104 protein-coding genes and 1 riboswitch (2 of these 105 cut by a window edge) are annotated in these 115,343 nt (G+C 39.1%); of the genes, 57 read left to right on the top strand and 47 right to left on the bottom strand.

Annotation, left to right across the window (positions count from 1 at the left end; translation table 11 throughout):
• The 3 genes from J7E57_RS15445 to J7E57_RS15435 all read right to left on the bottom strand — a co-directional run.
• Nucleotides 1-25, bottom strand: partial view of a glycoside hydrolase family 88 protein gene (locus J7E57_RS15445; protein ID WP_215165664.1) — the 5' end (the start) only. Its footprint begins 1,907 nt before the window's first position; only the first 25 of its 1,932 coding nucleotides appear in the window; its start codon is at nucleotides 23-25; the stop codon falls past the left edge of the window.
• A gap of 5 nt (nucleotides 26-30) precedes the next feature.
• Nucleotides 31-1,704, bottom strand: coding sequence for a glycoside hydrolase family 28 protein (locus tag J7E57_RS15440; RefSeq protein ID WP_215165663.1), 1,674 nt, complete (start codon nucleotides 1,702-1,704; stop codon nucleotides 31-33).
• Between the two features lie 159 nt (nucleotides 1,705-1,863).
• A complete protein-coding gene (locus J7E57_RS15435; RefSeq protein WP_215165654.1) occupies nucleotides 1,864-2,820 on the bottom strand; it encodes a pectinesterase family protein in 957 nt (318 codons plus the stop codon).
• Nucleotides 2,821-3,179: 359 nt separating this feature from the next.
• Between J7E57_RS15435 and J7E57_RS15430 the strand changes: the two genes are divergently transcribed.
• Nucleotides 3,180-4,820, top strand: a complete 1,641-nt coding sequence (locus J7E57_RS15430) for a glycoside hydrolase 43 family protein (RefSeq protein WP_215165652.1) — start codon at nucleotides 3,180-3,182, stop codon at nucleotides 4,818-4,820.
• Between the two features lie 5 nt (nucleotides 4,821-4,825).
• On the top strand, nucleotides 4,826-5,617 hold the full coding sequence (locus tag J7E57_RS15425; RefSeq protein ID WP_251029933.1) for a rhamnogalacturonan acetylesterase: 792 nt from the start codon (nucleotides 4,826-4,828) through the stop codon (nucleotides 5,615-5,617).
• A 27-nt stretch (nucleotides 5,618-5,644) separates the two neighbouring features.
• Here J7E57_RS15425 and J7E57_RS15420 read toward each other — a convergent pair whose 3' ends face one another.
• Together J7E57_RS15420 and J7E57_RS15415 are read right to left on the bottom strand one after the other, a co-directional pair.
• Nucleotides 5,645-5,896, bottom strand: a complete 252-nt coding sequence (locus J7E57_RS15420; RefSeq protein WP_215165650.1) for a DUF6814 family protein — start codon at nucleotides 5,894-5,896, stop codon at nucleotides 5,645-5,647.
• A gap of 14 nt (nucleotides 5,897-5,910) precedes the next feature.
• Nucleotides 5,911-7,434, bottom strand: coding sequence for an MFS transporter (locus tag J7E57_RS15415; RefSeq protein WP_215165649.1), 1,524 nt, complete (start codon nucleotides 7,432-7,434; stop codon nucleotides 5,911-5,913).
• A 151-nt stretch (nucleotides 7,435-7,585) separates the two neighbouring features.
• Between J7E57_RS15415 and J7E57_RS15410 the strand changes: the two genes are divergently transcribed.
• Complete coding sequence (locus J7E57_RS15410) at nucleotides 7,586-8,476, top strand: bestrophin family protein (protein ID WP_215165648.1); 891 nt, start codon at nucleotides 7,586-7,588, stop codon at nucleotides 8,474-8,476.
• Nucleotides 8,477-8,511: 35 nt separating this feature from the next.
• Here J7E57_RS15410 and J7E57_RS15405 read toward each other — a convergent pair whose 3' ends face one another.
• The 4 genes from J7E57_RS15405 to J7E57_RS15390 all read right to left on the bottom strand — a co-directional run bounded on the left by J7E57_RS15405 (nucleotide 8,512) and on the right by J7E57_RS15390 (nucleotide 11,575).
• The gene (locus tag J7E57_RS15405) at nucleotides 8,512-9,057 is read right to left on the bottom strand and encodes a TlpA family protein disulfide reductase (RefSeq protein WP_215165646.1); all 546 of its coding nucleotides are present in this window, start codon (nucleotides 9,055-9,057) and stop codon (nucleotides 8,512-8,514) included.
• A 68-nt stretch (nucleotides 9,058-9,125) separates the two neighbouring features.
• On the bottom strand, nucleotides 9,126-10,415 hold the full coding sequence (locus J7E57_RS15400; RefSeq protein ID WP_251029932.1) for a hypothetical protein: 1,290 nt from the start codon (nucleotides 10,413-10,415) through the stop codon (nucleotides 9,126-9,128).
• 130 nt (nucleotides 10,416-10,545) lie between these two features.
• A complete protein-coding gene (locus J7E57_RS15395) occupies nucleotides 10,546-11,073 on the bottom strand; it encodes a hypothetical protein (RefSeq protein WP_251029931.1) in 528 nt (175 codons plus the stop codon).
• Nucleotides 11,066-11,575 carry an RNA polymerase sigma factor gene (locus J7E57_RS15390; RefSeq protein WP_051691810.1) on the bottom strand — a complete coding sequence of 170 codons (510 nt, stop codon included), beginning with the start codon at nucleotides 11,573-11,575 and terminating at the stop codon, nucleotides 11,066-11,068. Before J7E57_RS15390 ends, J7E57_RS15395 begins: the two co-directional genes overlap by 8 nt.
• Nucleotides 11,576-12,413: 838 nt before the next feature.
• On the opposite strand from J7E57_RS15390, the gene J7E57_RS15385 reads away from it, so the two are divergent.
• From J7E57_RS15385 to aspS, 5 genes are all read left to right on the top strand, one after another.
• Complete coding sequence (locus J7E57_RS15385) at nucleotides 12,414-12,818, top strand: hypothetical protein (RefSeq protein ID WP_215165644.1); 405 nt, start codon at nucleotides 12,414-12,416, stop codon at nucleotides 12,816-12,818.
• A gap of 432 nt (nucleotides 12,819-13,250) precedes the next feature.
• Nucleotides 13,251-13,475, top strand: coding sequence for a DUF2798 domain-containing protein (locus J7E57_RS15380; RefSeq protein WP_057930794.1), 225 nt, complete (start codon nucleotides 13,251-13,253; stop codon nucleotides 13,473-13,475).
• 31 nt (nucleotides 13,476-13,506) lie between these two features.
• Complete coding sequence (locus tag J7E57_RS15375) at nucleotides 13,507-14,076, top strand: Crp/Fnr family transcriptional regulator (protein WP_215165642.1); 570 nt, start codon at nucleotides 13,507-13,509, stop codon at nucleotides 14,074-14,076.
• A 46-nt stretch (nucleotides 14,077-14,122) separates the two neighbouring features.
• The gene (locus J7E57_RS15370) at nucleotides 14,123-14,758 is read left to right on the top strand and encodes a DUF4272 domain-containing protein (RefSeq protein ID WP_215165640.1); all 636 of its coding nucleotides are present in this window, start codon (nucleotides 14,123-14,125) and stop codon (nucleotides 14,756-14,758) included.
• 153 nt (nucleotides 14,759-14,911) lie between these two features.
• Nucleotides 14,912-16,657, top strand: coding sequence for an aspartate--tRNA ligase (aspS, locus tag J7E57_RS15365; protein WP_215165638.1), 1,746 nt, complete (start codon nucleotides 14,912-14,914; stop codon nucleotides 16,655-16,657).
• A 169-nt stretch (nucleotides 16,658-16,826) separates the two neighbouring features.
• Here aspS and J7E57_RS15360 read toward each other — a convergent pair whose 3' ends face one another.
• The 7 genes from J7E57_RS15360 to J7E57_RS15330 all read right to left on the bottom strand — a co-directional run bounded on the left by J7E57_RS15360 (nucleotide 16,827) and on the right by J7E57_RS15330 (nucleotide 21,911).
• Nucleotides 16,827-17,264 (bottom strand): hypothetical protein, encoded by a 438-nt coding sequence (locus tag J7E57_RS15360; protein WP_215165636.1) that lies wholly within the window; start codon nucleotides 17,262-17,264, stop codon nucleotides 16,827-16,829.
• Nucleotides 17,251-17,628: a phage holin family protein gene (locus J7E57_RS15355; RefSeq protein WP_215165634.1), complete on the bottom strand. Its 378-nt coding sequence runs from the start codon at nucleotides 17,626-17,628 to the stop codon at nucleotides 17,251-17,253. The genes J7E57_RS15360 and J7E57_RS15355 overlap by 14 nt, the downstream gene beginning before the upstream one ends.
• 54 nt (nucleotides 17,629-17,682) lie before the next feature.
• On the bottom strand, nucleotides 17,683-17,949 hold the full coding sequence (locus J7E57_RS15350; protein WP_025142262.1) for a YtxH domain-containing protein: 267 nt from the start codon (nucleotides 17,947-17,949) through the stop codon (nucleotides 17,683-17,685).
• A 73-nt stretch (nucleotides 17,950-18,022) separates the two neighbouring features.
• Nucleotides 18,023-19,072, bottom strand: a complete 1,050-nt coding sequence (locus J7E57_RS15345; protein ID WP_215165632.1) for an AI-2E family transporter — start codon at nucleotides 19,070-19,072, stop codon at nucleotides 18,023-18,025.
• 65 nt (nucleotides 19,073-19,137) lie between these two features.
• Nucleotides 19,138-20,553, bottom strand: a complete 1,416-nt coding sequence (locus tag J7E57_RS15340) for a sigma-54-dependent transcriptional regulator (protein ID WP_215165627.1) — start codon at nucleotides 20,551-20,553, stop codon at nucleotides 19,138-19,140.
• 152 nt (nucleotides 20,554-20,705) lie between these two features.
• Complete coding sequence (locus J7E57_RS15335) at nucleotides 20,706-21,485, bottom strand: enoyl-CoA hydratase/isomerase family protein (protein ID WP_215165613.1); 780 nt, start codon at nucleotides 21,483-21,485, stop codon at nucleotides 20,706-20,708.
• A 3-nt stretch (nucleotides 21,486-21,488) separates the two neighbouring features.
• Complete coding sequence (locus J7E57_RS15330; RefSeq protein ID WP_244215883.1) at nucleotides 21,489-21,911, bottom strand: cobalamin B12-binding domain-containing protein; 423 nt, start codon at nucleotides 21,909-21,911, stop codon at nucleotides 21,489-21,491.
• A 312-nt stretch (nucleotides 21,912-22,223) separates the two neighbouring features.
• On the opposite strand from J7E57_RS15330, the gene J7E57_RS15325 reads away from it, so the two are divergent.
• On the top strand, nucleotides 22,224-23,879 hold the full coding sequence (locus tag J7E57_RS15325) for a glutamine--tRNA ligase/YqeY domain fusion protein (RefSeq protein WP_215165611.1): 1,656 nt from the start codon (nucleotides 22,224-22,226) through the stop codon (nucleotides 23,877-23,879).
• Between the two features lie 196 nt (nucleotides 23,880-24,075).
• Here J7E57_RS15325 and J7E57_RS15320 read toward each other — a convergent pair whose 3' ends face one another.
• A complete protein-coding gene (locus J7E57_RS15320; RefSeq protein ID WP_215165609.1) occupies nucleotides 24,076-24,912 on the bottom strand; it encodes an N-acetylmuramoyl-L-alanine amidase in 837 nt (278 codons plus the stop codon).
• Nucleotides 24,913-25,025: 113 nt separating this feature from the next.
• Here J7E57_RS15320 and J7E57_RS15315 point away from each other — a divergent pair, with 113 nt between their 5' ends.
• A complete protein-coding gene (locus J7E57_RS15315) occupies nucleotides 25,026-26,705 on the top strand; it encodes a dipeptidyl-peptidase 3 family protein (RefSeq protein WP_215165600.1) in 1,680 nt (559 codons plus the stop codon).
• 381 nt (nucleotides 26,706-27,086) lie between these two features.
• Here the strand turns inward: J7E57_RS15315 and J7E57_RS15310 are convergent, their stop codons facing one another.
• Together J7E57_RS15310 and J7E57_RS15305 are read right to left on the bottom strand one after the other, a co-directional pair.
• A complete protein-coding gene (locus tag J7E57_RS15310; RefSeq protein ID WP_215165598.1) occupies nucleotides 27,087-27,833 on the bottom strand; it encodes a LytR/AlgR family response regulator transcription factor in 747 nt (248 codons plus the stop codon).
• Between the two features lie 7 nt (nucleotides 27,834-27,840).
• A complete protein-coding gene (locus tag J7E57_RS15305; RefSeq protein ID WP_215165596.1) occupies nucleotides 27,841-29,442 on the bottom strand; it encodes a sensor histidine kinase in 1,602 nt (533 codons plus the stop codon).
• Between the two features lie 321 nt (nucleotides 29,443-29,763).
• Here J7E57_RS15305 and J7E57_RS15300 point away from each other — a divergent pair, with 321 nt between their 5' ends.
• On the top strand, nucleotides 29,764-32,205 hold the full coding sequence (locus J7E57_RS15300; protein WP_215165594.1) for a TonB-dependent receptor: 2,442 nt from the start codon (nucleotides 29,764-29,766) through the stop codon (nucleotides 32,203-32,205).
• Between the two features lie 90 nt (nucleotides 32,206-32,295).
• Entirely contained in the window at nucleotides 32,296-33,048 is a 753-nt protein-coding gene (locus J7E57_RS15295; RefSeq protein WP_215165587.1) for a DNA alkylation repair protein, read from the top strand.
• Here the strand turns inward: J7E57_RS15295 and J7E57_RS15290 are convergent.
• The 6 genes from J7E57_RS15290 to J7E57_RS15265 form a co-directional block, all read right to left on the bottom strand.
• Entirely contained in the window at nucleotides 33,045-33,539 is a 495-nt protein-coding gene (locus J7E57_RS15290; RefSeq protein WP_215165585.1) for a GNAT family N-acetyltransferase, read from the bottom strand. The two genes, J7E57_RS15295 and J7E57_RS15290, sit on opposite strands and share 4 nt — an antisense overlap.
• Nucleotides 33,536-34,096 (bottom strand): thiamine pyrophosphokinase, encoded by a 561-nt coding sequence (locus J7E57_RS15285; RefSeq protein ID WP_215165583.1) that lies wholly within the window; start codon nucleotides 34,094-34,096, stop codon nucleotides 33,536-33,538. Before J7E57_RS15285 ends, J7E57_RS15290 begins: the two co-directional genes overlap by 4 nt.
• Nucleotides 34,097-34,159: 63 nt before the next feature.
• Nucleotides 34,160-35,446, bottom strand: coding sequence for a hypothetical protein (locus J7E57_RS15280; RefSeq protein ID WP_215165581.1), 1,287 nt, complete (start codon nucleotides 35,444-35,446; stop codon nucleotides 34,160-34,162).
• 59 nt (nucleotides 35,447-35,505) lie between these two features.
• Nucleotides 35,506-36,150 (bottom strand): thiamine phosphate synthase, encoded by a 645-nt coding sequence (locus J7E57_RS15275; RefSeq protein ID WP_215165579.1) that lies wholly within the window; start codon nucleotides 36,148-36,150, stop codon nucleotides 35,506-35,508.
• A gap of 120 nt (nucleotides 36,151-36,270) precedes the next feature.
• Nucleotides 36,271-38,715, bottom strand: coding sequence for a TonB-dependent receptor (locus J7E57_RS15270; RefSeq protein ID WP_317196556.1), 2,445 nt, complete (start codon nucleotides 38,713-38,715; stop codon nucleotides 36,271-36,273).
• 1,157 nt (nucleotides 38,716-39,872) lie between these two features.
• Complete coding sequence (locus J7E57_RS15265; protein WP_215165577.1) at nucleotides 39,873-40,403, bottom strand: AAA family ATPase; 531 nt, start codon at nucleotides 40,401-40,403, stop codon at nucleotides 39,873-39,875.
• Nucleotides 40,404-40,838: 435 nt separating this feature from the next.
• On the opposite strand from J7E57_RS15265, the gene J7E57_RS15260 reads away from it, so the two are divergent.
• The gene (locus J7E57_RS15260) at nucleotides 40,839-41,156 is read left to right on the top strand and encodes a carboxypeptidase-like regulatory domain-containing protein (RefSeq protein WP_215165575.1); all 318 of its coding nucleotides are present in this window, start codon (nucleotides 40,839-40,841) and stop codon (nucleotides 41,154-41,156) included.
• Nucleotides 41,157-41,367: 211 nt separating this feature from the next.
• Nucleotides 41,368-44,205: a carbamoyl-phosphate synthase large subunit gene (gene carB, locus J7E57_RS15255; RefSeq protein WP_215165573.1), complete on the top strand. Its 2,838-nt coding sequence runs from the start codon at nucleotides 41,368-41,370 to the stop codon at nucleotides 44,203-44,205.
• Nucleotides 44,206-44,411: 206 nt separating this feature from the next.
• Here the strand turns inward: carB and J7E57_RS15250 are convergent, their stop codons facing one another.
• The 3 genes from J7E57_RS15250 to J7E57_RS15240 form a co-directional block, all read right to left on the bottom strand.
• On the bottom strand, nucleotides 44,412-45,719 hold the full coding sequence (locus J7E57_RS15250; protein WP_215165560.1) for a M20/M25/M40 family metallo-hydrolase: 1,308 nt from the start codon (nucleotides 45,717-45,719) through the stop codon (nucleotides 44,412-44,414).
• Nucleotides 45,720-45,738: 19 nt separating this feature from the next.
• A complete protein-coding gene (locus tag J7E57_RS15245; protein ID WP_215165558.1) occupies nucleotides 45,739-47,571 on the bottom strand; it encodes a M61 family metallopeptidase in 1,833 nt (610 codons plus the stop codon).
• Nucleotides 47,572-47,769: 198 nt separating this feature from the next.
• Nucleotides 47,770-48,897 (bottom strand): DUF4407 domain-containing protein, encoded by a 1,128-nt coding sequence (locus tag J7E57_RS15240; RefSeq protein WP_215165556.1) that lies wholly within the window; start codon nucleotides 48,895-48,897, stop codon nucleotides 47,770-47,772.
• A gap of 128 nt (nucleotides 48,898-49,025) precedes the next feature.
• Here J7E57_RS15240 and J7E57_RS15235 point away from each other — a divergent pair, with 128 nt between their 5' ends.
• Complete coding sequence (locus J7E57_RS15235) at nucleotides 49,026-49,343, top strand: rhodanese-like domain-containing protein (protein WP_215165554.1); 318 nt, start codon at nucleotides 49,026-49,028, stop codon at nucleotides 49,341-49,343.
• Between the two features lie 110 nt (nucleotides 49,344-49,453).
• Nucleotides 49,454-49,651 carry a DUF6358 family protein gene (locus J7E57_RS15230; protein WP_029277955.1) on the top strand — a complete coding sequence of 66 codons (198 nt, stop codon included), beginning with the start codon at nucleotides 49,454-49,456 and terminating at the stop codon, nucleotides 49,649-49,651.
• Here the strand turns inward: J7E57_RS15230 and J7E57_RS15225 are convergent.
• A complete protein-coding gene (locus J7E57_RS15225; protein WP_215165552.1) occupies nucleotides 49,629-50,660 on the bottom strand; it encodes a dipeptide epimerase in 1,032 nt (343 codons plus the stop codon). The genes J7E57_RS15230 and J7E57_RS15225 overlap by 23 nt on opposite strands.
• Nucleotides 50,661-50,739: 79 nt before the next feature.
• Here J7E57_RS15225 and J7E57_RS15220 point away from each other — a divergent pair, with 79 nt between their 5' ends.
• From J7E57_RS15220 to J7E57_RS15210, 3 genes are all read left to right on the top strand, one after another.
• On the top strand, nucleotides 50,740-51,876 hold the full coding sequence (locus tag J7E57_RS15220; protein ID WP_215165550.1) for a hypothetical protein: 1,137 nt from the start codon (nucleotides 50,740-50,742) through the stop codon (nucleotides 51,874-51,876).
• A gap of 114 nt (nucleotides 51,877-51,990) precedes the next feature.
• Nucleotides 51,991-52,128: a hypothetical protein gene (locus J7E57_RS15215; RefSeq protein WP_215165548.1), complete on the top strand. Its 138-nt coding sequence runs from the start codon at nucleotides 51,991-51,993 to the stop codon at nucleotides 52,126-52,128.
• 377 nt (nucleotides 52,129-52,505) lie between these two features.
• Entirely contained in the window at nucleotides 52,506-53,489 is a 984-nt protein-coding gene (locus tag J7E57_RS15210) for a hypothetical protein (RefSeq protein WP_215165542.1), read from the top strand.
• A gap of 114 nt (nucleotides 53,490-53,603) precedes the next feature.
• Here J7E57_RS15210 and J7E57_RS15205 read toward each other — a convergent pair whose 3' ends face one another.
• The 3 genes from J7E57_RS15205 to J7E57_RS15195 are packed head-to-tail and all read right to left on the bottom strand — an operon-like array spanning nucleotide 53,604 to nucleotide 56,728.
• Complete coding sequence (locus J7E57_RS15205) at nucleotides 53,604-54,218, bottom strand: rhomboid family intramembrane serine protease (protein ID WP_029277963.1); 615 nt, start codon at nucleotides 54,216-54,218, stop codon at nucleotides 53,604-53,606.
• 8 nt (nucleotides 54,219-54,226) lie between these two features.
• Nucleotides 54,227-55,966 carry a M14 family metallopeptidase gene (locus J7E57_RS15200; RefSeq protein ID WP_215165540.1) on the bottom strand — a complete coding sequence of 580 codons (1,740 nt, stop codon included), beginning with the start codon at nucleotides 55,964-55,966 and terminating at the stop codon, nucleotides 54,227-54,229.
• 30 nt (nucleotides 55,967-55,996) lie between these two features.
• Nucleotides 55,997-56,728 (bottom strand): hypothetical protein, encoded by a 732-nt coding sequence (locus J7E57_RS15195; protein WP_215165539.1) that lies wholly within the window; start codon nucleotides 56,726-56,728, stop codon nucleotides 55,997-55,999.
• 59 nt (nucleotides 56,729-56,787) lie between these two features.
• Here J7E57_RS15195 and pepT point away from each other — a divergent pair, with 59 nt between their 5' ends.
• Nucleotides 56,788-58,041, top strand: a complete 1,254-nt coding sequence (pepT, locus tag J7E57_RS15190) for a peptidase T (RefSeq protein WP_215165537.1) — start codon at nucleotides 56,788-56,790, stop codon at nucleotides 58,039-58,041.
• Nucleotides 58,042-58,110: 69 nt separating this feature from the next.
• Here the strand turns inward: pepT and J7E57_RS15185 are convergent, their stop codons facing one another.
• The gene (locus J7E57_RS15185; protein WP_029277971.1) at nucleotides 58,111-58,440 is read right to left on the bottom strand and encodes a hypothetical protein; all 330 of its coding nucleotides are present in this window, start codon (nucleotides 58,438-58,440) and stop codon (nucleotides 58,111-58,113) included.
• Between the two features lie 152 nt (nucleotides 58,441-58,592).
• On the opposite strand from J7E57_RS15185, the gene J7E57_RS15180 reads away from it, so the two are divergent.
• Both J7E57_RS15180 and J7E57_RS15175 read left to right on the top strand, forming a co-directional pair.
• Nucleotides 58,593-59,459: an aldose 1-epimerase family protein gene (locus tag J7E57_RS15180; RefSeq protein ID WP_215165535.1), complete on the top strand. Its 867-nt coding sequence runs from the start codon at nucleotides 58,593-58,595 to the stop codon at nucleotides 59,457-59,459.
• 763 nt (nucleotides 59,460-60,222) lie between these two features.
• Entirely contained in the window at nucleotides 60,223-60,648 is a 426-nt protein-coding gene (locus J7E57_RS15175; protein WP_215165533.1) for a VOC family protein, read from the top strand.
• A gap of 109 nt (nucleotides 60,649-60,757) precedes the next feature.
• Here the strand turns inward: J7E57_RS15175 and J7E57_RS15170 are convergent, their stop codons facing one another.
• Together J7E57_RS15170 and abc-f are read right to left on the bottom strand one after the other, a co-directional pair.
• Nucleotides 60,758-62,059: a leucine-rich repeat-containing protein kinase family protein gene (locus J7E57_RS15170; RefSeq protein ID WP_215165531.1), complete on the bottom strand. Its 1,302-nt coding sequence runs from the start codon at nucleotides 62,057-62,059 to the stop codon at nucleotides 60,758-60,760.
• Between the two features lie 51 nt (nucleotides 62,060-62,110).
• Nucleotides 62,111-63,697 carry a ribosomal protection-like ABC-F family protein gene (abc-f, locus tag J7E57_RS15165; RefSeq protein WP_215165528.1) on the bottom strand — a complete coding sequence of 529 codons (1,587 nt, stop codon included), beginning with the start codon at nucleotides 63,695-63,697 and terminating at the stop codon, nucleotides 62,111-62,113.
• 529 nt (nucleotides 63,698-64,226) lie between these two features.
• Nucleotides 64,227-64,315, top strand: a riboswitch (TPP riboswitch).
• Nucleotides 64,316-64,379: 64 nt separating this feature from the next.
• Here abc-f and thiS point away from each other — a divergent pair.
• The 7 genes from thiS to moeB all read left to right on the top strand — a co-directional run bounded on the left by thiS (nucleotide 64,380) and on the right by moeB (nucleotide 70,780).
• Nucleotides 64,380-64,583 carry a sulfur carrier protein ThiS gene (gene thiS, locus J7E57_RS15160; RefSeq protein ID WP_029277981.1) on the top strand — a complete coding sequence of 68 codons (204 nt, stop codon included), beginning with the start codon at nucleotides 64,380-64,382 and terminating at the stop codon, nucleotides 64,581-64,583.
• Nucleotides 64,584-64,714: 131 nt separating this feature from the next.
• Nucleotides 64,715-66,598 carry a phosphomethylpyrimidine synthase ThiC gene (thiC, locus tag J7E57_RS15155; protein WP_215165526.1) on the top strand — a complete coding sequence of 628 codons (1,884 nt, stop codon included), beginning with the start codon at nucleotides 64,715-64,717 and terminating at the stop codon, nucleotides 66,596-66,598.
• 6 nt (nucleotides 66,599-66,604) lie between these two features.
• Nucleotides 66,605-67,210, top strand: coding sequence for a thiamine phosphate synthase (locus tag J7E57_RS15150; protein ID WP_215165519.1), 606 nt, complete (start codon nucleotides 66,605-66,607; stop codon nucleotides 67,208-67,210).
• A gap of 10 nt (nucleotides 67,211-67,220) precedes the next feature.
• Nucleotides 67,221-67,856: a thiamine phosphate synthase gene (locus J7E57_RS15145; RefSeq protein WP_215165517.1), complete on the top strand. Its 636-nt coding sequence runs from the start codon at nucleotides 67,221-67,223 to the stop codon at nucleotides 67,854-67,856.
• Between the two features lie 11 nt (nucleotides 67,857-67,867).
• Complete coding sequence (locus tag J7E57_RS15140; protein WP_215165513.1) at nucleotides 67,868-68,638, top strand: thiazole synthase; 771 nt, start codon at nucleotides 67,868-67,870, stop codon at nucleotides 68,636-68,638.
• Complete coding sequence (gene thiH, locus J7E57_RS15135; protein WP_215165511.1) at nucleotides 68,625-69,749, top strand: 2-iminoacetate synthase ThiH; 1,125 nt, start codon at nucleotides 68,625-68,627, stop codon at nucleotides 69,747-69,749. Before J7E57_RS15140 ends, thiH begins: the two co-directional genes overlap by 14 nt.
• Entirely contained in the window at nucleotides 69,743-70,780 is a 1,038-nt protein-coding gene (moeB, locus tag J7E57_RS15130; RefSeq protein WP_215165509.1) for a HesA/MoeB/ThiF family protein, read from the top strand. The genes thiH and moeB overlap by 7 nt, the downstream gene beginning before the upstream one ends.
• Nucleotides 70,781-71,016: 236 nt before the next feature.
• Here the strand turns inward: moeB and J7E57_RS15125 are convergent, their stop codons facing one another.
• Entirely contained in the window at nucleotides 71,017-72,039 is a 1,023-nt protein-coding gene (locus tag J7E57_RS15125) for a hypothetical protein (RefSeq protein WP_215165507.1), read from the bottom strand.
• Complete coding sequence (locus tag J7E57_RS15120) at nucleotides 72,036-72,392, bottom strand: hypothetical protein (protein WP_215165505.1); 357 nt, start codon at nucleotides 72,390-72,392, stop codon at nucleotides 72,036-72,038. The genes J7E57_RS15125 and J7E57_RS15120 overlap by 4 nt, the downstream gene beginning before the upstream one ends.
• A gap of 605 nt (nucleotides 72,393-72,997) precedes the next feature.
• Here J7E57_RS15120 and J7E57_RS15115 point away from each other — a divergent pair.
• The gene (locus tag J7E57_RS15115; protein WP_215165503.1) at nucleotides 72,998-73,549 is read left to right on the top strand and encodes a hypothetical protein; all 552 of its coding nucleotides are present in this window, start codon (nucleotides 72,998-73,000) and stop codon (nucleotides 73,547-73,549) included.
• Between the two features lie 88 nt (nucleotides 73,550-73,637).
• Here the strand turns inward: J7E57_RS15115 and J7E57_RS15110 are convergent, their stop codons facing one another.
• Nucleotides 73,638-74,906, bottom strand: a complete 1,269-nt coding sequence (locus tag J7E57_RS15110; RefSeq protein WP_215165501.1) for a hypothetical protein — start codon at nucleotides 74,904-74,906, stop codon at nucleotides 73,638-73,640.
• 362 nt (nucleotides 74,907-75,268) lie between these two features.
• On the opposite strand from J7E57_RS15110, the gene J7E57_RS15105 reads away from it, so the two are divergent.
• The 13 genes from J7E57_RS15105 (at nucleotide 75,269) to J7E57_RS15045 (ending at nucleotide 84,856) form a co-directional block, all read left to right on the top strand.
• Nucleotides 75,269-75,463: a hypothetical protein gene (locus tag J7E57_RS15105; protein WP_215165499.1), complete on the top strand. Its 195-nt coding sequence runs from the start codon at nucleotides 75,269-75,271 to the stop codon at nucleotides 75,461-75,463.
• 202 nt (nucleotides 75,464-75,665) lie between these two features.
• Nucleotides 75,666-77,330, top strand: a complete 1,665-nt coding sequence (locus J7E57_RS15100; RefSeq protein WP_251029929.1) for a tetratricopeptide repeat-containing sensor histidine kinase — start codon at nucleotides 75,666-75,668, stop codon at nucleotides 77,328-77,330.
• A gap of 10 nt (nucleotides 77,331-77,340) precedes the next feature.
• A complete protein-coding gene (locus tag J7E57_RS15095; RefSeq protein WP_251029928.1) occupies nucleotides 77,341-78,000 on the top strand; it encodes a response regulator in 660 nt (219 codons plus the stop codon).
• A 292-nt stretch (nucleotides 78,001-78,292) separates the two neighbouring features.
• Nucleotides 78,293-78,625, top strand: a complete 333-nt coding sequence (locus J7E57_RS15090; RefSeq protein WP_215165497.1) for a YegP family protein — start codon at nucleotides 78,293-78,295, stop codon at nucleotides 78,623-78,625.
• Between the two features lie 11 nt (nucleotides 78,626-78,636).
• A complete protein-coding gene (locus J7E57_RS15085) occupies nucleotides 78,637-79,701 on the top strand; it encodes a type I restriction endonuclease (protein WP_215165494.1) in 1,065 nt (354 codons plus the stop codon).
• Nucleotides 79,702-80,091: 390 nt separating this feature from the next.
• Complete coding sequence (locus J7E57_RS15080) at nucleotides 80,092-80,427, top strand: hypothetical protein (protein ID WP_215165492.1); 336 nt, start codon at nucleotides 80,092-80,094, stop codon at nucleotides 80,425-80,427.
• A gap of 185 nt (nucleotides 80,428-80,612) precedes the next feature.
• On the top strand, nucleotides 80,613-80,819 hold the full coding sequence (locus J7E57_RS15075) for a hypothetical protein (RefSeq protein WP_215165490.1): 207 nt from the start codon (nucleotides 80,613-80,615) through the stop codon (nucleotides 80,817-80,819).
• A gap of 230 nt (nucleotides 80,820-81,049) precedes the next feature.
• The gene (locus J7E57_RS15070; protein ID WP_215165485.1) at nucleotides 81,050-81,430 is read left to right on the top strand and encodes a DUF6232 family protein; all 381 of its coding nucleotides are present in this window, start codon (nucleotides 81,050-81,052) and stop codon (nucleotides 81,428-81,430) included.
• A gap of 21 nt (nucleotides 81,431-81,451) precedes the next feature.
• On the top strand, nucleotides 81,452-81,832 hold the full coding sequence (locus tag J7E57_RS15065; protein WP_215165483.1) for a DUF6804 family protein: 381 nt from the start codon (nucleotides 81,452-81,454) through the stop codon (nucleotides 81,830-81,832).
• Nucleotides 81,833-82,032: 200 nt separating this feature from the next.
• Nucleotides 82,033-83,196 carry a hypothetical protein gene (locus tag J7E57_RS15060; RefSeq protein ID WP_215165476.1) on the top strand — a complete coding sequence of 388 codons (1,164 nt, stop codon included), beginning with the start codon at nucleotides 82,033-82,035 and terminating at the stop codon, nucleotides 83,194-83,196.
• A gap of 10 nt (nucleotides 83,197-83,206) precedes the next feature.
• Nucleotides 83,207-84,061 (top strand): hypothetical protein, encoded by an 855-nt coding sequence (locus J7E57_RS15055; RefSeq protein ID WP_215165474.1) that lies wholly within the window; start codon nucleotides 83,207-83,209, stop codon nucleotides 84,059-84,061.
• A gap of 76 nt (nucleotides 84,062-84,137) precedes the next feature.
• Nucleotides 84,138-84,347 carry a hypothetical protein gene (locus tag J7E57_RS15050; RefSeq protein WP_215165466.1) on the top strand — a complete coding sequence of 70 codons (210 nt, stop codon included), beginning with the start codon at nucleotides 84,138-84,140 and terminating at the stop codon, nucleotides 84,345-84,347.
• Nucleotides 84,329-84,856, top strand: a complete 528-nt coding sequence (locus J7E57_RS15045; protein WP_215165464.1) for a thermonuclease family protein — start codon at nucleotides 84,329-84,331, stop codon at nucleotides 84,854-84,856. The genes J7E57_RS15050 and J7E57_RS15045 overlap by 19 nt, the downstream gene beginning before the upstream one ends.
• A gap of 272 nt (nucleotides 84,857-85,128) precedes the next feature.
• On the opposite strand, the gene J7E57_RS15040 is transcribed toward J7E57_RS15045, so the two are convergent.
• The 4 genes from J7E57_RS15040 to J7E57_RS15025 form a co-directional block, all read right to left on the bottom strand.
• A complete protein-coding gene (locus J7E57_RS15040) occupies nucleotides 85,129-85,902 on the bottom strand; it encodes a helix-turn-helix transcriptional regulator (protein ID WP_317196553.1) in 774 nt (257 codons plus the stop codon).
• A 16-nt stretch (nucleotides 85,903-85,918) separates the two neighbouring features.
• On the bottom strand, nucleotides 85,919-86,911 hold the full coding sequence (locus tag J7E57_RS15035) for a haloalkane dehalogenase (protein WP_215165460.1): 993 nt from the start codon (nucleotides 86,909-86,911) through the stop codon (nucleotides 85,919-85,921).
• A 389-nt stretch (nucleotides 86,912-87,300) separates the two neighbouring features.
• Nucleotides 87,301-88,887 (bottom strand): serine hydrolase, encoded by a 1,587-nt coding sequence (locus J7E57_RS15030; RefSeq protein WP_215165458.1) that lies wholly within the window; start codon nucleotides 88,885-88,887, stop codon nucleotides 87,301-87,303.
• Between the two features lie 228 nt (nucleotides 88,888-89,115).
• The gene (locus J7E57_RS15025; protein WP_215165456.1) at nucleotides 89,116-89,727 is read right to left on the bottom strand and encodes a GIN domain-containing protein; all 612 of its coding nucleotides are present in this window, start codon (nucleotides 89,725-89,727) and stop codon (nucleotides 89,116-89,118) included.
• A gap of 422 nt (nucleotides 89,728-90,149) precedes the next feature.
• Here J7E57_RS15025 and J7E57_RS15020 point away from each other — a divergent pair, with 422 nt between their 5' ends.
• The gene (locus J7E57_RS15020) at nucleotides 90,150-90,752 is read left to right on the top strand and encodes a hypothetical protein (protein WP_215165454.1); all 603 of its coding nucleotides are present in this window, start codon (nucleotides 90,150-90,152) and stop codon (nucleotides 90,750-90,752) included.
• Between the two features lie 187 nt (nucleotides 90,753-90,939).
• Here J7E57_RS15020 and J7E57_RS15015 read toward each other — a convergent pair whose 3' ends face one another.
• The 3 genes from J7E57_RS15015 to J7E57_RS15005 form a co-directional block, all read right to left on the bottom strand.
• A complete protein-coding gene (locus J7E57_RS15015) occupies nucleotides 90,940-92,064 on the bottom strand; it encodes a sensor histidine kinase (protein WP_215165447.1) in 1,125 nt (374 codons plus the stop codon).
• A 205-nt stretch (nucleotides 92,065-92,269) separates the two neighbouring features.
• Nucleotides 92,270-93,004 (bottom strand): LytR/AlgR family response regulator transcription factor, encoded by a 735-nt coding sequence (locus J7E57_RS15010; RefSeq protein ID WP_215165445.1) that lies wholly within the window; start codon nucleotides 93,002-93,004, stop codon nucleotides 92,270-92,272.
• 116 nt (nucleotides 93,005-93,120) lie between these two features.
• Nucleotides 93,121-93,672, bottom strand: coding sequence for a class I SAM-dependent methyltransferase (locus J7E57_RS15005; protein WP_215165443.1), 552 nt, complete (start codon nucleotides 93,670-93,672; stop codon nucleotides 93,121-93,123).
• Between the two features lie 301 nt (nucleotides 93,673-93,973).
• On the opposite strand from J7E57_RS15005, the gene J7E57_RS15000 reads away from it, so the two are divergent.
• The 10 genes from J7E57_RS15000 to J7E57_RS14955 all read left to right on the top strand — a co-directional run bounded on the left by J7E57_RS15000 (nucleotide 93,974) and on the right by J7E57_RS14955 (nucleotide 109,565).
• Nucleotides 93,974-96,328, top strand: coding sequence for an outer membrane beta-barrel family protein (locus tag J7E57_RS15000; protein ID WP_215165441.1), 2,355 nt, complete (start codon nucleotides 93,974-93,976; stop codon nucleotides 96,326-96,328).
• Nucleotides 96,329-96,434: 106 nt separating this feature from the next.
• Nucleotides 96,435-96,635 carry a class I lanthipeptide gene (locus J7E57_RS14995; RefSeq protein ID WP_215165439.1) on the top strand — a complete coding sequence of 67 codons (201 nt, stop codon included), beginning with the start codon at nucleotides 96,435-96,437 and terminating at the stop codon, nucleotides 96,633-96,635.
• 120 nt (nucleotides 96,636-96,755) lie between these two features.
• Entirely contained in the window at nucleotides 96,756-99,989 is a 3,234-nt protein-coding gene (locus J7E57_RS14990) for a lantibiotic dehydratase (protein WP_215165437.1), read from the top strand.
• A gap of 12 nt (nucleotides 99,990-100,001) precedes the next feature.
• Nucleotides 100,002-101,180 (top strand): lanthionine synthetase LanC family protein, encoded by a 1,179-nt coding sequence (locus J7E57_RS14985; RefSeq protein ID WP_215165435.1) that lies wholly within the window; start codon nucleotides 100,002-100,004, stop codon nucleotides 101,178-101,180.
• Between the two features lie 14 nt (nucleotides 101,181-101,194).
• Nucleotides 101,195-102,283: a hypothetical protein gene (locus J7E57_RS14980; RefSeq protein ID WP_215165433.1), complete on the top strand. Its 1,089-nt coding sequence runs from the start codon at nucleotides 101,195-101,197 to the stop codon at nucleotides 102,281-102,283.
• 51 nt (nucleotides 102,284-102,334) lie between these two features.
• Nucleotides 102,335-103,666, top strand: a complete 1,332-nt coding sequence (locus J7E57_RS14975) for a hypothetical protein (protein ID WP_215165431.1) — start codon at nucleotides 102,335-102,337, stop codon at nucleotides 103,664-103,666.
• 1 nt (nucleotide 103,667) lies between these two features.
• Entirely contained in the window at nucleotides 103,668-105,890 is a 2,223-nt protein-coding gene (locus J7E57_RS14970) for a peptidase domain-containing ABC transporter (RefSeq protein ID WP_215165428.1), read from the top strand.
• A 29-nt stretch (nucleotides 105,891-105,919) separates the two neighbouring features.
• Nucleotides 105,920-106,879, top strand: a complete 960-nt coding sequence (locus tag J7E57_RS14965) for an HlyD family efflux transporter periplasmic adaptor subunit (RefSeq protein ID WP_215165426.1) — start codon at nucleotides 105,920-105,922, stop codon at nucleotides 106,877-106,879.
• 15 nt (nucleotides 106,880-106,894) lie between these two features.
• The gene (locus J7E57_RS14960; RefSeq protein WP_215165424.1) at nucleotides 106,895-108,691 is read left to right on the top strand and encodes a biosynthetic peptidoglycan transglycosylase; all 1,797 of its coding nucleotides are present in this window, start codon (nucleotides 106,895-106,897) and stop codon (nucleotides 108,689-108,691) included.
• 10 nt (nucleotides 108,692-108,701) lie between these two features.
• On the top strand, nucleotides 108,702-109,565 hold the full coding sequence (locus J7E57_RS14955) for a polysaccharide deacetylase family protein (protein ID WP_215165422.1): 864 nt from the start codon (nucleotides 108,702-108,704) through the stop codon (nucleotides 109,563-109,565).
• A gap of 125 nt (nucleotides 109,566-109,690) precedes the next feature.
• Here J7E57_RS14955 and J7E57_RS14950 read toward each other — a convergent pair whose 3' ends face one another.
• Nucleotides 109,691-110,302, bottom strand: coding sequence for a GIN domain-containing protein (locus J7E57_RS14950; protein WP_215165420.1), 612 nt, complete (start codon nucleotides 110,300-110,302; stop codon nucleotides 109,691-109,693).
• A gap of 249 nt (nucleotides 110,303-110,551) precedes the next feature.
• Here J7E57_RS14950 and J7E57_RS14945 point away from each other — a divergent pair, with 249 nt between their 5' ends.
• Together J7E57_RS14945 and J7E57_RS14940 are read left to right on the top strand one after the other, a co-directional pair.
• Nucleotides 110,552-110,890: a DUF4976 domain-containing protein gene (locus J7E57_RS14945; RefSeq protein ID WP_215165418.1), complete on the top strand. Its 339-nt coding sequence runs from the start codon at nucleotides 110,552-110,554 to the stop codon at nucleotides 110,888-110,890.
• Between the two features lies 1 nt (nucleotide 110,891).
• Nucleotides 110,892-112,253 carry a sulfatase-like hydrolase/transferase gene (locus tag J7E57_RS14940; RefSeq protein WP_215165416.1) on the top strand — a complete coding sequence of 454 codons (1,362 nt, stop codon included), beginning with the start codon at nucleotides 110,892-110,894 and terminating at the stop codon, nucleotides 112,251-112,253.
• A 191-nt stretch (nucleotides 112,254-112,444) separates the two neighbouring features.
• Here J7E57_RS14940 and metG read toward each other — a convergent pair whose 3' ends face one another.
• Nucleotides 112,445-114,553, bottom strand: coding sequence for a methionine--tRNA ligase (metG, locus tag J7E57_RS14935; protein ID WP_215165414.1), 2,109 nt, complete (start codon nucleotides 114,551-114,553; stop codon nucleotides 112,445-112,447).
• Nucleotides 114,554-114,593: 40 nt separating this feature from the next.
• Between metG and J7E57_RS14930 the strand changes: the two genes are divergently transcribed.
• Nucleotides 114,594-115,343: the 5' portion of an LD-carboxypeptidase gene (locus J7E57_RS14930; RefSeq protein WP_215165406.1), read on the top strand. Its footprint extends 150 nt past the window's final position; 750 of the gene's 900 nt are visible here — the first part of the coding sequence; its start codon is at nucleotides 114,594-114,596; the stop codon falls past the right edge of the window.

The raw sequence follows: 115,343 nt of genomic DNA, 5'->3' as shown, positions 1-115,343 counted from the left end.
CTGTATATAGAATTGATCTCTTCATGTTTGTTATTTTGAAATTTCCAGTGCTTTTTTATCTACCTCTATACCTAAAAGTGAAGCCATTTTTGCTTTAGAAACATCTGTTCCGCTAATTTTTACACCTTTTGTTTTTTCTCCCGATACATCAAACAAAACCTTGCTGTTATCAGGGTATTTTAAGTTACTGATATTGATGTTGGAACTGTTCTGGATCATTACAACCGGACTGGTATCTTCGGTAATTACGTTTATGTTTTTAAGGAAAATTCCAGCGGCTTCAATAATTTCAATGCCTTTCTTCGCTTTTATGGTTACGTTTTCCAGGTGGATATCTTTGATGTTCATTTCTGGCAAACCCCTGAAAAACATGGCTTTCTCAGCGCCATTGGCTACCACATCTTTAATGTAAAAGTTTCTGAACTGAGGGGTAGCTTCGGTTACCGGAACCGTTACCGTTTTAATGGCTTCACGTTTTTCGCCTGCCAAAGGAACCGGATCAACCGCAGCATAATACATATCAAACAGAATCGCTTCGCCCGGAATATCAATCATGTTGATGTTGTTGATATAAATATTTTCTACCACACCACCACGTCCGCGGGTAGTTTTAAAACGCAGGCCAATATCGGTGCCGATAAAAGAACAGTCGTACACCCAGATATTTTTCGCACCACCACTCATTTCGCTTCCGATTACAAAACCGCCATGGGCATGGTAAACCACATTATTCCGAACAATTACATTTTCTGTAGGTACGCCACGTTTACGGCCCGCTTCATCTCTTCCCGATTTAATACAGATCCCATCATCACCCACATCGAAAGTGCTGCCTTCAATCAATACGTTTTTGCACGATTCTACATCAACACCATCACCATTCTGTGCAAACCAAGGGTTTTTTACCTGTAGGTTTCTTAAGGTCAAATCCTCGCAAAGTAAAGGGTGTAAATTCCACGCGGGTGAATTTTGAAAGGTAACGCCCTCTAAAAGAATCCTTTTGCAACCTGTTAACACCAACAGATTCGGACGAAGGAAATCTTTTATATCTTCATAATCAGCTGCTGTTTTACCAGCCTCAATTACGCCGGCATTTTTGGTATTCGAACCTTTAACGGTTTTCTCAGATGGGTACCACATTTTTCCGTCAGCCCTCACTACGCCACCAGATGCCACCAAGGTTTTCCACTGTGTTTCGGTCAATTTATCTTTTTTAACCATGCGCCAGGCACCACCGTTCCCGTCGATAATCCCGGTTCCGGTAATGGCTATATTTTCGAGATTAACACCCGAAATCGGACTCTGGTTTCTCCACGCTGGTTGGCCTTCCCAATTTCCCTGTACCAATTTGTATTGGTTAAAGTCGTCGGTAAACTGAAGGATTGCATCGCGTTTTAGGTGTAGATTTACATTACTTTTTAACTCAATAGGACCGGTTAACCACAAGCCAGATGGAATTAAAACCACACCACCACCTTTCTGACTCACACTGGCTATGGTTTTATTGATGCTTTGCGTATTTAAGGTAATCCCATCGCCCTTTGCTCCAAAACTGATAATACTTGTGGTATCTTTTTTAAATTTAACCTGCTGGATAATGGGTAGGCTTTGCTGTTGTTGCGCTATGGCAGAACTTGCAGAAGATAAAATTAAGCATGCCAGCGCTACTTTAATACGGCATAAACTACCAGAAATATGTTTCATTATTTGTGCTGTTAAATTATACTTGGTTATTGTAATAACAAGTGTACGTTGTTTGCACTTAAAATAGAAGAGAAATCTATGCAATCGTTACCGGAAAACGAAGCAAAAAATCGCCACCAAACAGCCCACTAACATCTGTATATCAATTATTTAACCAACTTATTTCGCCTCCGGATTCCACCCACGGAAAACGTTTTCCAAAATGTAGGCCTTATACTGCTCTTCGGTTAACTGATGCGACCAATTTGCCCTGCTTTTTGGATCGGCGCCTTTTCCAGTGCTTTTATATTCAGCGTAATAGGCTGTTTTCTCGTTACTCTCTTTACCCCAGTTGTTCCAACCCTCAGGGCGGATAAAATCAGACAGTTCGCAGTTGAGGTAGACAACTTTTGCGTAAGGCCTCCACGGTCTACCCAGGTAAAAGCTATTGGCTGGTGCATCTCCTTTGATTTTGCATTTGTTTAATACATAACCAAATTCTGTAGTATCAGCAGTTGATGCCGCCGTGATATAACCCGCCTTTTTGCAGAAAATAGTGCAGCTTTCGAACCAGGCTGTAGAAGCTCCGAAAATAAAATCGACTGTTCCTTCGATATAACAGTTTTTATAATATTGGCGGTTATTCCCACCATAAGTATAAAGTGTATCCTGAAAACCTAAAAACCTGCAATTGGTAAAAATTAGTTTATCACCGCCTGCCCAAACTGCAACGGCTTGCCCCACCGGGCCTGATGAATTTTCGAAGGTGATGTTTTCTGCGGAAAAGCCTTCACCATAAATATAAAAGCTGGAAGAACCTGAAGTACCTTTTTCTTCGCCAAAAGCATTCTTCTTCTGTGCATAATCATCATAAGTTAAAATGGTTTCGTTAAGGTTCTCCCCAATAAATTTCACATTCTTTTTAGAGGCTGCCAATATCAGCTTTTCTTTATAAATGCCTTTTTTGATAAAGATTACAGTCGTTTTATTCCTGAAATCGGGCACTGCGTGGATAGCTTCCTGTACGGTTTTAAAATTTCCGCTTCCATCGGCAGCCACAATAAAATCAGGTTTAACATCAAAGGCATTTGCAACGAATGAAATCGCTGTGAGAAAAAATAAGATGATTGCTTTCATATCAATTTGGTTAGGCTTAAATTAAAATCGGCCACGTAAAAGTATAAACTTTGTAACGTAGCCGTGTTTTTAAAATATATGATGAACAATTTTAAACATTAATATTCATCAGAAAGAAGTTTTTTCAAGATTAAACACTGCAAACGATGTCGGGAACGATTGCACAATAACAACTTGCCTAAAAATAAAAAAAGACTTAACCTTGTTAGTAGGCTAATTTGATAAAATAGACTCGTCGTCATTCCCAACTTGATTGGGAATCTTAATGCAATCATAAGCCGCATTAAGATTCCCGCCTGCGCGGGAATGACGTAACGCTAAATAAATAACTGACCAAATATTAAAAACATCATTGTATAATGAAACATCTATTTAATTTAATCCTCGTTTTAAGTTTTAGCATAAATACCTTTGCCCAACCTGCTCCAAAAAGTGGGTACATATCTAAAGTTTGGGTTTCTGACCTAGGTAACGGGACGTATAAAAATCCGGTTATCAATGCCGATTATTCTGATCCTGACGCTATCCGGGTGGGAGATGATTTTTATATGATCGCCTCCAGTTTTGATGCCATCCCGGGCTTGCCGATCCTGCATTCGAGAGATTTGGTCAATTGGACAATAATCGGTCATGCCTTAAAACGCCAGCCTCCATTTGAGCATTTCGAAAAAACCCAGCATGGCAATGGTGTTTGGGCACCTTCCATCCGCTACCGCAATGGCGAATTTTATATTTATTACCCTGATCCTGACTTTGGTATTTATTTAACTAAAGCTAAAACCATAACAGGAGCATGGTCTGCACCAAAATTAGTCGCCGCAGGTAAAGGATTGATTGATCCCTGTCCGTTCTGGGATGAAGACGGCAAGGCCTACCTTGCTTACGCCTACGCAGGAAGCCGTGCTGGCATAAAAAGTGTTTTGGCCATTATGCCATTAAGCAGCGACGGATCAGCAGCTACAGAAACCGGCAGAATTGTATACGATGGCCACGAACTCGACCCAACCATTGAGGGACCAAAAGTTTATAAACGCAACGGCTATTACTATTTGTTCGCACCAGCTGGCGGCGTTTCTACAGGCTGGCAATTGATTCTGAGAAGCAAAAATATCTACGGCCCATATGAAAGGAAAGTAGCCATGGATCAAGGGAAATCTTCGGTAAATGGCCCTCATCAGGGCGCCTGGGTAAATACTCAAACGGGCGAAGATTGGTTCCTTCATTTTCAGGATAAAGATGCTTATGGTCGCGTGGTTCACCTGCAGCCCATGAAATGGGTGAACAATTGGCCTGTTATCGGGCTGGACACCGATGGTGATGGAAAAGGCGAACCCGTTATCACCTATAAAAAGCCGAATGTTGGTAAGGTTTATCCGATCGAAACGCCTGTGGAAAGTGATGAGTTTGGTACTTCGAAATTAGGTTTGCAGTGGCAATGGCAGGCCAACCCGCAGCCTACCTGGTTATTTACCGATGCAGATAAAGGTTTGTTAAAATTATACACTACAAAAATCCCTGATGACGCTAAAAACCTTTGGGATGTTCCAAACCTGTTAATGCAGAAATTTCCTGCCGATGAATTTATGGTAACAACCAAGCTCTTGTTTAAACCTAATCCAAAATTGGAAAATGAAAAAACAGGTTTGGTGGTAATGGGAAGAAGTTATGCGCAGATTAGTATTAAAAGCAAAAAAGACGGGTTATATCTGGTATATGGCGTTTGCCAAAGTGCCGACAAGGGAAAAACGGAAAATGAAAAGGAAATTACCAAATTAAAATCTGGCTCGGTATATTTCAGGGTTAAAGTTACTGCTGGTGCAAAATGCCAGTTTAGTTATAGTGAAGATGGAACTCGTTTTACGGATGTAGGAGATGAGTTTCAGGCCACCGCAGGCCAATGGATCGGTGCAAAAATGGGAATATTTGCCACCAGAGATACCCAAACCAATGATTCAGGAATTGCCGAATACGATTGGTTCCGTGTACAAACGTTAAAATAATAAAGATGAAAAACCACAAATACCTTATCGCAGCCCTTGGTACCGTTTTACTGATGTCTTTCATTACAAAACCAAAACCTGTTAAGGTGTATTTAATCGGCGATTCTACTGTAGCAGATTATACCCTGGATGAAGGCTATCTGCAAAAGAAGTACCCCATTACAGGCTGGGGACAGGTTTTTCAGCAATTCTTAAAAAAAGACAGCTTAAAAAAATTAAACAGGCTGATTAAAAGCGACAGTGCTTTGGTTATCGATAAGGCAAAAGGAGGAAGAAGCACCAGAACTTTTTTTGAAGAGGGAAGGTGGAAAGAAGTTTTATCAGCCTTGGAAAAGAATGACCTGGTATTGATCCAGTTTGGCCATAATGATGCGGCAAAAGATAAACCTGAACGTTATGTTGATATCCCGGGCTATAAAGATTTTTTAAGGATGTATGTGAAAGAAACAAGGGCAAGGGGTGCTTTACCGATCCTGATCACCCCGGTTACCCGCAATTACCCCTGGAAAGATGGTAAACTGGGTAGTGCACATGGCGAATACCCACAAGCGGTGAAAGATGTGGCCAAAGAATTAAATGCGCCCGTTATAGATCTAACCTCACTTTCAGCGAGTTTTTTCACAACAAAAGGCAGTGAATTTGTAAGCAAACATTACTTTATGAATTTAGACTCAGCCAAATACGAGGCTTATCCAAAAGGGCAAAAAGATAATACCCACTTCCAACCAGAAGGAGCCAAAGCGGTTGCGCAGTTGGTTTACAATGAGCTAAAAAACATCAACCGCAAGATGAATTAAGGAAGATATTACCTAACAGCCTATAAATTACAACTCCTCCGAACTTTCCGGCAAGCGATCATACTCTCCTTTCCAGGCATAAAAGCCAAATATCATCAATCCCAAACTTATGGGGAGGAAAATAAACAGGATAATTGCCCATTGCAATATGGTATTGGTACGTTCGATATCTGAATGGGTCAAGCCCACTTTATCTATTGCCTGGATAAACAAAAATGTCATTGTTAATGGCCCTAAAACCATCCAAACCAAGCCTAAAAATTTCTTTAACGTATTCATCTTCTTCTTCGTATCTAATCGTTAATATTTTCGTCTCTTTTATTCGATAAATAAATTGTGCCAATAACCAGGCTCAATGCTGCTATACCTATCGGATACCATAGACCTGATAATGGTGTAGAGCCTGAAAAGCTTGCAATGAGTGTTGCAATAAATGGTACAAGCCCTCCAAAAACACCGTTGCCGATATGATAAGGCAAAGACATAGAGGTGTACCTGATTTTAGTAGGGAATAGTTCGACAAGGAATGCCGCAATTGGCCCGTAAACCATCGTTACCAGCAAAATCTGGAAGAAGATTAAACCGACAAATTTCCAGAATATTGGCGTAGGCAAAACTTTATCTTTTATTACTTCTTTACCTAAGAGAATCCCTTTGGTTGCAGAAACCGTATCGGTTTGCACCTTATTAAAGGATGCACCGTTTTTAAGCATTATTTTAGTAGAAACCGTTCGCAAGCTATCAGTTGAATTCGCAATTAAAACAGATGTTACAGGAGCTGGGCTGGCAGATAAAATATCAGTCTGTTCAATTTTTGTATAATCGGTATCATCTAAAAACATTTGATAGATTGGGCGATAGAAAAGAATACCCAAAAGCATCCCGCTTAGCATAATCCATTTCCGGCCAACCTTATCACTCCAGGCACCAAAAACTACAAAAAATGGCGTGGCAAAAGCGATTCCCCAAAGTAAAATATACCTGGAGTCGTTAAAATCTAATTTACAGGTATTCTCTAAAAATGATTGTGCATAAAATTGACCTGTATACCAGATTACCCCTTGCCCCATGGTAGCACCAAATAAAGCCAGCAGTACCATTTTAAAATTCGCTTTGTTGTTAAAACTTTCTTTTAAAGGGTTTTTTGAGATATTTCCTTCAGCTTTCAACTTAGAAAACATTGGCGATTCGTGCATTTTCATGCGAATATAAATCGACACTACAACGAGCACAATGGATAACAGGAAAGGAATTCTCCAGCCCCAATCGCCAAAAGTTTCAGCGCCTAAGATGTTTTTTGTGATTACGATAATCCCTAATGAAAGGAACAGTCCTAAGGTTGCCGTAGTTTGAATCCAGCTGGTAAAAAAGCCCCGTTTATCTTTAGGCGCGTGCTCTGCTACGTAAGTTGCAGCTCCACCATACTCTCCGCCAAGGGCTAATCCTTGAACCAACCTTAGTATTAAAACCAAAATTGGTGCGGCATAACCAATGCTTTTGTAGGATGGGATTAAGCCGATAAAAAATGTCGATCCACCCATTAGCACCAAAGTGAGCAAAAAAGTATATTTTCTGCCGATTAAATCGCCAAGTCTGCCAAAAACCAATGCGCCAAATGGACGAACAATAAAGCCTGCTGCGAAAATTGCCAAAGTGTTGATCAGGGCGGATGCTCCTGCATCTTCTGGAAACAATTGATGGCCAATGATAACTGCAAGGCTACCAAAAATGTAAAAATCATACCATTCAATCAGCGTACCTAACGATGATGCACCGATTACTTTAAAAATATTGTTCTTGGGTAAAGTGTCGCTCATAAGAAATAAGAATATTTGGTTTCCCAAGATAAACATTTGCATGACAATCGGCAACCTGTACTGTCTGTCATTTAATTTGTTACATTACCAAACATTTTGGCTTTAGTTTTGTATTTTCATCCGTAACGAATTTATTTCCCATTCAGATTATATGCTTTTAATACAAAACATCAGGTTAAGTAGAATTTTAAGAAATACGTGGCACGTTGATCTGATCATGATTGCCTCCTGCACTGCGGCTTACTTTGTACGCGAGTATTTAATTGCGCATCATTTTTCCATTCCATCCATTATTCCAACGGTTTTAGGTACAGCTATCGCCTTTTTTATCGGTTTTAACAATAACCAGGCTTACGATAGGTGGTGGGAAGCCCGAAAAATATGGGGTGCTTTGGTAAACGATTCCCGCTCTTTTGCAAGGGCATTGATTAATTATGTTGATGAGGATGAGGAAAGCGTAAAACGGATGATTTGCAGGCACATTGCGTTTTTATATGCTTTAAAGGCAAGTTTGAGGGGAACGGTAGACGAAATTTACACCAAATATTTATCAGAAGCAGATTTAAAAGAAATTGGAAAACACAGTAACACGCATAATGCGATTTTAAATATACAATCGAGAGATTTACAGAAATTATCAAAAGCCAATGCCATTGATGGTTTTCGCTTTATCGAAATTAACGAGATGTTAACCCGGTTCTCTGATTCAATGGGCATGAGCGAACGCATTAAAAACACCATATTCCCTACCACTTATACCTATTTAACTAAAGTGTTTATCTGGTTATTTGTAGTAACATTTACCTTGGTAATCAGTCAGGATGCAGGGCCTGCTGCCATATTTTTGGGCTGGTTAATAGGTTTCGTATTTGTATCTACACAGATTAATGGAATGAGCCTGGTTAATCCTTTCGAGAACAATTCGGCAGGTGTTCCGCTTAACCAGATTACGAGAACGATAGAAATTAATCTTTTGCAGATGCTCGAAGAAGACGAGATCCCGGAGCCTGTTAAACCGATTAATGACGAATATGTTCTCTAAGTTTTTATCGTTTCGTCCCTGTCTTCGAAAAATTACTAATTACCTGTTAATGCAAATTTTAACTTCTCCTCAAAAAGTACCGATTTAGCTTTAAACTGTGGGTCAGAAAAGGAAATATTAGCAGTAGCGTAAATAATTTTTCCATCTTTTCCTACCAAAACATTTGACGGAAAGCCGTGATTAATATTCAGTTTTCGGATCTCATCTTTGCTTAATGATACAATTTCGTATTTGTAACCGTTCCGTTTCTGAAATCGCCTGGCACTGGCGGGGCCATCATGGGTAACCCCGATAAATCTCACAGCTTTTTTGCCATATTTAGCCACCAAGTTATTTAATTCAGGCATTTCGGCTATACAAGGCGGGCATTTTTCGAACCAAAAGTTAATCACCACTACCTGGTTTTTTAAATCGGTATTGGAGAGTTGTTTTTTATTGATGGTTAAACCATTAAAATGAGGTAAATCTTTACCTATTAAATCTTCGAAGAAAGTTTCCTGGGTGGCCCATTTAACGGGAGCATTTTGAGCCAATGTTGCGAAAGAAAAAACAGAGAATAGGAGAATAAGGCAAATTTTCATCAGCGCAAAATATAAAAAAAGTCCTACCAATATGGCAGGACTTCAAGATTTGTTTGGTTTAGAAAATCTTATTTAAAGGTAACGGAACCATATTCTGTTTTAATGGATACGTTTGCAGCACCACCGCTACCAATCTTGCCTGTATATTTTTTAGTCTCATCATCTTTACTTACCAAACTTGATGTTACGTTTGAACCATATTTGAAGCCTGCATATGAAGTAGAAACATTAAAATTAGCATTATAACGGTCGGCAAAGCCCAATCCAACGCTTACATATTCGCCACCAAAGGTGAAGTTTTTACAAGCTGGAGTAATTTCGTTTACGCTAAGGCGGTTGTAATCCATGTTGATGTTTGCATCACCATTTAACGCACCCAAGGTAACGTTAGAATATTCTGCATTTACTGCAATTTTACCAGCTGATGCAATATTTAAATCGCCATAAGCTTGTTTAACAACCGTATTACCTTTAACCGTGTTGATGTTTACTTTGGCATATTCTGCATTTAAAAGCAGGTTGCCGCCAATAGTGCCGATGGTTAAACCTTTACCATATTCTACCTTAATATCGGCTGATCTCCTGATGGTATTGATGTTTACAGCAACATACTCGGCATCAAGCTGTAAAGTGCCCACAGCGCCAATGGTTACAGGACCATTGTATTCATGTTTTACCACTGCAGCATTTAGATCCTGGATATCGCATTTACCATATTGAACATTGATGTAGTTATTTACGTTGCTTAAATTGCCAGCAACCAGATTGCCATATTCTACCTTTAAAGAAGTTGGACCAGAAAAATTACCCAATTCTACGTTGCCATATTCTTGTGAAACCGTTAATGGGTTTACTGCTGGCATATACACCACGTAATTTACTTTCACTTCCCTCCGCCAGGTGGTTACTCCATTTTTCATCCCACGGCCATAACGTCCGTTTCTATCGCCCATATTCGTTCTGAAAGTAACTACATCACCGTTTTTATTCGCATCAATACTTATTCCATCAATCAGTTTTTGCGCATCATTGTCCGAACTGCTGTAAGCCTTAATATCTACATCAACGCGTACTTCTTTTTTATCCCAGGTTTTAATGGTGATCGCTCCGTATTGGTTGTTTAAATTAATTTTGTCGTTATTATCTACATTGAAACTCTTGCTAAAAGATTTTGAACGTTCGGCATCACTTCCTGTTTGATTGTGTTTTACCTGATTTACTACCATCGCCAATGTTGAAGATTTCGCTGCACTTTCGACAATTACCTTCTCTGATGGACTATTTACCGCAACTTCTTGCGCATTGGTTTTTACGGCGATTAAAGCCATAAAGGCTAAAAATATTTTTATTGTTTTCATGTTGTTAGTTGTTAAACATTTAATAGCTCAAAACCTGCCGGCCGGCAATAAGCAATTCAATGTGGTGAGCGTTCCCTTCTCGAATCCTCTCCTAAATGAGTGGGTTTTGATCGCGTTAATTTCTCTTAAATTAAATCTGGTTAACCCTTTTGTAATCGTCAACCTGGTTAATAATTAATAATTGTTGTTTTAATAACTGCAGTTGTATTTCGCGGTTTTTAACCATGGCCTTTACCACAAAAGTTTGGTTGGGCGAGGTTGGCAGTTCTGCTTTTAATCTTTCGTAATCTTCATCAAGCTTTTTCAGATCGGCGGTAAATTTTTTATACAACTCTGGATTCGCAGAAGCGAAAATGGCCAAACTATCTCTTTTTTCGGTAATTAAACCTGCGAAGTGGACTTCTTTTTTTGCATATGAAGCACTAACGTCGGCTATTTCTAAATCTTTGTTTTGTAATTTTCCTACGTATAACCAGGCTAAACCGAAAACCACCACGATAGCTGCTGCTGCACTCATCCATAAATACAGCTTTACTGGCTTTTTTTTCTTTTTTTTGTCTAATTCCTGTTCAATCTTTGCCCAAAGTCCTGCCGATGGCTCCATTACATCGAAAGCTTTACGGTTCTCCTTTACAAAGGTCTCTAATCTATTATTCATCTCTCATCCCTTTCTGTTCTAAAATACTTTTTAACTTCTTTTTCGCCCTCATGTACTGTGTGCGGCTTGTATTTTCACTTATTTTTAAAATGTGTGCAATTTCCTCATGGTCGTAACCCTCTAAAAGGTATAAACTCAATACTACTCTATAGCCATCTGGCAATTCGGTAATGGCTGTCCTAATTTCATCAGCTTGCAACCGTACTTCACTGTCATCAAAACTATCCTCATCAGGCACTTCCGATAGCTCATCGGTACTTACAAACTCCATCTTACGTTTACGTAAATAATTGATGGATTTGTTGATCACGATCTGCTTTAACCAAAGTCCGAAAGTGGTTTCCTGCCTAAAATCGACAATTCTGGTAAAAGCATCTAAAAATGCTTCCTGTAAAACATCTTCTGCCTCTTCTTCGTAATTTAAAATGCGCAGCGCCACATTATACATGGCCTTTGCATACAGCTTGTACAATTCAAACTGTGCTGCGCGGCTGCCCTGCATGCATTTTTTTACTAGCTCTAGGTTCTTATCGATGTATACGGCTTCCAAAATTTCGAATATTCTGATTATAAGACATAAGGGATTTTAAAACGTTGCATCAAGGTAGAAAAAAAGTTTAGAAATAAGTTAATACAGTATTAAGATAGAATTAAATGCACTGTTATGCTCAGGAGCGAAGCACAAAATGACTTCTTCATTCCCGTAAAAAGTGTTTTTATATTGAATAGGAAATGAGCCGTTCTGAGTCTTTGGCTTTTTCAGTCCTGCTTTTTGGTACGAGTTCCGATGAAGGATCGGAAGCTCTTCCCGACAATCGGGTTTATTTTACTTAGGCCGGTGCTTGGAAAACAAACCGCTGTTAACTAAACCCGACGGCAGCGAGCATCCCGATTCCTTCAATCGGGATAAAGCGAATGGCGGGGCTACAGCAACTATGAAATGCTGCCCTTTCGTTTCCTAAAAAGAAAAACATTTTATTATTAATGGGAAATGAGCGGTTCTGAGCTTTTGGCAATTTCATTCCCGCTTTCTGGTACGAGTTCCGATGAAGGATCGGAAGCTCTTCCCGACAATCGGGTTTATTTTACTTAGGTCAGTGCTTGGAAAACAAACCGCTGTTAACTAAACCCGACAGCAGCGAGCATCCCGATTCCTTCAATCGGGATAAAGCGAATGGCGGGGCTACAGTACCTAGAAACACTAAGCTTTCATTTCCAAAACCTAAAAATAATTATACTCAATAGCAAACAAGCAGTTTCATGTTTTGATATTTATGGAAAATCAGCTACCTGACCATCATAAATTTGAAATCCCTGAAACAAACAATTAACTTCATGCCATGGAAACCGATTTAATCATTTCAGCAATAAACGAATTACACAAAAAAGCAGAGCAGGCTTTAGAAAGTAAGGATGTAATGGCCTATACTGCCATCTTTGATGACAGCTTAACTTATACTCCTGCAGAAGGTATAGCGCTTAATAAACGCGATTGTACAATCGATTTAAAAAAATATTTTGGCCATATTAAAGAAATACATACCAGTTATTACCGCATTAAATCTTCTTTTGAAAACGAAGTTTTTACCGAAAAAATTGCCCGAAAATCAGTCATTTTAAAGCCGAATCTGCTTATTTTTTCTAAAAAACAAACTATCCAGACAGAAGAAATTTACCATTGGAAAAATATTAAAGGTGAGTGGAAAGTAATCGCTATTGAAATTGTGCTGGAAGAGAAATATTAAAATGGATAGGCAGCACCATAAATATAGAATTGTTATCCCAAAAGATGATCCATTTCACAAAAATCAATAGGAAAGCCTGAAAGTTTTTAATGAGATAATTCATATAGGAAGATCGTCATTTCGACCGCAGTGGAGAACCCGAAGGCTCTGCGAAGCAAAATCTTTAAATTTCAATTCTTATAAAAGTCCAAAGATCTCTCTATTCCGTTGCACTCCAATCGAGATGACGATTTTTCTATTGGACTGTCAATGCCAGCCTCTCGAAGGATCAGATTAAACAATTTGTAACGTTTCGATGGCTCAATTGGTAGGGTTCGGATCAAATATTACTTCTAAAGGTTATTTACGTTTTCTTCCTTTTTTGACCTACATCAAAGTTTAAGTTTTTTAATGGATGCACCTTTACAACATTATAAATTAAACAGACCAAAAATGAAAAAAGAACATTTCAAATACATCAACACGCTTTTCGTGGTTATCCCTATGACATTAATTATGGCGTTTGTAGGTTTAATGCGCAACTACGGTTTTGGCGAAGATTGGTTTATCAAATTCTTAAAAGCATGGAGTATTATGTTACCTGTAGCCTATTTTGCAGCCTTTATCATTATTCCCAATGCACGGAAACTGGCCGAAAAGATTACTTCTAAAGCCTAAACATTGTTACATTTGGTTAAGACTAAATTAAATGCACGAACAGCTTTCCAGTTACATCAGAGAAAAGATTACGATCACTGATGAAGATTTGACGGTCGTAATCTCTTTTTTCAAGTTCATGCAGGTAAAGAAAAATGAAATTATGATCAGCCCCGGCGAAACGAGTCAACGGATTTACTTTGTTGGTAAAGGCTGCTTGCGAATTTTTTTCCTAACTGAAGGTGGTACCGAAGCCACCAGGCATTTTGCTTTCGAAAACCAGTTTGCTACAGCTTTAGTCAGTTTTATTACAAACCAAACATCAAAAGAATTTATTCAGGCGATAGAAGATACCGAACTGTATTACATCTGGCAAAATGATTTTTACCACCTGCTTACCATCATCCCGCAGTGGGAAAAACTTTACCGCCATTACCTGGAGTATGCCTATGTAACCAATACCAATCGTTTGATGTCGTTTATTACGCTCGATGCCACCGAGCGTTACCGCCAGCTGCTTGCCCAAAATCCAGGGGTGGTAATGCGCATGCCGAACAAAATGGTTGCCTCTTATTTAAATATCTCACAAGAAACTTTAAGCAGATTAAAATCAAAAGCATAATTTAGGATATAATTCAATAGGTTTCTAAATTATCATATCATTAAGAATGACAGCTCAACAACGTAAAGACCAAACTGAAATAATTTTAAAAGAAAATAACATCCCGATAAATCAATATTTGCCGCTAATAGAGGAAGAAAATGAAGCTGTAATTAGAACTGCAGCAGATATTGCTAAACGTATATTGATTCTTGCATATTTAAATACTACAATTGATAATGGTGATGACAAACAGGATATTATTGCCCATCTTAAAACAGAAAAATTATGGGGCCATGTTTCTAGAAGAGAGCAAGAATTTTTTAATAAAGATATATTAAGTGAAAAAGAGACCATTAGCATTTCTTGGAGGATTGAATGTATTTATGTTATGCTCTGGGCGATAAATAAGATCGATGATTTAGGTTTACCTACTGAAGAAGCTTCTGGAACGATCAATTTAATTCCCGGATACATGGAATCAGGCAAAAAATTTATAAACGGAGCTGTAATTAGAAAAACTCCAGAAATCCTTGAGGCTTCAGACTTAATTTACAGAATTCATTGGGCAATAAAACAAGCCAGAATAGATAATACAGAAATTCCAAATATTAATCCTGATGTTGTTCAGGAATGGCATCAGGCAATTAATTGGATTACGTTTTACGAAGATAGATGGGACGACATCACAACAGACACCTAAGAAGGTCTAAGGGTGTCCATCATTTCTCTTTGTGTGCTTAGCGTATTTGTGGTCTAAAACAACAAATTAGGAGGCACAAAATTTCCTTAAATCTTCTACTCTAAACTTTAAAACAAAATCGGTATTTTTGCCGCTCAATTTAGATTACAATATATGTTAAGAACAGTAACTTGTGGTGCATTAAACCTAAATAACTTAGGCGAAAGTGTTACGCTATGTGGTTGGGTACAAAAATCAAGAGATTTAGGTGGTATGACTTTTATAGACATCCGCGATCGTTATGGCATTACTCAGTTGGTTTTTAACATGGACGATAATCGTGAACTTTGCGAAGCAGCACGTTCATTAGGTCGCGAATTTGTAATTAAAGCAATTGGTACTGTTGTAGAAAGAAGCAATAAAAATCCAAAAATGGCAACTGGCGATGTGGAGATTAAAATTTCTGCTTTAGAAATTTTAAATGCTGCAAAATTACCCCCTTTCATGATCGATGATGAAACTGATGGTGGTGATGAGTTGCGCATGAAATACCGCTATTTAGATTTACGCCGTAATCCGGTTCGCAATAACCTGGTTTTGCGCCATAAAATGGCACAATCGGTTCGCCGTTATCTGGATGCTTTGGATTTTATCGAAGTAGAAACACCTGTTTTAATTAAATCTACACCAGAAGGTGCAAGAGATTTCGTTGTGCCTAGCCGCATGAATGAAGGCGAGTTTTATGCTTTGCCTCAATCGCCGCAAACCTTCAAACAATTGCTAATGGTGTCGGGTTTCGACCGTTATTTCCAGATTGTAAAATGTTTTAGAGATGAAGATTTAAGAGCCGACCGTCAGCCTGAATTTACTCAGATTGATTGTGAAATGTCTTTCATCGAACAAGAAGATATATTAAACACTTTCGAAGGCCTGATCCGTACTTTATTTAAAGAAGTACGCAATTACGACTTACCGGAAGTACCGCGTATGCAATATGCAGATGCGATGCGTTTATATGGTTCTGATAAACCTGATACCCGTTTTGCAATGCAGTTTGTAGAGCTTAACGATTTGGTAAAAGGTAAGGGCTTCCCGGTTTTCGATAATGCAGAATTGGTAGTTGGTATCAATGCAAAAGGTGCTGCAAGCTATACACGTAAGCAATTAGATGAATTAACCGATTTTATCAAACGCCCGCAGATTGGTGCTACAGGTTTGATTTATGCCCGCCACAATGATGATGGGACTATTAAATCTTCAGTAGATAAATTCTTCAACGAAGAAGACCTTAAACAATGGAGTGAGGTTTTTGAATCAGAAGAAGGCGATTTATTATTGATTTTAGCTGGTTCAACAGATAAAGTACGTAAACAGTTAAATGAGCTTCGTTTAGAAATGGGCAACCGCTTAGGTTTACGCGATAAAAACACCTTCTCTGCCCTATGGGTATTGGACTTTCCGCTTTTAGAGTGGGATGAGGAAACAGCGCGTTACCATGCCATGCACCACCCCTTCACTTCGCCTAAACCAGAAGATATTGCCTTATTGGATACCGATCCTAAAAACGTACGTGCCAATGCTTACGATATGGTAATCAACGGAACTGAAGTTGGTGGCGGTTCGATCCGTATTCACGATAGAGCATTACAGGCTTTAATGTTTAAACATTTAGGTTTTAGTGCAGAAGAAGCACAAAAACAATTTGGTTTCTTAATGGATGCTTTCGAGTTTGGCGCACCCCCACATGGCGGTATTGCCTTTGGTTTCGATCGTTTAACCTCAATTTTCGCAGGTCTGGATTCAATCCGTGATGTGATTGCTTTCCCTAAAAATAACTCGGGCAGAGATGTAATGATCGATAGTCCAAGTACTATTGACGAGAAGCAATTGAAAGAATTAAAGATTAAAACAGATTTGTAAATAGATCCGTCATGCTGAACTTGTTTCAGCATCTTTTCAAGAAGACCCTGAAATAAATTCAGGGTGACGAAATTCATTAAAAAGCCTCAGGATTTAAATTCTGAGGCTTTTTAATGATATCATTTTGCGCTTCGCTAACGAATGAACCAATGGCTAATGAGCCATTGAACTAATACGTTTCACTATCAGGCGGGATGCCGTAGTCTACAAATTTCTTTTCTTTTTTCTCTTTCTTTTTTCCCAACCAGCTCTTCACAGAATTAAAGATTGCCGACAAATGTTCCGCATCAAGCGATTTACCAATTTTTCCTGAAACCAGACCTACAGCCGCTTTGGTTAAAAAACCAGCACCTCTAAATAGGGTTTTATTCATAAACATCGGCAAAAGCAACGACATGGCGGTTCCACTAATATTTAATTTTTCGTCAGCTTTAAACAGGTTACTTGGCGTAGCGTACCGCTTTATCAGTGCGCCTAAGGTAAATTGTTTAAAATAAGCTTTCGTATCCGATTTAAGCATATTCTGCTTAAGGGTGTACTCAACCTTAAGTTCTAATTTTCTAGCCTGCAGGTCTTCTAGGTTACGGATGTCTTTATACCTTTTCATCTTCCTCCTTATCTGCAAGCTTATCAAAGTATCTTCTAATGGCTACATTAATAATTGCCTTTTCGATATACTTATCTTTAGTTAAATAAACACCCAGTGCCAATAGAATATAGAACAAGGAAACGCAACCAAAGCCTCCGGCATAGCTACCCAAAAGATCAGACAGATAAAGCGCCAAAGTTACCGAGCCAAATAAAAAGGCCAATATAAAACAAACAATAACTACCGTACTGGTTACTAAATCGGCAAAAACTTTAGAGACTTTTTCTACCAGATAAAGTCTTGTATACTCAACCCTGGCCTCTAAAAAACCCTTGGCATCGTCTACAAGATCTTCAATGCTTTTATCTTTATTTTCCTGCATAATTCAGATTGATATTTAACCGGGCAGTTGCCCGGCTATGCAATATTTTATTTATTACGCGTGTTCTACGTCGTCACTGTATTCTTCTTCTACGCTTCTTAATTTCGTTTTGATTGAGCTTACCACTTTATCCTTTAAGCTGGCAAGGTTGTTAATTTCATCAGCAGCTTTATCTTTGATAGAATCGCCCAGGTCTTTTAGAGATTGGCTTAATTTATCGCGGGTTTCATCACCTTTATCTGGCGCGAACAAAATTCCTAGAGCCGCACCAGCAGCTAATCCTGCTAAAAGCGCAACTACAACTTTTGAGTTATCATTCATAATTTATGTATTTTAAGGGTTTAACAATTATGTACAATATAAAACTACTACATTATTTATTGTTAAGTTATATTTATAACTCCGTATGCTCATTATTTGTTTTAATTCTTTCCAATCTTTCTGATGCAAGCGTACTGGTTTCGTAAATCTTAACGAGCAATATAAAATAAGATAACAGTAGCGGGCCAAAAACAAGGCCCAATATTCCAAATAAAGGGATACCAATAATTACGCCAATTACTGTAATTATGGGATGAATATTGCCAACTTTTTTTGCAATAATAAACCTGAGCACATTATCGATATTGATAATGACTACAAAACCAAAAATAAGCATGGCCCAGCCGGCAAAATTATTCCCGTTCGCAATCTGCAAAATCGCAGCTGGAACAAAAACAACCGGTGGCCCTAAAACGGGCACAAAAGAAATAAATGTTGTAATTACCCCCCAAAATACAGGGTCTTTATAACCCAAAACATAAAAAGAAAGACTCAAAAGCGAACCTTGAACGAGGCAGATCAGTCCTTGTCCTAATACATTTGCATAAGTTGTATTTCGCATTTCATCTCCAAAACGAAGTGCATTCTGTTCTCTGAAAGGTGCGTATTTAATCAATGAAAATTCGAACTTTCTTCGCTCTATTAACATAAAGTAGAGTAAAAAGTACATCACCAATAAACTTAATATAATATTTACTGCACTCGAGATTAAGGATGGGAAAAGCTGAGTGGCCCAATTCCCCAAGCGGTTTAATCCTTCCTGAATAAGATCCTGATTAATTTTAACCGGAATAAGATGCTGTAATTTAACCAGCAGATTCCTGAAAAACACTTCATTGTTTTTCAATTCCGAAATTTTACTGATAACCATACTACTTAATGCATAAAAAGGCATTACAATGAGTATGATACTGATAGTGATAAGGAAAATAGCCGTTACTCTTTTATTCCAGCCCTTATTTTCTGCCAAATGGATAAACGCCGGCCGCATTATCGTGTAAAGCACCAAAGTACTTAAAATAGCACTAAAAATACTTTGCAAAGAATACGCAATTAACACCCCAAGCGCAATAATAATGACCAGGTTAATGTTATTGCGTTGTTTATAAGAGAATACTGACATATTTAGATAATAAGGGTATTCTTTAAATGCTAAAATGGCTGATTTTGTTTTTCTAGATTTAAAATTTATATCTCATCATCAACCTCAATAAATTTGATTTTATTGTAAAGTGTTTTTCTGTCGATATTTAATATTTTTGCTGCCTTGGTTTTGTTGAAATTAACCGCTTTTAGCACTTCTAAAATAGCAGTATATTCAGCTTCTTTAGCAGTATTTCGCAAATTGAGTGACTTATCATCATTTAATTTTAGGGACAAAGGAAGCGCTTTTTTTCCGTGCTGTGTCTTAGGATAATCAGTCATTCGAAGCTCCAATGGTAAAACATGAGTTTCTATCCAATCATCATCGGTTAATAAAGCAATCCGCCTGACAACATTCTTCAGCTCACGTACATTACCTGGCCAATTGTATGCTAATAAACATCTCATCGCTTCATCAGAAAAGCCTTTAATCTTTTTGTTCAATTCTTTGTTTACTGCGGCCAGAAAACGTTCAGCAAAGATAAGGATATCATTACCCCGGTGTTTCAATGATGGAACATGTATAGAAAATTCATTAAAACGGTGATATAAATCTTCCCTGAATATACCCTTTTGAATCCCTTCTACTAAATTTTCATTTGTAGCTACAATAAGCCGCACATCCAGATCAATCTCCTTCGTACTTCCAATCCGCTTTATTTTCCGTTCTTGAACTGCCCTGAGTAAAGTTGCCTGAATCTCATAGGATAAATTACCGATCTCATCAAGAAATAATGTACCTCCATTAGCCTGCTCAAAGTGACCGATTTTAGTGAAGGCTGCTCCGGTAAACGCCCCTTTCTCATGTCCAAAAAACTCACTGGCGGCTAATTCTTTTGTTAAAGAACCACAATCCATGGCGATGAAAGGTTCTTTGCCACGCGAACTATTTTGGTGAATGGTTTTAGCAACACATTCTTTCCCTGTTCCACTTTGCCCCGTTAAAATGACCGTGTACCCTGTTCGTGCTATGAGTTGGACTTGTTTCAGTAAAAGTGCCGATGCATCACTCTCCCCATTTATATACACCGGGCCATTTAGAAAATCGGAAATAACATTACGACCAGCGTGTTCAAAATTTTTGGGTGATTTTAAGGGCTCTTGCGTTTCAAGGGCTTTATTTATGGTATTTAAAATTTCATCCGGGTAAAGCGGTTTCACTATATAATCGTAAGCCCCTAGTTTTATCAATTCTACGGCAAGCTTAATATCCGAATAACCTGTAATAATAATCACACCGGTTGCTGGATAGTTTTCCTTAATGTGGATTAAAATCTCTTTCCCATCTGTATCATCCAAACGATAATCGCATAATACTAAATCGAATCTCTCCTTTTCAAGAATTTGTAAAACCGCTCTACCTGTTGTTACATTCGAAACTTCAAATCCATTTTTAGTTAAAAACTTGCAGAGTAATAAGCCGATGCTAATTTCATCGTCAACAATGAGTATCTTTTTCATGAGTAGCGTTGTTATTATAAAAACCCATACGTAGTGGTAAGCACATTAGGGTTAATAATTAATTAACATAATTACTCAAAAAAAATTGCATTGAAAAATTTTTGCAACACTTTCGTTACACCATACATCAAATTAATACTACACGAGCATTGCTACTTTCCAGAAAAATTTGCTTTTCTCTTTTCAACAAATGCAGTTACGCCTTCTTTAAAATCGGCAGTTTCGAAACATTTGCCAAATTCTTCAATTTCGGTAGCGTAGCCATTGCTGTTATTTACAGCTGCAATTACAGATTTTATTGCAGCCGAAACAGCCAGCGGTGCACGTTGCTTAATAACATTTAGCAGCTCTTCAGCCTTGCTAATTAGATCAGACTGTGGAACAACATAATTTACAAGACCTATTTTTTCTGCATCCAAAGCGGTAATCATATTTGCGGTCGTAATCATTTCTATTGCTTTACCTTTTCCAACCAATTGTGTAAGGCGCTGGGTACCGCCATAACCGGGAATTAATCCTAAAGTAACTTCAGGCAAACCTAATTTTGCATGATCTGATGCGATGCGTATGTGGCAGGCCATGGCGAGTTCCAGCCCACCTCCCAAAGCAAATCCATTAATTGCTGCAATAAATGGCTTTGAAGAATTTTCAATGGCATTAAAAACCAGATCATGACCACGTTTTGCTAAATCTTCTCCCTGTTTACCACTATAATCAGAAAACTCTTTAATGTCAGCTCCCGCAACAAAAGCCTTTTCACCTGCTCCGGTTAAAATAACACCCCTTACTTCATCTGTTTTGCCTGCGAAAGCAATTACATCCGCCAGTTCAGTCAAAGTATCTTTATTTAAAGCATTCAGCGCTTTTTCACGGTTGATGGTAACGTATAAAATGTTTTCTTTTATCTCTGAGATTAAATTCTGGTATGCCATAGCTTAAAAATTTCTGTTTTCTGTAACCCAATTCTGAATATATTCTACAATACTTGCCATTGTTGTACCCGGAGGAAATAGCTCCCCAACACCCATATCTGCCAGTTTTAACCGATCAGCTTCCGGAATAATCCCTCCACCGGTTAATAACACATCATCTAACTGTTTTTCTTTCATAAAATGAATAATCTTTGGAAAAACCGTCATGTGTGCGCCCGATAGGATGGAAATCCCAATGGCATCAACATCCTCCTGAAGCGCGGTGTTCACCACCATTTCTGGTGTTTGGCGTAAGCCGGTATAAATTACTTCCATGCCTGCATCCCGTAAGGAAGTTGCGATTACTTTGGCCCCTCTGTCGTGGCCATCTAATCCAACTTTAGCTACTAAAACGCGGATAGGCCGATTTAATACTTTGCTCATCATTCATATTAAGTTGACGTAAATGTATAGAATTTATTAAGTAATGTAGGTAATAGTTGATGGAACATGTAATGAGCCTACCTTTGCTAATTAGTGTAAAGTATTGATATTAGCCGTAGTTATTTTTACTGAATGAGCCAATTCTTCCATTCAATAATTCAGTCATTCTACTATTCAATCATTGTTTATCTGTATTTTAATCGTAATTAATGCACGCTTAAGCTATCGGCTATCAACTATGGGCTAATAAACCTATAATCATTGTATAAATCCGCTCAATCTTTTTACATTTGCATTCCTAATTTACAGGTTTTTATGAGTGAAGAGAAGTCATTGAACTTTATTGAAGAAATTGTTGAGAACGACTTAAATAGTGGTAAGTATGAAACTTTGGTTACGCGTTTCCCGCCTGAACCTAATGGTTATTTACACATCGGCCACGCGAAAGCAATATGCTTAAATTTCGGACTAACACAAAAATACGGCGGCTATACCAATCTGCGTTTTGATGATACCAATCCGGTAACTGAAAAAACAGAATATGTAAACAGTCAGCAAGAAGATATCAGATGGCTGGGTTTTAACTGGAAAAATGAATTATATGCCTCAGATTATTTTGATGAGCTGTATGGTTTCGCCGTTAAACTGATTGAAAAAGGTTTGGCTTATGTTGACGAGAGCTCTGCAGATGAAATTGCAGCCTTAAAAGGCACGCCAACAGAACCAGGACAGGATAGCCCATACCGTAACCGCAGCATTGAAGAAAATTTAGACATTTTCACGAAAATGAAAAATGGCGAATTTGCCGATGGTGCTTATATTTTGAGGGCAAAAATCGACATGGCCAGTCCGAATATGTTAATGCGCGATCCGATTATCTATCGCATCAAACATGCCGAACATCACCGTACAGGTAACAAATGGTGCATTTACCCGATGTACGATTTTGCTCACGGACAAAGCGATAGTATAGAAAACATCACGCACTCTATCTGTACATTGGAATATGTTTCACACCGTGAACTGTACGATTGGTTTATCGAAAAACTAGAGATTTTTCCTTCGAAACAATATGAATTTGCCCGTTTAAACCTTACCAGCACGGTAATGAGTAAACGTAAGTTACTTCAACTGGTTAACGAAAACTTAGTAAATGGATGGGACGATCCGCGCATGCCTACCATTAGTGGTTTACGTAGGAGAGGTTTTACACCAAAAAGCGTACGCGAATTTTGTGAACGTATTGGTATTGCCAAACGCGAAAATTTAATTGAGCTAAGTTTATTGGAATTTTGTATCCGCGAAGATTTAAATAAAACGGCTAACCGTGTAATGGCGGTTTTAGATCCGATTAAACTGGTGATTACAAATTACGAAAAAGGAACAGAAGATTTAATCGGCGAAAACAATCCAGAGGCTGAAGATGGTGGCGGCACACGTGTGATCCCTTTCAGCAATGAACTTTGGATAGAACGTGAAGATTTCATGGAAGTACCCGCAAAAAAATGGTTCCGCCTGGCACCCGGTACAATGGTACGCTTAAAATTTGCCTACATTGTTAAATGTGAAGATTTTGTAAAAGATGAAAACGGAAACGTTACCGAAATTCATTGTACTTACATCCCAGAATCGAAAAGTGGAAATGATACCAGCGGCATAAATGTTAAAGGAACCATCCATTGGGTAAGTGCTCCGCATGCCAAAACTGCCGAAATCCGTTTGTACGACCGTTTGTTTACTTCTGAAACACCAGATGCTGAGGAAGGAGATTTTAAAGATTACCTAAACCCTGAAAGCTTAACAGTTTTACCTAACGTTTATATCGAGCCGGCCCTGGCAGATGCAGATCTGGAAAGCCGTTATCAGTTTATCCGTAAAGGTTATTTTTGTTTAGATAGAGATTCTACTGCAGATAAATTGGTTTTTAACCGTACAGTTACATTAAAGGATACGTTTAAGAAGCCGAATTAACTAAGGTTTTTAAACTACAGATAAACACGGATGAACGCAGATTTATCCGTGTTTTTTTTGCTACAATTTGTATTCCAATGCCTGGAGAAGAGAATGTGGGCTAGCAAATATTAGCATTTGTTTTTGCGACATACTTCGGCCCTCTGACTTTCGGACTCTTTAACTTATCCCATCATCCCTCTTACACTTTACATCTTTAATACTTCGTATACACATTATAAAGTACCAAAACATCCACAGGCGTTAAAGTAGGTGTAATATCACTCTGTATAAAATGGATTTTAAAAGCGGTAATTGCTGCAGGGAGATTACTGGTATCGTAACCAATATATTTTAAGGCCATTTCGGTATTAAAATCTATCGGAGGGTTTTTCAGCACATCATCATACCAATAGCCAAAGCCTTTATCTGCCAGTTTTTTCCAGGGGAAATTTTTAGGATCATTTTTCCGTTTAGGTGCTATATCGGCATGACCGATAAAATTCGCTGTCGGGATTCCATAGGTTTTCTTTAAAGTGGCCAACAACTTTAGCAGGCTATTGATCTGTGCATCAGGCCATGGGTCGGTTAAGCCATTATTATCCAATTCAATGCCTATCGATGAAGAGTTTAAGTCGGTATCTTTCCCCCATTTACTTAAACCAGCATGGTTTGCGCGTAAGTAATCATTCACCATATGCACTACTTTACCGTCACGGCTAATGACGTAGTGCGCGCTGGTGCCCGCTTTAGTGGAGAAAAATGTCTTTATGGTCAGTGCCAAACTATCTTGCGCAGTATGATGGATCACCACAAAATTTGGTTTACGTATCCCAAAATTTACAGAACCAATCCATTCCTGGTTTGTTGCTCCTAATGAATCGTAAAGCTGACCGACTGGTGGCGTGGTATTGATTATTTTCGAAAAATCCTTTGCCTTTTCCTTATAGATTTTTTCTGTTGCAGCATATTTGCTACTTCCGCAGGCAGATAAAATAAGTACAAGAGAAAAAGCGGAAATAGATAATGATTTTGATGACCTTGAAAATAACATGGTATGAATTGTTAGCAAGTTGAAGTTACAAAGTTATCTTAAACTTCACCCAATGCATCAAACTTTATACAAAGCTTTCAAAATTTACTAATTTAGCAGCCATATACTTTAATATGAAGAATTTATACAAATCAACCCTGTTTTTATCGGCAGTAGCTATTTCTGTAGGCGCCTTATCGTCTTGTACCGGCAATAATAAATCTAAAGATGAAAAGGCTGTAGTAGTACAAAAAGATAGTTTGACCAATTATGTTGCACAACGCCTGCCTATTTACGAAAGGGTAAAATTAACCACCAATATAAACGAGCTAAGTGTTAACGACCGTAAAATTTTGCCTTTGTTGATTCAGGCAGCAGAAATTATGGATCAATTATACTGGAAACAAGCCTACCCACAAAGAGATAGCTTGCTGGCAACTATTAAAGATGAAAAAACACGCGATTTTGTTAATATCAATTATGGCCCCTGGGATAGATTAAATAATGATAAACCTTTTGTTGAAGGTGTTGGTGCCAAACCAGAGGGCGCATCTTTTTATCCATACGGAATTACAAAAGAGGCCATAGAAAAATCGGACCTTGCTGATAAGTTTGGTGCATATTCGGTTATTCAAAAAGACAGTACCGGCAAATTATCAACTGTACCCTATCATGTATTATTTGCTTCAGAATTACAAAAAGCAAGCTCGTTATTAAAACAGGCAGCTTTAATTGCTGAAGATGCCGGTTTAAAAAAATATTTAAACTTAAGGGCCGATGCTTTGGTAACGGATAATTTTACCGCAAGTGATTATGCCTGGTTAGATATGAAAACCAATGGTTTGGATATTATTATCGGCCCCATTGAAAATTACGAGGATAAACTGTTTAATGCCCGTACCAGTTACGAAGCTTATGTTTTAATCAAAGATGCAGCGTGGAGCAAGCGTTTGGCGAAGTACGTAAAAATGCTTCCTGAATTACAGAAAAACTTACCTGTTGCAGCGAAATACAAAACCGAAACACCTGGAACCGACTCTGAGCTAAATGCATATGATGTGGTTTATTATGCAGGAGACTGTAATGCCGGATCGAAAACCATTGCCGTTAATCTTCCAAACGATGAAAAAATTCAACAGGAAAAAGGTACACGCCGTTCACAGCTGAAAAATGCTATGCAGGCGAAATTTGATAAGATATTGGTGCCGATTTCAAAAGAATTAATTGAAGCCGATCAGCAACAATACATTAAGTTTGATGCTTTTTTTGCAAACGTAATGTTTCACGAAGTAGCTCATGGTTTAGGCATTAAAAAAACAATTACCGGAAAAGGTTTTGTACGTGCGGCATTAAAAGAACAGTATAGCTGGTTAGAAGAAGGCAAAGCCGATATTTTAGGTTTGTATATGGTAACAGGCTTACTTAAAAAGGGTGAGCTGAAAGGTGATATAAAAGATTATTACACCACATTTATGGCTGGTATTTTACGCTCTGTTCGCTTCGGCGTTTCTGAGGCGCATGGAAAAGCCAATATGCAATGCTTTAATTATTTCCAGGAAAAAGGTGCTTTTGAGCGTACAGCTAAAGGTACTTATAAAGTAAACTTCGAAAAATTTGCAACTGCCATGAACGATTTAAGCGCATTCATTCTTACCCTTCAGGGTAACGGCGACAAAGTTGCGGTAGAAAAAGCACAAAAAGAAAAAGCGGTTATTCATACAGAACTTCAAACAGATCTGGACCGGTTGACCAAAAAGAATATTCCGGTTGATGTTGTTTTCGAACAAGGTGTTGATGTACTTGGCGTAAAATAAAAGATTTTTTACTTTGGAAAATTAAAGGCCATAGATATGCATGCGTAAGCTTGTTTATCTGTGGCTTTTTTATGTTTTTGCTTAAATGGTTAATTGACTGCAAACGCCCAACCCGAAACTTCTTACCAAATCATACAGCTTAAAGATCCTTCGACTCCGCTACCATTGACAGACTCCAATGGGATGATCGTCATCTCGACCGAAGCCCTGCGTAGTGGAGATGACGATACTTCTAATCAAACATCCCTTTTAAATTCTTCTGTCATTGAATATTTATACAATAAAATAACCCTCAGGATGACGATCGCCTTAGATCACATTTTAGCAGTATGCTTCTCGATTAATATTATATGAAAAGCTAAATAAAGACTTATATATTACTTAGAGCTTTTGCAAGGCTTGTTTTACACTGTCTTTGTTGGGCTTAGAAACGGGTATCTTTTCCCCAGAGCTTAATAGTAAAATACCACCGTCTTCTTTTAACCAGCTTTTTACATATTTTGGATTTACTAAATGGCTTTGGTGAGTCCTTAAAAATCCGCTGGGGCGCAGTAGATCTGCATACTCTTTAAGTGATTTGGAAACCAATATTTTTTCATTACTTGAAAGAAAAAAGCGGGTATATGTATTGTCTGCTTCGCAACGTATAATTTCTGATAAAGCAACATACCTTATTTCGCTTTGCATCTGTAGGGCAATCTTGCTAACATTCGTTTCAGGCTTTTTTAATTGCTGCAGTAAAAAATCGAGCTGTATATTTTGTATTTGTGCTGCCATTTTATGTTCAGCTTTATTTACTGCGTTTATCAATTCTTCAATATCAATGGGTTTTAAAAGATAATCTAAGGCGGCAAATTTTACTGCTTGTATCCCATATTGATCGTAAGCGGTAACAAAAATAACTTCGAAATTACGTGTTGGAAGCAGTTTTAGTACATCAAAACCTGTTTGTTCGCCCATTTGAATATCCAGAAATACTAAATCAGGCGAATATTTTTCAATAGCATCAACCGCATCGTTGATATTCTGCGCTGCTGCTATTATGGTTACCTGCGAACAGTGCTTTTGTAGCAAAGTCCGTAGGTTTTCTAAGTTGGAAATTTCGTCATCTATTAAAATTGCCTTCATTATAATATTATAGCCAATCGGTTAATGTTAAGCTTATTTTAGTGCCGTTGGGGGTTGGTTGTATGGCTAAAGTAAAGCGATTTTCCTTATAAATACTATTTAAGAGTGCGATTCTACTTTCACTTAATAGCAGACCTAAACCATTATGCTTTTTTTCTGTGTCAAATCCATTTCCATTATCGACAACAGTTAACTCTAAATCGTTTGCTTGTTTAGTAAATGTGATTATAATTTTTCCGTTAGTAGCTTTTTTCGATATGCCGTGCTTCACCGCATTTTCTACAAAAGGCTGTAGCAGCATGCTGGGTATTTCTACGTTATCCAAATCTAAGTTTTCCGAACAGTTAATTTCGTACTTAAAGCCAAACCGCAATTGCTCCATTTGCAGGTAATCGTCTAATAAAGTTTTTTCTTGTGATAAACTGATCAGTTCTTTATCATCAAGTACGTTACGGGTTAACCGGGCAAACTTAGACAGGTATTTATTGGCATTGTCTATTTCATTTTTATTCATCAAGTTTTGAATGCCAGAGAGTGCATTAAACAGAAAATGAGGGTTTAACTGGGAACGAATGGAGTTAAGCTGAAGCTTTGCAGTGTTTTTTTGCTGTTCTTCAACTGTCAACCTTTTTTTGTTTCTTCTTTTGATCGCGTTAAGTATCAGTAAAAAATTTAAACCAATAACAAATGCTGCCATTAAAGCATAGCTATAAAGTTCTTTTTTGGTATAATTTTCTTCAGCTAAAGTGACTGAAAGTGTATATCTGGTAATATATTTTTCTATTTCTTTTGGCGAAACAGTCCATTTAATTCGTGGCTGAATGATAATTTCATAATCTCCTGACTTTTTAAAAATATTCTTGTCGATATTTATATTAGGTAAAGGCTCATGTTCTTTACTTATGATGCCGCCATATCGCCAAATAGTGGATTCAAAAATTATTTTATTGTTTTTTTTGTCTTTTATCGTGGTGTAGTAGAGATAATCAATATCTGATATGTCCTTAACAATGGTTAGCTCATCTTCCTTTTCAGTTAAAGCAATTCTTGTTCTGTCTTTTGGATTGATGATCCATTTGTAATCAACGCCTTGGTCAGTTTTAAAATGCTTTGAAAAAGATAAGACCTTTGCTCTCGGAATTGGTTTTCCGTAAAAAATATTTTTGTAAACATCCTGTGGCTTTTTGATGTCATAAGTTATTATTGTAATGATTTTATCTTTTATGGTGAAGATACCAAAAGTTGTAGAACGGAATATTTCTTCATCCCCTCCTGCGTGGGTATCTTTCAGTTGCGACATGTCGATCGACTTATTTAGCAAAATTGGTTTATTATCCACTAAAATGGTGTACCGATAGTGTTGTATACTAATATTCTTTCTAAAATTAATCGAGATACTTACATTGTTTACTTCGGGTAAATAATTAAAGGATGTATAGGGTTGGTTTGGAAATCCCAGTGAGTATACAACATTTTTAGCTGAGCTGTCAACACACATAAGCATTTTCCCGCCAGCAGCGTAAATAAGATTAAAGTTGATGCCTTTTTGCGCATTTACAGTAGATACCACAACAATGAAGCTGAGAAATATGAAGATGATTTTTTTCATAAGGTTAAGTTTAATTTTCATCAAACTTGTAGCAATAATAGCAAAACTAAAACCATAAAACAGGAAAGGTAGTGTTTGAAATAGTAGATGTATTGTTTTGTGCAGTATTTGAATGTTCACAGTGGAGAATAACCCGACTCGGGACTTTTTCACTTTCCCTGTAACCTTTTTAAAAAACCGTCGTCTTACTTACAACTAAACAAGCGGAAACCTTTCGTTTCCGGGCTAAACTTTAAAATAAGCAAGCAATTAAATTGAAAGCGCATGTACATGCGGTATAGAAATCTTTTTGCCTATTTTTTTAAGAATAAACACCTAAAAATGAAAACATTATACAGAATATCACTTATCGTTACTTTCCTTTTTACCGTTACAGCGGGGTTTGCGCAAACAAATCCTAAACCAAACATTAGCGGGGTAATTTTAGATGAAACCAAAAAACCTGCAGATTACGTTACCGTTGTGCTCTTTAAAGCATCCGATTCGAGCGTGGTTAAAACGGCATTTACCGATCCAAACGGAACATTTAATTTTAATGTTTCGGGTAAGGGGAGTTATTTTTATAAAGCCAGTAACATGGGTTACAAAACACTTAAAAGTAAAACCATCGTTTTAACAGAAGATAATCAAAAGGTAGATTTCGGAACGGCTCAGCTCGCCGCGAGCACTCAAAACTTAAAAGATGTGAATGTGGCTGTAACTAAACCACTAATCGAGAGAAAAATGGATAAGATTGTGATGAACGTTTCAAATAGTTCGATTATGACGGGTTCTACTGCACTTGAGGTTTTGCAAAAAGCACCAGGCGTAACGGTAGATCAGAATGATAAGATCTCGATGATGGGTAAACAAGGTGTGCTAATTCAACTGGATGGAAAACAGACCTATATGAGCAGTGCCGATGTGGCAAACCTGCTCCGCAATATGCAAAGCTCGGAGATTGAGAGCATTGAACTGATTACCAATCCGTCTTCAAAATACGATGCCTCTGGCAACTCGGGAATTATTAACATCAAAACCAAAAAAAGTAAAAACGGCGGAACAAACGGCAGTATAAACGGATCTTTAGGATATGGTAAAAACCTAAGGGCAAATGCGGGTTTAAACCTGAACCACCGTACACAGAAACTTAATCTTTTTGGGAACTACAACTATGGTAAGTTTGAGCGTGATAACCTGATCGCTATCGACCGGATTTCGAATGGCACACCCGATATTTACTTTATGCAGGTAGGTGAAAGCAAAAGAAAACAATATAACAATAACCTTAAAGCAGGTTTAGATTACTTTATCGATAAGAAAAACACCATTGGTATATTGGTAAACGGCTATTTTAACCATGGAAATGAAACTGCGGTAAACAATACTTTAATTGGCCCATCTTTTAACCAGGTAGATTCTACCCTGATAACCAAATCATTGCAAGCAAACAAATACAATAATGTTTCTTATAACTTAAATTATAAATCTGTTCTGGATACCGCGGGTTCAGAAATCTCGGCAGATGTAGACTATTCCAAATACAAAGGAAACGATGGTTCTAATTATGAAAACGATTATCAGTTTCCCAATGGAGATAGAATCCGCCCGATCAGGTATACCCGCAACAACACCCCATCGATTATTGATATCAAAGCATTTAAAGTCGACTATAATGTATCACTTAACAAAACGGTTAAACTCGAAGCCGGGGTTAAAAGCAGCTGGGTTAAAACTGACAACGATCTGCAGGCGGAAGAGTTGGTAAGCAATGCCTGGCAAAACGATGTAAAACGAAGCAATCAATTTGTATACGATGAAAATGTAAATGCGGCTTATACCAATATAAACAAGCAGTTTAAAAATACCAGCGTACAGATTGGCTTAAGGGTTGAGCAAACCAATTCGAAAGGAAATTTGATTACCAAAAATACTGTTGTAGAACGAAATTACTGGGATTTCTTTCCAACGTTGTTTGTTCAGCAAACGCTTTCAAAAAACAATCAGTTGGGTTTTTCTTATAGCAGGAGGATAGACCGACCAAGTTATGATGCTTTAAATCCCTTTATTTATTATTTAGACGAATTTACCTATAGCAAAGGAAACCCTTTTTTAAACCCACAGTATACACACAATTTTGAGCTTAGTTATACACTATTGCAAAAATATATGCTCTCAATTGGCTATAGCAGGGTTAACGATGTAATTGCAGAGGTAATTTTGCCAGATGCAGCGAATCAATCGTTATATCAAACGAATGCAAATATTGCCACCAACATTAGCTACAATGCCAATTTAAACGTACCTGTTCAGATTACGAAATGGTGGCAGACCAACAATAACTTAAATGTTTTTTACCTCAGTTTCAAATCACCAGATTTGGCCGGGAGCGCTTTAAAAACCGGAAAAACCTCTTTCCAATTTAAATCGCAACAAACCTTTACCATTATGGATGGTTTTACGGCAGAGATAAACGGTAGCTACGAATCACCGCTTGATTATGGAACGCTAAGTTTAAAAGCCCGTTATTATGTGGATGCTGGTTTGAGTAAATCGCTGTTTAACAAAAAGGCAAGTTTGAAATTGGCCTTATCAGATGTATTTAACATGTCTGAAAACAATTTATCAAGCGCCTATCCGGGTTTAACTTACTCAGTACATCAAAAAAATGAAACTCAAATTGGTAGAATCAGTTTTACCTATCGTTTTGGTAAAAATGAAATTAAACCTGCTCGCCGCCGTGCAACGGGAACCGAAGCAGAACAAGGCCGTATGAAAAATTAACGCTCAGCCCTTCAATTGTGAAAACCCGATCAACATTATGCCGGTCGGGTTTTCTGTTTTGTGTATATTTAAACAGGAAACCTGAACAAAATGTCTGTCGAGAAAATCTCCCAACAAACCACAAATTTAACAGCTGCTGCTTTTATTGAAAAATTAAGCACCTACCAATCTAACGCAGAATTGGAAAAAATTACCCGTTATTTTAAAACTGAGGAAGGTGATTACGGGGCGGGAGACCGGTTTATTGGCGTTCGGATGGGGCAGGTTTTCGAAGTTGCCAAGGCTTTTGTGACCATGCCTGTTCAGGAAATAGAAAAGCTTTTAGAAAGTCCGGTTCATGAACATCGGGCAGGCGCGGTAAGCATAATGGACTTTAGGGCAAGGGATAAAAAAACAAGTGAAGATGTAAAGAAAGCCCTTTTTGAACTTTACCTTGACCGGCACGACCAGATTAACAATTGGGACCTGGTAGACCGTGCCGCATGTTTTGTAGTGGGCAGTTATTTATTTGATAAACCAAGAGATATTTTATACCAATTAGCCGTTTCAGAAAATATGTGGCAGCGCAGGACAGCAATGGTGAGCACATCTTATTTTATCCGTAAAGGCGATTTGACAGATACTTTTGGCATTGCACAAATCCTTTTAAATGATCGCGAAGACCTGATCCACAAAGCAGTTGGCGGTTGGATCAGGCAGGCAGGCACAAAAAATAAAGCCCAGCTAATGGCTTTCTTAGAAAAATATGCTGCAGCAATGCCCCGTACCATGCTGCGCTACGCCATAGAACATTTTGACAAAAGCGACCGGGAATATTATATGAACCTGAAAAGTATAGATTAGAATTTATATTCCATTACATAATCGTCCATAAAATAACCTTCACCTATATCAAGTTTTACCGACTCTTTAATGGTAAAACCTCCTTTTAGGTAAAAATCTTTGGCTTTATTATGCTTGTTCACATTCAATTGTAAAGCACTTCCTCCGGCATCTTTTACCTGGTTAAAAACCTCGTTAATTAAGATTTTCCCAACACCTTTGCCGTGTGCGGATGGCAGTACATAAAGCTTGTGCAGTTTGTAAATATGCTCTTCGTGCCCAATAATAGAATATCCTGCAAAACCGAACTGATTTTCGCCTTCTTCTGCAATCAGGAAAATATGCCCTTCCATAAATTGCTTTAGCAGTTCTCCTTTGTTGTACATTTTATCCAACATATAATCAATCTGTTCCTGCCCGATAATATCGAGGTAGGTTGATGGCCAGGTTGCCACGGCAATATCCCTGATGATTTCTATATCTTCTTCTTTTGCTTTTCTGAGGGTAATCATATTGGTTCGCTAATAAAAATTGGTTGTCCTGAAAAGGTAAATTCTACAAAGCCATCTTTAACTACAGTAAAAATTTCTTCTTCATTCTGCATCAGGTTACTTACTTCGATATACCGGTTGCCATGGATCAGGAATTCACTTCCTGCAGGTTTCCAAACGGAGAATCCCGGTTTTATAGGGTAGTGCTTCGCTTTTTCAGTAAACACCACCAGATTAATTTTGTCTTCAAATCCGGCAAACTTCTCCAGATCAAATTTCTTCGAAATTACATTTACCGCGGGGTATTTCTCTTCGTACAGATAATTAATAGCCACCATTAATGCATCAACAGGGCCTTGAATAACTTTTGTATCCTCTTGCGTTTCCTGTCCGTTCCCGTTTACCAGCACATCTACCTTTAAGCCTAAAGAAAAAATCTTATCGTAATTTTCTCCGTTAACCAACAGCGTAGGGCTCCATTCGAGCAGTTGGCCCAAAAGCTCTTCGTTAAAATTCCCAAGTTCATCGATGTATAAAGCTGGCTCTTGTTTCTCTTTTACAATATGGTGTGAAGACATACTGCGAATATAGAAATTTCGCTTTAAGTACGGTATAGGAAGAATCAGCTAAGGGTAAAATGATTAACGATTATATGGATATTCACTCACCCAATGGAAGCCCCTGTTGATGAGCTTAAAATCTTTAAGATCTTTTCGCTTAAAACTTACCGATATGGAATCTTTCTCTTTTAGGCCTGAAAGAATTAGCCTATCTTTTCCAATAACATTATAGTTGAAAATATATTTAGTGGAGTCTTTATCGGTTGATTTTAGCAACAATTCTTTTTTCTTCTGATCAAAAACAGTAGTAAAATTAGCGGAACTATCGTTCATCTTCTTTATCCTTACATACCCTGAATAATTAATAATCATCTGTTTCCATCGCGTACTATCAGTAGTTAAGGGGGCCAATGTTTCACCTTTTAGTTTCATGCTTTCTACATTATAAATACCATATAAAAATGGTTTAGGTGCACCATCGCCGTAAGTTTTATATCGCGTCATTAATGACGGGAATAAGAAAAGTATTGAAGCAGCTAGATACAGATATTTACATATATATACCAAAATAAAGTGCCATCGTTTTTTATACTTTGGACGATACATTCTTTCGAGCTGCTGGCTTTCGTATTTAACAAAAAATTTATATAACTTAAAAAAATGGGGGGCTAAAATAAACAGGCACATCACCACTAGTGCTGTAGACAGTAGCTTTACTGGAACATCGAAAAAGTAGTTCATTGACATTACGTGTGCAGTTGCAGCCAGCGCCAGAAATGCGCCAACAATTACCGTTCTGCGGAATAACAATAAAATTGCAGAAATTTCGATAATGCCCATAAAAATATTGTAACCTTTAGAAAATCCGAGGAATCTCCAGGCGAGTCCCATAGGCGAGGCATCACCAAAAGGGGTAAGCAACCTGTCTAAAGATGAATCGTAAAACTGGAACTTGATCACTTTTATAGCGCCATACATTACTAGGGTAAACGCCAGATAGAAACGTACGAGTACGACTAGCCAATAATAGGCAGCATTGTAGCTCTTGCGTTTACGGTCGAAAACCGACCAAAGAATGCAGCCCACTACCGATACCAAAAACATAAAGAGCAACAACGCCCATTTATAGGAAGTATCGCCACTTCCGCTCGTATGAATTTTTAGATCGCTTTGAAAAACATGCTCAGATAACCATGGGATTAAACTTTCTAGCACCATGGCTGGGTACTGCATTACATAGTAGAAAAATGGAAAAGCGCCATTGTTATACAGTATGATGAAAAGAGACAGGAGGAGAAAAAAGAACCTGAAAGAGATTTTTTTATAAATGTTCCAGGGAGCATTGGTTTGAAGAGCGTTTTCAGACATATTTAGCAGCGTTTTATCCAAAACTAAAAATTATCCTACGGGCTTCAAATTATAAAATGTTAATTAACAGCGCTTTCTTTAACTAATGTGTAAAAATCTTGATAGGCTTCAATAAAATCATCTGCAAAATTAATAGCTCCGGAGACGGCTATGCCATAAATACCGGTTTGCATCAAAGCTTCTACATCGTAGGTTTTTATCCCGCCCACAGCCAATACCGGAATATTGACGAGCTGAGCCTTCAATTCTTTTATTACCTGATGATAGCCTTCTATGCCCAAGAGGTTATAATTATTGGGCTTGGTTTCAGTCTCTGCAAATGGACCGTAGCCAGCATAATCGGCCCCTTCCTGGGCAAGTCTGATTAAATTTTCTACTGTATTTGCCGATCCTCCAAGGGTGATATCATTTCCAACCAGTTTGCGCAGGGCCATAAAATCGGCATCCATATCTTCTATATGAAACCCCTGTATATCGGCCTTTCCATTTAAATGAACATGATCGGTAACGATTAAGGTGGTACCCCAATCATCACACATTTCGGCTATCGCATTAATATCCTTTATGAGTTCTTCATCGTTCTTGCTCAGGCAACGGTATTGGATCCATTTTGCACCGGCTTCACAGGCCTGTTGTGCCTGTTCGATATGGCTTAAATGTGGGATATCGTGCGTAATGTAATGAAGCCTCTCTATATATTTCATACTGGGTGAACAGGATTTTTAAGGTGATTTGATTTAAGATCAGGAGGGCAATATAAACAAAATCGCCATTGGAAGATAAACTCCCAATGACGATTTTACTATTTTTAGCTTTAAGCTTTTCTAAAACTTAACGTTCAGGCTTAGCAAAAAGTTAGTGCCCCCTTGTGGGTAAAAAAAGTTTTCGGTTACCCTGCTTCCACCTGCCTGGTAGCCATAGGTATAACCATTGCTTTCGTATTTCTTATCGAAAATATTGTTTACCAATAAACCAAGGTTTACGTTTTTAACCCCTGCAAATTTAAAGTCGTAACCCAAACGTGCATTGCTTACCCAGTAACCGTTAATGGTTCTATCGTTGTTCTGCGTGTTATCCAAGTATTGTTTGCTTACATATTTGCTCTGTAAGGCTACAGCAAAACCACTAACAGGTTTGTAAACCAGCTCACCAAAAAGAACAGCATCCGGAGAATAGGAGATGTCGGTTAATTTGTAATTGTTTACTACCTGTCCGCCATTATCATAATCATCATAATATTCGGTAAAGTTCTTGATTTTATTTCTGCTCAATGCGGCATTGGCGTTTAATACAAATTGAGAAGAGATGGTATAAGAACCATCTACCTCAATCCCTAAACGATAACTTCTATCCACATTCTGACGGAAATTTCCGCCCACATCATTTATTTTCCCGGTAACTACCAATTGGTTTTTATAAAACATGCCATAAGCATTTGCACCGACATTAAATTTATCGTTTTTAAAACGGTAACCTAACTCTACATCATTCAAACGCTCAGGTTTTGGGGAAACACCAACCGCAGCATCTGTATAGTCATCGCGATTAGGCTCTTTGTTGGCCACACTAAATGAGGCATAAACGTTGCTTTGTGGATTGATAAAATAGGTTGCGCCAAATTTCGGGTTAAAGAAATTTAAGGTTTCATTAACGGCTAGGGTATTCAGTTTGTTTTCCGTTCCGGCAACATCGAAATATACCCGGCGGTACTGTAGATCGGCAAATAAGCTTAACGATTCTACCGGGCTATAATTTACTTTACCATAAACGTTAAAATCGGTTTTGAAGCCATCGTTATCATAATAATGCCTGTCTATATTTCCATTTGAAGCATATTGGGCCCAGATCACCTGCCCGAAGTGGGCGCCTTTATATTCATTATAAGCACCGCCCAATGTAAAATTTAAATTCTTTTGAGGCACGTAGTTAAAGGCATAGGTAACACCATAAAAATCGTTATCTAACCACCGTCTACGGATTAAATCCGTTTCGGTAACTGGTGCTCCTCCCGGAATAACAACCGGGTTTAAGCCATAATTTTTCAGTTTATCCTGAGCCCTGTATTCTTCATAATAGCCTTCACCTTTAGTATAATGTAAAGCGCCGTTAAAAGAAAACTGATCAGAAAACTGCCTGGCATAAATTAACTGGTAATGATTCTGCGTATAGTTATCCGTTTGGTTATTGTATAAGAAACTGTTGTAAGTTCTTCCAGCGTTTAAAAGATTAGCGGCGTCATCTGCACCCAATCCGTTTCTGTCAATATAGGCATTCATTCCAACCACGTCATTTTCTAAGCGTGATTGTGGAATACCGTTCCACGATTGATAGGTTTTCTCATTTCCTGAAAAAACATTTACGCGCAACAGGTCTTTGTTGCCATGGTAGGCACCAGAGAGAAAATATGATTTAAGCAATGATGAACCACGGTCTACATAACCGTCAGAGCTGATTCTTGACAAACGGCCATCAAAACTAAAGCGGTTGTTAATCAAACCTGTTCCAACCTTAACGGTGTTTTTCCAGGTGTTGAAACTACCATAAGTGCTGTTTACTTCGGCATAAGACTCCGTTTCGCTGGCAGTTGTCTGGATATTTAAACTCGCACCGAATGCACCTGCACCATTGGTTGAAGTACCTACACCGCGTTGAATCTGTATGTTATCCACAGATGAAGCAAAATCGGGCATATTTACATAAAACGTACCTTGGCTTTCGCTATCGTTTATTGGAATACCGTTAACCGTTACGTTGATCCTGCTATTATCGCTACCGCGGATACGGATGCCGGTGTAACCTACACCAGCACCTGCATCAGAATTAACCACAACTCCTGGTGTGTTCTGAAGAATGAAAGGCAGATCTTGTCCGAAGTTATTCTGTTGGATTTCTTCCTTACTGATGTTCTTATAGGTAGTTGCTGATTTTTCTGTCGCCCGTGTTGCACGAACAATCACCTCATCCGCCAGGAAATTTTGAGCCATGAGGCTAAAATCCAGTGTAGTATGCTGTTTAAGTTCTACAGCTTTTTCGATTGTTTTATAGCCTACATAACTTACCAAAATAGTATATTTTCCGTTAACGAGATTAGTGATGCTGTAATTTCCAGAAGCATCGCTCACTACTGCCGTTTTTTGGTTTCTTAATTTAACCGTAGCGCCGGGAAGTGGCTGCTGGTTTTGATCTGTTACTTTACCGGTAACAGTAATCTGTGCCGATGCAAAGAAAGGCAACATTGCAACAAGCGCTGCAAAAAGTAAATTTTTCAATTTTATTGTTTTTAGTTAAACCCATCGGAAAAGGGGCATTGCCGATTTTCAGTTAAACTTCCATAACTCCAATCCCTACGCCGGCATTACCCGGATCAGGTGCATTTATAAGGTTAGGGGTTTAGGGTTTATGGCATAGGGTTTTTACCCTCCGCCTTTAGCCTTATACCTTTCACCTATAAAATGGGTATGATCTCAGCCTGTTTTTGTGTTTATTTAAACAAGGCACCCCTAATGATGGTGCAAATGTAGAAAATATTTAACAATAAGCGTGTTTTTTGATGTATTCTGGGTTAATTGGGCAAAAAAATAACAACTCTATAGTATTATTTAACGAATTTGCTTGAGTTTTAGGTTTAGAAAATGAAAGGTTCTGTGTGCTTGGCATCTTCAGTTCCGCACCCGCTTCTGCTGCAGACGAAACCTGTGAAACAACACCATAAAAAGCAAAAAAAAGTGCTTAAATCGGCAGCATCCCGCTTTGATCGGGTTTAAATGGCCAGGCAGGTATAAATATTAATGGATGATCACCAAACGTTCCTACGGAACGAAAACGCCAATTAAACAATTGGCTACCCGGCAATCGTCCCGATGGGACGGCCTGTGGTTATTTTACCTTTTCCGTCCCATCGGGACGACTCCTAGGTAGAAAAAAGATGTTTTATTTTTTTCGTTCCGCAGGAACGTTTCGTGTTTTAGGCATCACGGCAGCAAACCCCTGTACCTAAACCCGACAGCAGCGGTTCCGATCCTTCATCGGAATTAGCGAATGGCGGGGCTACAGCATCCATGAAACACTGCCCCCCTCCATTTCCTAAAAAGAAAAAACACTTTATTATTGGAAATGAGCGCCCTGAGCTTTTGGCAATTTCAGCCCCGCTTTTGGTACGAGTTCCGATGAAGGATCGGAAGCTCTTCCCCACAATCGGGTTTATTTAACTAAGGTTGGTGCCCTGAAGCAAACCCCTGTACCTAAACCCGACAGCAGCGGTTCCGATCCTTCATCGGAATTAGCGAATGGCGGGACTACAGCATCTATGAAACATTGCCCCTTCATTTCCTAAAAAGAAAAACATTTTATTATTGGAAATGAGCGCCCTGAGCTTTTGGCAAATTTCAAACAAAGTCATGAATTTAGTCAAGAAACATCTATTTTCTTATACACCAAGAAAATCGTTTACTGCCTTAATTGCATTTTCGAACCTTTCATCATCCAATCCACCGATTACCTTATAATTCGCATTTAGTGCTTTCAGTTCCTTATGCCAAACCTGCATAAAATATTCGCGCTTATCGGGGAAATCGCGCAGCGGATCATCTTGCCAGGGCAAATCGATGTCCATTAACAGATACAGGTCGTACGGTCTCTTAGGCAGTGCATCCAGCACTACCTGTGGTGTTTCGCCTAACACTTCATCGCTCCAGATCTTTACCGTAATGAAAGTCGTATCACAAATAATAAAATCGCTTTCGGTAGTTACTAAAATAGCGTCCTCCAAAGCTACTTGCCCGTAATACATGTTCACTTCATCTTGCAGGGTATAATCGGCAACAAGGTTTTCGCAGTAATAGCGGGCATATTCTGGCACCCACGAAACTTTATAATATTTTGCCAGCAATTGAGATATAGTAGATTTTCCCGTACTTTCCGGGCCAACAATAGCGATCTTTTTAATGTTTTTATTCACGATATGTTTTCTGAATACGGTCAAATGTAATGGAAAAAGCCTTAAAAGAAAAAATCCGGTTGAGGAGGGCTCCTCAAACCGGATAATAAACCAAACAAACTATTTATGAAGAAATCCTCATGGCGGGTAACTAATCCGCGGAGGAAGCTTTAGATCATTGTCTAAAGTATATACAAAACGCATATATGTTCTGCTTATTACAACATTATTGCCAATATTTCTAATATCACAACTTCGTGACTTAATTCTGACTCCCAGGGCCACTTTTACGAAATTCTTTTAACACTAATTAACATTTACAATAAAATTGTACATTTGTATTTTACATCCGTGTATAATTTATAGTACAATCAAAAAAATAGTGTTCATTATTTAAAACTATTTGTACTAAATGCCGTTATTTATTTAAGACATCAACAACTAAATCGTTATATCATGAAAAAGTTATGTGTTGTATTATCTCTTCTAATTGTATTTGCTTTAGGCGCAATTGCCTTTACCAATATTAAATTAGGTGGAATAATCGGAAAAATCAGTCCGGCAGATGCCGCTTCTGCTGTTTCACTTGTAGCTGCAACAGACACGTTGAAAGCGCAGATCAGTCAGGGTGTTTTCACTTTTACCAACCTTAAAGAAGGCGTTTATACCGTAGTGGTAAAAGCCAATGCGCCATATAAAGATGCTGTAATAGAAAAGGTTGCCGTAAAAGATAGCGCCACAACAGATTTAGGCGAAATTAAATTACAACAGTAGTTCATTTCTCAAAAGAAAAATCTAAAAAGAGTGCTTAAATAGTGCTCTTTTTTATTTTAAAAAAATCAGCTTAAAATCCCTCTAAAGATGTATCTTTGCATCCCGACAGAACAGTTGGGATTTTTCTTCTTACAAGCACAAAATCTCGTTGCTTTCAAGGTTCCAAAAAGAACCAACACTTTAGAATTTTAATTATTGTTTAAGCTTTATCATGCCTAAAGACACTTCCATACGCTCAGTACTGATTATCGGATCTGGACCAATTATTATTGGCCAAGCCTGTGAATTTGATTACTCGGGTTCGCAAGCGGCTCTTTCTTTAAAAGAAGAAGGGATTACCGTTTCCATTATCAACTCTAATCCGGCTACTATTATGACGGATAAGGTTATCGGCGACCATGTTTACCTGCGCCCCTTAACTGTTGATTCAATAGAGGTTATTTTACAAGAGCATATCGACTCTGCAGATTTACCTAGAATTGATGCGGTACTTCCTACAATGGGAGGCCAAACAGCACTAAACCTATGTAAAGAAGCTGAAGAACGTGGTGTTTGGGAAAAATACGGTGTAAAAGTAGTTGGTGTAGACGTAGCGGCAATCGAAAAAACCGAAAACCGTGAAGCTTTCCGCCAGTTAATGGTTGATATCGGTGTTGGTGTTGCAGAATCGAAAATTGCCAACTCATTTTTAGAGGGTAAAGAAGCTGCACAAGAAATCGGTTATCCATTGGTAATCCGCCCTTCATATACTTTAGGTGGTTCTGGTGGTGGTTTCGTACACAAAAAAGAAGAGTTCGATGCCGCTTTAAAACGTGGTTTAGAGGCTTCGCCAACACATGAAGTATTAGTAGAGAAAGCTGTTTTAGGCTGGAAAGAATATGAGTTAGAGTTGTTAAGAGACAGCAACGATAACGTAATCATTATCTGTTCGATCGAAAATTTCGATCCGATGGGTATCCACACAGGAGATTCGATCACTGTTGCTCCGGCAATGACCTTATCAGATCGTTGTTACCAGGATATGCGTAACCAGGCGATCAAAATGATGCGTGCAATCGGCAACTTCGCCGGCGGCTGTAACGTTCAGTTTTCGGTTAACCCGGCGAACGATGAAATTATCGCCATCGAAATTAACCCACGTGTATCACGTTCATCAGCTTTGGCAAGTAAAGCAACTGGTTATCCAATTGCAAAAATTGCAGCAAAACTGGCAATCGGTTACAACCTGGATGAAATTGAAAACCAGATTACCAAAACCACTTCAGCATATTTCGAACCTACTTTAGATTACGTAATCGTTAAGATACCTCGCTGGAACTTCGATAAATTTAAAGGCGCTAACAAAGAGCTTGGTTTACAGATGAAATCTGTTGGTGAGGTAATGGCAATTGGCCGTACTTTTATCGAAGCACTACAAAAAGCTTGTCAGAGTTTAGAGATCAACCGCGCTGGTTTAGGTGCAGATGGCAGACAGGTGCGCAATATTGAAGAGATTATGGACGGTTTGGAGCATGCTTCATGGAACCGTTTGTTCTTAATAAAAGATGCCATGACGATGGGTGTGCCTTTGGAATCGATCCGTAAGGTTACCAAAATTGACAAATGGTTCTTAAATCAAATTCAGGATTTAGTTCTCTTAGAAACTGAATTAAAAAGATACTCTTTAAATAATATTCCTCAGGATTTCTTCATGACCCTTAAACAAAAAGGCTTCTCTGATATTCAGATTGCCTGGTTGCTAGGAAACGTTACCGAAGATGAGGTTTACGATCGCCGTAAAGCTTTAGGAATTAACAGAGTGTATAAAATGGTTGATACCTGTGCTGCGGAATTCCCGGCCAAAACACCATACTACTACTCGACTTTCGAAGAAGAAAATGAATCAATTCCTTCTGATAAGAAAAAAGTGATCGTGTTGGGTTCAGGTCCTAACCGTATCGGTCAGGGTATCGAGTTCGATTACTCTTGTGTGCACGGCTTATTAGCGGCAAAAGAATCGGGTATCGAAGCCATCATGATTAACTGTAACCCTGAAACGGTTTCTACAGATTTTAACATGGCTGATAAACTTTACTTCGAGCCAGTATTCTGGGAGCATGTTCGCGAAATTATAGAACTTGAAAAGCCAATGGGTGTTATTGTTCAGTTAGGTGGTCAAACCGCTTTAAAAATGGCTGAAAAATTAACAGAAAGAGGCATCAAAATTATCGGAACATCTTTCGAGAATATGGATATCGCTGAAGACCGTGGTCGTTTCTCTGACTTATTGAAAGAATTGGATATTCCTTATCCTCGTTACGGTGTTGCAGAGAATGCTGAAGAAGCAATCGTTGTAGCAAACGAAGTGGGTTATCCGGTATTGGTTCGTCCGAGTTATGTATTGGGCGGGCAGGGTATGAGCATCGTAATCAATGATGAAGACCTTGAAAAAGCAGTAGTAAAATTATTGGGCGATTTACCGGGCAACCGCGTATTGATCGATCATTTTTTAGATAGGGCAGAAGAAGCTGAATCTGATTCGATTTCTGACGGTGAGGATGTACACATTGTGGGTATGATGGAGCACATCGAGCCTGCAGGTATCCACTCAGGAGATTCGTTCGCTGTATTGCCAACCTTTAGCTTACCAGAAAAGGTAACTAAAGCAATGGAAGAATACTCCATCAAGATTGCAAAAGCCTTAAATGTAATCGGATTATTAAACATCCAGTTTGCCATTAAGGATGAGAAAGTATATGTAATCGAAGCAAACCCTAGGGCATCACGTACGGTTCCTTTCATCGCAAAAGCTTATGATGTTCCATATATCAACATTGCGGCTAAAATTATGTTAGGCGTAGCAAAACTGAAGGATTTTACGATCGTTCGTAAACTTAAAGGTTATGCCATTAAAGAACCGGTTTTCTCTTATGAGAAATTCCCAGAGGTTGCGAAAGAATTAGGTCCTGAAATGAAATCTACCGGTGAGGCGATCCGTTTCATCAAAGATTTAGAAGATCCTTACTTCCGCAAGCTTTACAAAGACAAATCAATGTATTTGAGTAAGTAATCTGCTTACGAAGTTTCGAAAGGCTCAGCTTAGGAGAACTTCGTAAGTTTTACAACAAAAAATGGCCAGTGAAAAAATCACTGGCCATTTTTTGTTATAGTTGTATTGGGCGGCTCGTCATTCCCAACTTGATTGGGAATCTTAAAGCCTACTGCATTACGATTCCCGCCTGCGCGGGAATGACGACCGTTTTATAACTATCCCTTCTATTGCTTCAACTTCGGAATCCTCGTTGGTGTATCTGTTCCGTTTACAATGGTAATTGCGCTCTTTGCGATCGCTTTGATGGTAGAAAGGATATTTTCTACATCTAAAGAACTATATTCGTCTTTCACACTGTGGTAAAGTTTATCGATATCAATTTTATCGGTACTAATGGTGTGTGCCGGAACGCCTAAAGCAGCTAAAGTTGCGTTATCACTTCTATAGAATAAGTTTTGATCTGGATAGGGATCTGGATGGAAAGTAAATTCAGTTCCGGCTAAATTTTTCTGTAAAATCTTCCCAAAATCTGATCTTTCATAACCGGTAATAAATGCGGTATTCTTGCCAAATTTCGAATCTTTGCCGATCATCTCAATATTGAACATGGCCACAACATCTTCAGGATTTAGTTTTTCAGAGAAATATTTTGCGCCGAAACCACCGATTTCTTCAGCGGTAAAGGCAACAAAGATTAAAGTACGCTCATTGTTTTTCTGTGCTTTGTAATACTTGGCAAGGGCAATCATAGCCGTCGTACCTGAAGCATCATCATCTGCGCCATTGGCAATACTATCACCATCAACACTTTTTAAAAAGCCTAAATGATCATAATGACCTGAGAAAACCACAATTTCTTTTGCTTTTGATTTACCTGGAATTACCCCTGCAACATTAAATAAAGGCATTTTATCTACCTTACTTTTAAATGTTGCCGAAAAATCTGTTGCGGCATCTTTCCCTAAAACAAAAACCTGCACAGCGCTTGTAGTTGCTTTAACATCTTTCTCATCAACAGTTGCCGGTTTACCGAAGTAACTTCTATAACGGTTAAACAGATCGGTAAATTTACTGTCAACCAAAACAATCTGGTTTTTTCCGGCCCCCATCATTGCCCTTAGCTGAGGTACAAATGCTTTTTCGGGATCTAATTTAACAACAGTGGTGTTCGATTTATCTAGTGTAACACGCTCAGAAGTTACGCCTGAAACAATTAAATTTTCTGCGGCAACTTCCTGTCCATCTATTTTAACACTTGTACCTTGGTTGGTAACCTGGTATTTGTTAAAGGTTTGGCGGAAAGTTTTCTCCCCAGCTAATGGCTGTAAGCCGATCTTTTTAAATTCAGATTCGATAAAAGTAGCTGCTTTATCAATGCCTGGCGTAAAGGTTGCACGCCCCTGCATATCATCAGCACTTAAGGTTTTAATCAGGTGATCGGTGTATTCGCGGGTAATGATTTTATCTATGTTCTGCGCCTTAAGCTGCAAACTTGCCATCCCGACAAGCGTAAAAAAGCATATTTTCTTCATATAATAAGTATTAGTTTTGCTATTTAGATTTTACCTGCGATGTTAACCATTTATCTCTAAAAGTTTGCATGGCCGGTGTTAAATCTCCTCCTGTTTTTTCAATCGGAACAAGCTCTAAAGCCGGATCTTCTATTAAGGTTAATTGTGCCGTTTTTTGCGCTCCACGGTAAAGATAAGTAACCTTCAGCACATCGCCGGGTTTATGGGTATCACTAATGGCCGTAACCGCAGCTACATCTTTTACTGTCACGTCAGCGATGGCTAACAATACATTATCAACATCTAAACCTGCCTCATATGCAGGCGTACCCATCAGCGTCTGTCCTAATATCAATTTCCCATCCAGGTTATTAATCTTGCCAAAGCCAGCAAAAGCTTTACCAGGATTTGCTTTGCGCAAAACAAGACCTGCATTTAAAAGCAGCTTGGCATAATCGTTCTTTTCGGTGCCGTAAATATAATTTTTAAAGAAACCGGCAGCGAAAGCAGGATCTTTAGTCAGCGCTGCTAGGGTTTTCTCTAAATCAGGTACGGTGTACGCAATTTCTGGCTTGCCGTAGGCTTTCCAAAGCGCACGCATATAATCATCAAGGCTGAGTTTAAATTCGGTTCTTAAGCGAAGATCTAAAGCCAGGGCAGTTGCAGCACCATAGGTGTAATACGAAGTGAATATGTTGCCTTTATTGGTCTGATCGATAGCCACACCAGCATCGGCAAACACCGCATACCTACTGGCCTCAATTGGCGAAAAGTTTTTTGCTCCGGGAGACAGTAAAACAGCACTTACCAGGCCGTTAAAAGTTTGTATGGCAATGTCGGTAGTTTTTAAACCCGCCCTGGTTAACAGCAGATTGCCATAATATTGGGTAAAGCCTTCAGCCAGCCAAAGTTCATCACTCATATTGGCATGCTCAAAATTGAAGGGCTCTAAAGTTTTTGGCCTTAAACGCTCTACATTCCAGCTGTGAAAATATTCGTGCGAAAAAGTACCCAGGAGGTTCGATTCATAACCCGCAATTTTTGGTGTGCGCTGCACAATCGAAGTGGAGTTTCTATGCTCCATTCCATCGCCTGCATTCTCCGGATATACATCATCCAGAAAGTAATAATTACCGTAATCGTATGTGGGAAATTCGCCCCAAACGGCAAAATGTTCATCGACCATTTTTTTAAGCATCTCAGCATAATTATCAACGGTTTTCTGGTCGTCGTTAGAATGCGTAATTAAATGGATGGTCTGAACTTTACCATCGGTATTTTTAACCTGCCAGCTTGCCGTTTTATAATTGGCAATTTCGGTAGGACTATCCATAAAATATTGAAGATTTGGCGCGAAATAAGTCCCATTGGCCATTGGCTTAAGCTGTGTAGCTACTTTCCAGTCCTGTTTTTCGGCATAATTGAATTTTACCAGTCGCGGCCTGTTATCCATGCCTAACGGAAAAGCAAAAGTTGCCGGTATATTCATGTGTGCATGGGTTTCGTCGAAACCTGCATAGGTTCCGTCAATCCAGTTTCCAAAAAGTGTATAGTTTACTTTTACGCTGGAACCATGATTGGGAATTTCATAAACATCGCCTGCTGTTTGTTTAATGATCAGCTGTTTCCCTGATGCATCGAAAGCTTTCAGGTGATATACATTTTTTCCAAACTCATGTGTAGCGTAACGGCCCGGAGATGACCTGCTCATTCTGACCTTTAGCGTACCCGCAGGAACATTTGGGACAACCATGCTGATTTCAGCTTCATGATGGATAACATTTGGAAAGGAAACCGTATAACTGATCTCATTTTGGGCAAAAGCCTGAAACGATAGTAGACCAAATACCGCAGCACCTAAAAATTTCTTCATAAGAATCGGGATTACAAGGGCAATTTAATAAAAATGGAAGATGTTTGAGGTAAAATGTACGATGGATAATAGTTGATGGTCTGATAGTCAATAACTGATAGCCTAATGTTCACAGTTGATTTTTTTTGGTTTAATATTTTCGGAGTTAAGCCACGGCCTACGAACCATCCGCTCTCAATTACCTTCTTACATTTCCCCTTAGCTCTCGCTATCCCAATCGTGTTTTTCGAGATCGCGGTAAGCTTTTCCTTTTATAATTTCCTTCTTTTTAGATGATTCGGAATCGACCCTCGTTTCATGAATATTATCGGCTACTTCAAAATGGAAATCCTTGTCTCTTTTCGAATGATAAATCGACACCTCATCTCCATCCGCTATAGCATAATCATAAGGCCCCCTTGCACTCATCAGTTTTACAAATACAGGCAAACATTCAAAGAAAATAAATAACAGCCCGATAAAAGTAACCGCAATTGCCGTATTGTTATCCCGTGTGCCATCAACATTAAATTTAAGTTGCCCTAATGCCCAGTTGCGGTCGGCAAAACCAGCAATATCCGATAAACTGTCTAACTGTTTTTTAGTGTACAGCTTTTCGGTAAACAGCCCATCAAATTCTTTGCGTTTATCTACAAAACCTTCCGATTTATTGATAGCAGCTTTTAGTGAATCTAATTCAGCCGTGCGTTGTGCTATTTCAGTTTCCTTCCGTTTGGCATACGGTCCGTAGCCCATTACCCCTGATGTCTCGGTGGTTTTGTTTCCAAAAATCTCGAAATTAAGTTTTTGTCTATCCGTTTTAATTCCTTTTTCAAGTGAATCTCTGGTAGCTTTCTGTTGATTTAACCTGTCAAATTCTACCTGATATTTTTTCTCAAAGGCTTTGTTCAGGGTATCAATTTTAGAACGCTGGCCGTTTAAGTAACTTACTTTTAGGCGTTCTTTAATTTCCTTATCAAAAATTTTAAGCTCTATTGGTCTCGAAATTACCATACCAATCATAATGGCCAACAGAATACGCGGTGTAGCCTGTAACAACTGTTTATTGGTACTTGCACTTTTATTAATGCTCGACACGATATAGCGGTCCATATTAAAGATGGCCGCCCCCCATAAAAAGCCGAAAACAATGGCAAAAATTATCGCCAGATCATCCCCCTTAAACACAAAATACATGGCATAGCCCCCAGAAAGGGCAGCAAATAAACCTGTAAAAAAGATGGTGGCGCCAATGCCAGTATATTTATTTTGTTCTGAAGGATACTTTTCCAGTGTCGGGATATGAGCGCCAGAGCAAAACCAAAAGAAACGGTTCAGTTTGTCCATTTGTAACTATTTATAATTAAACGCCTAAGGGTTAAAGTTGTTACAGCTTCACACAAAATTTTATGGCATTTTTTTGATGGGGAGTGTAAAGTTGATTTTCCTATATTTGCATAAATACATTTAATAAAATGAAAGAAATATCGGTACAAGAACTAAAAGAGAAAATCGATAACAAAGAAGATTTTCAATTGATTGATGTTCGTGAAACATTCGAATATGAGGTTTCCAATCTTGAAGGCGAGAATATCCCTTTGGGTGGAATTTTAATTGAGGCTGATAAGGTTGCGAAAGATAAGCCGGTAATTATTCAGTGCCGCAGTGGAAAAAGAAGCGCAGCAGCAGTAATGCAGTTGGAGCAACAATACGGATTTGATAATCTTTATAACTTAAAAGGCGGTATTTTAGCTTGGCAAGAAGCTTTTGATCCCAACATGCCAGTATATTAATGATAGAATGAATGAGTTTTGAATGAGTGATTGTTAATAGCATAACGCTTATTCAAAATTCATTCGCTCATTCAATCATTCTCTAATTTCGTCATTCAATCATTTCAACTGTGGGTAAAAAATTTGCTTTAAATATCTTCTATAACCTGGCCATTATCCTTTCTATTTTCGGATTGGTTTGGTGTTATAACAATGCTAAATATCTTCCAGCTGGCTTTTTGGTAGGCACAACGGCTTGTTTGTTCTACTTTAAGTACCAACTCACCAAAGACATCAGAAAAAGCTTTAAAGAAAAAGATCAGAAGTAATGCCTGTCAAGCCTAAACCTGGCAGCTCTTTTAAAATATACTTACCGTTTTCGAAAGCTGGATCAGTAAAGGGATTATTCTTAGTGAGCCATGGCCCATCCAAATCGGCCCAGTTACATAAAGGAGCCAAAGCAGCTGCGGCCAAAGTGGCACAACTGGTTTCGCTCATACAGCCAATCAGCACTTTCATCCCAAAAGAACGGGCTTTCAAAATCATCTGATGCCCTTCGTACATGCCACAGCTTTTCATCAGTTTTACGTTAATGCCATGATAGGCGCCTTTCAGTTTGTCCATGTCGGCTAAACGCTGTACGGCTTCATCAGCTAACAGCGGAATCGGACTGCGCTCGGTTAGCCAGGCATTTCCATCGAGGTTGTTTTTATCCATAGGCTGCTCGATTAACACCACGCCCTGGTTATGCAGCCAATAAATTAAATCAATCGCTTTAATTTTATCTGCCCAACCCTGGTTAGCATCCACATATAAGGGCACATTGGTCATACTCCTGATCGTTTCGATAATTTCCTGATCGTTATCCCTCCCCAGTTTAACTTTGATCACTTTAAAAGCCTCAGCATCTTTCAGTTTTTCGCGGATCACTTCAGGTGTATCAATCCCAATGGTATAAGAAGTTACCGGCATTTTAGCAGGATCTGCGTCGTAAATTTCATAACAGGGTTTATTTAACAGCTTTCCATTGATATCGTTAAGCGCAATATCAATAGCCGCTTTAATGGCTGGCTGGCCTGGAGCAAGGCTATCCAAATAACTAATTATTTCTTTGAAATCGAATGGACACTGGATTTTATCCCAATCTACAAGGCTAAGAAAAGCCGCTGCGCTTTCGTAGCTCTCGCCCATATAAGGTACCATAGAAGCCTCACCATAACCTGTTACACCTTCATGTTCGATCTTCAACAGCATTAAAGGAGTGTTGGTACGGGTAAATTTCGAGATCGAAAAAGGATGTTTTAATTCTAATTCAAATTGTCTGCAACTAATCTTCATTATCAATCGTCTTCTAAATAAATAAGGTAATTATCGCTTTGCAAATTATCTTTGTTTTTATTAACGCAACTACCAAGCCATGAAAAACAATTCAAGATTACGGTATTTTATTTATTTATCCTTAATAATTATTGGAGGATGTACCACAGGAAAAAAAGCCTTACAAAAAGGTGATTACGATGCTTCGGTTGCCAAAGCAGTAAGCAGGCTGCAAAACTCGCCAAAAAATAGTGAGGCTATGGAAGTGCTAAAAACAGCATACGATTTAGCGCTGCAGGACCATCTGCGAAAAATTGCAGAAGCTAAAATGTCTAACGATTTATTCAGGTGGGAATCGGTGATGTACGATTATCAAAAAATCAATCAATTGGCCGATGATATTAACAGTTGCCCAGCTTGCTTAACCATTGTTCCAAGACCTTCAAAATACATCAATGAACTTGCTGATAGTAAATACAATGCAGCTGCCGCAAGATATAACTCAGGATTAGGTTATTTGAGAGAAAACAACCGTCAGTCGGCAAAAAAGGCGTACTACGAATTTGAGAAAACACAAAATCTTCAGCCAAATTATAAAGATGCCAAAGCCAAAATGGACGATGCTTATTGGGCAGCGGTAACCAGGGTTGTTGTTCAGCCGATTATTGTAAACAGCGGCATGTACAAATTAAGTGCTGATTATTTTCAGCAGCAGATCGATCAGTTTATTGGAAATTACTCGAGAAATAAGTTTGTGATATTTTATAGCGAAACACAGGCAACAGATCAAAAAATTATTCCCGATCAGGTATTGAGTTTAAACTTTGATGATTTTGTGGTAGGTCAAACCTATGTAAAAGAAAGGGTAGAAAAGTTGAAACGCGACAGTGTGGTAATCGGCGAAACCCGTGGGAAAAAACCAATTTACGGTACAGTAAAAGCCATCTTAAGTATTTTCGAAAAGAACATCTCTTCGTCGGGATTATTGGATATGAGCATTACCGATTGGAGCACAAAAAAACTGGTACGCCAGCAGAAATTCCCTGGAACTTATGTATGGAGAGATAATTGGGCAACCTATAAAGGTGATGACAGGGCGCTGAGTAAACAGCAATTGGCCATTACCAGAAGGAGGGAGCAACTGCCTCCACCACCAAGTGCTTTGTTTTTAGAATTTACCAAACCCATTTACAGCCAGCTGGTTGATGATATCAGTTATTATTATAATAATTACTAAAAACCTCAGCCAGTTAGCGAAGGGTGGTTCAACTTACTGTAGTAACACGAGGCTATACAAAAATATAAAAACTTTCATCCTGAGATCTAATTTATTCTATAAAAATCAATATGAATGACGCATACATTAATTTTCTTGTTCCAGGGGAAAGCCTTGCCTCGGCTCGCCGCCGCCGAAGGGCTCTTTCTTTTTGATGTCAAAAAGAAACAAAACCGAGGCATTGCCGAGCTCATTAATACAAATGAAAACTAATAGAAAACCATTAATAAAACACCGGCTGAAAATTTTTCTTTCAAAGCCAGTGAAATGGCTTTGTCAGTGGAGCCCGAAAAATTTGTTAGGCCGGATTTAAGTAGAACGGGGATACGGTGCTATGGCCTAGCTACGCGGAAATACATAGATATCGCAAGCCACTCATTAATAAGCAATTGCATAATAACATCAATGGTAGCCTTTCGAATGATCTGTTTAAAAGCTTCTCAAAGCGTATCGACAAGCTCAACGTGACAAATTCTGCAGGAATCATAACTTATAATACAACCTGAATTAAAGATATTGCTTCTGCTAACAGGGTGAGGTTGTAATCCCTGCGTTAAAATAAAATATCGGTGCAAAGCCCTAAAAATATAATGGTTAATATTGCAGTGATGAATACCGGCTTATACAATCCTTTCCAAAACTTCGATTTTTTATACAAAATCTGCTTCTTAAGTGGCAAAACCTTTCATTCGCCTGTTGTTCAGGTGCCGTTAATTCCAAAATGGTTGTTAGAACAGGCAGGTTTAAGCGGCGAAGAACAGATCCAGTTTTTGGATGAAAGTATCCGTTCGTACAACACCTTGGTTATCCCAGTAAATAGTGAGGTAAACGAGCAGTTTTTAACCCCGCTTGAACACAAGATTGAAGCCGCGTTTGCAGCCGGTTATGATGCCGTTTCTGCATTGCCAGAACTGGATCTTTTTAACTGGATCGGCAAATTTTTATATGGCTTTGTATACATCGAAATGCATTCGGCCTTACGCAAGGAAATGACTGCTGATGGTTTAAATATGTCGCAATCGTTAATGATGAAATTTGCCAATCTGAATTTCATGATGCAGAACCTGTATACCAGTCTGGAATTTGAAGATTTTTCACCATGGTCTATCACGGTAGTGAAATTAGAAAACGGAGAAACACCGTTCAGTTTCCGTGATGAGATAAACACTTTAACCTTCTCGTTAAAAATGAAAGATTTTGGTATCATCGCCTGTTTACAGGATAATGGCACCAATAAACGCTATCATCAGGATATCATCAACGAAATAAAAGGAAAATCTTTAACAGCCGAGCAGTTTGAAGAGCTGAGTGCCCGTTTTTATTATTCGGCCTATCTCTTTAACCGTTTACCTGAATATACTTTTATGCCTGTTGAAGGCACCACTTATATCGAGGCTATGCCTTTACGCGGCAACATGACCAAACCGCTTTTTGATGTTTGGCAACATAAAGTATATGCACAGGTATTGGAAAACTTCTGGAAACCATGGGGTTATGTGGTATTCGAGATTATTAAAAATCCTGATGAACCGATGAGTTTCTTCGAGAAGCCTTTTTTACCTACTGCGGGCTAGCTTTTGGTGCTTCGTCATACCCAGTTTGACTGGGTATGACGAAGCGAAAAAACATACAGCATTTTGCATTAGGATTCCCGTTTTCACGGGAATGACGATTCTTCTCAATGGATATTATCTCCCCCCTGTTAACATGGTAATAAAGTTCTGCAAAATACCCGGAACAAAAATGATGGTAAAAATCAATCCGGTTAAGGCACCAAAAAAGTGTGCATCATGATTGATGTGGTCTCTCGAATTGCGGGAAGCATAAGCACAATAAATTAAATACAAAATTCCAAAAACTACAGCAGGAATCCCGATCGGGATAAACATAATGTAAATTTTAGACATCGGGTTAAATAAAATATAGCTAAAAAGTACCGCACTAATTGCTCCTGAGGCACCGAGGCTATTGTAGTTAAAATGATCTTTATGTTTAATAACGGTGGGTAGATCACTCAGCACCAACCCTAAAAAATACAGTAATCCAAACTGCCAGCTCCCCATCAATCTTTCCAGTGTAAAGGCAAAAGCATAAAAGGTAAACATATTAAAAAACAGGTGCATCCAATCTGCATGCACAAGCCCGCTGGTAATCAAGGTATATACATTCTGTCCTTTCGAAACGCTATAGGGATGTAACATAAACTTTCCGTAAAGGGAGTGATCGTAGAAAGCGTATAGGCTGGTAATAATAGTAAAAACGAAAATTACGGAGGCAACTGGTGCGATATTGAAGTATTCCATGGAGGGGATTATTTTAAATCAAGTTTTACGTCTGTAACCAAACGGGCTACCGGATATCTATTGTGTGTTTTTTCGTAATAATCAGAATTTTTATATACAAAATCAAGTTGTGCAGCCGCATTCTTCGCAAATTCGGCATCTGAAGCTTTTTTCGCCTCCAGTTTATGCTGTAGTTCTGGATTATTTTTTAGTAATACTGTTGCGGTATCTTCAAAAACATATGCCGAATAATGTTCTTTCATATCCAGAATTGAATCGAAAAAGTTCCAGTTGAAATAAGAATCAGTAGCCTGTGGCTCCAGTGTTTCTACAATATACCGGTTAACAGGCTGGTTAACATAAACCACAAAATCGCCTGCGTAATATTGGAGGTTCTGTTTTAGCGTATTCAATTTTACGGCTGAGTGCAGATAGTGCCCTTCATAGGGCCTTGTTCCGGTTTTAAAATCGTCGATATAATAACTTTCTACTTCAATTTTCTGATCGTTTTTTAGCTCCCTGATTTTAACATTATTCAGTTTAAGCAGGGCAATTACGCGGTCCCAGGCTTTCGGAATAATGTAGGCAACCGGTTTTTGAATAGACACCGCAGGTTCGAACTTATTCCATTCTTTAATGGTTTTGGTGTAAGGTTTACTACGGTCGTAATATAAACGATCGGCACCGCTTACCATACTGGGTTTTTGGCCAGCCTCAAAGCCTTTAAAGGTCAGATCGTTTACCTCAGTTTTGTTCAGTTTCCATTCTAAAGGAAATTCCTTTTGTGCAGCAACAAGTTCATCGGCCTTCCGCTTATTCTCTCCAATAACCTTGGCATCGCGTTCTACCAGCTGAATATAGGTTTGCAAAAGCTTGTAAGTGGCATACACACGCAAATCGTATGCCTTTAGCATATGCGTTTCGGGCATAAAACCTATGGTGTTGTGCAACGTGGTATATCCGGTAGAATAACGTGGGGGATCTATAAATCCGGTTATTCCGCTTTCAGGCGTTTCACCTATCGAGTTTACATAGGGAATCATCGGGTAACCCATCTTCTCCATTCCCTTATATAGATCAGGCACCAATGTTTTAGTTAAATAACCCGAAAGAATCGGGTTCAGCTTATCCTTTTGTGTGGGGATAAGTGTCATTACATATTGGTAGTCTGCTCCATTGCTGGTATGCGTATCTACAAATATTTCGGGCTGCCAAGTATTAAAAATGAGTTGAAACGCTGCTGAATTTTTCGAATCGGTTTTAATGAAATCACGGTTCAGATCGAGGTTCTTGCTATTGCCCCTAAAACCATAAGCCACCGGCCCGTTCTGGTTGGCCCTTGATGTTCCGCTACGGTTAAAACTGCCATCTATATTGTACAGGGGAATAATGCAGATTACCACATCTTTTGGCAGTTTACCTGCCTTAAGCAGATCGCGGGCAAGCATCATCGATGCATCCACCCCCTCTGGTTCGCCCGGATGAATGCCGTTGTTGATCAATAAAATCCTTTTATTCTGTTTTCTAATCTCTGAAGGATCAAAAACCCGATCGCGCGACAAAACCAATACATGTAAAGGCTTACCAAAATCTGTACGTCCATAGGTGAACAATTTGGCCTCTGGATAGGTCTTAGTTAGGTTTTCGTAATAGGTTATAGCGGCATTGTAAGTGGAGGTTTCAATTTTTCCGCTCAGCTCGAAAGGTGTTTTTTGTGCGGCAGCTTTTAATCTCATCGAAAGCAAACAAAACACAAAGAATTTTTTCATGCCTTAAATCTAAGAAATGAAATGATGTTATTAAAGGGTTTTACGATAAGATTTAATCGTTCCAAACATATATCTAAAACCTATGGTATAAACGTTGTAAACATCCGCCGAATAGTTCTCAAACCTGGCGCTCGAATCGTTATAACCATCCAAACCTTCGCCAAAAGTATAGTTCGATTGTGCATTAATGTTGATAACGTACCTCATATAGCCATAACCATCGTTAATGTAATAGTTAAAACCGAAGTTTAAAGGTACCGCCATATTAAGGCTTTTATCTTTTCCAGGGAAAGGGCCATAGCCAGGATTGTATGCTGCCCAGCTTGGTTTATACCGCACAATATCGGTAATCTTGTTGTTAACTACCCCAATACCCAAACCCACATACAAACCCCTTAGATTGTATAAAAACTCACTTTTATCGTAGTTCGCCACCTCACCAAGCATTAGCTTTACATTGGCTGTAATGGCGGCATATTGGTTTATAAACTGACGGTTGTGCGGATCGGTTTCGATATCTCCACCTTGAATCCTACCATACTGCCCTTCTAAACCCAGCGTTACAAACGGCGTGATATGATAATCGATTACGCCATAGGCCGTGTAACCATAACTTCCTTTGTACACATCGGTATAAGATTTGTTTATTCCTCCACCAAAACCATACGACATTTTAAAGTAATTAGATTGGGCAAAAGAAAAACTTCCTATAAAAACAAGCAGAAGGGTTATGTATGTAGCTCTCAGCAAATTAAAAATCATATCGTTTTTTTACAAAAATAATATGTTTATCGAATATCCATAACTTTTACCTTTGAATTATGAGCACATATACCAACTTTAACAAATCTCTGGAGCAGCGGTTTATAAAATATGCGAAGATTGACACCCAATCTGATCCAAATTCTCCAACTTGCCCATCAACCCTAAAACAAAAAAACTTAGGTAAAGAACTGGCTCAGGAACTGTTAGAAATCGGCGTTACTGATGCCGAAATGGATGATAATGGCTATGTGTATGGCACAATCCCGTCAAATACAAACAAGCAGTTGCCCATAATTTTCTTCTGTTCGCACATGGATACCTCGCCAGATTGTAGCGGTGAAAATGTTAAACCGATTATTCATGACAATTATCAAGGACAGGACTTAATTCTGCCAGATGACAACAATATTATCATAAAATTGTCTGAGCACAAAGACTTAAAGTACCAGATTGGCAACAATATTATCACGGCAAGTGGAACAACTTTATTGGGTGCCGATAATAAAGCAGGGTTAGCAGAAATTATGGAAGCGGCTGCCTTTTTAATGCGCAATCCTGATGTAAAACACGGAACCATAAAGCTACTTTTTACCCCAGATGAAGAAATAGGCCGCGGCGTAGATAGAGTAGATTTAAAGAAACTAGGTGCCGATTTTGGCTATACCATAGATGGGGAAACGCTGGGTTCAATCGAAGATGAAACTTTTTCTGCCGATGGCGCCACCCTTAAAATTTATGGCGTAAGCACTCATCCGGGCTTTGCCAAAGGAAAAATGGAAAGCGCCATTAAGATCCTTGCTGAAATTTTAGATTCGTTGCCAAAAGATACACTCACACCAGAAGCTACACATCAAAAAGAAGGATTTATTCACCCCGTAAGTATGAACGGACAGGTAGAAGAAGCAGAAGCACAGTTTATCATCAGAGATTTTACCGATGAAAAACTAGCCACACATGGGCAGTTTTTAGAAGAAACCGTAAAAAAGGTGATGGTTAAATACCCAAAGTCTACCTATAAAATTAATATTAAAGCACAGTACCGCAACATGAAACAGGTGTTGGATCAGCATCCTAAAATTGTACAATACGGAATTGAAGCCATTGAACGAGCAGGTGTGGTGGCAAAACAACAAAGTATCCGTGGCGGAACCGATGGCTCGCGACTTTCTTACATGGGCTTACCTTGCCCCAATATTTTTGCCGGAGAACACGCTTTTCATAGCAAACAAGAATGGGTAAGTGTGCAGGACATGGAAAAAGCGGTACAAACCATTATTAACATTGCCTGTATTTGGGAAGAGCGTGGATAGTTGTAACAGTTCGGAGTTGGCAGTTTTGAGTTCGGAGCCGTATCCAACTCCAAACGCCCAACTCCAAACTCAATAGGAGGCTTGTCCAATATCCAACCTCGCTATTTTTCCTTCTTTGTTTACCTTAAATTTAAAGCAGGTTTTAAAATCGCCCCATTGGTCGGAGTGGAAATGGCCATAAACCTCCAATCCGTTGTTTTCAACTTTATCTATACTGGTAAAACGCTCATGTCCCAGCGCTTTCTTAAAGAAGTTATTAAATTTCATCTGGTTTCCGTCGTCGTAAAAGGCAACATCGATCGCAAATAAAGGAAACCACGTTTTTTCATCGCCTTTTTGCAATGCGGTAATAGCGGCCTTCACTTTTGCGTTTGATAATTTTGTTAAATCTATCGCCATGGGTTTCTGATTTTATTTTAAGCGAAAGTAAATGCGCGGGTAATAAAATAAATAGTGCTTTAAGCTTTTCATTTGCTTAAGCTTTAAGTAGTAATCAAAATTAATAAAAAAGATATTTTTAAAGTACATCTTTTTGTTAATTTAGATTGCAAATGATAACTCTCGAGAACGATTATATAAAAGTTAGCCTGGCGGCTAAAGGCGCAGAACTTCAAGGCTTATTTAGTAAAGAAACCAAGCTGGAATATTTATGGAATGCCAATCCTAAATATTGGGCAAAACACAGTCCGGTTTTATTTCCTATTGTTGGCTCATTAAAAAACAACAGTTTTACTTACCAAGGTAAAAGCTATGAGCTACCACGCCATGGTTTCGCCCGCGATCATGTTTTTAATTTCGAAAAAATAAGTGAAACTGAAGCTGTTTTTACTTTAGCCCAAAATGAAGATACCTTAAAAGTATATCCTTTTTATTTCGAGCTGAAACTGAGGTATCAATTAATAGATAGAAAGCTGAGCTTAACTTACGAGGCAAAAAACACCGGTACTACCGAGCTTTTATTTTCAATTGGTGCGCACCCGGCATTTGCGGTACCCAATACCCCCAATACCGTTTACGAAGATTACTATCTTGCTTTTAATAGCGATGAGAAATTAACTTTCTGGAAACTGGAAGATGGCTTAGTAGCCGACGAAACGGAGCTCATTGAACTGGGTGGCCACAGGTTAAACCTTAAACATGATTTGTTTTATAACGATGCGCTGGTTTTTAAAACCCTTCAAAGCAACTGCATCAGCTTGCTCAACAACAAAAACGATTATGGATTACATTTCCATTTCGATGATTTCCCTTTCTTTGGCATTTGGGCTGCTACCGATGCCCCTTTTATTTGTTTAGAGCCATGGTGCGGAGTGGCCGATGGCGTTAACCACGATCAGGAATTAACACGCAAAGAGGGTATAGTAAAACTTGGTGTAGGCGAAAACTGGTCGCGGTTTTGGGAAGTAGAGTGTTTCTAATGGGTTATTGCTTATCGTAGGATACCAAATTAAGTTGGCGGCTATCGGCAGTTTTTTACTAACGCTTGCTTTTGCCCTCTGTATGTTCGCCTTTGCAAATTACAGGCCCCCTTTTAATTATTCTGTTTTCGTAGTAAGTGCCTCCAGCTTGTTGTTGGCAACGTTATCCGCTTATAATGGAGTATTGAAGCAGGCAAATAATTTTCCACATTAAAATATCTATATCGCGGTGTAGTGGAAACCACTACCCATAAAGGGGTATTTTTACCTTTTAATTTGATGTTAACATGTTGATAACTATATTTATAATGTTAAAATTAAATCAACGGGACGATTTAGATTAAAACGCGAAACCTTTCAGCAATGAAAGGTTTTTTTTTGCAAAAAAAACACGCCCTCAAAAAAGAAGACGTGTTTACTCAAATCTAAAATTATTTTGGGACGATCGAGAATTATTTCATTAAATGTTTAATACCCTGCTACAAATATGAAAAAGATAAGGGATTTATTTCCGTTCAGTTTTATTCATCTGTAAAAGAATAACTTATCCAAAAGTTATTGCAAAATGAATAAAACATTTTAGCCTATTTAAAAACAATATTTTCTCAATTTCGACAGCCGAATTAAGGCCATCGCAACAAGATGGAACCACACAAGTTTATTAATTTGACGATGTCAAAAACGCCCTTACATTTGTCTCAAGTACACCCATTTTATCATTAAAAGGTGCAGTAACTTAGTTGTAAACAAAATAAATAAGATTATGGCAACCATGCACCCTTACTTAAACTTCGACGGCAAGGCCGAAGAAGCTTTTAATTTTTATAAGTCGGTTTTTGGCGGAGAATTTACCTTCTTTGCAAAAATGGGCGATGCACCCGAATCGGATAAATTAACCGACGAAGAAAAAAACCGTGTAATGCACGTAGCCTTACCCATTAATGAGCATACGGTTTTAATGGCGTCTGACTGTGTACCTTCGGCAGGGCATGTACTTAAAGAAGGCAACAACATGTACATTAACCTCAATGTCGAGAGCCGCGAAGATGCCGATCGCTTCTTTAACGGCCTTTCAGCAGGTGGCACCATCGAAATGCCAATGGACGATATGTTCTGGGGCGATTACTTCGGTAGCTTTAAAGACAGGTTCGGTATCCAATGGATGGTTAATTTTAGTAATGCTAAATAGTTTGATAGGCTGTGAGGAATCGTCATCTCCACTCCGGTCGAGATGACGCCGATTTTTAGAATATGGCATTGATAGCCCCCAATGAAAATTGGAGGCTACTTTTTTGCAGTTAAATATTAGCCAGTGCTTTAACCAAATCCTGAAAACCAGGCCTGTTTAATGGTGATGCAACTAAGCAGGCGTCTCTTAAGGTACCCAAAGCATTCGAACACGTTTCGCTTACCGTTTCGTTTTTTAACGAAAGTAAATCATCGAGCAGGTAACCATAAGCGCTCACTTCTATCCGCTCTAGCGCAGTGGCAAGTGTAACCTCAGCCTGATCATAAAAACTTGCAGCACCAAAATCGCCGAACAATGTACTGCCCTCATCATCAATCAGAATATTGTGCGCATATAAATCGCCATGCATAATTCCGGCCTCGTGCAATTGCGCGGCTAAGGAGGCAATGGTTTTGGCAATACTCAGCAACTGTTTTTCCGACAGCTGCATCCCTTCAGGAAAAACATCCCTGGTGCAGCTCTCTAAACTCGGCGGATTACCCAGATTATAAAAATGATGAGGAATGAGGTCCATCACCAGTCCTTTTTTATCTTCTGGATGCAGGGCAATCTGTCCGATTAAATTAACCAAACCAGGGTGGTAACCCGCAGCAATGTAGGCCGTCATTTCATCTTCCGGCAAGCCATCGCTGGTTACATTGCCCTTAAATAATTTAACGGCTACCTCCTGGGTTTCATCACCAATAGTCCGGTTTGCTTTTGAGATGATGCCCGAAGCGCCTTCACCCAATAAATGGTTAATCTCTAAATCGTGCCAATTAATTAACGAAAGTGTTTCTACAGCAGGAGTTTTACTAAAGTTGTTCCCCGAAAATGCAATCCACGAAAGTTTAGGCATCATGGCAATCCATTGTGGCAGCTCATGCAGTTTATTAGCAGCAATCCGCAGTAACGATAAATTTTGGCAATTACTTAATTCATCGGGCAATTGCACCAAACGATTACCTGATAACATCAGCTTTTGCATCCGCGTACACTGCCCAATCTCTTTTGGCAATTCGGCAATGTTATTGTTTGTTAAAATCAGCCAGCGAAGATTAGGATTCAGCGATTTTGCAGGCACCGTTTTAATCTGGTTAGATTTAAAACCGGCAATATCCAGCAAAGGGCAGTCGGCCAATTGCTCAGGCATAACCGTGAAAAGGTTTTCTGAACAGAAGAAAATCTTCAATTTCTTTAAACGGCCAAAATCTGCCGGCAATGCACTTAATTTATTAAAAGACAAATCCAGCACCTCCAAAGTATCGGCCAACTCGAATATTTCGTTCGGAAACTCGGTTAGGTTTTCAGAAAGTTTTAACGATACTGCTCCTTTAAGTTCGCCACTTTGTAGTGCTAACAGGTTTTGCATAGGTGTACTGATTTTAATAATTTGGAACGAAGATAAGGCTATATATTTATTTTAAAGATCAATGCTATGTTCTGCATAAATTTGGTCAAGAAAATATTCATCGTGCGATATGACTAAAAGCGTTCCCGGGTATTCGTTAATGGCTGCTGTTAAAATTTCTACATTCTGAATATCGAGGTTATTGGTAGGCTCATCCAATATAATCAGGTCGGGCGATTGGTTGCTGATGGTTAACGAACAAAGGATCAACCGCATTTTCTCACCGCCACTTAAAGCCGAACAAGGTTTGTCCCAATCGGTTTTGCCAAACAAAAACCGGTTTAAGCGGATTTTTACTTCATGCTCCTGCAATGCTCCAGAGTTGTATTGCTGGGCCTGTTCGTAAACTGTAAGTTGATTATCGATCAACGAATAATCCTGGTCAATATACATGGAGCTAATGTCTGCTTTGTTTAAACTTCCTACCGAGGGTTGGAGCTGCCCCAAAATAAGCTTGATCAAGGTGGTTTTGCCCGATCCGTTCCGGCCCTTTATCACGTAACGCTCAGCACTAAAAATCTGAAAACTAAGCGGCTCCTTCCAAAGTAACTCATCTTGAAAAGCAAAATTGACCTCCTTAGCTTCAACAATACTTTTTCCTTTGTGCAGCCTGGCTTGGTTGAAACCGATCTTCATTTTGTCTGCATCAGGCAGCACAGACCTGAGTTGGCTTAATTCAGCAGAAATATGATCGAGCTTTTCGGTATGCACGGCCTTTAATTTTGCTGTACTTCTTTCTGCATTATTTTTTAACGTATTCATCGAAATGGTCGGCAATCCAGCTTTTTCCTGTTTTTTCTTCCCTTTGGCATCAAGCTTCTGCTGCCGCTCGATCGATTCCCGCTCCACTTCTTTAGCCTTGCGCAGTGCTTTTTCCTTTGCTTTTAAATCATTGTTCAAAGCAGTATTTTCAATTTTCTTTTGCGCAACATAGAAATCGTAATTACCGCCATAAATGGTTATTCCCCGCTTACTTAACTCGCAAACTTTCTCAATCTGGTTCAATAAAGTACGGTCGTGGCTCACCACCACCAAAGTATTCCTGGTCAATCGGATATAATCGTATAACCTGTTTCTGCCTTCCTGATCCAAATGATTGGTCGGTTCATCCATCAAAACAATATCCGGACGGTGTATCACGATGCCAGCCAAAAATACGCAGGTTTTTTGTCCCCCGCTTAAACTTTCCATTTTTTGGTTCAAGTCTAGACCTGCCAATTGCCAATAACTCAAAGCTTCCGCGCAACGTTCCTCAATGGTCCAGTCATCGTTGAGCATGGCCAAATTTTCGTCGGTTACTTCTCCGTTCAGAATTTCGTTCAGCGCTTTTAGTTTATCTTCAATCCTGAGTGCCTGTGCAACGGTAAAATCATTAAATTGACCGAAAAGCTGTGGCACATAATAAGGCACCGATTCCGTTTTAACATATCCGGCAGTTGGCCTGAGTTTACCCGACAAAATTTTTAAAAGTGTCGATTTCCCTGTCCCATTATGACCAATGAGTGCAATTTTTTCGTATTTGTTGATGGTAAGATTTAAGTCTGAAAACAGTAAATCTCCATTAGGATGGATATAGTTAGCCCCTTGTAGAATAAGCATAAATTTCTTTTTTTATTGTAAATAATTGCAGGAACGGAACCGCTCTGCTGGTTATCTATTTTCTGAAAAGAAATGAATCTTACATATATGGGGTGATTTGATGATGTTGCAAAGATAAGGAATTTTTGCGTTTTGCGAAAGGCGGTTGGCTCGTTCACGGTCTTTAGTCCGAGGTTTGGGAGAAAAGTGTCGTCATTGCAAGAAGGCTTTTTCAGCCGACGAAGCAATCTTACAACGATCGCTAGTGGCGTACGCATTAGATTATTCATTTATGCATATTTTTTTTAAAGGCATTCATGAGCTCACTTTCGTTCGGTTATCTTCGTCCCTCGCAATGACGACCTTTCTTAAGAGATCTGTCAATGGTAGTGCAACGAAGGATCTTTATCCAACAGATTTTGGTTCTGTGTTGCATCGATTAAAGGTTCTTCACTGCGTTCAAAATGACATCAATACCACTAGCGATAAAGTATAGATTTTATCTATATCTTTTTTTATTTGCATTAGAAATTTAATCGCATATATTTACAAAAAACTTTAGGGGTGCCTACGTGCTGAGAAATACCCTTTGAACCTGATGCAGTTAGTACTGCCGAAGGGAAAAGTGAAAGCAATTTTACATTGCTGTCTTTTCGATCTCCATTTTGGGGCAATCTCTATAGTTTTTCCAATTTTTTAAAATATGGAAGTAACTATAAACAATCAAAACTATCTACTCAACGAAGCCTGTTCCATTGAACAGATGCTTGCTGTTGTCATTTCAACCGAAACAAACGGTCTTGCCATTGCCGTAAATCAGACCATTATTCCCAAATCAGACTGGGCAACCCATGTATTAAATCCAGCCGATCAGGTTATACTCATAAAAGCCACGCAGGGAGGATAATAGAATGAATAAATTTTGAATGATTGAATGTAAAGTATAGCCAATTTATTCCTTTCTGTCATTTAATCATTCTCTCACTCAATAACTCAATCAATCCCTCATTCAATCACTCAATAATTGATTCTACTCATATGAAACAAGAAAAAACACCGAACCAAGAGGTGATCAGCCGCAGTCCTTTTCCGGCCTCACGCAAAATCTTCGTACCTGGAAAAATCCACGATATCCAGGTGGCCATGCGCGAAATCAGTTTATCGGAAACCAAAATCCATAGTGGATTTGGATTAACCGAGCCTAATCCGCCTGTTACGGTTTACGATACCAGCGGCCCCTATACTGATCCTAATGCTGTTATTGATGTAAAAAAAGGCTTACCACGCCTAAGGGAACAATGGATTAAAGACAGGCTTGATGTGGTAGAACTTGCTGAACTATCTTCTGCTTATGGACAACAGCGCCTGGCCGACGAGAAGCTTGATGCCTTACGCTTTAATTTCATCAACAAACCTTACAGGGCGCAAGTCGGCGCCAATGTATCTCAAATGCATTATGCAAAAAAAGGCATCATTACGGCCGAAATGGAATATATCGCCATTAGGGAAAACCAACAGATCGAACTGTTAAATGCGCAATTGGGCGATCAGCACGATGTAATGAATCATCAGCACCAGGGCAATAGCTTTGGCGCAAATACACCAAAAGGCTACATCACACCCGAATTTGTAAGGGCAGAGGTAGCAGCTGGCAGGGCGGTAATTCCTTGCAATATCAATCACCCCGAACTCGAGCCCATGATTATTGGCCGAAACTTTCTGGTAAAAATTAACGCCAATATCGGTAACTCGGCCGTAACCTCTACCATCGAAGAAGAAGTAGAAAAAGCCGTTTGGGCCTGCCGTTGGGGAGCCGATACCATTATGGATTTATCAACGGGGAAAAATATCCACGAAACCCGCGAATGGATTATCCGCAATTCGCCTGTACCCATTGGTACCGTTCCTATTTATCAGGCTTTAGAAAAAGTAAATGGAAAAGCAGAAGACCTCACCTGGGAAATCTTCCGCGATACGTTGATTGAGCAGGCCGAACAGGGCGTAGATTATTTTACCATCCATGCCGGTGTACTGCTCCGTTATGTGCCTTTAACCGCTAAAAGGATTACAGGTATTGTTTCGCGTGGCGGATCCATTATGGCCAAATGGTGCCTGGCCCATCACAAAGAAAACTTTCTGTATACCCATTTTGAGGAGATCTGCGAAATTATGAAGGCGTATGATGTGGCCTTTTCGTTAGGCGATGGTTTGAGGCCTGGCTGTATTGCCGATGCAAATGATGCCGCACAGTTTTCGGAGCTCGAAACGCTTGGCGAACTCACTAAAATAGCCTGGAAACACGATGTACAAACCATTATAGAGGGGCCCGGGCACGTACCCATGCACCTGATTAAAACCAATATGGAAAAACAACTCGAGCATTGCGGCGAAGCGCCATTTTACACTTTAGGCCCTTTAACAATCGATATTGCGCCAGGTTACGACCACATTACCTCGGCCATTGGTGCAGCCATGATCGGCTGGTTTGGCACAGCGATGCTCTGTTATGTAACCCCGAAAGAACACTTGGGCCTGCCTAATAAAAAAGATGTTAAAGACGGTGTAATTACCTATAAAATTGCCGCCCATGCAGCCGATTTAGCCAAAGGCCATCCAGGTGCGCAATACCGTGACAATGCTTTAAGCAAGGCCAGGTTCGAATTTAGATGGGAAGATCAGTTTAACCTCTCGCTCGATCCCGATACCGCAAAAGAATTTCATGATGAAACCTTACCTGCAGAGGGCGCCAAGATTGCACACTTCTGTTCGATGTGCGGACCAAATTTCTGCTCGATGAAAATTACGCAGGATGTGAGGGAGTATGCTGCAAAACAGGGCGTAGAAGCAGAAGAGGCTTTAGCACAGGGCATGCAGGAAAAATCGAAAGAGTTTACCCAAAAAGGAAGCGAAATTTATTCTTAAACCGCTATGGAATTGATTGTAATTGCCAAGCCAATCCTTTTTAAGGAAGAATGCCATCTTGTAAATCAGCTTTTCGAAGCCGGTTTACAGATTTTCCATTTGCGCAAGGAAAATGCCGATGAAGCCGGGTATCGTAAAATTGTGGAAGGCATTTTACCAGAATACCATCCACGCATTGCCTTACACCATTTCCATGCACTGGCCAATAATTATAATATTCATAGAATCCACCATACTGAAAGCTTTAGAAAAAATATTATGCCCAATACCTTGCCGCCGCAAAAGCATATATGGAGCACATCTATTCATCAGTTATCAGATATAGATCGGATTAGGCCATACCATTACAGTTTTTATGGCCCGGTATTCAACAGCCTTTCCAAGCCAGGTTACATGGGGGTTATTCCTCCAGGTTTTCATTTAAACAAACCTAACAGCAATACAAAATTAATCGCTTTGGGTGGCATTGGCCTCAACCAGATCGATCAGGTAAAAGAAATGAATTTCGATGGCATTGCGCTATTGGGCTGCATCTGGAACGATCCCGCTCAAGCCTTAATCAATTTTAAAAAAGCACAACAACATTGCCTGGCGCACCATCAACCGTTTTAAAAACATCAATATGATTCACCCATTACAATATATTTCGCAAGCACCCCGAACAGGTACCCATATCGATGCCATTGAGCAGGTGCTCCAAGCTGGCGGAAAATGGATCCAGCTCCGCATTAAAAACCAGGCCGAAGCCGAAATCCTGCCTTTTGCAAAAGCCGCGCAGGCTTTATGCGAAAAGTATGGTGCCAAGCTTATCATAAATGATTTTCCGCACCTGGCAAAAGCCGTAAATAGTTATGGCGTACACCTGGGCCTGCAGGATATGCCCATTTCCGAAGCCAGGAAAATTATCAGCAAACACCAGATCATCGGCGGTACAGCCAATACCTTCGAACACATTTTGCAAAGGGTAGCAGAGGGTGCCGATTATATTGGCCTTGGCCCCTTTAGGTTTACCCGGACCAAAGAAAACCTGAGCCCGGTTGTGGGCTTAGCGGGCTACCACAAACTAATGGAAACAGTGCGAAAAGCTGGAATTAACACCCCCATTATCGCCATAGGTGGCATTGAAGCCGCTGATATTCCGGCTATACTCGAAACCGGAATTTACGGAATCGCCATCTCGGCAGCGCTCACCAACCAAACACAAACGGCTGCGGTTATTGAAGAAATCAACGGCAAGTTCAGTATTCATTCGATTTAAAAATTACAGATATGTTAACCATAGCAGATCAAACCTTTAGCTCTCGCCTCTTTACCGGCACCGGAAAATTCAGTTCTGCCAAAGAGATGGAAAGTGCCTTAATTGCCTCGGCCTCCGAACTGGTTACCGTAGCGCTCAAACGTGTAGATTTAAAAGGCAAGGACGACGATATCCTTCATCACCTTAAATATCCGCACATCAATTTATTGCCCAACACCTCTGGTGTGCGCAATGCAAAAGAAGCCGTTTTTGCCGCTCAGCTGGCACGCGAAGCCTTAGAAACCAACTGGATCAAACTGGAAATCCACCCAGATCCGAAATACCTCATGCCAGATCCGATCGAAACCTTAAAAGCCACTGAAGAACTGGTTAAACTCGGTTTTGTGGTTTTGCCATATATCCATGCCGACCCGGTTTTATGTAAACGTTTGGAAGATGTGGGCACGGCAGCAGTAATGCCGCTGGGCTCCCCAATTGGCAGTAACAAGGGATTAAGAACGATCGATTTTTTAGAGATTATCATCAGCCAGAGCAGGGTCCCGGTTATTATTGATGCCGGGATAGGTGCGCCATCTGATGCTGCCAAAGCCATGGAAATTGGTGCTGATGCCGTTTTGGTGAACACCGCCATTGCCATAGCCAAAGACCCAACCAATATGGCTATTGCCTTTAAAATGGCTGTAGAAGCCGGAAGAATGGCTTTCGAGTCTAAACTAGGCGCCCAAACACACTATGCTGCAGCAAGCAGTCCACTAACCGCATTTTTAGATGAAGAGTTTTAACGAGGTATTCGAATCCCACAATTGGGACGATACCAGGGCCAGTATTTACGATAAAACAGCTGCAGATGTAGAACGGGCATTGCGCAATACACAGCGCGATCTGGAAGATTTTAAGGCGCTTATTTCTCCCGCAGCGCTGCCTTATCTCGAAGATATGGCGCAGATTAGCCAGCGATTAACTTTAGACCGTTTCGGTCGGGTAATACAAATGTACATCCCGCTTTACCTCTCCAACGAATGCAATAATATCTGTACCTATTGTGGTTTCAGTTATGACAATAAAGTAAGACGGAGAACGCTCAACCCAATGGAAATTATGCAGGAAGTTGCGGTAATTAAAGGAATGGGTTACGACCATGTTTTGCTCGTTACCGGCGAAGCCAACCAAAGTGTGCACACCGATTACTTTAAAAAAGTATTAGACCTCATCAGCCCACATTTTGCCCATATATCTATGGAGGTGCAGCCTTTGGATGTAGCCGACTACGAAACCCTTATTCCGCACGGGCTAAATACGGTATTGGTTTACCAGGAAACCTACCATCAGGATGACTACCGAAAGCACCATCCAAAAGGCAAAAAATCGAACTTTCTGTACCGCTTAGAAACGCCTGACCGTTTGGGGCAGGCAGGAATCCATAAAATGGGGCTTGGCGTATTAATTGGCTTGGAAGACTGGCGTACAGATTCATTTTTTACGGCCCTGCATCTCTCTTATCTCGAAAAACAATATTGGCAAAGTAAATTCAGTATTTCTTTCCCCAGGCTGCGGCCTTTTAGCGGCGGCTTAGAACCTAAAGTAGTGATGAACGATAAGGAATTAGTGCAACTGATCTGTGCTTACCGCTTATTCAACAGTGAAGTAGAGCTGTCTATTTCTACCCGCGAAACGGTAGCTTTCAGAAACCAGGTGATTAAGTTGGGTATTACTGCTATTAGTGCCGGTTCTAAAACCAATCCGGGTGGTTACCAGGTAGAACCGCAATCCTTAGAGCAGTTCGAAATATCTGACGAACGTTCGGCACAGGAAATTGCGGCCATGATCAGAAAACAGGGTTATGAGCCTATTTGGAAAGATTGGGATATGAGTTTGATCCAAAAATCATGTTAATAAAAGAAGAACTGAACCGTTACAACAGGCAGATGATCCTGCCCGAACTGGGCCTCTCCGGACAGGAAAAGCTAAAAGCCGCCAAAGTATTGGTTATCGGCGCAGGTGGTTTAGGTTGCCCGGTATTGCAGTATTTGGCCGCAGCGGGCATAGGAACAATCGGAATTGTAGATGATGATGTGGTAGAATTGAGCAACCTGCACCGGCAAATTTTGTATAACCATACTGATATTGGGCAACCTAAAGCAAAAATTGCCGCTGCAAAACTCCAATTGCTTAATCCGCATGTGGGCTTCAGTGCCTGTCACGAACGTTTTAGGGCTGATAATGCGCTGAGTATTTGCGAGAATTATGATCTGGTAGTCGATTGCTCGGATAATTTTACCACCCGCTACCTGGTAAACGATACCTGTGTGGCTTTAGGCAAAACACTTATTTTCGGTTCTATTTTACAGTTCGAAGGTCAGGTTGCGGTATTTAACCACCAGGGTAGCGCAAACTATAGAGACCTCTATGCAGCGCCACCAACTGAAAATATTGACTGTGTAGAAGGAGGGGTAATTGGCATTTTACCAGGCCTAATAGGTTTGTATATGGCCAATGAAGCTTTAAAATTAATCTGTGGCATTGGCGAAACACTTTCGGGCAAACTAATGACTGTTAATGCATTGAACAATGCCGTGCTGGTATTTAAAATTGCCTCAAAAAAACCAACCGATACCGCAAAACCAGCACCTGCCAAAACCGATAAAGCGCTACCAGAAATCGATAGCACAACATTAGATCGCTGGCTGGAAACCAACGCTGATGAAGTTTTTTTAATTGATGTACGCGAAAGCTACGAACACGAAGACGGCAATATTGGAGGCATCAACCTTTCACTGTACGAACTCAGGGAGTCGCTTGCAGCTATCCCAAAAAACAAAAAAGTAGTGTGTTATTGCCAAACCGGGCAAAGAAGCAAAATGGCAGTGCAGTTATTGGTGGGGGTTTATGAAGGAGAAGTATATAGTTTGAAGGAGGGGATGTAGTTCAGTTGTTCATCAGTCATTGGTTAAAGTTGCATTATGCCTAAAGCTAAGCGCTTATCAATTTTAATCGCAATTTCGTAAACAACAGTTCCCGTTCCATCATACTGAACTTGTTTCAGTATCTATCATACTACCTACAAAGATTTTGAAAAGCATCACCCGTCATTTAATCACAAAGGCGCAAAGCAGACGGAACTGGCGCATCATTTGGCGCGTCGTTCTTTTAAGGCATTTCACTAAAAATCGATAGAAAAACCTCCGCCAAGAACAAAACCTTTATCGAAATTTGGTGGAAGCTCACCTGCAGTATACTTGATCGCAATCTTGGTTTTGGTGCCCGGACCTAAATTAATTTTAAGCAGCTTTTCTATCCTGATCATGTAAAAGTAATTCCAGTCTTTACCTGCGTTTTTCAACAATAAATTACGGTCGAGGTCGTAATACGAATCGAATAAAAAAGCGATCCGCTCATTTCCGGAAAGTATACCCGTTTCCCATTCAGCTTTAAGATTTAACCTGTTCATAAATTTTGAGTCTTCAAGCAAAGGGGCAAGGCTGGTTTTATTGGCGCCGGTTACGTAATCATAACCGACAGATAAATCCAACTGCCTGGGATTGTTGTTTTTTGCTGCCCTTAACAAACCAAAAGGAAAATCGAGAATCGAACTCAGGTAAGAAGTGGAAACAGAAAGTTGCGGGCCAAATGCAAAATCGTAATTCCTGAAATCCTGTGTGGTTTCATGTTTCGCATGCAGGTTAAATGATAGCCACAAAGGCGAAGCTACCTGTGCGGTCTGATCACGTATTTGTTGAACAAGAGGGTCTTTTCCGGGAGGTAGCTCTGGGTCATCATCTGCCAGCGGATCTATATTGCTACGCGGCCCAAGGTCTTTGCCTTTTACGTGAAACAGGGGCTGCCCCTCCAATTTAATTTCCGAAATCAGGCTGCTGTTTTTGTTTTTATCCTCAGCAACGGTTACAAAACCCCTGCTGCCTAATGATAGGTTAAGTTTATTAATTTTAGCCGGGTCCTTGCCCAATAGTTTTTTATCCAGTTGAAACTGATAATCAATCCCGAATGATCCTTTTTCCGGATCGATAAATTTAAGGTCAAGTTTTAGCCCATATTTATCGAATACTTTAAACGAACCCGACGCTTCTACCATACTTTTTTTTACCAGGGTATCGGCACCAGTTGTTTGTGCAGCTGCCAGGCTTCCAAAACCCAGGCAAGAGATCAATAATAGCGCCCTTTTCATTTTCCTATCGCTCTAGTGGTAAGCTTATCACTTGGAAAAACGGCCTTATCAGCCCAGGTGTTTATCATCGCTTCGTTGGTCTGCGTATCCTTATCCAGGTCGACCAGGATATCTTCAAGCGCCAGCAAAACATTATAATGCACTAAAATCTGGTTAAAATTATAGGCAAACCTGATTTTTGATCTTTTAATGGCATCAGGATCTATCCCCCAATTCATATCCTTTACCTTGGCCGCTAAAAATTCATCCCAGGCATCAAATGGATTTACATCATCAAGCGGATTGTCTGATACACCGAAATAAGTGCGCTTAATGAAACGTCGTTTCTTTTCCGTTAACTCTGATTCTTTCATAATGGGTCTTTTGGTTTTAACTCAATAACAAGAATATTGGTGTAGGCTCAAGCAGGCTATAAAATAAAACTAAATCTACATATTAAGCAGTTCATTATCAATACCTCATGTTGGGTTACATTATTGTTGGTTCATTCGGCAATGGTTTATTCGGTTAATTGTAAACCAAACCGAGTATCCCATTCCATATCATTTGACCATATAGGCTTCAGCATTGTTTAATCAGCGCTAATCGCTCCCCGCCAAACGCCCGACTGTTTCCACAATTCATCTTACATTTTCCATACTTTTTAACCGCAAAGCGCACAGAGAGAAGGCGTAAAGGCCGCAGCGTTGGGTTGTAATGTTTTTTAACATATAAGCCTCTTATATTACGCTACAATTGCCAGGCTCTAGTAGATAGATCGTCATCGACCGAAGCAAAAGCAATCGTCAATCCCACGCAAGTGGAAACCGCTCAATGCATCTCAATCATCTTGGGAATGACGACGCACAGAGAATAGCGCTTTAATTGAACTCCATCTCCCGGCTCTCAACTAAAAACTCGGCCTAATCTTTGCTTCTACCGAAGCTTAAATTTCATAAGGAAAACCCCATTTTAGCTCATGAATAAACTACCAGCACTATCGCCAAAACCATTCGTATCCCTTTTAATCCTGCTTAGCCTTTTCTGCTCGGCCTGTTCCGAAACACCAGAACATTTTTTCGACATTACGATCTTAAACACCAACATAATCAACGATTTTGCCAGCGCCGACCTGGCCCGCCACCTAAACGACGAAACCAAAGAATATCCCGATATCCCATCCAGTAAAAAGAAAGGCAACGAAGCCGCTACCAACCTCAACAACAAAATATTATACCTCGAGCAGTCGCTGGAAAAGGTAAAAAAGCTCTCCACCTCTGGCGATGAAGAAAAAGAAATTAAAGCCCTTTCCCAGCAATTGTACGAATTGGTCATCCCCGTTTATAAAAACGAATACCTCGCTTACGCCAAACTGTGCGACAGTAAAGGCAGCCAAAGTGCCAAAGATGAAATTATTGACAGCATCGACCAAAAATATGGTGCCCGCTTTGAGCAAAACTTTAATGCACTAATGGAAAAAGGCAAAGCCTACGCCCAAAAAAATAACATCCCGGTAAACTGGGGCAAATAAATACAGCAATGCTTTATTCAGGTGTGATCCATCTGGGTTAAAGCATTAATCACCGCTAACACATCTCATAGCCCAATAATAGGTTAAACTATTGTTGGGCTAATTGGGCTTCAGAATAATCGGCAATATGCTCATCAGTCTTCTGCTCTTGATTATCAACAGTAACTTTTCTCTTCATCTTACTCGCCGAATAACCACAAAGGCTTATAAAAAAAGTGGCACATAAAAGCCATATTAAATGGGTAAGTAGATATCGATAATAAGAAATATGGTTTTTTAATATACCAGTAGAAAGTTTCTTTAATACTCTTGACGTGTCTGATGGATATAAGCCAGCAGTCGTAAAATATTCATGGTTAGCCCCATAGCCTCTATACCAAACTTTACCTAGCGAATATGAGGTTAAGGTATCGGGCAAATTGATTTTTCTTTGCTGTTTTAAGGTTTGAATATTTAATGGAATTACTGTGGCACCCGCCCTTTGCTCCCCATCTTTAATTGGCTCATAATGGTCGCCATCCCAATACATAGATTTCTCATCTGCTTTAGGTAGCCTAATTGTAGTTGCGCTGTTTTCCCAGACAACAAAAGAGGCGCTACCGATTAAAAGTAAAGTAATGCAAGTAATAATGATTTGGCGTGTTGGGAAGCGGGGTTCATAAACTGGTTCTCCAGGGGGATCTACATTTATAGTTTCGTCTGCACCTTTATCTCCATCATTAATTTTAACAGGGATAATTATTACAGGAGGAGTTGTTGGTTTAACTACAGGCTCTTTTTCTCCTCTATTTTCTGTTTCACCAAATGGTTCAATAGTATTTGGCCCCTCCATTGGTTCTTTTTTTCCCTTTTCTACCTCGTCCTTATTGCCTGATTCTTCAATTATATTGTTTCCTTCATTTTCAAGCTTCTGCTCCCCTCCATCATTATCACCAGTTGTTTCGTTTTGTGTTTTATCTATTTTGACATCAGGTTTTTCAATAATATCTTGTTTATCAAAGCTATTGTAATAAGATATGCTTGTCCTTGGCTGAAAATCTATTAACCAAGCCAAGAGTTCAATAAACTTTATTCCAGGATTTGGTACATCACGCCTTATAATTTTGGGCATCTGCTTAAATTTTGAAGCAAAAGAGCTATTTATAAGACCAAAATATCCTTTGCCTTGTTCTGCGGCACCAAAGAATTGTCTAAGTATTTCCTCGTCTTTGGAAGTAAGTTGTCTTTCACGATAAACAATCAGACATTCTTCACGCAAACTTCCTGGAGTAGGATTCAACAAATTAGAGGATAAACTTTCATCTTCCTTTTTTTTCTGATAAGCAGTCAGGACTGCTTTTCCATATTCTTCGGGCATTTTTAAAAAATTTAGTCGTAAAAATAAGACGGAATTTCCGGAATTTTTACGGTTAACCGGAATTCTAACGGAATGAAAGGAACGAACGGAATCTTTTGATAACTAGCGATTTGAAGCCCCCATATTTGTATCGTTGATCAGCACAGGTGGCGATTCATTATCAAAGCTAAATTAAAAAACTGATTAATAAAAGAGGAGAAATCGCGGTAGTGAATAACCGGTTTGGGAAGCAGTTACTAGCTCCCGCGACAGACACTCATACTTCCCAAAAATTGCAGAAGGCCTTCTGATTTACAAATCGTAGCAAGCCCCGCGTAAGGCGGGGACTCTACCAAGTATTTCATTTCTAAAATTTTTGAATCATGTTTTTACCATTATTTATCGCTATCCTATTAGGATTGGCAACGCCTGCAAATACAAACCATTCTGCATCTTGTGGCGGAACAACAACTGTAAATACTGCTGATACTGACCCAACTGATCCTGGAGATACAGACCCGACCGATCCAGGAGACGATGGTACAGGAGGAGATACAGGACAAAATCCTCCAAGATAATATTTCCAAAGGAAGATGGCTAAAAGTCATCTTCCTTTTTTTATTGTAATCCTTTCAAAAATCGAAATAGCCTTTTCAATTTCGCTTCAGGTTTTATCTAAGCAGAAAATTAATAGACACATGTTATAATATATTTAATAACAAAATACGGAGGTAATAAAAAGCGCCTTATTTTTTTGTATTTTCGAATAAAAATAGCTTCTTGAAACTGCTCTTCTCATTTATTCTTCTCCTATTTCTATTTTCTTGTTCAAAAAAAGAAAGTATAGAAAAGAAATTTCAAAATCCATATTACGATATAGCCAAAAAGTATCGGGACAACGGAAAAGCAGATAGTGCCTTTATTGTATTTAATCAGGCAAAAGAATTTGGTTTAGAAAATAGTGATAGTTTAAGCGTAGCCAGTAGTTTAATTAATATGGCCATATTGCTAACAAATGCAGGTGATTACTTTGGTGGTCAAGAAACCTCGCTTCAGGCTAATAAATATCTAAATGAAAACAACCCGAAGCATCATTACTATTTAGGATCCAATTATAATAATTTAGGCATAGCCACGTACAATTTAAAGGATTATAAAAATTCATTAAAGCTGTATAATTTAGCTATTAAATTTTCTGACGATTCTTTAGATACCCGCATGTATTTAAATAATCAGGCAAAAGTGTTCCAAGAAATAAAGGATTACAAATCGGCACTCAAAATATATGATCAGATCTTAGCAAAAACCGCTAAAAATGAAAATGAATATGCGCGCGTACTAACCAATATTGCTAAGACAAAGTGGCTTGAAAATCCAGCGTACAATCCTATTCCAGATTTTTTGAAATCATTGCAAATTCGAAAAAGAGAAAATGATTTATGGGGGCAAAATTCAAGCTATGCACATCTTTCTGATTACTATACCTCAAAACGGCCAGATTCTGCATTGAACTGTGCACTGATAAGATATAGAATCGCACAAAAATTAAATAGTCCCACAGATAAACTCGAAGCGCTTCAAAAACTTATTAAATTAAGTTCTTACATAAAAACTAAACAATACTTTGAAATCTATCAACAACTTGATGATAGTATACAGAACGCCCGTAATGCAGCTAAAAATCAATTTGCCCTCGTTCGCTATGAAACCGAAAAAAACAAAGCCGATTTTCTAAAGGCTCAGGCCGAGAACATTGAGAAGCAAAAAGATATACTTTTAAGAAATATAGAGATTGTCACTTTGGTAATATGTTTAATATTGGGTTATTACTTATACCAAAGAAGACAAAAAAGCCTGCAACAGGAAAAAGAAATAGAAGTAAAAAAGACGGAACTTAAGTACATTAAAAAAGTTCATGATGGTGTAGCAAATGGATTGTATCGGATTATGAACAAACTCGATAACCAAGAGGCTTTAAAAGACAATCCTATTATTAACGAAATCGAAGAACTCTACGAGCAATCGCGTGATATTTCTTATGAAAGACCAAGATCGAAAAACCAACCTTTTAATGAAAAAATAGCTGAAGTATTAAAATCCTTCGCCTCAGAAAGTACGAGAGTGATACTTGTAGGAAACTCCACTCCATTATGGGAAAAGGTATCCGAGCAGGCGAAGGATGAAGTAGAACATATCCTTCAGGAACTGATGGTAAATATGGATAAACACAGCCAGGCAAGTGATGTAGTGATCAAATTTGAGCAGGTGCAACAAAAAATAAACATTTATTATACGGATAATGGTATTGGCATTTCGGGTAAAGTGCAGGCTAATAATGGCCTCACGAATACGGGAACCCGTATTGCAGCAATTGATGGTACCATTACCTTTGATACCAATGTAGAAAAGGGACTTAAAATTCGAATCTCTTTTCCGGTTTCCTAATTGTATAGATATGTTTAAAAGAATACTTATTGCCGAAGATCAAGAAACACAGAATATTTCGCTGCAAAAAACATTGGCCGAACTTGGCACTGAAAAACCCGAATATGTATATTATTGTGATGACGCACTTACCTGGATCAAAAATGCCGTTAAAGCGGAACGTCCCTATGATCTACTAATTACCGACCTCTATTTTGAAGAAGATCATAACCAGCAAAAAATTGATGGAGGTGTAGAACTCATCAAAGCTGCAAAAGAGGTGCAGCCCAATTTAAAAACCCTTGTGTTTTCTGGAGAAAACAGACCTGCAGTTATCGATATGTTATTTAAAGAAATGCATATTGATGGTTATGTGAGAAAAGCCCGTCATGACAGCCAGAATTTAAGATTAGCCATATCTGCTATCCATAACCATAAAAAATACATCTCGCCCGATTTAAAACAGGCCAGAAAAGAAAATAATTCGCACGATTTTACAGATCTCGATATTGCCATCATCGCTCAACTGGTTGATGGAACGCCTCAAAAAAACATCCCTTATTATTTACAGGAAAACAATATTAAACCATCTGGCTTAAGCAGCATCGAAAAGCGCCTAAACCTGATGAAGGAAGTGCTTGGTTTTTCTAAAACGAGCAGCTTATTGCTTATTGCAAGGATATCGGGATAATTTAGGATCGTGTGAGGCGTTTGGCGGTTTGTTAGTCAAGAGCCTTCAGTCCTTAGTCTTTAGGTCTGAGTCGATTAATCTTGTTGAGTTCCTATTGCGGTTGTCATCCTGAGCGTAGTCGAAGGATCTTTAGCGATTCATAAATATTAGATCGATGAGGGAAGAGTGTTTTAGTTTTAAGCTCATGTCAATTAATCAATCTCAACAATTATCCCCCATGAACTAGTCTACGGTTTCCCGTAAGGATGCATCATATTCCTCCCATACTTTTGAGCAGCTTAAAAAAACAACTATGGGAAAATTTATCATTACCAAAAGAACAAACGGCGAATACCAGTTTAATCTCGAAGCAGCAAACGGCGGCGTTATCCTCACCAGCGAGGGCTACGCCACAAAAGTTGGCTGCAACAAAGGTATCGAATCGGTAAAAACCAATGCACCAACAGATGCAAGGTACGACAGAAAAATTGCCAAAAACGGAGCCTACTATTTCAATTTAAAAGCTGCGAATGGCGAAATTATCGGTACCAGCCAAATGTATACCACTGCTGATGCCAGAGATAACGGTATCGAATCGGTTAAAGAAAACGCGCCGGATGCATCAGTAAAAGATGAAACCATTTAACACAAAAAGTTATGGATCTTAAACTAAAGTTAGAACAACTTCATCAGCGGGTGGTGGGCTTAAAAGATCAGATCAATACCGAAGAGGCTACGAAAAATGCATTTGTAATGCCCTTTATCCAAATCCTCGGTTACGACATTTTTAACCCTACAGAAGTTATACCCGAACATATTTGCGATATCGGCACCAAAAAAGGCGAAAAGGTAGATTATGTCATCCGTAAAAACAACGAGCCAATCCTCATTTTCGAATGTAAACATTGGAAAGAAAGTGCCGATGCGCACAACTCTCAGCTACACCGCTACTACCATGTTTCTAAAGCACGCTTTGGCGTATTAACCAACGGTACAGTTTATAACTTTTACGCCGATCTGGAAAAACCGAATATTATGGACGAAAAACCATTCTTAACCATCGATATCGAAGACCTGAAAGATAACGCCATTAAAATCCTCGAAAGTTTTACCAAAAACGAATATAATTTAGAAACGATCCTCGATTCGGCAGAAGGTTTAAAATACATTAAAGCCATCAGAAAGGAGTTTGAAAAAGAAATAGACAGCCCTTCTGATGAAATGGTGAAACTATTGGTGAACCGTTTTTTCGACAAACCCTTAACGGCAAACCGGATGATTGCTTTTAAAGATTACACCAAAAAAGCCCTTACCATTTCGATCAACGAATCCATCAGCGACCGCTTAAAATCGGCATTGAATATTAACGAGAAAATAGAGAGAAAAGAGGAGGGCAAAGTGATGCCCGTTAATGAAGATCCCGATGCTTCTAAAATCGTAACTACTGAAGAGGAATTAGAAGCCTTCCAGATTGTAAAGGCCATTTTGCGCGAGAAGATTCCATCTTCCAGGATCGCTGCACGAGATACCCAATCTTACTTTGGCGTATTGCTGGATGACAATAACCGTAAACCAATTTGCAGGTTCCATTTTAATACCGTTAACAAGTACATCGAAACTTTCGAGAAAGGGAAAGATGCCGGCGAGAAAAAACAGCTGTTTAACCTTGATGAGCTTTATAACTATAGGGATCAGCTGCATCAGACTATAGAAAATTACTAATCATCCGCTCATCTCTCAAAAAATGTAGAGGTTGCTTTATGGCCTGTTTTGAGAACAGACAAGGCAGCCTCTCATTTTAAAATAACTAACTAATTAGATTGTAAGCATATAATAGAGGGACCGTCATTTCGAGCGAAGTGCAACGCAGCCGAGAAATCAGTTTAGATAGATCTCTCCACTTCGCGTTGCTCCGGTCGAGATGACGATCATTCTATTGGAATCTGTCAATGGTAGCGGATTCGAAGGATTATTACTGAAGTTTTAAACAGCAGGTCGTCTTAAGTGGTAAAAACAACACACCAATCAATGCCACCTATTATTTAACCCGAATATGGTCCCCCTTAAGGTTAGCCGTAAGGAATCCGTTTTTAGCCTAAATAACTTAGTGCTATGAAAAATCTCATGATACTCCTGTTACTCACATCCGCAATAGCAACCGCCGAGGCACAAAAAAGGAAAGTGATCACCTATCAGTTAATGGAACCTGGTTTCAACAACAAAACAATTAAGGGCACCATCAGCGAAGTGTACACCACAAAACGTTATGGCAAAACCTTCTGGTGGGTGCGTATCGGCACCGACACCTTAATCCACGTATGGCGCAGGCACCTCGATACGGCAACCATGAAACCAGGTGTAAACCGCGCTTTTTATTCCATTAAACGCCTCGATAATAGCTGGTGGAAGAAAGAAAAATCAGAAGATTATGTGAAGCCGAAGGAATAATTCATTTCGTAAAAATCCATATAAACGATTGGCGATTTTGAGTAGGGCTATATGTCTCGCGAGGTCGTCATTTCGACCGCAGTGGAGAAATCTGATAAAAAGAAACTTATAAATTTTGCTTTACGGTTTTCCTTTAGGAAAAGATTTCTTGTCGCTATTAGGTTTATAGTCTAAAATAATTTAAGATGAAAAAGTATTATGTAAACAAAAATGCCCAAAGTAACGGCGATCATGAAGTTCATGATGAAAACTGTACTTACTTACCTTCTAGTGATAACAGAAAGTATTTGGGAGAATTTTCTTCATGTAAAGACGCGGTAACAGAAGCGAAAAAAACTTACAGCAAATCAAACGGTTGCAGAACATGTTCTATAGACTGCCACACCACGTAAAACTGATATAGCTTTTAAGTGCTTAAAAATTGAAGGATTGTTTCATGTTCGTTTAAGAAAATGGGGCAATCCTTCTTTAGTGTCTACATTCTCCGCAAAAGCATATAATCAACTGGAAATCAACTTATAATTTTTCTTGAATACTTTGTCTTTTTACGGTTTTCCGTAAGGTATGGGGTTTAGGCTTGTATACTTTTGATCAACAAACTCAAACACCTTATAAACTAAACATGGAAACACAATTACAAAATGAAGTAACGTTTTATCAAGATGTAAATGTTACGGTTACCCAATCGAGATATGTTACCAACTCAAAAACATATGCGATGAGGAACATATCCTCAGTTCATATTTTTGAAATTGTAAAAAGTAAAACCCTACCTATTGTGATGGTCATACTCGGTGGCCTGATGCTCCTTTCTGAAGCATCAAGGGTTCTAGGTTTTATTCTTCTGGCTATTGGCATCTTAATTTTAGTCCTTATCAAAAACGAATTCACAGTCAGAATCAGTACAAATGCAGGAGAAGTGAACAGTATTGTTTCGAAAGACAGATTATATGTTCAGAATATTGTTAACGCACTTAATGATGCAATTGTATTCAGAGGTTAAAACATTCAATCCGCCCTAATTATGAAAGTTTTTCTTGCTATCTGCGCCCTCTGCTGTTTCGCAGCCATATTTAAATTGCCCATCGAATATTACACCTTTCTGAGAACAATAGTTTCGCTAGGCGCATTACTGCTGATTTACATCTGGGTAAAACAAAAACACATCCCATGGGCAATCATTTTTATACTAGTACTTATCCTTTTTAATCCACTCTTCCCCATTTATCTGCACCGAAAAAGCATCTGGATCCCGCTCGATATAATTACCGGCTTGCTCTTTTTACTGATCGCCTTTTATCCTAAAAAACAACCCGCAAAAAAAGAAGAAAAAGCCGCAGAATTTTTACCCATTCAAAAAGCATACGCCAGAGACCGGATTGTTTCGGCGAAGCGAGAAATATAATCATGAATTAATAAATCAAACTCAAAACTTAACGTTATGATTGCCCAAATAGAAGAATTTTTTAACCAAAAAAAGCTGAAGCACCTCAAGATGAAAATGTAGAGATTAAGGAGCCTATTACAGAAGAAGTAGAGGAAGTAAGAAAAAGAACTTACCACGAAGCAGGTTTCAGAGATGGATCGCGAAACAGCGGTAGCCCTTTGGCGCTTTCAATATGCCTGAATGCCATTTATGCCAAATTTCAAAACGAAGAAAAAGAGCTGGTAGAAAAACAGCAATTGGCTAAAGAGCCCTATATTAACGAGCAGAAGACAAAGGAAACGGAAATCAAAACCCTTGCCATCAGTGAAGAAAGCAAAAAACAGCAAATCACCCTGGTTGAAACCAATATCAGAAAGGTAAAAGACAATATCGAAGAATTAAAATTCGAAATTAACGAGCTGGCCAGGGATCCCGAAAAATACCACATCAGCGCTTCAAAAGGTGCCTCAACAAAATTCTGGATCGGTTTAATCATCCTGATGCCTTTAAGCTTGTATTTATTTACTTTTTATATTTCTACCTCTTACTCAGCCTTCTTTAAACCTTTTGATGCAACTAGCACCATTATCATGAATGTACTCGATTCTAAAGCATTCGAAAAGGCCTGGCAGGATGGATCACTCGAAGGTGCTTTTGTAACCTTTATTCCATTCGTGTTTTTAGGCTTAGGCTATTTAATCCATATGTTTGGCGAAGTTAAAAGTGTAAAAAACTATATCAAAATAATAGCACTTTTACTGACCACATTCGTGTTCGATGCCATTCTGGCCTACCAGATTGAAGAAAAAATTTATGATTTGAATAAAAGGGTTGGTGATGCGGATTTTAATATTCCTATTTCCCTTGGAAAAATCCAGTTCTGGGGAATCATCTTTGCAGGTTTTGTGGTGTATTTAATCTGGGGTGTGGTATTCGATTTTATCATGAAAGAGCACCGTGAAAAAGACAAAATAAAACATGAGCAGCTCCGCAGAAAAAAGGACATCCAAATTCATCAGGATAGGATAACGGATATCGAAATGCAAAAAGTGAAACTGATAGAAGAACTTAATGAAATTAAGAAATCATCGTTAGAAGCACAAGGACGCGTTACCTCACTACAACGAATAATTGATGCCGTAATTATTCCCACCAAAGAGTACGTATTGTATGCTTCAGAATACATGCAAGGCTGGATTACATTCATCAATCAGAAACTCCATATTTCTCAATACGAAAAAAGTGCACTCGAAAACGAATGTATTATCTGTTATCACGAAAACCTTAAAAGTGTAGGCGCCAGTGAAGATTCTCAAAATTCTGTTTATGTATCTACCTTATAAACTCATCAAAATGAAACCGAAATTATTAAACACGTTGCTAATCCTCTTCATCACAGCCGCTTTTAGCAAAGAAACTAAAGCGCAAACGCAGAATCTGAACATTAGCTTTTTGCTCGATTTGTCTGACCGGATCGATCCTAAAAAAAACCCCGGCCTTTATCAGCGCGACCTTCAATATATTAAATCCGTAGAAAAGGTTTTTGTAGATCATGTAATGAAAAAGAAGATGCTTCTTTTAAAAGACCAGATGCAGGTATTCTTTAATCCCATTCCCAAAATTACGAACATTGATCAGTTAAGCCAAAGATTAAAGGTTGATTTTAATCCTAAAACGAACAAAAAGGACTTCCAGAATATAAACAGGGTTTATACCGATAATCCAGCTAAAATTTATCAGTATGCCATTAAAGACGGAAATTACGTTGGCTCCGACATCTGGAGATTCTTCAAAAATAATGTACAGCAGTACTGTATTAAACCACAACACCGGAATATTCTGGTGATATTAACTGATGGTTATATGTACCACAAAGATAGTAAAATTGAGATACAAGGTAAAAGTTCTTATATCACTCCAGAATTTCTAAGCTTAAAAAAGCTCAACACTGCAAATTACCAAAGTATAATGAAGAAAAACAACTTAGGCTTTATTTCCTTTCCCTGTAATTTAAAAGACCTCGAAATTATTGTTTTAGGTATTAATCCCTCCATTAAAAATCCTTACGAAGAAGATGTAATTAAGCAATATTGGACAGATTGGTTCAAAGCCATGAAGGTGAAGAAGTTTGATCTGCGAACAACCGACTTAGCTTCTAGCCTGGAGCCTGTAATCAATGATTTCATTCAAGGAAACCATAAGCCATAATTATTTCTACATTTACCATATTCTACTTATACACAGATGTTAATCTTTCATCTTTTTCATAATCAATCCCTCAATCATGAAAACGCTCTCCTTACTCCTTTTTTTCTTTATCAACATTACTTGTAAAGAAAATGCAACCGTGTACATTTGCAACGGTCCTGGCGCTAAAAAATACCACTATACCTCCAATTGCCGCGGTTTAAGCAATTGCACGTATAAAATTATAAAGGAGGAAATAGAAAAAGCCAAAAAAGACGGAAAAACATTATGCGGTTGGGAAAAGTAAGTTTATTGGTTTTATTGTTAACGCTCCAGGCTTGTTTCATTCCGCCAGGCGAAAGCAAACCACTAATAAACTACAACCATCTTATTTTTACCGCCAAAGTAATCCGCATTATGGATGGCGATACCATGGAGGTATTATACCAAAACCAACCCATTAAAATCCGCTTGGCCCATATCGATTGTCCTGAGAAAAGAGGGTCGCAACCTTTTGGCAATCATGCTAAAAAAGCACTCTCTGATTTGTGTTTTGGGCAAATGGTGAGTATACAAGGCCAGAAATACGACCGCTATAAAAGATTAATTGCTGTAGTGATTAACCATAACAAACAAGTGGTGAACCAGGAAATGATTAAACAGGGTATGGCCTGGCATTTTAAAAAATATTCCAGCGATCCGCTGTATGCGCAGTTAGAAATCACCGCTAGGAAAAATAAAATAGGTTTATGGCAAAAAGCCGACGCGGTAGCACCTTGGGCATGGCGGGAAACTAGGCATGCTTTGGCAAAATAGTGCACTATTTCTTGTTGACAAAACCCAATAAATTTTTAAGACAGATTATATTATTAAATAGAACAAATACGGGTATCACTTCAGAATTTTTAGTTGCTGATGAGCTCGCCCGATGGATATAATGTGACACTCGCCCTAGGCAACACTAAATCGATCGAACTCTGTTACATAAGTAAGTAAGCTATCATGATAATGAAATCGGTTGCCGTGTTGGTTGTCGGAACCGCTACATTTGCATTGTGTCTTCAATACGCGGTAGTGTTATTATCGATTTACTTAACAGGCCCGGATACCGTACTCAAAAACTCCTTGGGCGTTTGCCCCGAAAATGCTTTGAAGTTTCTTATAAAGTGTGATTGATCGAAAAAGCCGGCGTTCAATGCAGTGTTAAAAAAGCTGCGGTTAGCGTGTGCCTGGGTTATTAGAGATTTCATGCGAACAATATCCGAAAATTGTTTCGGGGTTGCCCCTACAGTTTTCCTAAATCGTTTCTCAAACGCATCTATACTGATGTAAAGGTTTTTCGACAAATCCTTAACGCTAATTGTTCCATTTGCCATCTTAATTTTTTCTATAGCATTGGCAATTAATCGATCGGGGTGGTTATGACGCAGTTGTGAAATAAAAAAATTCTGTACCAGGCTTACTTTCGCCTGAATCGGTTCCCGTAACGCTATTTGATCCTCTAAGGCCCTCAATTCGGAAGGAGGAAAAAAGTGCGCTAATTCGACGTTGGATTCAAACAATTCATGTAAGGGCAAATCTAAAAAAGCATTGGCTCCACCTTCTTTAAAATGAACAAGTATATTTGCACTGTTTTTGCCATACTCGGCCATTTTGTAGGACTTTCTCAGACCCGATATAGAAAATATGGGTAACAGGGTATTTCCCAACTGGTTATTAAATTGTACCTGTCCCCGCAAACGAAATGCAGCAACCACAGTGGTATCAGGCAACAACCGGTTTACCATACTGTTATTGCTTTCTACAACCATAAAAGTTTTAATGTATGGAAGTAAACACGGTGCAGGTTCAAATATTTGCATACCTAAATTTACTAATTTATCGGAGAAGGCGCAACCAATTCGAAATAGCCGTGCCAATTTCTTCTGCAGAATCTTCCTGTAAATTGTGATGCCCCTTAACAATTAGGTGGGTTTGGTTCGGCCAAAGCATACAAGCTTCTTTTTCGACCTTAGCCAAAGTACCAGGAGTTGCCTCAATAAATAATTTAGGAATACTACTTTTAGCGAGCCAATTACTATTTTCATTGATGATATTAATAATTTCAGCTGGCGTGCCGCCTATAGGCAGCTGACGTGCCCAGCTGAGCATTGCCCGCCTGCCTTCACCTGGCTGGGTAAATGGGCGCCGATATTCCGTCATTTCCTCTTTCGAGAGGGTACGCAATACGGTTCTTGGCAAATTAAACTCGATAAAGGAGTTGTTAATGAGCACCATTTTCTCGCCTTCCTCTACCCTGAGTTTTTGAAAAGTTTCCCGAGCTACTTCTGGCACCTCACTCCATGAACGTGGGCGTGTTAGGGCTTCCATATAAACAATTCCTTTTACGGCATTAGGATGATTCCTTGCCCAATAGAAGACCAATGGCGCCCCCCAGTCATGCACAACAAAAGTAATGTTCTTTCGGATGCCGAGACGGGCGAAAAGTATCTCCAGGTATTTTTCATTATTCATGAAGGTATGGCCTGCTGGATCTGTAAATTTATCAGAGTCGCCCATACCCATCAGGTCTGGAGCAATGCAGCGGCCCGAGTGCTGAAGATGGGGTATAATATTTCGCCAAATATAACTTGATGTAGGATTTCCATGAAGAAAGACAATAGGGTTGCCTTCACCCTTATCATAGTAAGCCATTTTAAGTCCCCGGATGAATTCATACTTCTTTGCAAGGCGAAGGTTGCTTTGCGGAGTATCCGCTTTTTTCTCCATTTTTGACTTTATATTCATTGTCGCATTTTTGAGTGCCTTGTTGGGTACCGATGCCAGTGCCTGTATGGCAACGACCAACAAAGCTGTGTGTATCAATTTCATATTGTTTTTTAAACAAAGTTCATATTCTGCGATTTAGATAAATAGTATAAAATCATTGATTTCAGAGGAGGTTGTTTTAATGGGCAATGCAGGATGGCCATGGCCATACGCTAACGAACCATCAGGAGTAGACGATGTATTGATAAATAGGTTAAATCCTAGGCTTAATCTCTAATACATCATCCATTACTTGATCCTTAACCGAAAACCTTAGTTTCTTTCCACGTTTGGGCAAATCGCATCATTGCTTCTTCTTTTTTCTGCATCTTTAATTCAATACCTTTAGCACACAGTTTTACTATAAGATTGTTTGGATCGTTCCAGTCATTTTAGCAGGTTTTGATATTTTAAAATAATGTGCGCTTTTCAGAAATTGTGGGCGTTAGAAATTACAATTTCTTCGCGTGAATGGTCCGGCCCTGTATAAAAATCATCTCTTTTATTAACCCACTATCATCTTTTACAAATTCCATACTTGCCTGGATCGTTTTAAAAAAAAACTTGTTAGTACTTTCTGCAAAGGCCTCTATCCTGGGCTGCCCGGTTGCCTGTACAAAAACCTTTTTACCCTCACGGCTTACTGTAAGTACAAGTTCGGGAGTTAGCTGGTAATTACCCAGATAACTATTTAGATCCTGCTCAGGAACTTCAGCAAGCTTAACCTTTCTGGTTTTGCTTAAACCCTTAAAACCATATACGGTAGAAATGCTGTTGATCAGTTCCTGAACAATTTCTCCGTTATCTGAATTTACCATAATGATTAAACCATTTCCACCCTCAAAACTGCCATAGTATCCGCCAGTAAATCCGGCATTGCCGGCGCCATGGCCAAAGTACTTTGTCCCATCGTAATTCTCCACAAAAACGCCCAATGCAGCGCCATTGTTATTCATGTACGGACTGAGGCGTAGCTTTGTATCCTGTTGATCAAGAACCTTTGCCGATTTACCCTGGTAGGCCAGCTGGGTCTCGATGATATATTTGGCTAGATCCCTGGGATTTGTCCATAAACCCGCAGCAGCCTGCTCCGGATAAATATGATATTTGCCTTTCACCTCTTTTCCATCCCCGTCGAATCCTGCAGATAACAATTCTTGCCTGATACCCAGGGGTGGCTGCGCAAAAGTGCTGCTGAGCATCCCCAAGGGCTTTAGTACCTGCTCTGTTAAATAGGTTTCGTACCGTTGTCCCGTAATATCGGTGAGTATCAGCTGGGAAATCGTTATTCCCCCTCCGGAATATTCCTGACGGGTTCCAGGAGCGAAAAGTGAACGTACCGCATCTGAATTGGCTGGCGATTCGCCGTTTAAAATCTGGCCGACCGATGGTAGCGGCTTACCCACCTCATAGCCTCCAAAGCCATGCACATTCAACCCTGCGGTATGGCTGAGCAGATTTGCCGTACTGATTTTCTTTCCCTTAGAAATCGAATCGTAAGGGAATTTCCAGCTTTTGAGGTAATTATTGATATCTGCATATAAATCGAGATTCCGGTCCTTAAAGAGCTTCAAGATAGCCAGGCTGTTCAGCGATTTACTGATGGATGCCGCCTGAAAAAGCGTTTTATCGCTTACCGGAATTTTATGTGCTGCATCAGCAAACCCATAACCCTTTGCAAAGTCGACCTTATAATCCTTAATCACGGCAATGCTGAGTCCTTGCACCTTAAAATGTTTCATCCGTTCCTGCAAATTCGAAGGAGCGGAATCGCCGGTCTGGATGTTCTCCGTAAGCCCGTTTTCAACCTGCCTGATCCGCTCCTGCACGGTGGATTGGGCAAGGCTATTGTTAAAAATGAAAATTGCAAAAAACAAAATCAGGCAGGCGGTTAATTTATAGGGTTTCTGATTGGCTCCCTTAAGACTATCATCCTTGATATTAACACTGTTTGAAGTTGCCTTAACAACTTTCAGCCCCTTTTTGGAAAATGAAATGGATACCGAAAAAAGATTTAAGAATAGAATAGGACGTTTCATTTTCAATTAGTTTAAGGTTAAGGCTTAAAACAAAGACGCCCGGAAGCTTCGGAACGTTGCACTGAACCAAAAATAATAATTACCAGGCCAAAAGCAATATTTCTGCGTAGCCATAAAAAACGACCCATGTCCATGGCAAAGACTTGGAATCAATATGTTTCGCACCACATTAACCTTTAAACAAAAAAAGCCACCCAAGGGCAGCTTTAGCTTATCTGATTGATATTTCTATTTTGCTAAATTCATTGCGTTTTGTTCGGCATCCATGATCGCCTGAGAAGCGTATGATGCTGATTTAAGACTGGCAAAGTCAGCTAATTTCACATTTTTCATGTTGCTTGCGATCATTGTACTTTGATCAGCAGTACCATTTAATTTTAATACCGCATCATCCTTAACGATTGTATATAAACTTCCTGCTGTTGTTTTAATTCTCGCTGTAGCACTTTGACCCAAAAATAACTGAAGGTATTTTACATCAAAATTATTGCTGGTTACCACAACCGATTGGCCATAAGCTTCAATTCTTTCTAAATCTTTTACGGTAATATTCAGCGTTACCTGACTTGTTTCCAATGAATTGATAAATAAGGTTTGTCCATCAGTTGATACGGAGGTTTTTGCAGCGTCGTAGTTGCTCATGCCTTCTACATTTTGCTTTTCACCTTGTGTTAAGATGATCTTCACATTCCCGCTCACCCAGATCCTGTTGAATTTTGATAATGAAGAAGTTTTTGTTTCTGCTTTAACTGGCTCAGCGGCAAAAGTTGCCATCGCTGATGAAGTAAATACTACTGCTGTTAATGCTGCTGCGAATAATGTTTTTGCCAAGGTTTTCATATCTTTTATATTTTAGGTTTTTGCTATTGTTTGTTATTAAGACGCAGCCATACACCAAACGTTGCAGGCAAAAACCCGGTATTATACCAGCGTTGGTAATCACTAGACCAACGCCTGTAATTTCTAGACGAAACTTGCAGATGCTCTAGCCAGATTTAAGCAAATCTAGCTATTCTGCTTGCCAGCGGCCTGAAAACTTCTTATCAGAAAACACTCCTTTAGATAAAGTGCTAAAGGAAAATACCGAAATTGTAACACAGGACTTCCGGTTAGTTGAGCGGTTTTTTAGCAGATCAGAAAACTTTCCAGCTACGCGTCAGCGTAGAATAGAGGCAGGATGTCCAGGCAGCTACAAAAAGCATTTGCGTAAACATTTATCGCCTTATTCTTAAAAAGAAGAATTTTCAATATCTTGTCCCATCATGAAAAAACTATTCTTCGCAATGCTGATCCTGTCGCTTTCTCAAATTACAATTGCTTTTTCACAAGAGATTAATACCGACATAACAGGTAAAAAAATGAGTGACTTTATCCGGCTGGAAACTAAACTCAAAGGCAAGGTTTATCAAAAAGGAGGCGATATCATTATTCCTGGCGGGATGGAAATGCCAATACTATACAGGAGGGCACAAAAAGGCATTCCCGATCTCACTATAAATTATATTTTTACAAAAAAAGACTCTGTTATTCACGAAATCCAATACAGCTGGGATCCCAGGAATTTTGAAGAAGGAAAGCCGGCCGCCCAGTCCATCGAATTTGATAAAGCCCTGATTGAAAAATATAACCTTGTATTAAAGGAACTCACTGCCCGCTTCGGTGCATCAGAAGCTAAGGACGATCTGACTGATTTGGCGAAAATTGACACCAACAGAGGCTTGAGAAGATCTGATTCATGGACAACCAAAGACGGAACCAAAATTTATATGTCTACTATCCTTGCCAACCATTATAAGTTTGATGATAGCGACAATGGTAATCCCTTACATAAAATAAACATTTATGTTACCGCTAAGCGAAAGTAGCATGCAAAGAAACGTTTACATCTCAATGATCAATTCTTTTTCATAACCGTCATATTTTTCAGCCAGATAGCCACTGTCTGCTCATTCAACAGAAATATTGGGAGTAGCGGTTTATGAGCATATAATCGTATTGCTTACAGATATTACCACTTTATCGATGATGGAGTGATTTAAACGCACTGCATTGCTAACCACGTTCCTGTATTGGAATAATGATATCTACAAGAAACTCATTATCGATTTCTTTGTAATTCATGTTTCCATTTAGCCCGTTATGGTCGGCCAGTCTTTTTTGTAAGTTCGTTAGTCCGGTCCCTAAACTAAGAGACTTTTTCTTTTTGGAAATCAAATTCTTAGTGGTAATGATTAAAGTGTTGTTCAATATTGCTATTTTAAGTACTCCTGGGTTATTTGCATTTGATAAATCTCCATGTTTGTACATATTTTCTACTATCGTAAGCAGCAATAAAGGAATCAACATGATATGCTCAAATCCAGATTCCACCTCGATCTGAAAATTGAATTCTGTCCCTTTCAAAGTCTTGAGAATACTGATCAGGTCATACACCTGGGTTAACTCTTCATTCAATAATACCTTTTCGGTATCCTGGCTGGTTTCGACAGCATACCTCATTAACGAGGTAAGCGCAACAATTACATCGCCCGCAATAGAATCGCTTTTCCTTATTCGCCGGTGAACGAAACTAAGCGTATTAAAAAGAAAATGAGGATTCACCTGGGCTCTTAAATGCGCATTCTGTGCTAATAACAGATTTTTTTCAGCGATTTCCTTTTCAACAATTTGTTGCAACCTATCTCTCTCGATTTCCTCAGCTTTTTTTCTTTCATTTATATATTGCCGCAAAAACCAATAACCCGTTGAGACAATGATAAAAAAGATAGAACGGTAGATAGCGCTTGCTATAAATTTTTCATTTATTCCAAATAATTCTTTTATCGAAGCCTGATTATAGTCAGTAAAAAAATGATTTAATATTGCTAACAAAGGAATATAAACCAGGATTTCGACGATGATTTGCAGTGTAACTGCTAATATATAAAAACGCTTTTTGGCAAATTTTTTCATCATCCAGTAGTGAAAATAAAAAAGCGAAATGTTGAGCGTGTAATGCACAATGTAATTTTCTGCTTTTCCAAATCTGCCTGCAAAAACCCCGGTAAGACCAGATTCATACATAATATAAATTACCCAAAATACCAGGTGAATTTTATAATGCCTTAGCCACTCCCACAAGAATTGGATCATCCCAAATTTATTCCTTTTCATATCATATTCTACCCTGTTCGTCATATCAGGTTGACTTAGTTTAAGGATGCATTTAAGTTTCCCAAAAATTTAACGCTATGAAGACGACAAAACTTAAAAAAAAAACAGTTTTTACTTACAAATCAATTAAAGGGGAAAAGAAATTCCCTTCAGACCCGACAACTGATACGCTGACGCATACGGTTACTGGTCATAGTTTTGTTTAATTGATGCTTAAGCCCGCTGCAGATCACTGTTTATTTGTGGCGGACTTTAAAATTTTATCATTTAAAAACTCATTGATCGTTTTCCTATAATTTTCTCCGATAGTGAATTTACTTCCATTACTCATTGTCAACGTATTTCCCTCGATGGAATTGATATGGCGTTTCGATATCAAAAAACTTCTGTGAAGTTGCATAAAGCCATTCTTTTCCCCAAATATTTCTTTCGCTTCTTTAAGTTTCAAATGCGTAACTATTTTGATGGTATTGGTATAAATGCGGACGTAATTTGCCAAACTCTCTATTGCGACGATATCTTCAAATTTCACTTTTACCAACTTTAAATCCTCGTTCTTGTTTTTGACATATATATAATCATCCTCCGCACTTCCTGATGACAGATGATTATGGAGAAATTTGCTGATCGCGGAAATAAACTTGGCATAATTAAATGGCTTAAGAAGAAAAGCGTCAGCATCCACTTCGAAGGCATTCAGTGCATATTTTGCATGGCTAGTGGTAAAGATTAAACGCCGCACTTTAGCTCTAATTAATTTTGACAGATCAATTCCGTTTAGATCAGGCATATCAACATCCATAAATACAAAATCAATGTTCTGATTTTTGTTGATAAAGTTCAAAGCATCAAGCGGACTGCTGAATGATTCGATAAGTTTTAAGTCGGGGGTATTAGCTATATATTCTGTTATTTCCTCGATCGCCTCTAATTCATCATCAATAACAACGCATTTCCATTTCATAATTAATAAGTTTTCAATTTGCTTAAACGGTAAATATAGTTGGTTTAAATTTCATTACTAAAATATATCTGAACAGTATCGGCCGCCCTAAGGATTTATCATTTTATGCAAAATTTTTAGAAGGTATAGCAACAACAGTACCATGTGCCCCGTTCATTGGTGGTATCCGTTTGAATCATTAGTTGAAAAGACTTGTTTATTTCATTTAAGAGTATGTCATTTGCTGTGGTCTTATATATAGAAAGGACCATCATTCCCCCCTTCCGCAAAAACTTAGCATACCGCTCGAAGAGCTGAATTGGCGTAGGAGAATAGTAGATGGATTCGTTAAAGATAATCAGGTCGAAATCAGTTGGCGGATTATATGCCTCCATATCTTCAACAGCGTACGTTACATTTAAACTGGTTAATTTGCTTGCCTTTTCAATGGCGACTGTTGAGATATCGATCCCCAAAAATAAACCATAACTGGATTTTTCAAGTTTTTGCTGCAGTAGTCCTTCACCACATCCAATTTCCAGTACTTTAGGTTTTTTTGACTCAAGGTTGTAGATGACAGTCCTCACGGCCTCAAATCTCTGGTATTCTAAGGGAGATTTTAACACATCCCATTGTCCAGTCGAGTATTGGTGATCCCAGAATTGCTGTTTTTTTATATTAAATGCCATTGTAATTAGATTTTTTATGGAATAATTGAAGTTACGATGTGTTTTTTCTAATTGTTGTTTTTTAGTTTTTTTTATCCGACAGTTAGTAACAATCCCTAAGATGTCTTATCCCAGAAAGCACCCTTTTGATACCGTTTTTTAGGCTATATATCAAAAACATTTTGGTTGAGTGTATTAATGTATGAAATTGATAACCAAACATTTAAATATAATAAAAAACTAAACTTCGGGTATGATTTTAAAATAAAGTAAGCAACATAAGAATAAAACCCATGTCCTTTATAAGGATAACTTATCAACTATGAAAACTTACGCAACTTTACTTTTTACAATCCTTTGCTTTGCTAATATCTATTGTTTTGGGCAATTCAATATCCGAGGTCAGATCAATGATACAACAAAACGACCTATTGCTGATGTTTCACTAAAACTTATGAGAGATACCAATGTCCTCACAACGACTTTTTCTGATATGAACGGTAAATTTATTTTCAATGCTGTTAATCCGGGACAATATACCATTGTTGCAAGCTTTATAGGGAGGGAAGAAATACGTACCAGCCTAAAAGTATATGGAGACACCACAATATCATTATACCTGCAAAAAAGCACAGATGTGATCTTGAAGGGCGTAACAATAACGGCAAATAAACCATTATTGGAGCGAAAAATTGACAGGATAGTTTTTAATGTAAGCAATTCTATAGCTGCCAAAGGAACAGACCTGACGCAGGCGCTCGCTTTGACACCTATGCTTAGGGTAGATGGCAGTGGGATATCGATTTCAGGAAAAAGTGGTGTTTCGATAATGATCAATGAAAGAATTGTCAATATAGGTGGTGCAGACCTTGTCAACTATTTGAAGTCCCTCAGGTCAGACGACGTTGAAAAGATAGAAGTATTAACGACACCGCCGGCGAAGTATGAGGCACAGGGCAATAGCGGCATGATCAATATTGTTCTTAAAAGCAATCCAAATTTGGGATGGAGTGGCGATATAAGCGCTACCTACGCACAAACTACTTATCCAGCAAATGCTAATAGCCTAAATATAAATTTTCAATCCAAAAAATTTGCCATTTCAGGAAAGCTTAGGCAGAATTACAGAAAAACCAGGCCAACTGAAGAGTTCGACGTAATAGGAGAAAATTCTATTTTAAGCAGCGACAAACGAAAGGATATACAGCGTGGAGCTGGGTTAAACCTTTCCATGGATTACAAGGCAACTGACAAAGCAAATTTTGGCTTAATCTACGACATTGGGAAAACCAGCTATAAGATGCAGATTGAAAATTCCTCAGTTTATAAAACAGCTCAAAACATTGACTCCATTCTAAATACTTACTCTAACCATTTCAATCCTTCTTTATCTCAGACCTTAAATGTCTATTATGACCAGAAACTGGGTAAAAAGGGAAAAAAGCTGAGCTCGGGGTTTAATTATTTTTCAACCAGGCCAGAAACGACAGTTGACTTTTCTACATTTTCAAACCGCAATGGAATTGACGAGCAGGTTAGGAATACCAGTGCATTGAATTACAATATCTGGTCTGCACAGAGCGATCTCACTTTGCCTTACAAATGGGCTTCTATGGAGGCCGGCGTTAAGTTCACGAATTTTGTTAATGATTCTGATGTAGGATATTTCAATTTACTAAATGACAGCTTTGTACTGGACCCTACAAAAGCCAATATATTTGAATATACAGAACAGAACTTTGCCGCCTATTATAGTATGCAAAGCGATTTCGGCAAGAAATGGTCAGCTAAGGCAGGCTTAAGATATGAATATTCTACTGTTAACGGCAACTCACCAACCACAGGAGATGAAACGAAACGGAACTATGGTAGATTATTCCCTTCTCTTTACCTTAGTTATAAGCTAAATCAAAACAATACCTTATCTGCAACCTATTCTAAAAGGATAAACAGACCAAACTTCCGCGCACTTAATCCTTTCCGTTGGTATACAAATCCATATACCTACTCTACTGGAAATCCAACATTGCAACCCTCATACAATCATAACTCCGAAGTTTCCTATTTATATAAGGACATGTTTTCGCTAACGCTTTATATGCAGAAACTTGTTGATGGTTACGGGCGTATCGTGACAGTTAATGAGGCTTTAAAAGTTGTTGATTACAGGAATTATCTAACTCAATATAGCAGTGGATTGGAGGCAACCTTTGCTGTTAAGTTTTTCCCCTGGTGGGAAAACCGTGAATTTGTCAGTTTAAATTTTGTGAAAGCAAAATCTTCTATTGCAGATGTGCTGCTCGAAGATGGTGCTGCTGTATACTATAATATTTTTAACAGTCTTAAAATTAATAGAACCTTTAGCGCGACTGCCAATTTCTGGCACTCCTTACCCGCTACCCAGGGAAATGTTTACAGCGAAGGAAGAAGTTTTCTTTCCGCAGGACTCAGGGTATCATTGCTAGACGGTAAGCTGCAACTCAACGCATCAGCAGAAGACATTTTAAAAGGTACCGTAAGTAGGGGCAAAGTGTATTACAGCACTTTTATCCAGAATTACAACAATTACTATGATAGCAGGAGGTTTAGCTTAACAGCGAGTTACAGCTTCGGGAAAGCTAAAGTAAAAGGCAATCGAAAACAGATCACGTTTAAAGAAACCCAAAGGGTTAATTAAGATTCATTAAGGAAATTACATAGGTATATAAAAAAAATTGTAGCGCAACAATAGGCGTATCTCGAAAAGCCTGAAAAGAGTAGAGGCTAAATTAAAAACAAATATCATGAAAAAAATTAATCTAGATCCACTAGCATTGGACAGAGAAACAATTGCAAAACTAGACGAAAGACAGTTACAGGAAATCGTTGGCGGTTCAGTTGAAAATTTTGCAGCAACATCAGGAGTTTGCACAGGCGGCAGTACTGACTGTTCTGGCGGAACCTCTGGGGATTGTACCAGTGGACCTACTACTTGCTTCGTTTAGACCGGGAAGTGAAGTAATCTTGAGCCATGGAGCATTCATGCTCCATGGCCTCTTACCGACAGCTTGTTAATTAAAAGAGGGCGCTACCCAAATCCTATGATTGTCAATCATTCCAGTCAAATGAAAGCGAATAAAAAACAAAATATCCCTATTGTTTCTGAAGAAAGATTCTTCCCATATGACTTTTTTTTACTGAGGGCTCCAGCCTTTTCAATTGAATCGGTATTTAGGTTAAACGATATTTTAAACCAACTCGAAAAAGATCCGGACAGCCTCATAATAATCGACCGCTTAAAAAAAGAATTTTCCCATCCATTATTTGTTGAAGCCATCTTTTTCGCCTCAAATGATTTATACATTGCCCTTACCGGATGGCTCAAAGGAAAACAGATCGATTCGGCGAAGCTTAGCAGGATGCTCAGCTCTTTACATCGCTATTATTCTAGAATGTGTACCCGATGTACTCCCTATGGCATGTTTGCAGGGTGTGCCACCGGAGAAATCTCTGAAGCTCCGAGCAAAATCGAGTTTGCAGAAAAAAAGGTGGATCGACACGTTCGGTTCAACATGGATTTTATTGGTGAGATTGCACAGTCTGTTGCTAAAAAAGGTACCATCCGGGAACAGGCCCTTTATCATTTAAATAACTCAATTTATAAAGTTGATAACAAGTTAATATTCGTAGAACGCCTCATTGATAATGGGCGCAGCACTTATGTATTAAGTGCACTTACATCGTCTCCGTTTATTGAAAAAGTGCTAACAGCTACTTCTGAGGGCCTGACCATAGCCCAGCTGGAGGCTATTGTTCAAGATGGGAACCTATCGCCCCAAAGCGTTTCCATATTCATAAACCGCCTTATCGATATGCAAGTGCTCGTTACGGAACTTACACCAACTGTTACAGGGGAGGACTTTGTGAAAAAATTTCTTTTACGCCTCGGAGAAATGGATCCTAGTGATACTGTTTATATTTCTCTGAAAAAAGCCTTCGATGTCATAAGTAAAAAAAACATAAAGTTATCAGATTTCGTAAAAGCAAAAAAAATACTCGAACCATTGGTTACCCGGAATATCAACGCGCTGCAGGAAGATCTTCATTATAAAATGAACCAAAATCATTTGAACGTTAAACGCCTGGCAGATATCATGGAAATATCCTACAGGCTTTGGCAAACAACTACTTTCAGTACTCCATCGAAGCTCACGGAATTTAGCGAGAAATTTTTGGCGAGATATGAGCAAAGAGAAATTCCATTGACTATTGCAATAGATCCCGATTATGGGATTGGGTACGGGCTTGCCACAAGCGGCATAGCTGAAGATCTTCCCCTGCTGACCGGATTAGCATTAAAAGCACCTTCATCTGACACCCACACCTCAAAGTCGGCTTTTTCCAAACTTTTATCAGAAAAGATGAAGATTTTCTATAACGAAAAATCAGATGTGCTGCACCTCACCGAATCAGATATAGATGGCCTTATAAACGCCAATCCGCCCTCAGAACTTTCACAACGGAATAGTGCCTACATTTTTGGAAGTCTGCTCTGTTCAAGCAGTGATGATCTTGATAAGGGAAATTATAAATTTATAGCGAATCAATTACATGCCTTCTCAACCGCAAGATTGATGGGTCGTTTCGCGCTCGGAGAAAAGAAACTCGAGGAGAAACTCTTGCAATGCATGCAGGATGAGCAATCAGCAAATCCAGATTTAATACTTGCGGAAGTCGTTCACATGCCAGACGGAAATAGTGCAAATGTTGTGCTTCGGCCTGTTTTGAGAAAACATGAAATACCTTACCTGTGCAATTCAGCAGTTGATAAAAAATACCAGATTGATATCAGTGACTTAATGGTTTCCGTTCGGAATCAACGTGTAGTTCTCCGCTCACTCAAACTTGGGAAAGAAATTTTGCCACAGTTAACCAATGCGCATAATGTCCAGCTCAGCCAACCAATATATCGGTTTCTATCAGATATAAGAGCTCAACGGGTTAGCCAGGGGTTTTCCTGGGAATGGCGGGAATACCATCATGAGCCCTATCTTCCAAGAGTCGAGTACAAAAACTTCATCCTGTCAAGAGCCAGATGGATGATTAAACAGGAACAGACTTGCGCAATTAGCAACACGGATGAGATTAAACAGTATATTGACCGCCTCCGGAAGCAACTCAGCTTACCCCGCTACCTCGTGTTAGCACAGGATGCCGATAACGAACTGTTTATTGACCTGGAAAATGCGATGTGCCGCAACCATATAATCCGGCGGTTGAAAAATCAAGACATCTTTTTATTTGAATATCTCAACTTACCCGAAAATAGCTTTGTTAAAGATGATTCTGGAAGTTACAACAATCAACTGATCATCCCTATCGGCACAAGGCTGCCAATTTTTAAAGAAAAGCTAATTCTTGCCAGTCCGAATACACATGAGGTACAAAGAAGCTTCGCTCCGGGGGGTGAATGGTTATATCTCAAAATATATGGAGGCGGTAAGTCTCTTGAAAAGCTACTCATTGAGTTAATAAACCCTTTTGCACGGCAGGCCTTTGCGGATGAAACTATTGACAAATGGTTTTTCATCCGTTACAACGATCCCAACACGCATTTACGCATTCGTTTCCATAAATCACCTGCCTCAATCCACTGGCACATGTTATTGCCTGATCTTTCGGAAAAGCTTGCAAAATACCTTGAATTGGGGGTTGTCCACAATATTGTCGTAGACACCTACGAGAGAGAGATTGAACGTTACGGTCCACTTACCATTGAACGAAGTGAAGATTTATTTTGTGCTGATAGTACCGCAATCTGCGATTTTCTCGACGAAGTTGAAACCGAAAAAAAGGAACAGATGCGCTGGCAAATGGGAATCCTTGGAATTGATAGTTTATTGGATGATTTTTCACTTTCCCTAAGTGGAAAACTAGAGATAATGAAGAGCCTGAAAGAAGTTTTTACAAATGAATTCGGCAATGGCATCAAAGATGATATCGGGAGGTTAGAGTATTCATTAAACAATAAGTTTCGCATTGATCTGCCACATATCAAAGCCATACTGGATGATGATTCAAAGGAAAACTTTCCGTTGATTAAAGACTGTTTACGCCAAAGATCCTTTACTAATAAAAAGATTATAGAAGAGTTAATAAGGTGCCTGTCTTATCAGAAAAGCAATATAGAGATTATCAATCAGTTAATTGCCAGCTACATTCATATGTTTATTAATAGGTTGTTCATATCCAGGCAAAGGGCTCATGAATTGGTCTTATACCATTACTTAACAAAATACTATAAATCCCAGCTCTCAAGAAAAGAAAGGGATACACGATTCTCTTGTCTTGAGAAATAGCAATTAGTGAAAATGACTGAGATAAACCGAATATATATTGAAAAAATTAAAAATGTCCTTGATTCCAAGGGCGACGTCGCAGGCAGTTTGTCTTACGAAACAGGACTTCTGGGAAAGGCGCTATTCTATTTCTACTATGCCCGCTACACAAATGACACCTCATATATTGACAAAGCACAGGAAAATTTTTCGGATGCTTTAAGCGCTCTTGACCTGGAAAACTTCAAGCCCCTATACAGAACAGATTCGCTTGATTCCCATTTGGCTCACCTGGGAAGGTTCATTACCTTTTGTAATGACAATGGCTTTCTCGAACTGGACGACGCTGATTATTTGTCAAAAATAGATGATGTACTTTTCAGTCTGATGGAGAGCAAAATTTCCTCAGGTAACTTTGATCTAAACAACGGAGCCTTGGCAGCAGGATATCATTACCTGTCCAGGTATCCAAAGATATCGAAAGCTGGCGAGCACCTTGGTAGATTAGTCAAGGGAATCTTGGAAAAAGCAAAAACAGACCTAGATGGTGACTGTTTTTGGGAACTTCCCGTAATGGGAAACCGGGTGTATTTAGGCATATCACATGGAAGTGCATTGATAATTTCCTTTCTTGTAAATGTCTACGAGAAAGGTATAGAAAAAGAAATCTGTGCCGGGCTGATAAAGAAGGCCAGCCACTTTGTTCTTAAGCAAAAGTTCAGGTTTGAAAAGGGCCTTTTCCCCAACTACATTGGTGATGTAGAAGATGATCGCAAACAATTCTCGCTTTGCTATGGCGATATTGGCATTGGTTATGCCCTTTATCGTGCAGGGGATATTTTGGGAGAAAACCGCTTAAAACTAACAGCACAGGAAATATTAGATGACTGCTTGGAACGCAAACGTGAAGACAGACTTACCCTGGATGCCAGCATTATTTATGGTGCTGCCGGGCTGGCAGAAACGTTCGACAAACTTTATCGCCTGAATCAGGACCTTCGTTTTAAGAAAGCAAGTGAATACTGGTATAACAGCATTCCTTCATATGCAATTCACAATGATGAATATGCCGGGTACAAGACAAGGATTAATAATGCAGGGGATCTCTGGAATATCAGTTTCGGCTGGGGGATTATTGGTATCGGAATATCATTAATGCGCAGTGAGGATAACAAACTCCCTCCCATTGATGCCCTGCTTTCGGTAGCTTAACAACAACTAGATATATGACTAAAAGCAATTTATCACTACACCTGCATTTAGATAAACTCTTGGAAAAATGCAACCATTTTCCGGCCTCTACCAAAGTTTCAAACATGGTTTATAACTTCAATAAGTTAATGAACATTCTTCAGAAAAAGGAGGTTTTTGGACTGGTCGGGAATCAACAGCTTATCGACCAAACCCATTCTTTATCTATGCGGTTTATGCCGATAGCCCAAGATATAGTTACAGCTGGCTCCAAAGCCCCGTCTTTAGAAGCCTACGATCTACTTCAGGAAGAAATTGAACAAACACTTTCTTCAGATATGTATGTCTTTGCAAAACAGTGGGGGCTTTCGGTGAAAGCATTGCATTTTTATAAGTTAGGAAATTATGATAAAGCCTTCGATTTCTCGCTCGAATGTGTCATATTAAACGATTATTTAATTCAACAAGGCCTGTTTACCTTACTCTTTAGGGCTGCAGAGCAGAATAAAAACATATCCCGGGTATTTTTTCGGAGCGGTCAATGGGAGAAAGGTGCCCAGCTTGGAAAGGACCTTTTGTCCTACCTATTTAATGGTAAAAAAGGCTGTCTGTATGGAAAAATTTTTGCCGATAAAGCTGTCTGGAAAGAAATTCCGTACGTAAGAGAGGGATATGCCTATGAATGTTTCAATGCCCTGGTTTCACTCATGATACATTTCGAGCGGAGATCGGCAAAGGAAGAAAAAGATGTATTTGGCAAAATGTTTAAAGGCTTGAGATTCAAAATCAATACACCTGACAGGCAAATTCTTGCACACTGGATATATATCAAGGAACTTTATTATAATCAGAACTATACCCGGTTTCTATCAGAGTTGATTCAATTTATGCAGGAGCCCACTAGCATACAGTTTGATATATTAAAAATTTCCATCTTATCGGATGCCGTCAAATTGGCCTCTACACCAGACTATCCAAACTCCGTGGCCCTTATGGATAAACTTAATGTGCTCCTTGAAACTGAACTCAAGGCTAATGATTTCTTTAAACGGGACATCAGTGCAACGAATCTCGTTTTCCTGGAGAATGAACGCCCAAATATAAGTGCTTCGAGAGCCTCTTAGCCCAAAAGGTTGCATCACAGCTTAATTTAATCAACACGGAAAACTCCCGATATGAAAGCCATACCAAGTTATATTATCAACTTAAAGAAGAGGGAAGACAGAAAAAATCACGCTTTGCTTGAATTTTCTTCTCGCAAGGAATTCGAAGTTAACATAGTTGATGCATGCGAACACCAGGATGGAGCATACGGACTGTGGATAACGCTATCCAGAATTATCGAGATGCAAAAAAACAAGGATGATAATTTTATCTTAATTTGTGAAGACGACCATTGTTTTACAGGTGAATATTCAACAGAAAAACTTCGTAATGCTATTGAACATGCAGATGCATTAGGCGCAGACCTGCTTTGTGGGGGTTTAAGCTGGCTAAGTAATGGGGTAATGATATCATCTGAAATTCTTTGGATCGAGCGGTTTTCAGGACTCCAGTTTACAATCGTTTTTCGGCGATTTTTTGAGACAATATTAAATACGGCCTTTAACAAAGGCGAGGCCGCCGATACCAAGCTGTCTTTTCTTACTTCAAAAAAATATTGCATCTTTCCATTTGTCTCCATCCAGAAATACTTCGGTTACTCCGACGTTACAGACTGGAACAATAGGGACGGAAGGGTGGAGCAACTGTTTGCTAATAGTCTAAAAAAAGCCGGAGCAATTAAGTATGTGACTGATCACTATAACCGAATTAAGCAAACCGGCGGACAGCTTCAGACTATAGCCCCTAACGCTGAGGCGTTACCAGTTATTGTTTTTGAAAAACCCAGCGATGCAATCACTGCAGGTCATCTACCTTTTCACCGGGATAACGGGTTTAACGTCATGTCAGTAATTCCTGCAGGCAGTTCAGAACACTCAAAACTTATAAAACTTCAGGAGGTAATAAAAAAAGTTACTCTTCAAGGTGGAAATATGATTATTCTTTGGCAGAACGATCATTTCCTTCAACAAAATTATTCAATATCGCGTTTGAAAAATATATTGACATCAGCCCAGGAATTAGGAACGGAAATTCTGTGTGGTTCTCTCGACGACTTTGATCTTGCTGTACCAATAAATAACAATCTTTTATGGATAAGCAGTTTTAAAGAAGCAGGTTTACTGGTTATCTATAAAAATCTTTTTGATAAAATTAACAATCTGGCTATCGAAGGAAATTCAACAATGGAGTCCTTGCTTTCAAGATCTACTGTAAACAAAATATCTGTCCATCCGTTTATTGTTTCTTCAGCTAAAAAACAATACCTGAAAGCGGAGGTATATCTTACCGAGTTTTCTAAATACAGGGATCCGGATTCGCGGATTGAACTGGCTAAGCAAGCGCATTATTTAGGAGAGTCGATTCCACATAGGGCTAAAACACCCTTAACCCATAAACTGTAAGATGGGAAAGAAATTTAAAATATACAGACAGCTCGATCAGATGGATTGCGGCCCTACCTGTCTACGAATGATCGCCCAATATTACGGGAAACATTTTTCATTGAGTACACTTAGAGACTCCTCGCACCTCACCAGAGCAGGGGTATCTCTGAAAGGAATAAGTGAAGCTGCTGTAAAGGTGGGATTTAGGACGCTTGGCGCGAAATTGACCTTTGAACAACTCGACGAGGAGGCTGTTCTTCCTTGTATACTTCATTGGAATCAAAATCACTTTGTTGTGCTCCCACCCCAGGAATACGATAGGAACAAAAAGAACCGCAAGATACTGATCGCTGATCCTGCCCATGGAATGGTAAGTGTAACTAAAGAGGCTTTTCTCAAAAGTTGGCTTGCTGCGGGAAAAACGCAAGGTTACGTTTTGTTGATGGAACCATCACCTCTTTTTTATCAGCAGGAAGAAGAAACTCAGGGAAAAGATATAACTTTTTTCTTTCGTTATCTCCGGCCCTTTAAATCGTATATCTCGCAGTTGATAATAGGCATGATAATGGCGAGTTTATTATCGCTCATCGCTCCCTTCCTCACGCAAAGCCTTGTTGACTATGGAATTAATTTCAATAATCCCGGATTTGTCACTTTAATCCTTTTGGCGCAGCTATTGCTATTTGCGGGCAATACTGCAATCGAAATAATTCGTGGATGGCTTTTGCTACACATGAGCACCAGGGTCAATATCTCGATAATTTCGGATTTCCTCATAAAACTAATGAAACTTCCAATCAGATTCTTTGACACCAAAATGGTTGGAGATATTACACAAAGAATCTCAGATCATGTAAGAATTGAGCAATTTCTAACAGGAACGTCTCTCACCACGCTGTTTTCTCTAGTCAATCTACTTGTTTTTTCTATTGTACTCGGGATCTATAGTATTCAAATATTACTGGTCTTTATAGTCGGTTCTGTACTAGCAATAGCATGGATTTTTTTCTTTCTGAAAAGGCGCAGAGATTTAGATTACGCTCGATTTCAACGAATGAGCGATAATCAGAATAATCTTTTTGAGATCATAACTGGCATGCAGGAGATCAAAATGAACAATAGCGAAACAACCCATAGATGGGGTTGGGAAAGAACACAAGCAAAGTTGTTCAAGGTTAGTGTACAAAGTTTGGTTCTCGCTCAGTACCAAAGCGTGGGATTTACCTTTTTCACCCAGTTGAAAAATATTCTTGTATCATACATAGCAGCCCGGGAAGTTATAGATGGGAATATTTCACTGGGAATGATGTTAAGTATATCTTACATTACCGGGCAACTAAACTCACCTATTGCACAGCTCCTCTCTTTTTTTCAAACCGCACAGGATGCTAAAATTAGTGTAGAGCGTTTAGCAGAAATCCATAACAGAGCGGAAGAAGAGAAAGAGATAGAGTATGCTCCAAACGAAGAATTTTTTCTTTCTGATAATTCCCGAACAGACCAAAACGGTTCTATATCCTTAAAGGAAGTGTCATTTCAGTACGGAGGCCCAGATTCACCAAAGGTCTTGGACAGAATCAATCTGGAGATACCGTTCGGTAAAACAACTGCGATCGTCGGGGCTAGTGGAAGTGGAAAAACAACACTGATGAAACTTTTGCTGCGTTTCTATGAGCCTACAACTGGTGAGGTTCATCTTGGTGGCATCCCCCTTAACACTATCTCACCCAAGTGGTGGAGAGGAAACTGTGGAGTAGTAATGTCCGAAGGGTATATTTTTTCCAACACAATCATGCAAAATATTTCCGTTCAGGAGCAAACAGATAGAGAAAAACTCGCCTCAGCTATAAAAATCGCAAATATAGGGTCATTCATCAATGGTTTGCCAATGGGCCTGTCAACAAAAATTGGAAACACGGGCAATGGAATTAGCTCAGGGCAACGACAAAGGTTGCTGATTGCCCGGGCAGCATATAAAGATCCAAAGTTTCTTTTTCTGGATGAGGCAACCAGCACTCTTGATGCGAATAATGAAAGGACCATAATAGAGAATTTTGAAAATTTCTTTCATGGTAGAACCGTGTTGGTCATAGCACACAGACTCAGTACCGTAACTCATGCAGACAAGATTGTGGTAATGGAGCAAGGCCGGATTGTAGAACAGGGCACCCATGCTGAATTGACCGCAGCCAAAGGTAAATATTTTGAACTAGTAAAAAACCAGCTAGAGCTTGGAGAGTAAAAACAGCAAATCGTGTAACTTACATATTTATGCCAGAAGAAATTAATTTGTCAGAATTACATAGTGAAGAAATTGAAGATATAATTGGTCGCCGGCCGAGATGGATCGTCAGGCGCGGTAACTTGGTAACTTCACTGGTTATATTGATCGCACTTTTGGGTGCCTGGTTTATCAAGTATCCTGATACCATCTCTGCACCAGTATTGATCTCATCTACCACCCCCCCTTTAAAAATCTTTTCGAAGTCTTCTGGTAAAATTGAAATACTGATAAAAAACGGAGAAAATGTACGCCGTGGGCAACTCATCGGAATAATAGGAAATCCAGCAAATACAAGGGACATGTTTTTTCTAAAGTCATATGTGGCACATCTGGATAGTCTTGCCACCATTGATACCACAGGAATGTCGTTTTTCCTGAAAAAAAACATTCAGGTCGGCGAGGTACAGTCCGAATATGCCGAATTATTTTTTATTCTGTCTAAAACTTTCTTCCATCCACTTCAGGTATCAAAAGAGTCGATAAGGATTAAGTTATATGCTAAAAAAATTCAGGGATTAATTGCTGCATGGGAAGACAGATATACCTTACGCAGCCCAGTTACAGGAACCATTGTATCATTTAACAACATGAATAATAATCAGTATGTGGGAGCGCTGATCCCATTGTTTATAGTTATTCCCAAGTCACGCGGACATATTGTAAGAATGTCTGTCCCCACAAAGAAGTCAGGGAGATTAGCTGTGGGCCAGGATGTCCTTATTTTTCTCCAAGATTATCCATATCAGGAATTTGGAATGCTAAAAGCGCAGGTAGACGATATCAGCCCGGTTCCTATGGATACAGGTTATGTTGTTGATCTAAAATTAATAAATGGATTGATCACTACTAAGGGAAAGGAAGTTAAATCAAGATCCGAGATTGCGGGAACGGGCCAGGTTGTGATGGACAATAAAAGCATTTTAAACAGAATATTGGAAAAATTCTAGAAATTCCTGTATGTTATGGTTAGAAATTCGATAAAAATAGTTTTATATAGCTTTTTTAGTTTTACCAAGAAAGGTAAAGGTTCATTATTAAGGCACCTGAATATAATTTCCTCCAGGCATGGGATTTCCGTGACTGGTGTTTCGTTTATTACTTTTGGAATTTCATACATCCGATTAAGTTCAATAACGTGTGAAACAGCGGGATATGTTCTGGAACTCAGCTCGGTAAAAGTAAAATTCAATATACTAGACTGCGTTCGAAAAGGAATCATAAATGGCGTATCTGGTCTTAAGGTTGGCTCGGTTTCTCTTCAGAAAGCCCTCAAAAATGAGCCATTAACCTTCCAGCTCAAAAACCCCGGAAATACGGATGGCTACCTACAAAAAGTTTTCAGCAGCTATAGTAAGTTATCGAAAGTACTATTTAAAATGGCAATTCCGCTACAGATAGACCTTTTGTACCTTAAAAACTCAACTCAATCTGCCGTGAGGGATTTTCGTTTTGCGGAGGGTAATTTCAGTGGAGAAATTGGAAAAGACTTATTTACAGCATTTAATGGAACGATTGAAAATAAAAATAAGCTGGCGAAAATCCACATTGGCCCATGCAAGATTTTTGACTGTATTATAACAGAAGACCTGCTGATAAAATATGAAGAAATAAGTGTAGAGCAGACCGGTAAGCGAACGGTTAAAATCTCCATAGATACCGACGGACTTGAGTTTCAGTCTAATGTTCTTAACTCCTCCAAATTGCATATTGGAAGACTGGCAGCAATATTTCAGCTGGAAATAGGTCCTGAGAATTTTGACTTTGTAACCGTTCCGTTTGTTGAACTGTGGGGTGCTCCAATTGACTTAAAATTGTTTACGTTCAAGTCTATTTGGCCGGCAGTTGGAATGATTTTTTCTGCCGAGTTTCAACAAAGTTTTCTGGAGAAACTTTTTTCACATTTTAAAAACAAACCTTTTTTACTAAACGAAGCGTCAGCTTTCAGGGTCTCTATAGTCTGTAAATTTGATTTGCTTAATTACGCAATGATAAATTTCGATGCATCGATCAGTCCAGTGAATTTTACAGCAAGCAATATCGATTCAACCGTTGCAGAACGTTTTGATGAGCTTGCATATATTTTCAGAGATTCGTCCGGGAGATTCATTAAGAAGGATATGGGATATGATGAAACAGAATTGTTTATTCCCTTGATGGCAATCAGTCCTCAGCTGAAAGATGTTATAGTACTTTGTGAGGATCCAAGATTTTATAGCCATAAGGGTGTCGATACATACTTTCTTGGTCAAGCGATGGCGACCAACATCAAACATAAAAGAGTTGTTCGGGGAGGCAGTACAATAACAATGCAACTGGTCAAAAATATATTCTTAAATTCCCAGACCAACTTGATGCGAAAAGTTGAAGAAGCCTGCATCGCACTTGCTATTGAGAACATAGCTGGGATATCAAAGGATGTTATACTAGGTGCTTATCTGAATATTATAGAATTTGGACCTGGAATTTACGGCCTAAAAGCCGGGGCTCAGTATTACTTTTCCAAGCATCCGAAGGATCTTTTGCTTATAGAAATCATTATTCTTAGCTACATCATTCCGCGTCCGATCCACTTCCAGGAGGCACTTGTAGATAATTCCCCGCAATTGAAAGCCAACCTTTCCAAATACATTGAGGAAATGGAGGCAAAAATCCTGAAAAGGGGGATTGCTTCATTTGGAGAATTTACAGGGCAAAAAAAAATCAGATTTTCCGAACAGTTTGGTGAATTTGAGCTAAATACCCCTCCTAATTATGGTTAAGCAAGATAATATGAAAAACATCTACCTCACTTTTGATGATGGAATTCAGCCCGGGACTGCTGAAGTCGTGGAAATTTTAAGGAAAACCAAAGTCCGGGCTACATTCTTTCTTAATGCGATTAACACAATTTACACCTCGGATAAAGACTTAGACATGGTTACAGCCCTGTTCAAAGAAATCCAAACCGAGCATGTCGCTGGAAACCATGGCTTTTCTCATGCCCATGGATTTTACAGCAGTTTTTATAGTAAGGGATTACTTATAGATAACAATGGCAGCCGACGACAGGCAGGAGATGATTTCGATCATAATTACCATTTTTTTAGATGCTTTTCATCATCAGATTGCCTTTCGTTAAAACAATACGCCAGGCTTCCTGGCCGAAATACATGGAATATGCTATTACACAATGAGAAAAATAAACAAGCGGTACTAAAAAGAATTATAGACAGCGATTCAGCATCTGCAACATTGGATTTATCAAAACGCGGATATCACCTTTTTGGATGGGATGATGAATGGAGAATGGATTTTACCATTGCTCAAGAGTCTAGGGTTTCGATTGAAAAAAAAATATTGGAATCAAAAATAGATTTTACTGATTATCAGCAAATCTTTCCACCTGTAGATTTTGCCTCCGATAAAAACCTCATGAAGGATAGGCTAAAAGAGCCATGGACCGAAGTGGCAAGAAGAGTTCTTTCAAACCCAATTAGGGACATTGTACTTCTTTTGCATGATAGGGCTTTTCGGGCCTCACAGGGAAACAATGCTTTAAGCGATCTCGAAAGCCTAATAAAATATCTTAAATTTAAGGAAGTTAATTTTAAGGCGGTTGATGAATACCCGCTGGGGTATGCCATAATTGCCTAGTTTAGAGGATCTCAACCAACTTAAAAACAAGTTCACAGTTCTATAAAATCTATGAATTTTTTATTCCGCAATAATAAAAAAAGCTGCCCAAATGAGCAGCTCTAATCCATCTTAAAACAGATTTTCTATTTTGCTAAAACCATTGCGTTTTGCTCTGCTGCCATGATCGCTTCAGAAGCGTATGATGCTGATTTAAGACTGGCAAAGTCAGCTAATTTTACATTTTTCATGTTGCTGGCAATCATTGTACTTTGATCAGCAGTACCATTTAATTTTAATACCGCATCATCCTTAACGATTGTATATAAACTTCCTGCTGTTGTTTTAATTCTCGCTGTAGCACTTTGACCCAAAAATAACTGAAGGTATTTTAAATCAAAATTATTGCTGGTTACCACAACCGATTGGCCATAAGCTTCAATTCTTTCTAAATCTTTTACGGTAATATTCAGCGTTACCTGACTTGTTTCCAATGAATTGATAAATAAGGTTTGTCCATCAGTTGATACGGAGGTTTTTGCAGCGTCGTAGTTGCTCATGCCTTCTACATTTTGCTTTTCACCTTGTGTTAAGATGATCTTCACATTCCCGCTCACCCAGATCCTGTTGAATTTTGATAATGAAGAGGTTTTTGTTTCTGCTTTAACTGACTCAGCGGCAAAAGTTGCCATCGCTGATGAAGTAAATACTACTGCTGTTAATGCTGCTGCGAATAATGTTTTTGCCAAGGTTTTCATATCTTTTATATTTTAGGTTTTTGCTATTGTTTGTTATTAAGACGCAGCCATACACCAAACGTTGCAGGCAAAAACCCTGTATTATACCAGCGTTGGTAATCACTAGACCCAACGCCTGTAATTTCTAGACGAACCTTGCAGATGCTCTAGCCAGATTTACGCAAATCTAGCTATTCTGCTTGCCACAGAGATTATGTTTATGGCAAACATACCACCAGAGGAATTATTCGCGGTAGCGATGCCTACGCCATGAGATCGGTAAGAAGTGCCCATTTTCTTTATATCGAAAACCTAAATTACGATGGGGTTTTCAAGAACACAGTAACCAATGGTGCATTGTTTAAAACTTGGATGGAGAAAAATTCAACTTGGGCAAATACATATCAAAAGAGGCCAAAAGAAGAATTGTATGATGTAATCAAAGATCCATTTAATCTCCAAAACCTGATTGCAGATCCTAAGTTTAAAAAAATAAAAAGCGAACTTTCATCTAAACTGGCTACTTTTATGAAACAACAAAACGATAAAGGCCTGGCCACGGAGCTGGATGCCCTAAGCCGTCAGCCGAAACATCAACCAAAAGACTAATATGAAATATTTAAAGTTATTATTTGCCTTTTTCTTGCTTGCATTTAGCTATTCGGCTTTCCCTCAAAACAACAAACCAAACATCATTATTATTCTTGTTGATGATATGGGTTTTAGCGATGTAAGCACCTTCGGCGGAAATTTTGTGCCCACCCCCAACATAGATCGTTTGGCGAAAAATGGGTTAATGCTTAACCAATATTATAGTGGCGCACCAATCTGTTCGCCATCAAGAACTAGCTTGCTCACGGGTATGTACCCCGGAAGGTGGAATTTTAGTACTTATCTGGATAATAAAAAGCACAATAAAAATGCACAACAAGCAGATTACTTAAATCCCCAAGCGCCATCTATCGCCCGAATTTTCCAATCTGCCGGATATGCAACCGGTCATTTTGGTAAGTGGCACATGGGCGGAGGAAGAGATGTGAAGGATGCACCGGTTTTTGAGAAATATGGTTACGATGCCCACGCCAGTACTTACGAAAGTCCTCAGCCAGACCCACTGCTGACTGCTACAAATTGGATCTGGTCGGATAAAGACAGCATAAAGCGCTGGGACAGAACCAAATATTTTGTTGATAAAACACTCGAGTTTTTTAAAGAAAATAAAAATAAACCACGCCTTGTAAATCTTTGGCCAGATGATGTACATACGCCGTGGGTACCCAATGTTGGAGATGAATATATTGATAAGTTTCCTTTGGGACAAGAATCTGAGCAGGCCTTTAAACTAGTGCTGAAGGAACTTGATCAGCAGGTAGGAAGATTAATGGATGGTTTGAAAACAATGGGTGAAGACAAAAACACCATCATTATCTTCACCAGTGACAATGGCCCTTTACCGAGTTTTAAAGGGAGCCGGACTGGTGGTTTAAGAGGCACTAAACTTTCTTTATACGAGGGTGGCACCAGAATGCCATTTTTAATTAGTTGGCCAGGGCATATTCCTCAGGGAAAAATAGATGCGGGCTCGGAAGTAAATGCGATAGATTTATTGCCATCATTAGCCAGCATGGCAGGGGTAAAGTTACCTGCAAATTATCAGGGAGATGGGTTAGACCGGAGTAAGGTTTTCGCCGGAAAATCATCACTGAGGAAAAAAAACATGTTTTGGGAGTATGGCAGAAATGATATTGCCTTTAAATATCCTGCCAAACCCAATAGAAGTCCAAACCTGGCGGTGCGCGCTGGAGAATGGAAATTGCTTATGAATAGTGATGGCTCTGATGTACAGCTTTATAACATTGTGAAAGATAAAAATGAAACTACCGAGCTAAGCGCCAAACAGGTTAAAATAACCACTCAATTAAAAACCGAACTGCTTGCCTGGTGGGAATCTCTACCGAAACTCAAAAATTAATTAAAAGATATGAAATCATACCTGCAAGGTATCAGTTTTCGAATTAATTAATTTAAAAGTTCGGTGGTGAAGAAATAAAAGGTAAAGCTTTTGACCATACTGAAGTTATTGTTGAGAGACTTAATTATAGCATAAAAAAAGCCATTTGATTTAATCAAACGGCTTTATATTTTAATTACGGCAGGCAAACACTATCTAATTACGCTACCCTCTGAGAACTTTTCTACAGGTGCCACAAAAGTGAGTTTGCCATCGGCATTTTCGGCCATCAAAATCATGCCTTGCGATAAAATACCTTTGATCTCTCTAGGCGCCAGGTTAACAATTATACTTACCTGTTTACCAACAATATCTTCAGGTTTATAATATTCGGCTATGCCCGAAACCACTGTTCTTTCGTCGATACCGGTATTTACCGTTAATTTTAAAAGTTTTTTTGTTTTCTCTACTTTTTCGGCAGCAACAATGGTGGCTACACGGATATCCATTGCCGAGAAATCATCAAACTGGATATTCTCTTTTGCCGGAACAGCAACTATATTACTGGCTGCATTACTGGCCTTGCTTTGGTTTAGTTTCTCAATCTGGAAGTCGATCTCTGCATCTTCAATTTTATCAAACAAGAGCACAGCTTCGCCAATTTCGTGGCCACGTTTTAACAGGCTCACCGTACCTGCATCATCCCAATCATGACCGCCGTTTTGAAGCATCTTCATTAACTTTTCTGCTGTAAATGGCAAGAAAGGTTCAATCAGGATCTGAATATTGGCGGCGATTTGAAGCGCAATATTCAATATCGTTCTTACACGGTCTTCATCCGTTTTAATGAGTTTCCACGGCTCGGTTTCGGCCAGGTATTTATTTCCTAAACGGGCAACATTCATTACTTCTGATAAGGCCTCTCTAAAGCGATAATTCTCGATAGACGCAGAGATTTTAGCAGGGTATCCAGCCAGTTCATCAATAACAGCCTGATCTACATCCGTAATTTCCATGCAGGTTGGTACCGAACCACCAAAGTATTTATGTGTAAGCACCACTACCCGGTTTACAAAGTTACCCAGTATGGCCACCAATTCATTATTATTTCTCGCCTGAAAATCTTTCCAGGTAAAATCGTTATCCTTGGTCTCGGGAGCGGTTGCGGTTAATACATAACGCAATACATCTTGTTTACCTTCAAATTCTCTTAAATATTCGTTCAGCCAAACTGCCCAGTTCTTAGAAGTCGATATTTTTTGCCCTTCTAAGTTTAAAAATTCGTTTGCTGGCACATTATCAGCCAGGGTATATTCGCCATGCGCCATTAACATTGCAGGGAAAATAATGCAGTGGAAAACGATGTTATCTTTACCGATAAAGTGAACCAGTTTGGTTTCGTCGCTTTTCCAGTATTCTTCCCAACCGCATTTATCGTTTTCGTAACTGCTGATGTAATATTCTTCGGCTTTAGGATTCCAAACATCGAGCTTGGCATAGTTACAAAGCTCTTTGGTTGCAGAAATATATCCAATAGGGGCATCGAACCAAACATAAAGCACTTTACCTTCGGCATCGCGAAGCGGAACGCGAACACCCCAATCTAAATCTCTGGTCATGGCCCTAGGCTGTAAACCTGCATTTAACCAGCTTTGACATTGGCCGTACACATTTGGGCGCCATTCTTTATGGCTTTCGATATAGGTGCGTAAACGGTCTTCGTATTTATCTAGCGGCAGAAACCAGTTTTTAGTTTCTTTTAAAATTGGTTTATCACCAGATAGGGTCGATTTTGGATTGATTAAATCGGTCGCATTAAGCGTAGAGCCACAGTTTTCGCACTGATCGCCATAAGCATTTTCATTCCCGCATTTTGGGCAGGTACCGGTAATGTAACGATCGGCTAAAAATTGTTTTGCAGTGGCATCGTAATATTGCTCGGTAACCTCTTCGGTAAAAACACCTTTATCGTAAAGGGTTTCAAAGAAATCTGCAGCGGTTTGGTGATGGGTAAGCGATGAGGTACGGTGATAGATATCGAAAGATACGCCGAATTCTTTAAAAGAATCGCCAATAATCTTGTGGTACTTATCTACCACTTCTTGAGGCGTAATACCTTCTCTTTTGGCTTTTAAAGTAATGGGCACACCATTTTCGTCAGATCCACAGATGAACTTTACATCGCGTTTATTCGATCTTAAATAACGGGCATAAATATCTGCAGGGATGTAAACACCAGCCAGGTGCCCAATATGAACTGGTCCATTGGTATATGGAAGCGCTGCAGTTACGGTATATCTTTTAATTTTACTATTATCCAAAACAATTTTTATTAATTTGGCAAAGATAAGTGTTTTGAAGATGATTAAGCAGCCCCCGTATTTAAAAAAAGGAGATAAGATTGCCCTCGTATGTCCGGCAAAGAAATTACCCAAACCTATAGACCATGCCATAGCGCAATTAGAAAGCTGGGGTTTAGAGGTTATTGTGGGCGAAAGTGTATATGCCAGTCATCACCAGTTTGCAGGAACTGATGCGTTAAGAACCAAAGATATTCAGCGTTTTTTAGACGATCCATCTATAAAAGCGATTATTTCGGGCCGTGGCGGTTATGGTACCATCAGGATTATTGATGACCTTGACTTTACAGAATTTAACAAGAACCCTAAGTGGTTTGTAGGTTTCAGCGATATTACCATACTATTGTCGCACCTTATTGCGCAGTGTAATACACAGTGCATGCACGCGCAAATGCCCTATACCTTTGACGAATCTACCACAGAAGCTTTAATTTCTTTACAGCAGGCTTTATTTGGCGAAAAACAGGCCTATTCTTACCAGAGCGCCTTTGAAAATCGAGCAGGAGAGGCGACCGGGGTTTTGATTGGAGGCAATTTAACTTTGCTTACCATGTTACAGGGCTCGGTTTCGGAAATGGATTTTACAGATAAAATTCTCTTTTTGGAAGATGTTGGCGAGCAAGAATACAGTATAGACCGCATGTTGCGGATGCTGAAAAGGGCGGGTAAGCTAAAAGCCTTAAAGGGTTTGATTATTGGTGCCTTTAATGAAATAGAAGAAGAAAAGATTTCTTTCGGGCAAACGGCTGAT

The organism is Pedobacter sp. ISL-64 (assembly GCF_018613605.1).
In the GTDB taxonomy this organism is placed as follows: domain Bacteria; phylum Bacteroidota; class Bacteroidia; order Sphingobacteriales; family Sphingobacteriaceae; genus Pedobacter.
This window is presented reverse-complemented; position numbering and strand designations above follow the sequence as displayed.

Coding starts and splice junctions, on each gene's coding strand:
- J7E57_RS15070 (WP_215165485.1), top strand. CDS start 81,050: ATGGAAACACAATTACAAAATGAAGTAACGTTTTATCAAGATGTAAAT.
- thiS (WP_029277981.1), top strand. CDS start 64,380: ATGGAAGTAACTATAAACAATCAAAACTATCTACTCAACGAAGCCTGT.
- J7E57_RS15220 (WP_215165550.1), top strand. CDS start 50,740: ATGAAAAACAATTCAAGATTACGGTATTTTATTTATTTATCCTTAATA.
- J7E57_RS15200 (WP_215165540.1), bottom strand. CDS start 55,966: ATGAAAAAATTCTTTGTGTTTTGTTTGCTTTCGATGAGATTAAAAGCT.
- J7E57_RS14995 (WP_215165439.1), top strand. CDS start 96,435: ATGAAAAAAATTAATCTAGATCCACTAGCATTGGACAGAGAAACAATT.
- J7E57_RS15240 (WP_215165556.1), bottom strand. CDS start 48,897: ATGGACAAACTGAACCGTTTCTTTTGGTTTTGCTCTGGCGCTCATATC.
- J7E57_RS14980 (WP_215165433.1), top strand. CDS start 101,195: ATGACTAAAAGCAATTTATCACTACACCTGCATTTAGATAAACTCTTG.
- J7E57_RS15340 (WP_215165627.1), bottom strand. CDS start 20,553: ATGAAAAAGATACTCATTGTTGACGATGAAATTAGCATCGGCTTATTA.
- abc-f (WP_215165528.1), bottom strand. CDS start 63,697: ATGCTTATTCTACAAGGGGCTAACTATATCCATCCTAATGGAGATTTA.
- J7E57_RS14985 (WP_215165435.1), top strand. CDS start 100,002: ATGACTGAGATAAACCGAATATATATTGAAAAAATTAAAAATGTCCTT.
- J7E57_RS15040 (WP_317196553.1), bottom strand. CDS start 85,902: ATGCAAATATTTGAACCTGCACCGTGTTTACTTCCATACATTAAAACT.
- pepT (WP_215165537.1), top strand. CDS start 56,788: ATGAGCACATATACCAACTTTAACAAATCTCTGGAGCAGCGGTTTATA.
- J7E57_RS15385 (WP_215165644.1), top strand. CDS start 12,414: ATGGAAACCGATTTAATCATTTCAGCAATAAACGAATTACACAAAAAA.
- J7E57_RS14975 (WP_215165431.1), top strand. CDS start 102,335: ATGAAAGCCATACCAAGTTATATTATCAACTTAAAGAAGAGGGAAGAC.
- J7E57_RS15285 (WP_215165583.1), bottom strand. CDS start 34,096: ATGTCTTCACACCATATTGTAAAAGAGAAACAAGAGCCAGCTTTATAC.
- moeB (WP_215165509.1), top strand. CDS start 69,743: ATGTTAATAAAAGAAGAACTGAACCGTTACAACAGGCAGATGATCCTG.
- J7E57_RS15390 (WP_051691810.1), bottom strand. CDS start 11,575: ATGCAGGGCAGCCGCGCAGCACAGTTTGAATTGTACAAGCTGTATGCA.
- J7E57_RS15025 (WP_215165456.1), bottom strand. CDS start 89,727: ATGAAAACCTTGGCAAAAACATTATTCGCAGCAGCATTAACAGCAGTA.
- J7E57_RS15245 (WP_215165558.1), bottom strand. CDS start 47,571: ATGAAGAAATTTTTAGGTGCTGCGGTATTTGGTCTACTATCGTTTCAG.
- J7E57_RS15395 (WP_251029931.1), bottom strand. CDS start 11,073: ATGAATAATAGATTAGAGACCTTTGTAAAGGAGAACCGTAAAGCTTTC.
- J7E57_RS15055 (WP_215165474.1), top strand. CDS start 83,207: ATGAAACCGAAATTATTAAACACGTTGCTAATCCTCTTCATCACAGCC.
- J7E57_RS14970 (WP_215165428.1), top strand. CDS start 103,668: ATGGGAAAGAAATTTAAAATATACAGACAGCTCGATCAGATGGATTGC.
- J7E57_RS15435 (WP_215165654.1), bottom strand. CDS start 2,820: ATGAAAGCAATCATCTTATTTTTTCTCACAGCGATTTCATTCGTTGCA.
- J7E57_RS14950 (WP_215165420.1), bottom strand. CDS start 110,302: ATGAAAACCTTGGCAAAAACATTATTCGCAGCAGCATTAACAGCAGTA.
- J7E57_RS15205 (WP_029277963.1), bottom strand. CDS start 54,218: ATGGAATACTTCAATATCGCACCAGTTGCCTCCGTAATTTTCGTTTTT.
- J7E57_RS15065 (WP_215165483.1), top strand. CDS start 81,452: ATGAAAGTTTTTCTTGCTATCTGCGCCCTCTGCTGTTTCGCAGCCATA.
- J7E57_RS15110 (WP_215165501.1), bottom strand. CDS start 74,906: ATGCCCGAAGAATATGGAAAAGCAGTCCTGACTGCTTATCAGAAAAAA.
- J7E57_RS15325 (WP_215165611.1), top strand. CDS start 22,224: ATGAGTGAAGAGAAGTCATTGAACTTTATTGAAGAAATTGTTGAGAAC.
- J7E57_RS15405 (WP_215165646.1), bottom strand. CDS start 9,057: ATGAAAATTTGCCTTATTCTCCTATTCTCTGTTTTTTCTTTCGCAACA.
- J7E57_RS15415 (WP_215165649.1), bottom strand. CDS start 7,434: ATGAGCGACACTTTACCCAAGAACAATATTTTTAAAGTAATCGGTGCA.
- thiC (WP_215165526.1), top strand. CDS start 64,715: ATGAAACAAGAAAAAACACCGAACCAAGAGGTGATCAGCCGCAGTCCT.
- J7E57_RS15250 (WP_215165560.1), bottom strand. CDS start 45,719: ATGAAGAAAATATGCTTTTTTACGCTTGTCGGGATGGCAAGTTTGCAG.
- aspS (WP_215165638.1), top strand. CDS start 14,912: ATGTTAAGAACAGTAACTTGTGGTGCATTAAACCTAAATAACTTAGGC.
- J7E57_RS15115 (WP_215165503.1), top strand. CDS start 72,998: ATGAATAAACTACCAGCACTATCGCCAAAACCATTCGTATCCCTTTTA.
- J7E57_RS15420 (WP_215165650.1), bottom strand. CDS start 5,896: ATGAATACGTTAAAGAAATTTTTAGGCTTGGTTTGGATGGTTTTAGGG.
- J7E57_RS15170 (WP_215165531.1), bottom strand. CDS start 62,059: ATGCAAAACCTGTTAGCACTACAAAGTGGCGAACTTAAAGGAGCAGTA.
- J7E57_RS15195 (WP_215165539.1), bottom strand. CDS start 56,728: ATGATTTTTAATTTGCTGAGAGCTACATACATAACCCTTCTGCTTGTT.
- J7E57_RS15290 (WP_215165585.1), bottom strand. CDS start 33,539: ATGATTACCCTCAGAAAAGCAAAAGAAGAAGATATAGAAATCATCAGG.
- J7E57_RS15005 (WP_215165443.1), bottom strand. CDS start 93,672: ATGGCATTTAATATAAAAAAACAGCAATTCTGGGATCACCAATACTCG.
- J7E57_RS15360 (WP_215165636.1), bottom strand. CDS start 17,264: ATGAAAAGGTATAAAGACATCCGTAACCTAGAAGACCTGCAGGCTAGA.
- thiH (WP_215165511.1), top strand. CDS start 68,625: ATGAAGAGTTTTAACGAGGTATTCGAATCCCACAATTGGGACGATACC.
- J7E57_RS15030 (WP_215165458.1), bottom strand. CDS start 88,887: ATGAAACGTCCTATTCTATTCTTAAATCTTTTTTCGGTATCCATTTCA.
- J7E57_RS15045 (WP_215165464.1), top strand. CDS start 84,329: ATGCGGTTGGGAAAAGTAAGTTTATTGGTTTTATTGTTAACGCTCCAG.
- J7E57_RS15380 (WP_057930794.1), top strand. CDS start 13,251: ATGAAAAAAGAACATTTCAAATACATCAACACGCTTTTCGTGGTTATC.
- J7E57_RS15075 (WP_215165490.1), top strand. CDS start 80,613: ATGAAAAAGTATTATGTAAACAAAAATGCCCAAAGTAACGGCGATCAT.
- J7E57_RS14955 (WP_215165422.1), top strand. CDS start 108,702: ATGAAAAACATCTACCTCACTTTTGATGATGGAATTCAGCCCGGGACT.
- J7E57_RS14945 (WP_215165418.1), top strand. CDS start 110,552: ATGAGATCGGTAAGAAGTGCCCATTTTCTTTATATCGAAAACCTAAAT.
- J7E57_RS15300 (WP_215165594.1), top strand. CDS start 29,764: ATGAAAACATTATACAGAATATCACTTATCGTTACTTTCCTTTTTACC.
- J7E57_RS15355 (WP_215165634.1), bottom strand. CDS start 17,628: ATGCAGGAAAATAAAGATAAAAGCATTGAAGATCTTGTAGACGATGCC.
- J7E57_RS15330 (WP_244215883.1), bottom strand. CDS start 21,911: ATGATGAGCAAAGTATTAAATCGGCCTATCCGCGTTTTAGTAGCTAAA.
- J7E57_RS15050 (WP_215165466.1), top strand. CDS start 84,138: ATGAAAACGCTCTCCTTACTCCTTTTTTTCTTTATCAACATTACTTGT.
- J7E57_RS15080 (WP_215165492.1), top strand. CDS start 80,092: ATGAAAAATCTCATGATACTCCTGTTACTCACATCCGCAATAGCAACC.
- J7E57_RS14990 (WP_215165437.1), top strand. CDS start 96,756: ATGAAAGCGAATAAAAAACAAAATATCCCTATTGTTTCTGAAGAAAGA.
- J7E57_RS14965 (WP_215165426.1), top strand. CDS start 105,920: ATGCCAGAAGAAATTAATTTGTCAGAATTACATAGTGAAGAAATTGAA.
- J7E57_RS15425 (WP_251029933.1), top strand. CDS start 4,826: ATGAAAAACCACAAATACCTTATCGCAGCCCTTGGTACCGTTTTACTG.
- J7E57_RS15125 (WP_215165507.1), bottom strand. CDS start 72,039: ATGAAAAGGGCGCTATTATTGATCTCTTGCCTGGGTTTTGGAAGCCTG.
- J7E57_RS15305 (WP_215165596.1), bottom strand. CDS start 29,442: ATGAAAAAAATCATCTTCATATTTCTCAGCTTCATTGTTGTGGTATCT.
- J7E57_RS15430 (WP_215165652.1), top strand. CDS start 3,180: ATGAAACATCTATTTAATTTAATCCTCGTTTTAAGTTTTAGCATAAAT.
- J7E57_RS15150 (WP_215165519.1), top strand. CDS start 66,605: ATGGAATTGATTGTAATTGCCAAGCCAATCCTTTTTAAGGAAGAATGC.
- J7E57_RS15120 (WP_215165505.1), bottom strand. CDS start 72,392: ATGAAAGAATCAGAGTTAACGGAAAAGAAACGACGTTTCATTAAGCGC.
- J7E57_RS15375 (WP_215165642.1), top strand. CDS start 13,507: ATGCACGAACAGCTTTCCAGTTACATCAGAGAAAAGATTACGATCACT.
- J7E57_RS15185 (WP_029277971.1), bottom strand. CDS start 58,440: ATGGCGATAGATTTAACAAAATTATCAAACGCAAAAGTGAAGGCCGCT.
- J7E57_RS15370 (WP_215165640.1), top strand. CDS start 14,123: ATGACAGCTCAACAACGTAAAGACCAAACTGAAATAATTTTAAAAGAA.
- J7E57_RS15345 (WP_215165632.1), bottom strand. CDS start 19,072: ATGTCAGTATTCTCTTATAAACAACGCAATAACATTAACCTGGTCATT.
- J7E57_RS15410 (WP_215165648.1), top strand. CDS start 7,586: ATGCTTTTAATACAAAACATCAGGTTAAGTAGAATTTTAAGAAATACG.
- J7E57_RS15175 (WP_215165533.1), top strand. CDS start 60,223: ATGGCAACCATGCACCCTTACTTAAACTTCGACGGCAAGGCCGAAGAA.
- J7E57_RS15280 (WP_215165581.1), bottom strand. CDS start 35,446: ATGTCTGAAAACGCTCTTCAAACCAATGCTCCCTGGAACATTTATAAA.
- J7E57_RS15335 (WP_215165613.1), bottom strand. CDS start 21,485: ATGGCATACCAGAATTTAATCTCAGAGATAAAAGAAAACATTTTATAC.
- J7E57_RS15440 (WP_215165663.1), bottom strand. CDS start 1,704: ATGAAACATATTTCTGGTAGTTTATGCCGTATTAAAGTAGCGCTGGCA.
- J7E57_RS15105 (WP_215165499.1), top strand. CDS start 75,269: ATGTTTTTACCATTATTTATCGCTATCCTATTAGGATTGGCAACGCCT.
- J7E57_RS15320 (WP_215165609.1), bottom strand. CDS start 24,912: ATGTTATTTTCAAGGTCATCAAAATCATTATCTATTTCCGCTTTTTCT.
- J7E57_RS15015 (WP_215165447.1), bottom strand. CDS start 92,064: ATGACGAACAGGGTAGAATATGATATGAAAAGGAATAAATTTGGGATG.
- J7E57_RS15295 (WP_215165587.1), top strand. CDS start 32,296: ATGTCTGTCGAGAAAATCTCCCAACAAACCACAAATTTAACAGCTGCT.
- J7E57_RS15090 (WP_215165497.1), top strand. CDS start 78,293: ATGGGAAAATTTATCATTACCAAAAGAACAAACGGCGAATACCAGTTT.
- J7E57_RS15260 (WP_215165575.1), top strand. CDS start 40,839: ATGAAAAAGTTATGTGTTGTATTATCTCTTCTAATTGTATTTGCTTTA.
- J7E57_RS15400 (WP_251029932.1), bottom strand. CDS start 10,415: ATGAAAACAATAAAAATATTTTTAGCCTTTATGGCTTTAATCGCCGTA.
- J7E57_RS15315 (WP_215165600.1), top strand. CDS start 25,026: ATGAAGAATTTATACAAATCAACCCTGTTTTTATCGGCAGTAGCTATT.
- J7E57_RS15310 (WP_215165598.1), bottom strand. CDS start 27,833: ATGAAGGCAATTTTAATAGATGACGAAATTTCCAACTTAGAAAACCTA.
- J7E57_RS15275 (WP_215165579.1), bottom strand. CDS start 36,150: ATGAAATATATAGAGAGGCTTCATTACATTACGCACGATATCCCACAT.
- J7E57_RS15140 (WP_215165513.1), top strand. CDS start 67,868: ATGTTAACCATAGCAGATCAAACCTTTAGCTCTCGCCTCTTTACCGGC.
- J7E57_RS15180 (WP_215165535.1), top strand. CDS start 58,593: ATGATAACTCTCGAGAACGATTATATAAAAGTTAGCCTGGCGGCTAAA.
- J7E57_RS15010 (WP_215165445.1), bottom strand. CDS start 93,004: ATGAAATGGAAATGCGTTGTTATTGATGATGAATTAGAGGCGATCGAG.
- J7E57_RS14940 (WP_215165416.1), top strand. CDS start 110,892: ATGAAATATTTAAAGTTATTATTTGCCTTTTTCTTGCTTGCATTTAGC.
- J7E57_RS15350 (WP_025142262.1), bottom strand. CDS start 17,949: ATGAATGATAACTCAAAAGTTGTAGTTGCGCTTTTAGCAGGATTAGCT.
- J7E57_RS15085 (WP_215165494.1), top strand. CDS start 78,637: ATGGATCTTAAACTAAAGTTAGAACAACTTCATCAGCGGGTGGTGGGC.
- J7E57_RS15035 (WP_215165460.1), bottom strand. CDS start 86,911: ATGAAATTGATACACACAGCTTTGTTGGTCGTTGCCATACAGGCACTG.
- J7E57_RS15020 (WP_215165454.1), top strand. CDS start 90,150: ATGAAAAAACTATTCTTCGCAATGCTGATCCTGTCGCTTTCTCAAATT.
- J7E57_RS15145 (WP_215165517.1), top strand. CDS start 67,221: ATGATTCACCCATTACAATATATTTCGCAAGCACCCCGAACAGGTACC.
- J7E57_RS15235 (WP_215165554.1), top strand. CDS start 49,026: ATGAAAGAAATATCGGTACAAGAACTAAAAGAGAAAATCGATAACAAA.
- J7E57_RS15095 (WP_251029928.1), top strand. CDS start 77,341: ATGTTTAAAAGAATACTTATTGCCGAAGATCAAGAAACACAGAATATT.
- J7E57_RS15215 (WP_215165548.1), top strand. CDS start 51,991: ATGACGCATACATTAATTTTCTTGTTCCAGGGGAAAGCCTTGCCTCGG.
- J7E57_RS15000 (WP_215165441.1), top strand. CDS start 93,974: ATGAAAACTTACGCAACTTTACTTTTTACAATCCTTTGCTTTGCTAAT.
- J7E57_RS14960 (WP_215165424.1), top strand. CDS start 106,895: ATGGTTAGAAATTCGATAAAAATAGTTTTATATAGCTTTTTTAGTTTT.
- J7E57_RS15210 (WP_215165542.1), top strand. CDS start 52,506: ATGGTTAATATTGCAGTGATGAATACCGGCTTATACAATCCTTTCCAA.
- carB (WP_215165573.1), top strand. CDS start 41,368: ATGCCTAAAGACACTTCCATACGCTCAGTACTGATTATCGGATCTGGA.
- J7E57_RS15225 (WP_215165552.1), bottom strand. CDS start 50,660: ATGAAGATTAGTTGCAGACAATTTGAATTAGAATTAAAACATCCTTTT.